Annotated in this window: 75 protein-coding genes, 1 tRNA gene and 2 pseudogenes; 56 read left to right on the top strand and 22 right to left on the bottom strand. The window is 72.3% G+C overall.

Annotated features, from left to right (window positions below):
* Positions 1-46: 46 nt before the first annotated feature.
* Positions 47-1,444, bottom strand: coding sequence for a glycosyltransferase (locus tag KKR01S_RS08690; RefSeq protein WP_061225790.1), 1,398 nt, complete (start codon positions 1,442-1,444; stop codon positions 47-49).
* Between the two features lie 136 nt (positions 1,445-1,580).
* Between KKR01S_RS08690 and alr the strand changes: the two genes are divergently transcribed.
* Genes alr through tsaD form a run of 5 tightly spaced genes read left to right on the top strand, consistent with a single transcriptional unit; the run spans position 1,581 to position 5,980 of the window.
* The gene (gene alr, locus KKR01S_RS08685; protein WP_058730505.1) at positions 1,581-2,903 is read left to right on the top strand and encodes an alanine racemase; all 1,323 of its coding nucleotides are present in this window, start codon (positions 1,581-1,583) and stop codon (positions 2,901-2,903) included.
* Positions 2,900-3,496, top strand: coding sequence for a tRNA (adenosine(37)-N6)-threonylcarbamoyltransferase complex ATPase subunit type 1 TsaE (gene tsaE, locus KKR01S_RS08680; RefSeq protein WP_081046245.1), 597 nt, complete (start codon positions 2,900-2,902; stop codon positions 3,494-3,496). The genes alr and tsaE overlap by 4 nt, the downstream gene beginning before the upstream one ends.
* A 44-nt stretch (positions 3,497-3,540) precedes the next feature.
* The gene (tsaB, locus tag KKR01S_RS08675; RefSeq protein WP_058730504.1) at positions 3,541-4,293 is read left to right on the top strand and encodes a tRNA (adenosine(37)-N6)-threonylcarbamoyltransferase complex dimerization subunit type 1 TsaB; all 753 of its coding nucleotides are present in this window, start codon (positions 3,541-3,543) and stop codon (positions 4,291-4,293) included.
* Positions 4,290-4,889, top strand: a complete 600-nt coding sequence (gene rimI, locus KKR01S_RS08670) for a ribosomal protein S18-alanine N-acetyltransferase (RefSeq protein ID WP_081046246.1) — start codon at positions 4,290-4,292, stop codon at positions 4,887-4,889. Before tsaB ends, rimI begins: the two co-directional genes overlap by 4 nt.
* The gene (gene tsaD / locus KKR01S_RS08665; RefSeq protein ID WP_058730503.1) at positions 4,886-5,980 is read left to right on the top strand and encodes a tRNA (adenosine(37)-N6)-threonylcarbamoyltransferase complex transferase subunit TsaD; all 1,095 of its coding nucleotides are present in this window, start codon (positions 4,886-4,888) and stop codon (positions 5,978-5,980) included. Before rimI ends, tsaD begins: the two co-directional genes overlap by 4 nt.
* A gap of 51 nt (positions 5,981-6,031) precedes the next feature.
* On the opposite strand, the gene KKR01S_RS08660 is transcribed toward tsaD, so the two are convergent.
* Together KKR01S_RS08660 and KKR01S_RS08655 are read right to left on the bottom strand one after the other, a co-directional pair.
* On the bottom strand, positions 6,032-7,204 hold the full coding sequence (locus KKR01S_RS08660) for a glutamate--cysteine ligase (RefSeq protein WP_058730502.1): 1,173 nt from the start codon (positions 7,202-7,204) through the stop codon (positions 6,032-6,034).
* 52 nt (positions 7,205-7,256) lie between these two features.
* Positions 7,257-8,537: a class I SAM-dependent methyltransferase gene (locus KKR01S_RS08655; RefSeq protein WP_244884132.1), complete on the bottom strand. Its 1,281-nt coding sequence runs from the start codon at positions 8,535-8,537 to the stop codon at positions 7,257-7,259.
* A gap of 226 nt (positions 8,538-8,763) precedes the next feature.
* Between KKR01S_RS08655 and groES the strand changes: the two genes are divergently transcribed.
* From groES to KKR01S_RS08630, 5 genes are all read left to right on the top strand, one after another.
* Positions 8,764-9,060, top strand: a complete 297-nt coding sequence (groES, locus tag KKR01S_RS08650) for a co-chaperone GroES (RefSeq protein WP_061225789.1) — start codon at positions 8,764-8,766, stop codon at positions 9,058-9,060.
* A gap of 61 nt (positions 9,061-9,121) precedes the next feature.
* The gene (gene groL / locus KKR01S_RS08645) at positions 9,122-10,711 is read left to right on the top strand and encodes a chaperonin GroEL (protein WP_061225788.1); all 1,590 of its coding nucleotides are present in this window, start codon (positions 9,122-9,124) and stop codon (positions 10,709-10,711) included.
* A gap of 294 nt (positions 10,712-11,005) precedes the next feature.
* Positions 11,006-13,147, top strand: a complete 2,142-nt coding sequence (locus KKR01S_RS08640; RefSeq protein WP_061225787.1) for an acyltransferase family protein — start codon at positions 11,006-11,008, stop codon at positions 13,145-13,147.
* Between the two features lie 123 nt (positions 13,148-13,270).
* On the top strand, positions 13,271-14,788 hold the full coding sequence (gene guaB / locus KKR01S_RS08635) for an IMP dehydrogenase (protein ID WP_055684533.1): 1,518 nt from the start codon (positions 13,271-13,273) through the stop codon (positions 14,786-14,788).
* Between the two features lie 85 nt (positions 14,789-14,873).
* Positions 14,874-16,004: a GuaB3 family IMP dehydrogenase-related protein gene (locus tag KKR01S_RS08630; RefSeq protein WP_055684532.1), complete on the top strand. Its 1,131-nt coding sequence runs from the start codon at positions 14,874-14,876 to the stop codon at positions 16,002-16,004.
* 111 nt (positions 16,005-16,115) lie between these two features.
* Here the strand turns inward: KKR01S_RS08630 and KKR01S_RS08625 are convergent, their stop codons facing one another.
* Positions 16,116-18,095, bottom strand: coding sequence for a potassium transporter Kup (locus KKR01S_RS08625; protein WP_224799841.1), 1,980 nt, complete (start codon positions 18,093-18,095; stop codon positions 16,116-16,118).
* A 120-nt stretch (positions 18,096-18,215) separates the two neighbouring features.
* On the opposite strand from KKR01S_RS08625, the gene KKR01S_RS08620 reads away from it, so the two are divergent.
* From KKR01S_RS08620 to KKR01S_RS08600, 5 genes are all read left to right on the top strand, one after another.
* Complete coding sequence (locus KKR01S_RS08620; RefSeq protein ID WP_058730499.1) at positions 18,216-19,166, top strand: SURF1 family cytochrome oxidase biogenesis protein; 951 nt, start codon at positions 18,216-18,218, stop codon at positions 19,164-19,166.
* 4 nt (positions 19,167-19,170) lie between these two features.
* Positions 19,171-19,746, top strand: coding sequence for a DUF3817 domain-containing protein (locus KKR01S_RS08615; protein WP_055684530.1), 576 nt, complete (start codon positions 19,171-19,173; stop codon positions 19,744-19,746).
* 171 nt (positions 19,747-19,917) lie between these two features.
* Positions 19,918-21,513 (top strand): glutamine-hydrolyzing GMP synthase, encoded by a 1,596-nt coding sequence (guaA, locus tag KKR01S_RS08610; RefSeq protein ID WP_174520381.1) that lies wholly within the window; start codon positions 19,918-19,920, stop codon positions 21,511-21,513.
* Between the two features lie 187 nt (positions 21,514-21,700).
* Positions 21,701-25,810 (top strand): DUF4011 domain-containing protein, encoded by a 4,110-nt coding sequence (locus KKR01S_RS08605; protein WP_061225786.1) that lies wholly within the window; start codon positions 21,701-21,703, stop codon positions 25,808-25,810.
* Positions 25,803-26,030, top strand: coding sequence for a hypothetical protein (locus tag KKR01S_RS08600; protein ID WP_055684528.1), 228 nt, complete (start codon positions 25,803-25,805; stop codon positions 26,028-26,030). Before KKR01S_RS08605 ends, KKR01S_RS08600 begins: the two co-directional genes overlap by 8 nt.
* A 119-nt stretch (positions 26,031-26,149) precedes the next feature.
* Here KKR01S_RS08600 and KKR01S_RS08595 read toward each other — a convergent pair whose 3' ends face one another.
* The 3 genes from KKR01S_RS08595 to KKR01S_RS08585 form a co-directional block, all read right to left on the bottom strand.
* The gene (locus KKR01S_RS08595) at positions 26,150-26,881 is read right to left on the bottom strand and encodes an SAF domain-containing protein (protein WP_055684527.1); all 732 of its coding nucleotides are present in this window, start codon (positions 26,879-26,881) and stop codon (positions 26,150-26,152) included.
* A gap of 115 nt (positions 26,882-26,996) precedes the next feature.
* Positions 26,997-27,209: an FmdB family zinc ribbon protein gene (locus KKR01S_RS08590; protein WP_058730852.1), complete on the bottom strand. Its 213-nt coding sequence runs from the start codon at positions 27,207-27,209 to the stop codon at positions 26,997-26,999.
* A gap of 60 nt (positions 27,210-27,269) precedes the next feature.
* Positions 27,270-27,947 carry a 5-formyltetrahydrofolate cyclo-ligase gene (locus tag KKR01S_RS08585; protein WP_061225785.1) on the bottom strand — a complete coding sequence of 226 codons (678 nt, stop codon included), beginning with the start codon at positions 27,945-27,947 and terminating at the stop codon, positions 27,270-27,272.
* A 132-nt stretch (positions 27,948-28,079) separates the two neighbouring features.
* Between KKR01S_RS08585 and galU the strand changes: the two genes are divergently transcribed.
* The 4 genes from galU to KKR01S_RS08565 all read left to right on the top strand — a co-directional run bounded on the left by galU (position 28,080) and on the right by KKR01S_RS08565 (position 32,516).
* Positions 28,080-28,994: a UTP--glucose-1-phosphate uridylyltransferase GalU gene (galU, locus tag KKR01S_RS08580; RefSeq protein WP_058730850.1), complete on the top strand. Its 915-nt coding sequence runs from the start codon at positions 28,080-28,082 to the stop codon at positions 28,992-28,994.
* A 107-nt stretch (positions 28,995-29,101) separates the two neighbouring features.
* Positions 29,102-30,100 carry a hypothetical protein gene (locus KKR01S_RS08575; protein ID WP_058743679.1) on the top strand — a complete coding sequence of 333 codons (999 nt, stop codon included), beginning with the start codon at positions 29,102-29,104 and terminating at the stop codon, positions 30,098-30,100.
* Positions 30,101-30,125: 25 nt separating this feature from the next.
* Entirely contained in the window at positions 30,126-31,676 is a 1,551-nt protein-coding gene (locus tag KKR01S_RS08570) for a CYTH and CHAD domain-containing protein (protein ID WP_058730849.1), read from the top strand.
* Between the two features lie 381 nt (positions 31,677-32,057).
* Positions 32,058-32,516, top strand: a complete 459-nt coding sequence (locus tag KKR01S_RS08565; RefSeq protein WP_058730848.1) for an SNARE-associated domain-containing protein — start codon at positions 32,058-32,060, stop codon at positions 32,514-32,516.
* 76 nt (positions 32,517-32,592) lie between these two features.
* Here the strand turns inward: KKR01S_RS08565 and KKR01S_RS08560 are convergent.
* Positions 32,593-32,665, bottom strand: a tRNA-Ala gene (locus KKR01S_RS08560).
* Between the two features lie 89 nt (positions 32,666-32,754).
* On the opposite strand from KKR01S_RS08560, the gene KKR01S_RS08555 reads away from it, so the two are divergent.
* Complete coding sequence (locus tag KKR01S_RS08555) at positions 32,755-33,735, top strand: LysR substrate-binding domain-containing protein (protein ID WP_061225784.1); 981 nt, start codon at positions 32,755-32,757, stop codon at positions 33,733-33,735.
* Here KKR01S_RS08555 and KKR01S_RS08550 read toward each other — a convergent pair.
* Positions 33,629-34,753, bottom strand: a complete 1,125-nt coding sequence (locus tag KKR01S_RS08550) for a mechanosensitive ion channel family protein (RefSeq protein ID WP_061225783.1) — start codon at positions 34,751-34,753, stop codon at positions 33,629-33,631. The two genes, KKR01S_RS08555 and KKR01S_RS08550, sit on opposite strands and share 107 nt — an antisense overlap.
* Before the next feature lie 201 nt (positions 34,754-34,954).
* Here KKR01S_RS08550 and KKR01S_RS08545 point away from each other — a divergent pair, with 201 nt between their 5' ends.
* The 3 genes from KKR01S_RS08545 to KKR01S_RS08535 are packed head-to-tail and all read left to right on the top strand — an operon-like array spanning position 34,955 to position 37,705.
* The gene (locus tag KKR01S_RS08545) at positions 34,955-35,386 is read left to right on the top strand and encodes an NUDIX hydrolase (RefSeq protein WP_224799845.1); all 432 of its coding nucleotides are present in this window, start codon (positions 34,955-34,957) and stop codon (positions 35,384-35,386) included.
* 17 nt (positions 35,387-35,403) lie between these two features.
* The gene (locus KKR01S_RS08540; protein ID WP_058730845.1) at positions 35,404-36,438 is read left to right on the top strand and encodes an ABC transporter substrate-binding protein; all 1,035 of its coding nucleotides are present in this window, start codon (positions 35,404-35,406) and stop codon (positions 36,436-36,438) included.
* Positions 36,439-36,481: 43 nt separating this feature from the next.
* A complete protein-coding gene (locus KKR01S_RS08535; RefSeq protein WP_061225782.1) occupies positions 36,482-37,705 on the top strand; it encodes a pyridoxal phosphate-dependent aminotransferase in 1,224 nt (407 codons plus the stop codon).
* Between the two features lie 20 nt (positions 37,706-37,725).
* On the opposite strand, the gene KKR01S_RS08530 is transcribed toward KKR01S_RS08535, so the two are convergent.
* A complete protein-coding gene (locus KKR01S_RS08530; protein ID WP_061225781.1) occupies positions 37,726-37,977 on the bottom strand; it encodes an exodeoxyribonuclease VII small subunit in 252 nt (83 codons plus the stop codon).
* Positions 37,974-39,431, bottom strand: a complete 1,458-nt coding sequence (gene xseA / locus KKR01S_RS08525; protein ID WP_081101667.1) for an exodeoxyribonuclease VII large subunit — start codon at positions 39,429-39,431, stop codon at positions 37,974-37,976. The genes KKR01S_RS08530 and xseA overlap by 4 nt, the downstream gene beginning before the upstream one ends.
* Positions 39,432-39,579: 148 nt before the next feature.
* On the opposite strand from xseA, the gene KKR01S_RS11010 reads away from it, so the two are divergent.
* Positions 39,580-40,512, top strand: a complete 933-nt coding sequence (locus KKR01S_RS11010) for a hypothetical protein (protein WP_058730843.1) — start codon at positions 39,580-39,582, stop codon at positions 40,510-40,512.
* A 39-nt stretch (positions 40,513-40,551) separates the two neighbouring features.
* On the opposite strand, the gene KKR01S_RS08515 is transcribed toward KKR01S_RS11010, so the two are convergent.
* The 5 genes from KKR01S_RS08515 to KKR01S_RS08495 form a co-directional block, all read right to left on the bottom strand.
* Complete coding sequence (locus KKR01S_RS08515; protein WP_058743429.1) at positions 40,552-41,751, bottom strand: DNA recombination protein RmuC; 1,200 nt, start codon at positions 41,749-41,751, stop codon at positions 40,552-40,554.
* Between the two features lie 178 nt (positions 41,752-41,929).
* A complete protein-coding gene (locus tag KKR01S_RS08510; protein WP_058731232.1) occupies positions 41,930-42,538 on the bottom strand; it encodes a response regulator transcription factor in 609 nt (202 codons plus the stop codon).
* Positions 42,535-43,776 carry a sensor histidine kinase gene (locus tag KKR01S_RS08505; RefSeq protein ID WP_061225780.1) on the bottom strand — a complete coding sequence of 414 codons (1,242 nt, stop codon included), beginning with the start codon at positions 43,774-43,776 and terminating at the stop codon, positions 42,535-42,537. The genes KKR01S_RS08510 and KKR01S_RS08505 overlap by 4 nt, the downstream gene beginning before the upstream one ends.
* A complete protein-coding gene (locus KKR01S_RS08500) occupies positions 43,773-44,537 on the bottom strand; it encodes an ABC transporter permease (RefSeq protein WP_131800603.1) in 765 nt (254 codons plus the stop codon). The genes KKR01S_RS08505 and KKR01S_RS08500 overlap by 4 nt, the downstream gene beginning before the upstream one ends.
* A 3-nt stretch (positions 44,538-44,540) precedes the next feature.
* Entirely contained in the window at positions 44,541-45,479 is a 939-nt protein-coding gene (locus KKR01S_RS08495) for an ABC transporter ATP-binding protein (RefSeq protein WP_061225779.1), read from the bottom strand.
* 109 nt (positions 45,480-45,588) lie between these two features.
* Between KKR01S_RS08495 and KKR01S_RS08490 the strand changes: the two genes are divergently transcribed.
* From KKR01S_RS08490 to KKR01S_RS08420, 16 genes and pseudogenes are all read left to right on the top strand, one after another.
* A complete protein-coding gene (locus KKR01S_RS08490; RefSeq protein WP_081101666.1) occupies positions 45,589-46,113 on the top strand; it encodes an OsmC family protein in 525 nt (174 codons plus the stop codon).
* 111 nt (positions 46,114-46,224) lie between these two features.
* Positions 46,225-47,286 carry a hypothetical protein gene (locus KKR01S_RS08485; RefSeq protein ID WP_061225778.1) on the top strand — a complete coding sequence of 354 codons (1,062 nt, stop codon included), beginning with the start codon at positions 46,225-46,227 and terminating at the stop codon, positions 47,284-47,286.
* Between the two features lie 87 nt (positions 47,287-47,373).
* Positions 47,374-48,480 carry a redox-regulated ATPase YchF gene (gene ychF, locus KKR01S_RS08480; protein WP_061225777.1) on the top strand — a complete coding sequence of 369 codons (1,107 nt, stop codon included), beginning with the start codon at positions 47,374-47,376 and terminating at the stop codon, positions 48,478-48,480.
* Positions 48,481-48,486: 6 nt separating this feature from the next.
* Positions 48,487-50,343, top strand: a complete 1,857-nt coding sequence (locus KKR01S_RS08475; RefSeq protein WP_061225776.1) for an HsdM family class I SAM-dependent methyltransferase — start codon at positions 48,487-48,489, stop codon at positions 50,341-50,343.
* Entirely contained in the window at positions 50,340-51,326 is a 987-nt protein-coding gene (locus tag KKR01S_RS08470; RefSeq protein ID WP_099049761.1) for a restriction endonuclease subunit S, read from the top strand. Before KKR01S_RS08475 ends, KKR01S_RS08470 begins: the two co-directional genes overlap by 4 nt.
* Positions 51,327-51,335: 9 nt before the next feature.
* On the top strand, positions 51,336-52,163 hold the full coding sequence (locus KKR01S_RS08465) for a TIGR02391 family protein (protein WP_061225775.1): 828 nt from the start codon (positions 51,336-51,338) through the stop codon (positions 52,161-52,163).
* Complete coding sequence (locus KKR01S_RS10600; protein WP_081101665.1) at positions 52,160-53,302, top strand: hypothetical protein; 1,143 nt, start codon at positions 52,160-52,162, stop codon at positions 53,300-53,302. The genes KKR01S_RS08465 and KKR01S_RS10600 overlap by 4 nt, the downstream gene beginning before the upstream one ends.
* A gap of 50 nt (positions 53,303-53,352) precedes the next feature.
* A pseudogene (locus tag KKR01S_RS11560) lies at positions 53,353-53,532 on the top strand (recombinase family protein); the annotation flags it as partial.
* A 17-nt stretch (positions 53,533-53,549) separates the two neighbouring features.
* Positions 53,550-54,074: pseudogene (locus tag KKR01S_RS08455) on the top strand (alpha/beta hydrolase fold domain-containing protein); the annotation flags it as partial.
* A gap of 29 nt (positions 54,075-54,103) precedes the next feature.
* Positions 54,104-55,111, top strand: coding sequence for an NAD-dependent epimerase/dehydratase family protein (locus KKR01S_RS08450; protein ID WP_061225773.1), 1,008 nt, complete (start codon positions 54,104-54,106; stop codon positions 55,109-55,111).
* A gap of 76 nt (positions 55,112-55,187) precedes the next feature.
* Positions 55,188-55,433, top strand: coding sequence for a type II toxin-antitoxin system Phd/YefM family antitoxin (locus tag KKR01S_RS08445; RefSeq protein WP_061225772.1), 246 nt, complete (start codon positions 55,188-55,190; stop codon positions 55,431-55,433).
* Positions 55,434-55,442: 9 nt separating this feature from the next.
* Positions 55,443-55,700: a type II toxin-antitoxin system RelE family toxin gene (locus KKR01S_RS08440; protein ID WP_061225771.1), complete on the top strand. Its 258-nt coding sequence runs from the start codon at positions 55,443-55,445 to the stop codon at positions 55,698-55,700.
* Between the two features lie 160 nt (positions 55,701-55,860).
* Complete coding sequence (locus KKR01S_RS11555) at positions 55,861-56,916, top strand: GNAT family N-acetyltransferase (RefSeq protein WP_061225770.1); 1,056 nt, start codon at positions 55,861-55,863, stop codon at positions 56,914-56,916.
* Between the two features lie 17 nt (positions 56,917-56,933).
* On the top strand, positions 56,934-57,599 hold the full coding sequence (locus KKR01S_RS08430; protein ID WP_217995742.1) for an alpha-ketoglutarate-dependent dioxygenase AlkB family protein: 666 nt from the start codon (positions 56,934-56,936) through the stop codon (positions 57,597-57,599).
* 156 nt (positions 57,600-57,755) lie between these two features.
* A complete protein-coding gene (locus tag KKR01S_RS08425) occupies positions 57,756-58,754 on the top strand; it encodes a bile acid:sodium symporter (protein WP_058731345.1) in 999 nt (332 codons plus the stop codon).
* Between the two features lie 20 nt (positions 58,755-58,774).
* Positions 58,775-59,761: a GIY-YIG nuclease family protein gene (locus KKR01S_RS08420; protein WP_131800601.1), complete on the top strand. Its 987-nt coding sequence runs from the start codon at positions 58,775-58,777 to the stop codon at positions 59,759-59,761.
* A gap of 42 nt (positions 59,762-59,803) precedes the next feature.
* On the opposite strand, the gene KKR01S_RS08415 is transcribed toward KKR01S_RS08420, so the two are convergent.
* A complete protein-coding gene (locus KKR01S_RS08415; RefSeq protein WP_061225767.1) occupies positions 59,804-60,454 on the bottom strand; it encodes a mismatch-specific DNA-glycosylase in 651 nt (216 codons plus the stop codon).
* A gap of 64 nt (positions 60,455-60,518) precedes the next feature.
* Positions 60,519-61,352 carry an alpha/beta fold hydrolase gene (locus KKR01S_RS08410; protein WP_058731342.1) on the bottom strand — a complete coding sequence of 278 codons (834 nt, stop codon included), beginning with the start codon at positions 61,350-61,352 and terminating at the stop codon, positions 60,519-60,521.
* 92 nt (positions 61,353-61,444) lie between these two features.
* On the opposite strand from KKR01S_RS08410, the gene KKR01S_RS08405 reads away from it, so the two are divergent.
* Genes KKR01S_RS08405 through KKR01S_RS08395 form a run of 3 tightly spaced genes read left to right on the top strand, consistent with a single transcriptional unit; the run spans position 61,445 to position 65,589 of the window.
* Positions 61,445-62,752 carry a condensation domain-containing protein gene (locus tag KKR01S_RS08405; RefSeq protein ID WP_055684496.1) on the top strand — a complete coding sequence of 436 codons (1,308 nt, stop codon included), beginning with the start codon at positions 61,445-61,447 and terminating at the stop codon, positions 62,750-62,752.
* 31 nt (positions 62,753-62,783) lie between these two features.
* Positions 62,784-64,184 (top strand): MFS transporter, encoded by a 1,401-nt coding sequence (locus KKR01S_RS08400; RefSeq protein ID WP_081046257.1) that lies wholly within the window; start codon positions 62,784-62,786, stop codon positions 64,182-64,184.
* Positions 64,185-64,194: 10 nt separating this feature from the next.
* Positions 64,195-65,589: an MFS transporter gene (locus tag KKR01S_RS08395; RefSeq protein ID WP_058731341.1), complete on the top strand. Its 1,395-nt coding sequence runs from the start codon at positions 64,195-64,197 to the stop codon at positions 65,587-65,589.
* 33 nt (positions 65,590-65,622) lie between these two features.
* Here KKR01S_RS08395 and KKR01S_RS08390 read toward each other — a convergent pair whose 3' ends face one another.
* Entirely contained in the window at positions 65,623-66,126 is a 504-nt protein-coding gene (locus tag KKR01S_RS08390) for a phosphoribosyltransferase (RefSeq protein WP_061225766.1), read from the bottom strand.
* Between the two features lie 37 nt (positions 66,127-66,163).
* Between KKR01S_RS08390 and KKR01S_RS08385 the strand changes: the two genes are divergently transcribed.
* Both KKR01S_RS08385 and KKR01S_RS08380 read left to right on the top strand, forming a co-directional pair.
* Positions 66,164-66,976, top strand: a complete 813-nt coding sequence (locus KKR01S_RS08385; protein ID WP_058731339.1) for an alpha/beta fold hydrolase — start codon at positions 66,164-66,166, stop codon at positions 66,974-66,976.
* 45 nt (positions 66,977-67,021) lie between these two features.
* The gene (locus KKR01S_RS08380) at positions 67,022-67,474 is read left to right on the top strand and encodes a hypothetical protein (RefSeq protein WP_058731338.1); all 453 of its coding nucleotides are present in this window, start codon (positions 67,022-67,024) and stop codon (positions 67,472-67,474) included.
* A 22-nt stretch (positions 67,475-67,496) separates the two neighbouring features.
* On the opposite strand, the gene KKR01S_RS08375 is transcribed toward KKR01S_RS08380, so the two are convergent.
* Positions 67,497-67,985 carry a MarR family winged helix-turn-helix transcriptional regulator gene (locus KKR01S_RS08375; RefSeq protein WP_058731337.1) on the bottom strand — a complete coding sequence of 163 codons (489 nt, stop codon included), beginning with the start codon at positions 67,983-67,985 and terminating at the stop codon, positions 67,497-67,499.
* Between the two features lie 221 nt (positions 67,986-68,206).
* On the opposite strand from KKR01S_RS08375, the gene KKR01S_RS08370 reads away from it, so the two are divergent.
* The 6 genes from KKR01S_RS08370 to KKR01S_RS08345 all read left to right on the top strand — a co-directional run bounded on the left by KKR01S_RS08370 (position 68,207) and on the right by KKR01S_RS08345 (position 74,466).
* On the top strand, positions 68,207-68,584 hold the full coding sequence (locus tag KKR01S_RS08370) for a hypothetical protein (RefSeq protein ID WP_058731336.1): 378 nt from the start codon (positions 68,207-68,209) through the stop codon (positions 68,582-68,584).
* Between the two features lie 195 nt (positions 68,585-68,779).
* Positions 68,780-69,676: a sulfurtransferase gene (locus KKR01S_RS08365; protein ID WP_055684489.1), complete on the top strand. Its 897-nt coding sequence runs from the start codon at positions 68,780-68,782 to the stop codon at positions 69,674-69,676.
* 8 nt (positions 69,677-69,684) lie between these two features.
* On the top strand, positions 69,685-70,131 hold the full coding sequence (locus KKR01S_RS08360) for a SufE family protein (protein WP_058731359.1): 447 nt from the start codon (positions 69,685-69,687) through the stop codon (positions 70,129-70,131).
* A 220-nt stretch (positions 70,132-70,351) separates the two neighbouring features.
* Positions 70,352-71,758, top strand: coding sequence for an amino acid permease (locus KKR01S_RS08355; RefSeq protein ID WP_081101663.1), 1,407 nt, complete (start codon positions 70,352-70,354; stop codon positions 71,756-71,758).
* Between the two features lie 229 nt (positions 71,759-71,987).
* On the top strand, positions 71,988-72,905 hold the full coding sequence (locus KKR01S_RS08350; RefSeq protein WP_061225764.1) for a DUF2382 domain-containing protein: 918 nt from the start codon (positions 71,988-71,990) through the stop codon (positions 72,903-72,905).
* 148 nt (positions 72,906-73,053) lie between these two features.
* The gene (locus KKR01S_RS08345; RefSeq protein WP_081101662.1) at positions 73,054-74,466 is read left to right on the top strand and encodes an MFS transporter; all 1,413 of its coding nucleotides are present in this window, start codon (positions 73,054-73,056) and stop codon (positions 74,464-74,466) included.
* 43 nt (positions 74,467-74,509) lie between these two features.
* On the opposite strand, the gene KKR01S_RS08340 is transcribed toward KKR01S_RS08345, so the two are convergent.
* Together KKR01S_RS08340 and KKR01S_RS08335 are read right to left on the bottom strand one after the other, a co-directional pair.
* A complete protein-coding gene (locus KKR01S_RS08340) occupies positions 74,510-74,779 on the bottom strand; it encodes a DUF3072 domain-containing protein (RefSeq protein ID WP_061225763.1) in 270 nt (89 codons plus the stop codon).
* Positions 74,780-74,874: 95 nt separating this feature from the next.
* A complete protein-coding gene (locus KKR01S_RS08335; RefSeq protein WP_058731334.1) occupies positions 74,875-77,100 on the bottom strand; it encodes an NADP-dependent isocitrate dehydrogenase in 2,226 nt (741 codons plus the stop codon).
* Positions 77,101-77,271: 171 nt separating this feature from the next.
* On the opposite strand from KKR01S_RS08335, the gene KKR01S_RS08330 reads away from it, so the two are divergent.
* From KKR01S_RS08330 to KKR01S_RS08310, 5 genes are all read left to right on the top strand, one after another.
* On the top strand, positions 77,272-77,622 hold the full coding sequence (locus KKR01S_RS08330) for a DUF488 domain-containing protein (RefSeq protein ID WP_061225762.1): 351 nt from the start codon (positions 77,272-77,274) through the stop codon (positions 77,620-77,622).
* Positions 77,623-77,723: 101 nt separating this feature from the next.
* Entirely contained in the window at positions 77,724-78,008 is a 285-nt protein-coding gene (locus KKR01S_RS10695; RefSeq protein WP_129357405.1) for a hypothetical protein, read from the top strand.
* Positions 78,009-78,055: 47 nt separating this feature from the next.
* Entirely contained in the window at positions 78,056-78,481 is a 426-nt protein-coding gene (locus KKR01S_RS08320; RefSeq protein ID WP_064724936.1) for an NUDIX hydrolase, read from the top strand.
* Between the two features lie 3 nt (positions 78,482-78,484).
* On the top strand, positions 78,485-80,494 hold the full coding sequence (locus tag KKR01S_RS08315; RefSeq protein WP_061225760.1) for a S9 family peptidase: 2,010 nt from the start codon (positions 78,485-78,487) through the stop codon (positions 80,492-80,494).
* On the top strand, positions 80,491-81,201 hold the full coding sequence (locus KKR01S_RS08310; protein ID WP_061225759.1) for a pyroglutamyl-peptidase I: 711 nt from the start codon (positions 80,491-80,493) through the stop codon (positions 81,199-81,201). Before KKR01S_RS08315 ends, KKR01S_RS08310 begins: the two co-directional genes overlap by 4 nt.
* Positions 81,202-81,287: the final 86 nt, after the last annotated feature.

The raw sequence follows: 81,287 nt of genomic DNA, 5'->3' as shown, positions 1-81,287 counted from the left end.
CGGATTGGGGGGGGGGCGGGGCGGGGATGTGCCGTGGACCGTGGGGTCAGCGGGCGCTGACCAAGGCCTCGTAGACCGCGGCGGTGCGTCGGGCGGCGTCGTCCCAGGTCAGGGTGCGGGCGTGGGCCAGGCCGCGGGCGCGCAGCCGGGCGCGCAGCGCCGGATCCTCGGCCAGCAGCGCCAGGGACCGGGCCCAGGCCCGCGGGGTACGCTCGGGCACCAGCAGCCCGGCGCGCCCGTCCTTCAGGGCGGTGCGCAGCCCGCCGACGTCGGAGGCTGCCACCGGGGTGCCGCAGGCCTGGGCCTCCAGGGCCACCAGACCGAAGGTCTCGGAGGAGGAGGGGCAGGCCACGACGTCGGCCGCGCGCATCGCGGACGCGAGCTGGGGCGCGGGGCAGGCCGGGGTGAACCGGCAGCGCGCCAGGACGCCCTCGTCCCGGGCCAGCGCGCGCAGCCGCGTCAGGTACTGCGGGGAGGCGCTGCCGCGGATCTCCAGCCGCGCCTCCGGGACCCGGCGGATCAGCTCCGGCAGGGCCCGGATCAGGATCTCGGGGCCCTTCAGCGGCTGGGGGCGCCCTGCGAACAGGATGCGGAACGGCGCGGGGTCCTCGCTCGTCTCCCGCGCGGATGGTGCGGCATCCTCCGGCGCGGACTCCGGAGAGGCGAGTGTCTGCGATCCGGGTTCCTGCGAGGCGGGCGCTGGGGAGGTGGGTCGCTCGGGGTCCGGGTGGAAGACCGCGGCGTCCACCCCCGGGGGCACCGTGTGCAGCCGCCGCGGATCCGCCCCGTACAGCTGCACGAGCTCCCGCGCTTCGGTGTCGGTGTTGGCGATCACGGCCTGGGTAGCGCGCAGCAGCTCCTCTTCGGCCGCGGCCCGCTCCTGCGGTTCCGGCGGCTCCCCGGCCCCGGCGTGGCGGTTCTTGATCCGGGCCGTGGTGTGCAGGGTCAGCACCAGCGGCAGCCGCTCCGCCGTGCGCCCCAGCTGCTCGCGCAGGCTCAGGGCGGCCTGCCCGGACAGCCAGTAGTGCGCGTGCAGCGCATCCGGGGCCGGCAGCCGCTGCGCCACCTCGGCGCAGGCGCGCCCGAAGGCCCCGGTCAGTCGGGCGAGATCCGCCTTGCCGGCCCCGGCGGCCGCGGGCAGGGCCAGGGTGTGCACCCGCAGTCCCGGCGCGGGGCTCGCGGTGCGCACGGACGGGGCGCTCGCGGCGTCGGGCGAGGTGTCCAGGGTGAAGACCTCCACGCGATGCCCGGCGCGGGCCAGGGCGGCGCACAGGTGCGCGATGTAGACGTTCATGCCCCCGGCGTCCCCGTCGCCGGGCTGGGCCAGGGGAGAGGTGTGCATGCTCAGCACGTGCAGGACCAGCCCCCGGGATCCCGGGGCGCGCTCGTCGGCGGCGACGGTGCGCTGGGCGGCGGGTGGTGGGGCATCCGGGGGCGCAGTCACAGCACCCGAGTCTAGGCCATGCCCGCGCGCCGCTGCGGTGCGCTCACCGACACCCCGGCGTCCGCTTGCCCGCCGTCCAGCGCACCGCCCGCCGGGTGCGGCGCGCGGGCGCGGGGACCGGTGGGACAATGGCCGCATGAGCAAGCCCGAACAGCGCCCCGACCCCTCCGCCGATCCCGATTCATCCAGCACGCTCCCCACGGCCGATTCCGCCCAGCTCCCCCCGGAGCGGGCCGCGCTGATCGACCTGGGCGCCGTCGAGCACAACGTCCGGGTGCTGCGTCGCCGCTGCGCCCCCGCCCGGCTGATCGCCGTCGTGAAGGCCGACGCCTACGGGCACGGTGCGGTGCCCGTGGCCCGGGCCGCCCTGCGCGCAGGTGCCGACATGCTGGGGGTGGCCCACGTGCGCGAGGCCCTCGAGCTGCGCGAGGCCGGGATCGACGCGCCCGTGCTGGCCTGGCTGCACACCCGCGCCACGGACTTCGCCGCGGCTGTGGCCCGCGACGTCGAGCTCGGGGTCTCCGGCTGGGATCTGGAGGCCGCCGCCGAGGCCGCCCGGCAGACCGGGAGCACCGCGCGCGTGCACCTGAAGATCGACACTGGCCTGGGCCGCAACGGCGCCACCGCCCGCGGCTGGCCCGGCTTCGCCGCCCGGGCCAGGACCCTGGAGCAGGAGGGCCTCGTGCAGGTGGTGGGCATCTTCTCCCACCTGGCCGTGGCCGATGAGCCGACCCGCCCGGAGACCCGCGAGCAGCTGGCCCGCTTCGACGCCGCCGTCGCCCAGGCCCGGGAAGTGGGCCTGAACCCGCGGACCTGCCACCTGGCCAACACCCCCGGGGCCCTGGCCGACGGCGACGACGCCCAGCACCGGGAGATCCTGCGCGACGCCGTGCGCGTGGGCCTGGCTCTCTACGGCCTGTCCCCGTTCCCAGGCATCCCGTCGGAGGAGCTGGGGCTGCGCCCGGCGATGACCCTGCAGACCTTCGTGGACTCCGTCAAGGAGGTCCCGGCCGGGCAGGGCGTCTCCTACGGGCTGCGCTACCGAACCGAGACCCCCACCACCCTCGCCCTGATCCCGGTCGGCTACGCCGACGGCGTCCCCCGCGTGGCCGAACACGGCCCGGTGCGCATCCACCCGGCCGGGGCGCCCGCCCGGACCTTCCGGGTCGTGGGGCGGGTCGCGATGGACCAGATGGTCGTGGACCTCGGCGAGCCCGGGCTGAGCGACCCCGCCCTGGGCTACCTGCACGCCCCCGCCGTGCTGTTCGGCACCGGGGAGAACCCCGCGGTGGAGGAGTGGGCGCAGGCCGCCGGGACCATCAACTACGAGATCGTCACCCGCATCTCCCCGCGCGTGGACCGGGTCTACCTCACGCCCCGCTCCGAAGCCGAAGGTGAGACCGAGGCCGCCGATGGGGCGCGCGGGCAGGGCGAGGCCGCGGCGGGGGAGTCGGCATGAGCCGGCCCGCCGCCCCCGGTCCCGGGGAAGAGGAGACACTGCCCAAACCGCTGACCGAGGTGGCCCTGCCCGACCTCGCCGCGACCGGCCGTCTGGCCCGGGCGCTGGCCGCCGCGCTGCGCGCCGGGGACCTCCTGGTGCTCACCGGTGAGCTCGGCGCCGGGAAGACCACCTTCACCCGCGCCCTGGGGAAGGCCCTCGGGGTGCGCGGCTCCGTGATCTCCCCGACCTTCGTCCTGGCCCGCATCCACCCCAACGACCCCGACGGCCCCCGGCCCGGCGGACCGGACCTGGTGCACGTGGACGCCTACCGGCTGGGCTCGGTCGAGGAGGTGGACGACCTGGATCTGGAGGCCACCCAGGACCGGGCCGTGACCGTCGTGGAATGGGGGCGCGGGCTGGTGGAGCACCTGGCCGAGTCTCGCCTGGAGCTGACCCTGGAGCGGGCCACGGGGGAGGCCGCCCCGGTGGTGGAGGGCGACGAGGACGACGAGGACCCGCGTCGGGCCCGGCTGGCGGCGTTCGGGCCCCGCTGGACCGGGCAGGCCGGGCGGGACCTGGCCCGGCGCCTGGAGGCCGCCCTGCGCGGCTGACGCGCCCCGGGGGTGCGTCGGGAGGGGGAACTACACTTAGGCGGGTGCTCATCCTCAGCTGCGACACCTCCTCCATCGCCAGCGGCGCCCTGCTGCGCGTGCCGGACGACGCCGGCGCCCCCGAGGCCACGGGCCCCGACCTCGTCGGCCGCGCCGAGGTGCTGGGCTCCTTCGCCACCGAGGACACCCGCTCCCACGCGGAGGCCACCGCGCCGGGGCTGCGTCGGCTCCTGGAGCAGGCCGGGGTGCCCGGCACGGCGCTGGGGCTCATCCTGGTCGGCATCGGCCCCGGCCCCTTCACCGGACTGCGCGCCGGGATCATGACCGCCCGGGCCCTGGGCTGGGCCTGGGGGGTGCCCGTGCGCGGGGTCATGAGCCTGGACGCCCTGGCCGAGGCGGCCCACCGGGACCTGCCCGTCCACGGCGCGCCCTTCCTGGCCGCCGCCGACGCCCGCCGCAGAGAGGTCTACGCCGCGGCCTACCGCACCGACCCCGCCCGGGGCTGGGCGCGCGAGGCCGGCCCCGCGGTCGGGAAGGCCGAGGGGATCCGGGACCTGCTGGGCCCCGCCCTGACCGGGCAGGACCGGCTGCCGCCCGTCGTCGGGCGCGGCGCCGGACTGTACCCCGAGCAGCTGCCCGCCCTGCCCGGGTGGGAGCAGGCGCACCCGCAGGCCGCGGACCTCGCCCGGGCCGGGGTGCGCCGGGGCCTGAACAGCCTGGATGCGGGCACCAGCCCCCTGTACCTGCGCGAATCCGACGCCGTCGTGCCCGCCGCCCGCAAGAAGGCCACCCGATGAGCCCCGGCCTGCCCTCAGACTGCCGCCACCGCCCGATGAGCGCGGCGGACATCCCCGCGGTCCACGCGCTGGAGACCCGCCTCTTCCCGCACGACGCCTGGCCGGTCGAGATGTTCCGCGCCGAGATCGCCCACCCGACCCGCGCCTACACCGCGGTCCTGGACGAGGCCGAACAGGTCATCGCCTACGCCGGGATGATGGCCGTCGCCGAGATCGCCGACGTGCAGACCGTGGCCGTGGCTCCCGAACACGAGGGCCGCGGCATCGGGCGCTGGCTGCTGCACCGGATGCACGAGCAGGCCCGCACCGCCGGGGCGCAGCGGATGATGCTCGAGGTCCGCCAGGACAACGGCCGGGCGCGCGCCCTGTACGAGGGGCTCGGCTACCGCGCCGTGCACATCCGGCCCCGCTACTACCGGGACGGAGCCGACGCCGTGATCATGCAGAAGGACCTGGCCCCGCAGCCCGGACGGGACGGGGCGGTGCTGACCGGGGCCGGCCCGACCGGTGCCGCCCTCACCGGGACGGCGTCGATCGGGGCCGTCGGCGCCGAGGCGCTGGCCGGGAACCCGCAGACCGAGGAGGAGCAGGAATGAACCGCGAGCCGATCGTGCTGGGCATCGAGTCCTCGTGCGATGAGACCGGGATCGGGATCGTGGCCGGGAACCGGCTGCTGACCAACACCGTCTCCTCCTCGATGGCCGAGCACGTGCGCTTCGGCGGGGTGATCCCGGAGATCGCCTCCCGCGCGCACCTGGAGGCCATGATCCCCGCGCTGGACGCGGCCCTGACCGAGGCCGACGTCGAGCTGGGGCAGGTGGACGCGCTCGCAGTGACCGGCGGCCCGGGCCTGGCCGGGGCGCTCATGGTCGGGGTGGCCGCGGCCAAGGCGCTGGCCGCGGCCACCGGCAAGCCGCTGTATGCGATCAACCACCTCGTCGCGCACGTGGGGGTGGGCCTGCTGGAGGGGCAGTCCGGCGCGGTCACCGGCCCGGACGGGAGGCTGCCGGAGGATCTCGGGGCGCTGCTGGTCTCCGGGGGGCACACGGAGATCCTGCGAGTGCACGACATCGCCGGGGACGTCCGCCTGCTCGGGGCGACCCTGGATGACGCGGCCGGGGAGGCCTACGACAAGGTGGCCCGCATCCTCGGGCTGCCCTACCCCGGGGGTCCCGCGATCGATCGGGTCGCCCGCGAGGGGGACCCTCGGGCCTTCCGCTTCCCCCGGGGGCTCAGTGCGCCCAAGTACCTCGGCAGCGCCGAGGCGCCCGGGCCGCACCGCTACGACTTCTCGTTCTCCGGGCTGAAGACCGCCGTGGCGCGGGTGGTGGAGGGCTTCGAGGCGCGCGGGGAGCCGGTGCCGGTGGCCGACGTCGCCGTCTCCTTCCAGGAGGCCGTGGCCGACGTCATCACCGCCAAGGCCATGCTGGCCTGCGCGGAGCAGGGCATCGGCACGCTGCTGCTGGGCGGGGGCGTGGCCGCCAACTCGCGGCTGCGGGCCCTGGCCGAGCAGCGCTGCGGGCAGCACGGGGTGCGCCTGGTGGTGCCCCCGCTGAGCCTGTGCACGGACAACGGCGCGATGGTCGCGGCCCTGGGCTCGCGCCTGGTCGCGGCGGGCACGGCCCCCACGGGGCTGGGCTTCACCCCGGACCCGTCCCTGCCGGTCACCTCGATCTGCCTGCCCTGATTCTCCTTTCGTGAGCCGCCTGCCCTGAGACCCGGCCCGGGCCGACGCCGGTCAGTACCCGGTGCGGGTCAGGCGGGTCAGGTCCCGCACGACGGCGCGCAGGTCGCCGTCGTGCCGGGCGGCCACCCGCCGCTGCCGCTCGGCTCCGGTGCCGCGCTCCAGGATCCGCTCGATCTCCGCCAGCTCCTCGGCGCAGCCCAGGTCATCGGCCAGCGGGGCCAGTCGATCCAGCATCCGCGGGATCTCCTCGCGCAGCGGCGCCTCCCGGTTGCTCGGATCCAGGATCACCTCGGCATCCAGCCCGTAGCGGGCCGCACGCCACTTGTTCTCCTCCGCGCTCCAGCGGCGCAGCACCGGGATGGTGCCGCCGGCCTCCACGGTGCGGGAGGCCTCCTCCGCCAGGCACTGGGTCAGGGCCGCCATGGCCCCGATCTCCTGCAGGGTCGAGGCGCCGTCGCAGATGCGCATCTCCACGGTGCCGTAGCGCGGCACCGGGCGCACGTCCCAGCGGTTCTCCGAGTCCTCCTCGATGACGCCGGTGTCCATCAGATCCCGGGTGTACTGCTCGAACTCCTCCCACCGCTGGAACAGGTACGGCATCCCGGAGGTCGGGATCTGCTGGAAGATCATGGCCCGCTGCGAGGCGTAGCCGGTGTCGTGGCCCTGCCAGAACGGGGAGTTCGCGGACAGCGCCAGCAGGTGCCCGTAGTGGTTGACCAGGTGGTTCACGGTGGGCAGGGCCTTGTCCCGGGAATCCACGCCCACGTGCACGTGCACCCCGTAGATCATCATCTGGTAGCCCCAGTACTGCGTGCGCTCCAGGACCTTGCGGTAGCGCTCCTTGTCCGAGATGACCTGCTCCTCCCACCGGGCCAGGGGGTGGGTCCCGGCGGAGAAGATCTCCACGCCCAGGGGGTCGGTGTGGCGGCGGATCTTCTCGACCATCCCGGCCAGCTGCTCGACGGCCTCGCCGACCCGCTCATTCACGCCGGTGACCATCTCGATGGTGTTGGCCAGGAACTCCCGGGTCAGGTGCGGGGTCAGCCCCTCCGGGTGGATGAGGTCCCGGTGAGGTGCGGTGAGCACCTCGAACAGCTCGGGCGCGGCCCCGATCATCGCGCCGCTGGCGCGGTCCACCAGGGCGACCTCCCATTCGATGCCGAGGGTGGACTGGGTGGAGCTGGCGAATTCGAGCATGAGGGCCTCCAGACGTGATCGCTTCATCCTATCCGCGCCGGTCACCGGCCGATGGCGGCATCCCAGCAGGTGAGCGGGCTCAGACGGGTTCGACGACGAAGCAGGCCCGCTGCTCCCCGCCGGGCTCGTCCCAGCGGGTCGCGAGCAGCGTCGCGTGCCTCCCGCCTGACCCCGGCCCCCGGGACGCACCGGCCAGCAGGCGCCTGCGCAGCCGCTCCGGCACGACGTCGACCCCCCGCTTCTTCACGGTCAGGGACGTGACGCCGTGCTCGCGCACCCAGCGGCGCAGGGTCTTCTCGTGCAGGGGCAGGCGCGCCGCGATCCGCCAGCACCGGGCCCAGTCCAGCTCTCGGGCGTCATCGGAGGTCACGTAGGCGATGCGCTCATCCAGCAGGTGCCCGTCGACGGCCTCGGCCAGGGCTCGCACCTGCCCGGAGCGGATCACGGCGCCGTCGGGTTCGTACAGGTACGCCCCGGGCGGGCCGACGGGGGCCGCGGGCTCCTGCTCGGCGGCCACGGGGGAGTCCAGCACGTGCAGAGCCCGCGGGACCAGTGGGTCCGGTCCCAGCACGGTGGCGCGCCGGCGCACCCCGGGGGTGGCCAGGGCGTTGAACCACAGGACGACCTCCACCACGTCCCCGCCGTGGCTGACCCATTCGGCGGTGGCCTCCGGGGGGATCGCGGCCCGGTCCATGCCCGGGCCCATCTTGACCCCCATCGGCACGCCGGTCGCGGCCAGGCGGCGGATGACGGAGAACGGCGGGGAGAAGGCCTCGGGGTCGAAGATCCGCTGCCGGGTGCGCCCGCGGCCGGATTCCCGGCGGGCCGGATCCAGCCACAGGGCCGTCATCGCGCCGCCGTCCGGGCACCTCAGCTGCCCCGGCTCCAGCTGCTCGACGTCGCCGACCAGCACCCGGGCGTCGGGGAAGGACCGGAGGTTCGCGGCCGCGCAGGCAGCCGTGTGCGGGTCGATCTCCACGGCCAGCACGCAGAGCCCGGCCCGGGCGAAGGCCAGGGTGTCCGCGCCCAGCCCGCAGCCCAGGTCCGCCACCGAGCCCAGTCCGGCCGCGCGCAACCGGGCGGCGTGGTGCTCGGCCACGGCCCGGCGGGTGGCCTGCTCCAGCCCCGGCCGGGTCAGCAGCAGGTGCTCGGCCTCGGGTCCGAACTTGGCCGCGGCCTCGCCGCGCAGCTTGGCCTGGGTCAGCACGGCGGCGGCCCGGTCCGCGTCCAGTCCGGCCGCGCGCAGCCGGGTGGAGGCGGCCAGGGCGTCCTGCTCGCGGTAGTCCAGGCCGGCCAGCAGCGTCAGCTCCTGCTCGTCGAAGGGTGCTGGCGGGGCGGGGGAGAGGTTGGGGAGGCTCACGCGCTCCACCCTAACCGGGCCCCGGACGGCGGCGTCGGTTCCGCCCTCGGCGGAGGCTGGCACTCGCCTTGACCCTCTGCTAACGCCCGGAATAGAGTCGGCTTTAGCACTCTGGCACTCAGGGTGCTAACTGGGCCTGGCGCTCAATCGGCACCGCGACGACGGTTGGCTCGCCTCACCCACAGGCTCATGCCGCGTACCGACAACCCAAGGAAGAAGGTCCACCATGTCCGTCTCCATCAAGCCCCTGGAAGACCGCATCGTCGTCCAGCCCGTCGAGGCCGAGCAGACCACCGCCTCCGGGCTGGTCATCCCGGACACCGCCAAGGAGAAGCCCCAGGAGGGCAAGGTCGTGGCCGTGGGCCCCGGCCGCGTGGACGACAAGGGCAACCGCTTGCCCGTGGACGTCGCCGAGGGCGACGTCGTCATCTACTCCAAGTACGGCGGGACCGAGGTCAAGTACTCCGGCCAGGAGTACCTCGTGCTCTCCGCGCGGGACGTGCTGGCCGTCGTCGAGAAGTAGTCTCACGCATCCGCGCACGAGACCCGCACCCACCCTTCACGACAAGGAGTCATGACGTTCCATGGCAAAGCAGCTGCGATTCGATGACGCCGCCCGCAAGGCCCTCATGGCCGGTGTGGACAAGCTGGCCGACACCGTCAAGGTGACCCTCGGCCCCCGCGGGCGCAACGTGGTCCTGGATAAGCAGTGGGGGGCGCCGATCATCACCAACGACGGCGTGACCATCGCCCGCGAGGTCGAGCTGGACGACCCCTACGAGAACCTCGGCGCCCAGCTGGCCAAGGAGGTCGCCACCAAGACCAACGACGTCGCCGGCGACGGCACCACCACCGCGACCGTGCTCGCCCAGGCGCTGGTCACCGAGGGGCTGCGCAACGTGGCCGCCGGGGCCGCGCCCAACGAGATCCGCCGGGGCATCGAGGCGGCCGTGCAGGCCGTCTCCGAGCGCCTGCGCGCCAACGCCCGCGAGGTCGAGGGCCAGGAGGTCGCGCACGTCGCGGCCATCTCCGCCCAGTCCGAGCAGATCGGCCAGCTGCTGGCCGAGGCCTTCGAGAAGGTCGGCAAGGACGGTGTGATCACCATCGAGGACGGCTCCTCCACGGAGATCGAGCTGTCCGTGACCGAGGGCATGCAGTTCGACAAGGGCTACCTGTCCCCGTCCTTCGTGACCGACGCCGAGCGGCAGGAGGCCGTGCTGGAGGACTCCCTGGTGCTGATCCACCAGGGCAAGATCTCCTCCGTGCAGGACCTCATGCCGGTCCTGGAGAAGGTCGTGCAGGCCAAGAAGCCGCTGACCATCATCGCCGAGGACGTCGAGGGCGAGGCTCTGTCCACCCTGGTGGTGAACAAGCTGCGCGGCAACCTCGACGTCGTCGCCCTGAAGGCCCCCGGCTTCGGGGACCGCCGCAAGGCGATCATGCAGGACCTGGCGATCCTCACCGGCGGCGAGGTCATCACCTCCGAGCTGGGCATCACCCTGGACTCGGTCACCCTGGACCAGCTGGGCACCGCCCGGCGGGTCACCGTGACCAAGGACGAGACCACCGTCGTGGACGGCGGCGGCTCCGAGCAGGCCCTGGCCGAGCGCGTGGCCCAGCTGCGCGCCGAGGTCGAGCGCGTGGACTCCGAGTGGGACCGCGAGAAGCTCAAGGAGCGCCTGGCGAAGCTGGCCGGCGGCGTGTCCGTCATCAAGGTCGGCGCCGCGACGGAGGTCGAGGCCAAGGAGCGCAAGCACCGCATCGAGGACGCTGTCTCCTCCACCCGCGCCGCGCTGGAGGAGGGCATCGTCGCCGGCGGCGGCTCCGCCCTGGTCCACGCCGCGAAGGCCCTGGATGAGGACCTCGGCCTGAGCGCCGAGGACGCCCGCACCGCGGTGGACATCGTGCGCCGCTCCCTGAACCAGCCGCTGCGCTGGATCGCGGAGAACGCCGGGGCCGACGGATTCGTCGTCGCCGCCCGGGTCGCGGAGCAGGAGGTCGGCCACGGCTACAACGCCGCGACCGGGCAGTACGAGGATCTGGTGGCGGCCGGGGTCATCGACCCCGTCAAGGTCACCCGCTCCGCCCTGGAGAACGCCGCCTCCATCGCCTCCCTGGTGCTGACCACCGAGACCCTGGTGGTGGATCAGCCCGAGGAGGAGGACGAGGACTAGCCTCTTCCCTCCGGGTCCCGTGATGCGCGGGCCCGTCTCCGCGCGATCCCCGTCGCCCGATGCCCCGTCCAACCGGGGCCTCCGGCGGCGGGGATCGCGCGTTCCGTCCGCCGCATCAGCCCGGAGGCGAGGGCCGCGGAGCCGGTGCGCTCAGGTCGGAACCCCGTGGGGAGGGGGACGGGGCTGCCGAGCCGGAAGCCCCGATTCGGCTAGGATGTGAGGGTTTGCCCCCGCTCGGAGCGGGGACGCTCACTTCCGCAGTCGCCGCCCCGTCGAGGATCCCCCTTTCTCCGCATGACCCCGCCATCATCGATCCCCTCAGCCCCCGCCGCGGCCCCGGGCACGCAGCCGCCGTCCACCGTCCGCGACGCCGTGGGGCTGGGCACGGGTCGGGCCCCTGCCCCCGCCCCGGCATTCCGGCCGGAGATCCAGGGGCTGCGCTCGCTGGCCGTGCTGCTGGTCGCCGCGTACCACATCTGGTTCGGTCGGGTCTCCGGCGGGGTGGATGTGTTCCTGTTCATCTCCGCGTTCCTGATGACGCTGTCCTTCACCCGCCGGATCGAACGCGGGGAGCGGATCGGGTGGCGGCGGTTGAGCACGTACTGGGTGCACGTGTTCAAACGGATCCTGCCCCTGGCGGTGCTCACGGTGCTGCTGGTGCTGGTCGGAACGCGGGCGCTGCTGGGTCCGGAGCGCTGGCTGCCGATCCTGCGGGAGTCCGTCTCGGTGCTGACGTACTGGGAGAACTGGTACTCGATCGCCCACGCGGTGGATTACTACGCCGCGGACTCCGGTGCGGCCTCCCCGCTGCGCCACTTCTGGTCGCTGTCCGTGCAGGGGCAGATCTTCCTGACCTGGCCCCTGCTGTTCGCGCTCGGGGCCCTCATCATCCGGGGCCTGCGCCTACCGGCCCGTGCCGTGCTGGGGACGCTGTTCGGTCTGATCTTCGCGGCGTCGCTGGCTTTCTCGGTGATCCTCACCAGTGCGGATCAGCAGTCCGCGTACTTCAACACCTTCGCTCGGCTGTGGGAGTTCGCCCTGGGCTCCCTGCTGGCGATCCTGCTGCCGCTGCTGCGCGCCCCGGCCCGGGTGCGGGCCGGGCTGGGGTGGATCGGGGTCGCGGCGATCCTCCTGTGCGGAGCGGTCCTGGATGTGCAGGGAGCGTTCCCCGGATGGATCGCCCTGTGGCCGACGCTGGCGGCCAGCCTCGTGATCTTCGCGGGGCAGACCGGCACCCGCTGGGGTGCGGACCGTCTGCTGTCCTGGGGTCCTCTGGTGCGTCTGGGCGGATACTCCTACGCCCTGTACCTGCTGCACTGGCCGCTGCTGGTCTTCTATCTCTCCCACGTCGGCCAGGAGAAGGCCGGGTTCGTCTCCGGGGTCGGCCTGCTGGCCCTGTCGCTGGCCGGCGCCGTCGCTCTGACCCGCTGGGTGGATGCGCCGCTGCGCTCCTGGCGGTGGGCCGAGGCCGGGCGCTGGCGCTCCCTGGCGGTCATCGGCCTGTGCCTGTGCCTGGGGCTGGGCGCGGCGATGGGATGGCAGGGACAGATCCGCCACCGCCAGGCGGTCTTGGATGCTCATGCGGAGCGGGATTACCCCGGGGCCAGGATCCTGGAGTCCGGGTACGTGTACCAAGGAGATCCTGATCCGGAACTGACCCCCACCGAGGTGGTGCGGGTCGGTGACTGGGCTCAGAGCCACTTGGGCAGCACCTGCGATCGAGTCATGCATCCGGCACCCGCCGGCCTGCCCGGCGAGCAGTGCTACTACTCGGTGCGCCAGGATCAGCCTGACCGCACCGTCGTGGCGGTCGGCAACTCCCACACGGAGCAGTGGATGACCGCGATGATGGATCGGGCGCGGCGCAGCAACGAAGATCTGATCTTCATCCGCTACCCGGGGTGCTACTTCACCACCGCCCAGGACAACGGCTCCGAGCAGTGCCAGCAGTGGGTGCCTCGAGCGGAGGAGCTGATCAACCGATTGCACCCGGACGACCTGGTGATCCAGTCCACCTTCGCCACCCATGACGGCGCCGCAGAGGTCATCCGGCCCGGAACGGAGGAGCAGGTTCGCCGATGGTCGGGCCAGGGCATCCGAGTTATCGGCATCAGGGACAACGCCCGCTTCCCTCAGTCGCACATGGACTGCGAGAAGCAGAAGGGGCTGGATGCCTGCACCTTCGAACACGTCACGGCCGGCACCGGCGATCCCACGCTGGCCTGGCAGCGGTCCATTCCCGGATACGCCTCCGTGGACATGGACGACATCATCTGCCCAGAAGGCCGCTGCCCGCCCGAGGTCGGCAACGTGTACACCTACATCGACGACAACCACATCACGGCCACCTACGTGCGCACCGCCCAGGCGTTCTTCGACGAACGCTTCGAGACGGCTCGGCGGACCGCGGACGCGGCCCAGCGCATCGACGGCTGAGGACCTCCGGCCCGGCGTCTAGGATGGGGGGAGGAATACCCGCGTGTCCCGCGGAAGCCGCCTCGGTGTCCGTCGAGCGGCCCGCCCGGACGCGGCCCGCGCCCAGCGAAAGGCTCAGCACCCGTGACCCAGCCCACCGCACTGTCCGAGGACCCGTTCGGCCTGACCGGCCTGACCTACGACGACGTCCTGCTGCTGCCCGGCAACACCAGCGTGATCCCCTCGGAGGCGGACACCCGCACCCGCCTGTCCCGGCGCATCACCCTGAAAACCCCCATCATCTCCGCGGCCATGGACACCGTCACGGACTCCCGCATGGCCATCGCCATGGCCCGCCTCGGCGGGATGGGCGTGATCCACCGCAACCTGTCCATCCAGGACCAGGCCGAGCACGTGGATCGGGTCAAGCGCAGCGAATCCGGGATGATCACCAAGCCGGTGACCGTCGGCCCCGAGGCCACCCTCGAGGAGCTGGACCAGCTGTGCGGGCACTACAAGGTCTCCGGGCTGCCCGTCGTGGACGAGGACGGCACGCTGGTCGGGATCATCACCAACCGGGACACCCGCTACCTGCCGGAATCCGAGTTCCCCGTGCGCACCGTGCGCGAGGTGATGACCCCGATGCCCCTGGTCACCGGGCACGAGGGGATGAGCAAGGACGAGGCCTTCGCCCTGCTGTCCTCCCACAAGATCGAGAAGCTGCCGCTGGTGGACGACGCCGGGAAGCTCACCGGGCTGATCACCGTCAAGGACTTCACCAAGACCGAGCAGTACCCCCACGCCACCAAGGACGAGGAGGACCGCCTGCGCGTGGGCGCGGCCGTCGGCTTCTTCGGCGACGGCTACGACCGGGCCATGGCTCTGATCGAGGCCGGGGTGGATGCGCTGTTCATCGACACCGCCAACGGCCACTCCCAGGGCGTGCTGGACATGATCGCGCGGCTGAAGAAGGACCCGGCCGCGGACCACGTGGACATCATCGGCGGGCAGGCCGCCACCCGCGAGGGCGCCCAGGCCATCGTCGACGCCGGGGCCGACGCCGTGAAGGTCGGGGTGGGGCCGGGCTCGATCTGCACCACCCGCATCATCGCCGGCGTCGGCGTCCCCCAGATCACCGCGATCAACGAATCCGCCAAGGCCACCATCCCCGCAGGCGTCCCGCTGATCGCCGACGGCGGGCTGCAGCACTCCGGGGAGATCGGCAAGGCCCTGGTGGCCGGGGCGGACTCCGTGATGCTCGGGTCCATGCTCGCCGGGTGCGACGAGTCCCCCGGGGACCTGATCTTCGTCAACGGCAAGCAGTTCAAGGCCTACCGCGGCATGGGGTCGCTGGGGGCCATGCAGACCCGCGGCAAGAACGTCTCCTACTCCAAGGACCGCTACTTCCAGGCGGACGTGAAGGGCGAGGACAAGCTGATCCCGGAGGGCATCGAGGGCCAGGTGGCCTACCGCGGGCCGCTGGCCGCGGTGCTGCACCAGCTGGAGGGGGGCTTGCGCCAGACCATGTTCTACGTCGGCTCCCACGACATCGACGAGCTCAAGCACAAGGGCCGCTTCGTGCGCATCACCCCGGCGGGGCTGAAGGAATCCCACCCGCACGACATCATGATGACCGTCGAGGCCCCCAACTACCGCCGCTGAGGCCCGCTCCGACCCGGCCCGCTCACGCCCCTTCCCGGGTGGTGTGCCGCGCCCGGCGTCGGAGCCCGAAAGGACGAGAACACCCGTGAACGACATCGAGATCGGGCGCTGGAAGCGCGCCCGCCGCACCTACTCCCTGGACGACGTCGCCCTGGTCCCCTCCCGGCGCACCCGCGATCCCCGGGACGTGAGCACGGACTGGCAGATCGATGCCTTCTCCTTCCCGACCCCGATCCTCGGGGCGCCCATGGACTCCGTGATGTCCCCGGAGACGGCCATCGCCCTGGGGCGCCTGGGCGGGCTCGGGGTGCTGAACCTGGAGGGGCTGTGGACCCGCTACGAGGACCCGGAGCCGTACCTGGAGGAGATCTCCCTGCTGCCCCGGGACGACATGCCGCGGGTGACCTCCCGGATGCAGAAGATCTACGCCGAGCCGATCAAGCCGGAGTTGATCACCGCCCGCCTGGCCCAGATCCGCGAGGCCGGGGTCGTGGTGGCGGGGGCCCTGACCCCGCAGCGCACCCAGGAGCACTACGAGACCGTGGTGAAGGCCGGGGTGGACCTGTTCGTGATCCGTGGGACCACCGTCTCCGCGGAGCACGTGTCCCAGAATCAGGAGCCCCTGGACCTCAAGCGCTTCATCTACGAGCTGGACGTCCCGGTGATCGTGGGCGGGGCCGCCGGCTACGCCCCGGCCCTGCACCTGATGCGCACCGGTGCGGCCGGGGTCCTGGTGGGCTTCGGCGGGGGAGCGGCCAGCACCACCCGCCGCGCCCTGGGCATCCACGCCGCGATGGCTTCGGCCATCTCCGACGCCGCCCAGGCGCGCTCGGACTACCTGGATGAGTCCGGCGGCCGGTACGTGCACGTGATCGCCGACGGCGGGATGGGCCTGTCCGGGGACATGGTCAAGGCCATGGCCATGGGGGCTGACGCCGTGATGATCGGCGCGCCCCTGGCCCGGGCCGCGGAGGCCCCCGGGCGCGGGTACCACTGGGGTCCGGAGGCCCACCACCCGGAGTTCCCGCGCGGGACCCGCACCCCGATGGAGCAGGTCGGCTCCCTGCAGGAGGTCCTCTACGGGCCCAGCCACCATGTGGACGGCACCTCGAACCTCATGGGCGCGGTGCGCCGGGCGATGGCCACCACCGGGTACTCGGATCTGAAGGAGTTCCAGCGCTCCGACGTCGTGCTGACCCACCGCCAGCGCTACTGAGCGACCCCGCTGCGACGGCCCCGCATCCCGACCGCCCGAGGGCGGGACGGGTGCGGGGCCGTCGACGTCGGCGCGCCGGAGCTGGGACGCCGGCGCCGGACCGGGCGGCGCCTACAGCTCGGCCTGCGCGCCCATGACCGTGGTGGAGTCCGGGGGCAGGTGGAAGACCTGGGTCTTGTTGGCGGAGAACTTCTCCAGCAGCCGGAACACGGCCTTCTGCCAGCGCGGCATGCAGCGGTCCTGGCCCCGCTCGATGCGGAACACGGAGAGCATGTAGGTGGCCTCCCGCGGGTCGAACTCCAGTTCCGGGGCGCGGCCCACGGCCAGGCGCAGGGCGTCCGGGAGGTCCTGGGAGTCGTTGAACCCGACCCGGCACAGCACGTGCACGATGCCGTCCCCGGGATCGCCCAGCTCCGTGACCACCAGCCGGTCCTCGTGGCGCACGTGCGGGACCCCGATGTTCTTCATCGTCATGATCACCACGTGCTCGTGCAGCACGTGGTTGAACTGCACGTTGGAGTGCAGGGCCAGCGGCGCCGTGCTGGGATCCCCGTGGGGATACACGGCCACTCCGGGCACCCGGGGCACGCGGTGCTCCTTGACATAGGCGACGAACTGCTCGATCGGCCCCTCCATCTCGGCGCGCCGGCCGAACATGATCCGCGAGCCGCGCCGCCAGGTGAGCATCAGGGTCGCGGCGATCGAGGCGATCAGCAGCGGCAGCCACCCGCCGGAGAGGACCTTGAGCACGTTGGCCCCGAACAGCAGCAGCTCCAGCCCGCCGATCACCGCGCCCAGCGCGATCAGCCGCGGCCAGGACCAGCCCCACACGGCCTGGGCCAGCAGCAGGAACAGCGAGAACTCCAGCAGCAGGGTGCCGGTCACGGACAGCCCGTAGGCGGCGGCCAGCGAGGAGGAGGAGCGGAAGATCAGCACCAGGGCCAGGACCCCGAGGAACAGCAGGAAGTTCACGGTGGGCATGTAGATCTGTCCGCCCTGCTCCCGGGAGGTCTGCACGACCTTCAGCCGCGGCAGCAGCGAGAGGCGCGTGGCCTGCCGGGACACGGAGAAGGCCCCGGAGATCACCGCCTGGGAGGCGATGACGGTCGCGCAGGTGGCCAGGACCACCAGCGGCAGCTGCGCCCAGGAAGGCGCCAGCAGGTAGAAGGGGTTGGCGATGGCCGCCGGGTCGGAGAGGATCAGCGCCCCCTGCCCGAGGTAGTTGATCGCCAGGCCCGGCAGCACCAGGCACAGCCAGCCCAGCAGGATCGGCCGGCGCCCGAAGTGGCCCATGTCCGCGTACAGCGCCTCCACGCCGGTCACCGCCAGGACCACCGCGCCCAGCGCCACGAAGGCGACGATCGGGCGGTCCGCGGCGAAGGACAGCGCGTAGGTGGGGGACAGCGCCCGCAGGATCGCGGGGTTCTGCACGAGGTGGGGCAGGCCGAGCAGGATTAGCACCGCGAACCACGCGACCATGACCGGCCCGAAGGCCTTCCCGATGGTCCCGGTGCCCCAGCGCTGGACGAGGAACAGCACGGTGAGGATCACCAGCGCGATCGGCACCACGGCCTCCTCCAGCCCCGGGTCCGCGACGCTGAGGCCCTCCACGGCCGAGAGCACGGACACCGCGGGGGTGATCAGCGAATCGCCGTAGAACAGGGCGGCGCCGATGATCGCCAGCACCAGCGCGGCGCCGGCGCGTCGGGAGCGCAGGCCGAGCTTGCGCCGGATCAGGGCCGCCAGGGACAGGATGCCCCCTTCGCCCTGGTTGTCGGCCTTCATGATGAAGGTGATGTAGGCCAGGGTGACGATGAGGAACAGGCACCACAGCAGCATCGAGACGACGCCGAGTACGTCCTCCTCGGTGGGGGCGATGAACCGGTCGTGCAGGGTGAACACCGTCTGCACGGCGTAGAGCGGGGAGGTGCCGATGTCCCCGAAGACGACGCCGAGGGCGGCGATGACCAGCGGCAGCACCGGTCCGGGGTGACCGTGGGGCAGCTCCAGGGAGACGGTGTCGAAGGGTGCGGAGGAGGAGTCGGCGGGAGCCGACGGATGCAGTGGTGCAGGGCCCGCGGGTGCGTTCACGAAGCGTCATCCTGCCACCACGCTCCCGGCGTGGCAAGCGGATGGCGCGCCCGGGTCTCACGGGCCCCGCGGGCGCTGGGCTCAGGGGCGGGCTCGCCGACGGCGGGATAGGGTGGTGGGGTGCTGAAACTCGCTCTGACGCCCCGCTGGCTGGCGGGGCTGCTGCTGGCCCTGGTCTTCGCGACCGGGTTCATGTTGCTCAGCCGGTGGCAGCTCGGCTCGGCCTCGGCCCACGAGGTCTCCGCGGACCCCGCCAAGGAGGCCGTGGTCCCGCTGGCCTCCGTGGCCGCCCCGCTGCAGCCGGTGCTCGCCTCCGAGGCGGACGCCATGGTGCGCACCAGCGGGCACTACGAGCACGGATCCTCCGTGCTGGTGGGCTCCCGGGTCAAGGACGGGGAGCACGGCTACTGGGTGGTGTCCCGCTTCATCCCCGATGAGCAGCCGGATCGGGCGCAGGGGACCTTCTCGGTCGCCGTCGCCCGCGGCTTCACCACCGAGGCGGACCCGGCGCGGATCCCGGCCGAGCCGGACGGGGAGCTGACCGTCATCGGGCGGCTGGTGGCCAACGAGGGGCCGGTCTCCTCGGAAGGCTCCCGGGACCCGCGGATCCTGGGCAGCGCGGCCACGGCCGAGCTGACCAACACCTGGCAGGCCCCCCTGTACGCGGCGCCGGTGACCGCGGATGCGGAGGTGCCGGCCGGGCAGTCGCTGCCCCTGGACGGCGCGGACCACCTCACGGATGCGGCCCGGCTGTCCGCCCCGGATGAGGGTCTGGTGCCGATCCGCGCCCAGCAGTACACCAGCGATTCCCTGAACTGGCTCAACATCTTCTACGCCGCGGAATGGGTGGTCTTCGCCGGCTTCGCCCTGTTCCTGTGGTGGCGGATGCTCGCGGACTCCCACCGGCGTCGGCAGCATCCCGAGGAGTTCTTCGACCCCGCGCCGGCCGCGGGGGAGGAGGGCCGGATCTACTACGAGCAGTCCACCGGCCGGTACTTCTACTACGATGCCGAGGCCGGCCAGTACTACTACTTCGACGACGCCGCCGCGTCCCCCGACCCCACGAGGTGACCGAATGACCCAGCATCCCGCCGACCCGTCCCAGCCCGCCGAGGCGCCCCGCCCGGTGGAGCGCACCGACGGCAAGACCGTGCCGCTGCCGCCCGGCGCCAGCCCCGAGCAGGCCGCGAACCTGCGGGTGGGCCGACGCAAGTTCGGCGGCACCGAGGCCCAGATCCGCGGGGCCCTGACCTTCTACAAGTACTGCGCGTGGATCTCCGGGACCTTCCTGCTGCTGCTGGTGGCGGAGATGATCACCCGTTACGGCTTCGGCTACGATCTGCTGGCCTCCGCGCAGAACGCCCAGACCGGGGAGCACGTGGCCCTGGGTTGGCTGAACCGGGAGACCGGGAACCTCACCGGCGGAGTGAACGTCTCCACCGGGGTGCTCATCGTGCACGGCTGGTTCTACGTCGTTTACCTGCTGGCCTGCTTCCGGGTGTGGCTGCTGATGCGCTGGCCGCTGCCCCAGCTGATCGTGATGGCCCTGGGCGGGGTCGTGCCGTTCCTGTCCTTCATCGTGGAGCGGCGCATCCACCGGGAGACCCTGGCGCAGCTGCGGGAGAACCCGCAGGCGACTCGCCGCTACTGACCCGCCCGCCGCTCATCCGTCTCGGACACCGCCCGCGACGCCGCCGCGCGAGCCCGCCCCGGCCCACGGGCGGGGTGTCCTAGACTGGGGGATCGGAGCCGACCCCGCGGCCGCACGCGTGCGCCCGCCCGGGTCGGAAGCAGACCCCGAAGACCTTCCGAAGGGACGAGTGTGACCCCCACCGAGACCCCAGCCGCCGGTGATCTGGAGGACCGCCCGGTCCTCGTCGTGGACTACGGCGCCCAGTACGCCCAGCTGATCGCCCGCCGCGTGCGCGATGCCCGCGTCTACTCGGAGATCGTGCCGCACACGATGTCCGCGCAGGACATGCTCGCGAAGAACCCCGCGGCGATCATCCTCTCCGGCGGGCCCGCCAGCGTCTACGCCCCCGAGGCCCCCGCGGGGGACCCGGCCCTGTTCGAGGCCGGCGTGCCGGTGTTCGGCATCTGCTACGGCTTCCAGGTCATGGCCCGGGCGCTGGGCGGGACGGTCGCGCGCACCGGGCTGCGCGAGTACGGGGCCACCCAGGCCACGCTCAGCGGCGGCGCCTCCTTCCTGGCCGGCACCCCGGTGACCCAGAACGTGTGGATGAGCCACGGCGACTCCGTGACCGAGGCCCCCGCAGGCTTCGAGGTCCTGGCCACCACCGACGGGGCCCCCGTGGCCGCGTTCGTGGATGCGGACCGGCGCCTGGCCGGGGTGCAGTGGCACCCGGAGGTGCGGCACTCCGACTACGGCCAGCAGGTCCTGGAGAGCTTCCTGTTCGAGGTGGCCGGGCTGGAGCCCACCTGGACCACCGGCAACGTCATCGAGGAGCAGGTGGAGCGCATCCGCGCCCAGGTCGGGGACGCGAAGGTCATCTGCGCGCTGTCCGGCGGGGTGGACTCCTCCGTGGCCGCGGCCCTGGTGCACCGGGCGGTCGGGGACCAGCTGACCTGCTTCTTCATCGACCACGGCCTGCTGCGCGAGGGCGAGCGGGAGCAGGTCGAGCAGGACTACGCCGAGACCATGGGCATCCGCGTGGTGACCATCGACGAGTCCGAGCGCTTCCTCTCCGCCCTGGAGGGGGTCACCGACCCGGAGACCAAGCGCAAGACGATCGGCCGGGAGTTCATCCGCTCCTTCGAGGACGCCCAGCGCAAGCTGGTCGCCGAGATCGAGGGCCCGGCCGAGGACATCCGCTTCCTCGTCCAGGGCACCCTGTACCCCGACGTCGTCGAATCCGGCGGCGGCGAGGGTGCTGCGAACATCAAGTCCCACCACAACGTGGGCGGGCTGCCGGAGGACCTGCAGTTCGAGCTCGTGGAGCCGCTGCGCACCCTGTTCAAGGACGAGGTGCGCGCGATCGGGCGGCAGCTGGGCGTGCCGGAGAAGATCGTGGCCCGCCAGCCCTTCCCGGGCCCGGGCCTGGGGATCCGGGTGATCGGGGAGGTCACCCGGGAGAACCTGCGGATCCTGCGCGCCGCGGACGCGATCGCGCGCGCCGAGCTGACCCGGGCCGGGCTGGACGAGGAGGTCTGGCAGATGCCGGTGGTCCTGCTCTCCCAGGTCCGCTCGGTGGGGGTGCAGGGCGACGGGCGCACCTACGGTCACCCGATCGTGCTGCGCCCGGTCTCCTCCGAGGACGCGATGACCGCGGACTGGTCGCGCCTGCCCTACGACCTGCTGGCGCGGATCTCCAACCGGATCACCAACGAGGTCGAGGAGGTCAACCGGGTGGTGCTGGATGTGACCTCCAAGCCCCCGGGAACCATCGAGTGGGAATGAGCCTGCGGCCAGGCTCGGACGGTGCGGGCCCCGAGGCCGCCTTCGACGGCGGCCCCGGGGCCCGTGCGCGTTTCCGCGCCCACCGCGCCCACCGCGCGCACCCGCGGGCCCAGCGCCTAGAATCGGTGTGCGGACGCCCACGCGCCCGCGAGCACCGCCCCATCCACCGACGGGAGACCGAGGCACCGTGACCCAGCCGCCAGCCACCGGAGACGCCGCATCCGCCCGGGAGCCGGAGACCACCCCCGCGGGCCACCCCCTGCCGTGGGGCGCGCCCCCGGCCACCGCCGAGGCACCGGACCGGGCCGCCGACGCCCGCCCGGCCCCGGAGACCGACGTCGCCGGGGAGGGGACCGAGCAGAGACCCGACGTCGAGGCGGCATCGGCCCCGGAGCCGACGTCCGCCCCCGGGCAGGAGGCCGCGGAGGACGCAGAGACCGAGCCCGCGTCGTCGTCGGCCGCGGCCGAGGACGACCGCCTGATCCTGGACCCGTGGCTGCGGCAGGTGGACGCCTACACCGGCCCGGATGCGCTGCTGGACTTCAACCTGGTGGACAACGTCCACATCGACCTCACGACCTCCAACCCCTCCGGCTACGCCCAGCTGCTGGCCGGGCGCCGCACGCGTCTGTCCACCATCCTGCGCGAGCGCACGGCCCTGTCCGCCGGCATGCGCTCGGCCCAGGCGATCCGCGCCAAGACCGTCGAGCTGGACGCCCAGCACGGGCTCTCCGCGGGATTCCTCGCCGCCGGCACCGCCTCCTGGATCACCCGGGATGCCCGCACCGGCGCCCAGCGCCGGCACATCGCCCCCGTCGTGCTGGCCCCGGTGAGCATCACCCCGCACCCCGACGGCGAGGACTTCGACCTGCGCATCAGCGGCGGCGCCCGGCTGAATCCCGCCCTGGTGCGCGTGCTGCGCCGGGACCACGGCGTGGACCTGGAGGCCGCGGGCCTGCCCGCCAAGGCCACCTCCGGCTCCCGCCTGACCCCGGAGCCGGTCTTCGAGGCGCTGCGCGCCGTGGCCGCCGGGGTGCCCGGAATGCACGTGGAGGCGACCACCGTGGTCTCCACCTTCGCGGATCTCTCCGACACGGTCGGGCCCCTGCCCGAGCGGGGGGCCTCGGGGCTGCTGCGGGAGCTGTCCGATCTCAACCGCGCCCAGGTGGACGCCCCGCGTCAGCCCCGGGCTCTGCGCCACCGCGTCGTCGACCCGGATGAGCTGGACCCGGCCGAGGAGGTGCTGGTCGAGGACGCCGACGACGACGTCTCCGAGATCCTGCAGCTGGCCCGGGCCGGGGAGTCCCTCGCGGTGACCGCCCCCGCCGGCACCGGGGCCCTGCGCGCGGCCGTGAACACCGTGGCCGCCCTCACCGAACAGGGCCGCTCCGTGCTGGTCCTGGCCGAGCGGCGCGAGAGCCTCGCCAGCGCCGTCGCCCGCCTCCGGGAGCTGGGGTTGGGGCAGCACCTGCTGGAGCTGGAGGCGCAGGTCGAGCCGGAGCAGCTGAGCGCGGACCTGGTGCGCACCCTCGTGGAGGTGGAGCGCAGCGAGGCGCCGCGCCTGGAGGAGCACCGGGAGCAGCTGGTGCGCACCCGGGAGAACCTACGCCGCCATGTCCGCTCCCTGCACCGGCGCGAGGAGCGCTGGGACATCACCCCGTATCAGGCCATGCAGACCCTCGCGGCGCTGACCGCCAAGGATCCGGCCCCGGCCACGCGCGTGCGCTTCACCCGCGCCGTCCTGGATGCGACCGTGGACCGCCGGGAGACGGTGGCCCAGCTGGAGCGGGCCGCGGAGCTGCGGGCCTTCTCCCCGGCCACCCGCAAGGCCCCCTGGTACGGGGCTCGCCTGGTCAGCGCCGAGGACACCCAGCAGGCGCGGGCCCTGGTGCGCCACCTGCTGCAGACCACGCGGGATCACTCCCGGGCCGTGGCGGCCGCCTTCGAGTCCGTCGGCCTGCGCCCGGGCGCCAGCCTGCGCCGGTGGGAGGAGCAGCTGCGGCTGCTGCAGGGCATCCGGGAGTCCCTGACCCGCTTCCGCCCGGAGGTCTTCGCCGAGCCGGTCACGGACCTCATCGCGGCCACGGCGTCGGCCGGGTGGCGGCGAGAACGCGGCATCGACATGTCCGCGATGCAGCGCTCCCGGCTGCGCCGGGTCGCCAAGGAGCACATCCTACCCCAGGTGCACATCGCGGACCTGCACCGGGCGCTGGTGAAGGTCCAGGAGCAGCGCGAGCAGTGGCGCGCCGACGCCGTCGACGATCGCCAGGTCAGCGTGCCGGAGGAGCTGGACGGGCTCGTCGCGACCCAGCGCCACCTGGGCGAGGAGCTGGCGGGCCTGGAGATCGTCATGGAGGACAGCCCCGCTCGCCGGGACTACCCCGAGCTGCCCGTGGAGCAGCTGGTCGGCGTGCTGGAGGAGATGGCCGGGGACCGCTTCCTGCTGGACACCCTGCCCGAGCGGGAGCGGCTGCTGGCGGTCCTGCGCGGCAAGGGGCTGCAGGAGCTGCTGGCCGACCTGGAGCGGCGCGAGGTCCCGGGCCGGCGCGTTGCGGACGAGCTGGAGCTGGCCTGGTGGCAGTCCGCCTTCGAGATCATGCTCGACCACCCGGACACGGCCCTGGTCACCGGCGAGCGGCTGGCGGCCTGGGAGTCCGCCTTCCGCCGCGCGGACCTGGCGCACGTGGCCTCCGGGCCGGCGCGGGTGCGCCATGGCATCGCCCGCGGCTGGCAGCGCCGGATCAACCGGCGCCCCGTGCAGGCCCGGGAGCTGCGCCGCCTGCTCAAGGGCGCCCCGGCCCCGCTGGGCACCTACCTGCAGCGCACCCCGGAGGTGCTGGCGGGGCTCAAGCCCGTGTGGTGCGCCAGTCCCTTCGCCGTCGGGAGGACCCTGCCGCCGGAGGCCGCGGTGGACGCCGTGGTGATCCTGGATGCCGAGTCCACCCCGCTGGGCGCCTGCCTGGCGGCTCTGGCGCGCACCGAGCAGGTGATCGCCTTCGGCGACGTGCACGCCGGGTACCCGCAGCCCTTCGTCGTCTCTCCGACCCTGGGTGCGGAGCAGGAGCCCACGGATCAGCCCGTGGAATCCGCGTTGGAGGTGCTCTCCCGGATCCTCCCGCAGCGCACCCTGACCCGGGTGCAGGACTGCCGGGACCCCGCGCTGCTGGAGCACCTGAACGAGACCCGCTACGACGGCGCCCTGCGGGCCCTGCCCTACGGCGAGGAGCTGGTGGGCCCCGTCCGGTCCCTGCGGGTGGACGTGGTGCACCCGGACCGGGCCGATGACCGGCTCGGGGCCCCGCTGATCGACTCCCCGGCCGCGGAGGTGCGCGCCGTGGTGGAGATGGTCTTCGACCACGCCGCCCGCAACCCGCGCCAGTCCCTCGCGGTGATCACCGCCAGCCCCCGGCACGCCGCGCGCATCGCCGAGGGGGTCCGCTACGGCCTGGGCCGCCACCCGGAGCTGGCCGGGTTCTTCCGGCCCGGGCGCGAGCCCTTCCGGGTGCTGGACCTGGCCCGGGCCGCCGGGCTGCGCCGGGACCGGGTGATCTTCAGCCTCGGGGTGGCTCCGGAGGCCGGATCCCGACCCGAGCACTTCGGGCAGCTGGCCCAGGAGCACGGGCCCCAGCGCTTCGTCATGGCCGTGACCGCGGCCCGCTTCCACACCCGGATCGTCACCTCCTTCGACGTCGAGCGCCTGGAGGCCTCGGCGCTGCGCGGGGGCATGCCCGATCTCCTCGAGCTGATGCGGCGGGTGCGCCGTCGCCGCGAGGAGGAGGCCGAGCGGGCCCGCGAGACGCAAGGACGCCCGGAGGAGGGCCCGGCCGCCTCCTCCAGCGCGTTCCTGTCCGTGGTGGATCCGCGGGAGGAGGAGCAGGCCGCGGACTGGCTGCTGGCGGATCTGGCCCGGCGTCTGCGGGTCGGCGGGGCGCAGGTGCGCGTGAGCCCGGGGGAGGAGGTCGACGCCGTCGCGACCTCCGGGCGGGAGTCCCTCTCGGCCGGGGCGGTGCCCAGCCCCCGCCAGCGCACCGCGGGGCAGGGCACCCGCGGCGGCCTGCGGGCCGAGGACCTGCGCTTCCCGGTCGGGCTGATCTCGGACGGCACCCGGGACTACGCGGCGCTGTCCGTGCGGGAGCGCTCCCGGCTGCGCCCGGAGCGGATGGAGTCCACCGGCTGGAATCCCGCACCCGTCTGGGCCGTTGACGTGTTCGCCGATCCCCAGCGGGTGGCCGATCGGATCCTCGGCCTGCTCGGCCTGGAGCCGGCGGTCGACGACGGGGAGCAGGACGATGAGTGACCCCCGCGGGCCCCGCCGGATCCGGCATCGGGGTCCGCGCCGGGCCACCGGCGGCACCACCGTGAGCCAGGGGGAGCCGCAGCGCCTGGCCGGGTTCTCGGCCCGGCAGACCGAGGCGGGTTCGAGCCGGGGGACCGGCGTGTCGGGGGAGAATCGGGAGGGCTCGGAGGACGCCCGGGGGCGGTGGCTGCGCGAGCAGCGCCCGCCGCACTGGGGCTGAAGCGCCTTCCCCGGGGGTGACCCCTGCGACGCCCGACGGGCAGGGCGCCGCGGCGTCTCTCTGCTTTCCGGTGCCCCTCGGGCCGGTGCTCCGTCGTCTCGGTCTTGGACGGCGCGCGCTCAGGGCGCCTCGGCGGAGGTCTCCGGGGCTTCCGGACTCGGCTCGTCCGCGGCACCCATGACCACCGTGGCCTCGCCGCTGAGCCCGGCCAGGCGCCGGGCATCCTGCGGGGTGACGGCCACGAGCGCGAGTCGCGATGCCGGGTCCTCGCCGCCGCCGAGCCCGCCGGCTGATTCGGCCGCGCCGCGCGGAGCCCACAGAAGCGTTCCCGAGACCTCCACTCCGGCGCCCTCGGCGCTCGCGCCGATGACCGTGACGGGACCGCCGACGCGCAGCAGGGACAGGGCCTGGGGATCTCTGGCCCGCACCGACGTCGCCACCAGACCCTCGGGCAGGTGCTCGGCCAGATCGGGACCGAGCACCATCCCGGAGGCCAGCTGCTGGCCGGAGCGCACCGGCACGGCGAGTGCGGCGCCCTCCAGCTCCTCCCGCAGGCCCCGCGCATCCGGGGCATCCGCGGACTCGGCGAAGCCCCCGGCGGCGTCCACGATCCGCAGGTCCTCGGCGGTGAGCACGTGCCCCACCGGCCGATCCCCGGCGGCCACCAGCACCTGCGCACCGCCCTCGGCTGCGGGGCCGCGCGGCAGCAGCAGGGTGCTCAGCGCCCCGGCGATCAGCAGGAGCACCCCGAGGGTGCGGGCCCGGCGGGTGATGCGGGAGCGCCAGCGGATGCCCCAGGGCACGACCCGGGCGCGGGAGGAGGTTCGGCGCGGCAGACTCAGCGGTGACATGCCCCCAGCCTGGCCCACCGGGCCCGCCGATCCGGCGTCGCGGGCGCGGGGACACGGGGCGGCTGTGGAGCGGGAACGGGGTGCTGCCTCCCGGTCCCCAGGTCCGGCGGCCCGGTCAGTCCTGCGAGGAGCCGGAGGACGAGGAGGAGCCGCGGGAGTCGGTGCTGTAGAAGCCGCTGCCGCGGAAGGTGACCCCGACGGTGCCGAACTTCTTGCGCAGGGTCTGCTCACCGCAGGCGGGGCACCGGGTCAGGGCCTCGTCGTCGAAGGACTGGCGGATGTCGAAGGCGTGGTGGCAGCTCTTGCATTCGTAGGCGTAGACGGGCACGGGAACGGGACTCCTGACGAGGCGATCAGCGGTGACACGGCGCGGTGGCCGCGCACGATTCTAGCCCGCCGGGACCCACCCGCGATCCGTGCGGCGCAGCAGGCCGCGCTCGGTGCACACCAGCGGCACCGCGACGTCGTGCGGTCCCGCGGGCACGGCCCCGGCCGGCAGCAGCTCGTCCTGGAACACGACGCCGATCTCCAGGGCCTGCGCATCGCGGGCCCGGGCGGCGGCCAGGGCCGCGTCGTAGAAGCCCCCGCCCCAACCCAGGCGCACGCCCCGCCCATCCACGGCCAGGGCGGGGATCAGGCGCACGTCGGTCGCCGCGAAGGCCTCCGGGCCGAGCCGCTGCCCCACCGGCTCGGCCACCCCGAACGCCGAGGTGCGCACCGGCGTCTGCGGCTCCCACCGCACCCAGTCCAGGCGCCGTCCCGGCAGGCTCACCGGGGCGATCACCCGGTGCCCGGCCGCGTGGGCGCCCGCCAGGGCGGGCAGCAGGGGAGGCTCGGTGTCGGTGGGCAGATACGCCGCGATCAGCGCCCCGTCGGGCAGGCGGCGCAGCAGCGCCTCCAGGTGTTCGGCCCAGCGCAGGCCCAGCTCTCGGCGTCGCACCGCGGCATCCGGACCGGCTCCGCGCCGCCGACGCCGGCGCACCAGCTCCGCGCGCAGGTCCTGCTTGGCCCGGGCCAGCTGCGCCTCGGGGTCAGGGGACTGCGCCTCGGGGCCGCTCGGTGCCATCGGGTCCTCCATCCTCGGTCGGGGCCGGTCCGGGAGCGGAACCGGAACGGGGGCGGGCAGGCACAGCGGATGCTGGCCGGGCGCCCAGGTCATCCACGGGTTCGCGCGGGTGGACTCGGCTAAGGTAACGATATGACCGAAAATACTTCACCGAAGCCCGTGACCAAGGCCGTCATCCCGGCGGCCGGTCTGGGTACGCGATTCCTGCCGGCCACCAAGGCCAGCCCCAAGGAGATGCTGCCGGTCGTGGATCGTCCGGCCATCCAGTACGTCGTGCAGGAGGCGGTCTCCGCTGGGCTGGACGACATCCTCATGATCACCGGGCGCTCCAAGCGCGCCCTGGAGGACCACTTCGACCGCGTCCCGGACCTGGAGGCCTCCCTGAAGGAGTCCGGCAAGGACGACCTGCTGGCCTCCGTTCAGCAGGCCACCGCCCTGGGCGAGCTGCACTACCTGCGCCAGGGGGACCCCAAGGGCCTGGGCCACGCGGTGCTGCGGGCCAAGACCCACGTGGGCGATCACCCCTTCGCCGTGCTGCTCGGCGATGACCTCATCGATGAGAAGGAGGATCTGCTGACGCGGATGATCGCGGCCCAGCAGAAGACCGGCGGCAGCGTCGTCGCCCTCATGGAGGTCCCCCGCGAGCAGATCAGCGCCTACGGTGCGGCCGCCGTGGAGCCCGTAGAGGGTGAGGAGTACGTGCGGGTCACCGGCCTGGTGGAGAAGCCCTCCCCGGAGGAGGCGCCGTCCAACCTCGCGGTGATCGGCCGCTACGTGCTGCACCCGCGGATCTTCGAGGTCCTGGAGCAGACCCCTCCCGGACGCGGCGGGGAGATCCAGCTGACCGACGCGATGCAGACCCTCGGCCAGGCCGAGGGGGAGGGCGCCGGGATGTACGGCGTCGTGTTCAAGGGCCGCCGCTTCGACACCGGGGACAAGCTCTCCTACCTCAAGGCCAACGTCATCCTCGCCTCCGAGCGCGAGGACCTCGGGCCCGGGCTGCGCTCCTGGCTCAAGGACTTCGTGGCCGAGCTGCCCCAGGACTGAAGGCTCAGGGCCGCCGTCGCACGCCGACGGCGGCCCTCGCCCTTCCGCGAGGACCGCCGCTGTGGATGAGCGCGAAACCGCGCGCCTCAGGCGGTAGACTCCCGGATGTGTCATCCTCCGTGTTCTCCGCCTCCGGCGTGCTGCTGGTCCTGGCCGTCGCCCTGCTCCTGAAGTGGGCCTACGGCTTCGACCGCCGACGGCGTCCCGACGTCGTCGCGCAGGTGCTCGCCCGGGACGTGCTCGAGGAGAGACCGGACCCCGCCTTCCCCCGGGACCCCGTGCTACTGCGTCAAAGGAACGACATGATCAGTACCCCGTCCCCCGCCCCAGAAGGCGCCGTGCTCACGCCTGAGGCCGACGAGGCCGAGCAGCCCCGTCGCGACGGCGTCACCGTGCCGCGGCGGACCCGTTCCGCCGCCTCCTCCGCCCCCGCGACCGGCTCCGGGCTGCGCCGCGGGCGCGTCGGGGTCGCCCTGGGTGCCCTGGCCTGCCTGGCCCTCGGCCTGATCGGCCTGGTCCTCGCGCCGTTCACCGCCCTGACCTGGCCGCTGCCGGCGTTCCTGCTGATCCTCGGCCTCGGGTGCCTGGCGGGGTTGCGCTGGCTCGCGCTGACCGAGCGGACCAGGACCACCGTGCGCACCCGCCCGGTGCGCGAGGTCGAGGATCTGCCGACCGGCACCGCCTCCGACGCCGGGGCCTCGCGTCCGTCCGCGCGTACCGCGGCCGAGCCCTTCGACCTGCAGTCCGGTGAGGCCCGAAGCGCCGCGCCCGCCGAGGCGACCCGGGAGACCGCTTCCGGTCCGACGCCCTCCGGCGCCGCGGCCTCGTCCGCCGAGGACGCCCGCGCGCAGCGGGAGATGCTGCGGGAGCAGGCCCGCCGCGTCGCCGCCGGCCACGGGGACTTCGTGCCTCGCGATGCCACCTGGGAGCCGGTCGCGGTGCCGCGGCCGACCTACATGGACGCCCCTGAGGCTCAGCGGCCCGCTCCGGCGCCGCTGAGCCAGCCCGCCGCCCCGCGCAGCACCACCCGCAGCCTCGCCGAGGCCGAGGCCAAGGGCCGCGGCGCCCTGGACCTGGACGATGTGCTGACCCGTCGCCGCGCCTGAGACCCCAGGAGTTGAGCCCTCAGCCATGAGCACCTCGCACGTGGAGATCGAACGCAAGTACGAAGCACCCGCCGAGGCGCACCCGGACTGGTCCGCCCTGAAGCGGCTGCGCCCGGGAACCGCCGCGGTGGACGAGCTGGACGCGACCTACTATGACACCGCCGCGCGGGATCTCGCCGCCGCGAGCACCGTGCTGCGCCGTCGCCGGGGTGGCCCGGACGAGGGCTGGCACGTCAAGTTCACCCTGGACGGGCGCCGCCACGAGATCCACGTGCCGCTGCTCAAGGACCGCACGAGCATGCCCGCAGCGGCCCGGGACCTGGTCAGCGCCCTGACCCTGGGCCGGGAGCTGGAGCCGATCGCGCACCTGGCCACCCGCCGCACCCGCACCGCGGTGCTGGACGAGGACGGGCGGGAGGTGGCCGAGTTCGCCGACGACGTCGTGCGCTCCGTGGATCACCGCACCGGGCAGGAGCGCACCTGGCGGGAGTGGGAGGTCGAGCTGACCGATCCCGAGCTCTCGCAGAAGCGCCAGGAGAAGATCTTCAAGCGGGTGCGCAAGGTCCTGAAGGAGGCCGGAGCGAGCAGGTCCACCGCGGTCGCCAAGATCGCCCGCGCGCTCGGTCAGGACGCGGCCTTCGACGAGAAGGCGGGGATCGCCTCCGCTCCGGAGCCGTCGGAGTCGGAGCCGGAGGAGCAGCAGCTCACCGGCGGCCAGCGGCTCGTGGCGGAGCTGGCCGGCCCGGTGCTCGCGGATCTGCGGATCCTCGACGTCGCGGTGCGCGCGGGCGTGGAGGACTCGGTGCACCAGATGCGCATCCGCCTGCGCACCATGCGCTCGATCCTGCGGGCCCTGCGCGGCGGCCTGGATCCCGAGTTCGACGAGACCGTCTCGCAGGGGCTGAAGGAGGCCGGCGAGGCGCTGGGCGCGGCCCGGGACCTGGAGGTCGTCGGGGAGGTGCTGATGCGCGCGGAGCAGTGGGCGGAGCTGACCCGCAAGGCCCGCCGCCAGCTGAGCCAGCTGCTCGAGGAGGACCGGGAGGCCGCTCTGCGCGGCGGGTACGCGGTCCTGGACTCCGAGGGCTACCGCGACGTGCTGGCCGCCCTGGAGTCCCTGGTGCGCCGCCCGCAGCTGTGCGGGTGGGCGGAGGACCTCTCTGCCAAGAAGCTGGGGACCCACATGATGGAGACCCTGGATGAGCGCTACCGCAAGCGCATCGAGCCGGCCCGCCGCGCCGTGGAGGAGGCCGAGCCCGAGGAAGCCGCGGAGAGCCTGCACGAGGTCCGCAAGGCGGCCAAGGGCCTGCGCTACGTCATCGAATCCCTGGACGAGGCGGACCTGATCCGCAAGAAGCAGCGCGAGGACGCCGGGGAGGCCCGCGAGGAGGCGAAGTCCGTGCAGTCCGAGGTCGGGCGCCTCCTGGACCTGCGCGCCGCGGTGCAGTGGCTGGATCGGGCGGCCCGGGTGATGCGCCGCCGAGGGCTGGACCGCTACGGTGCGGGCCTGCTGGCCGGGGAGTTGCGCACCGCGCTGTCCTGGAAGCTGGCCGAGGGATTCTCCAGCCTGACCCGCTGATCCACCGGCCCGCGATCCGCTGATCTGCCGCCCCGACGCCGCCCGGCGTCGGAGCGGCTCCCGTTCGATGCCGGCGCGGTGGGCGGGAGAGGGGGCCGGGCAGACGAATGGCCCCGGGGCGAACCCCGGGGCCATTCTGCATCACACACAGGAAGAAGGTCTTCACTCACATGGAGGCTGCCGCCTGCGCTTCATCCGGCGAGCTTCCCAGCTGACCGTCCCCGCAGGTGCCTCCCGGCTATTTGGTAATGAAAACATATCCTAATCCCGGGCGGGGCGCCACCCCGACGGATGGATTCCCCGGAATTTCTTGCTGACGCAGCGTCGGCAAAACCGTCGATTCGGCGTCGATTCAGGTCAGGCTGGGCTAAGGTGGAGCGCATGCAGGAGTGGATCGAAGGGCTGCACTGGGGGCTGGCCATCCTCTTCTTCTGGGCCGTCGGGATCCTGCGCACCAGCATCGTGTACGCCCTCGGCCGGGGTGCGGCCGCAGGAGGACGGCGCGTGCACCGGGTCCGCGCGGCGCTGCGCACGCCCCTGTACCGCCGGGCCGCGGCCTTCGTGAATCGGTGGGGAGCGCTGGCCGTGCCGGTCTGCTTCGTGACGGTCGGCTTCCAGACCGCCGTCATCCTGACCACCGGCATCACCCGCATGCCCCTGACGCGGTGGATCCCCGCGATGCTGCTGGGCACCCTGATCTGGGGCTGCATCTACGGCACCGTCGGGATGGCCGTGGTCTGGGCCTGGCTGGAGCGGCCGTGGGTGCTCGGCCTCGCCGCGGCGCTCGCGCTGATCCTGGTGCTGCTGGCGCGCCGTCGCGCGCACCGCCTGCGCGGCTGACCGGGCCGGGGCGGGCCCGGAAACGGCGGAAGGCCGCGGATCCGCCGTGCTGGCGGATCCGCGGCCTTCCTGGCAGTGGAGCTAAGGGGAATCGAACCCCTGACCTTTTCATTGCGAACGAAACGCTCTACCAACTGAGCTATAGCCCCGTGCGGTAACCACCCCATCGTATGGCCTGTGTCCGCGCGCGTCAAAACCGGAGGCCGGTCACCGGACGGGCGCCTGCTAGGTTGTCCCCATGTCCCACCAGCCGCCCCACCCGCTGCCCGGCGACGCCGCTCCGGAGCACCCCATCGCCGACGTCGAGTCCGTCTGCGTCGAGGCCTCCGACGTCCATGGCACCGATGACGAGCCCGGCACCAGCGCGTCGGCGCACCGACCCACCGTGCGGCCCGCCACCGGGGGCCTGAGCGTCGCCTTCGTCCCCGGGATCATGCCGAGCAAGTGGTTCGGGCGGTGGCAGGAGCGCTTCGGCGCCCGGATCCCGCTGGACCCCGTGCCCCTGGAAGAGGACGAGGATCCGCTGGCGGTGCTCCAGCGTCGGGAGGCTCACGCCGCGCTCCTGCGCCCCGAGGCCGCCCCGGGCAGCCGGGACCGGGACTGCTGGCACGCCGTGCCGCTGTACCGGGAGCGGCCCGTCGTCGTGCTGCCGGCCGACCACGTGCTGACCCTCCTGGATGAGGTGCCCGTGGCCGAGCTGGCCTCCGAGCGGCTGCTCCAGGACCTGGCCGAGGTCCCCGCGTGGGCGCGGCTGCGCGCCGAGCACCTTCAGGCCGCGGGGCAGATCGAGCGGGAGCTCCCGGCGATGCGGCACACGGGCGACGCCGTCGAGCTGGTCGCGGCGGGGCTGGGGCTGCTCGTGGTGCCGATGTCCCTGGCGCGGCTGCACCACCGGAAGGATCTGGTGCACCGTCCCGTCCCGGACCTGCCCGAGACCGAGGTGCACCTGGTGTGGCCGCGTCTGCCGGAACCGCAGGCCTCCGGTGAGCAGGCGGCCGCGGAGGAGGCCGTGATCCAGGAGTTCGTGGGCATCACCCGGGGCCGCCGGGCGGGAAGCTCCCGGGGCGAGGCCGCGCAGAAGCGGCCCGCACCAGCGGGGAAGCGGGGCCGGGTCAGCGGCGACCGGACTTCTGCCGGTTCCCGGCGGACCCGCTCCCCGTCGAGTGCCCCCCACCGCGGGAGGAAGACCCCACGGAGGGGTCGGAGGTCTCCGCGCTGACCGCCGCGGCCGTGCCGGCCGAGGTCGCCCCCTGCGCGCCCTGTGCCGCCTGCTCCGGGGTGATCCGGGCGAAGCTGGAGGTCTGGTGGATGATCGACTGGTTGGCCAGCGGCATCCGGTACCCCTCCCGGTCCAGGGCCCGCTTGATCTGGGCGCGCAGCACCCGGGCCACCGCCCACTGCTGCAGCGGTGCCGTCTTCACCGCCAGGCGCAGCGTCAGGGACTCGCCGCTCATCTGCTCCACGCCCCACACCTCCGGCTCATCCAGGATGGACTTGCCCTCCTCCGTCGTCTCCCGCACCCGCCGGGCCGTCTCCAGCAGCAGCTCGGTCACGGCATCCAGGTCGCTGTTGTAGGCCACCGGGATGTCCAGCACGGTCCGGGCCCAGCCCTGGGACTGGTTGCCCACCCGGACCACGGCCCCGTTGCGCACGTGCCACAGGGTGCCCTCGACGTCGCGCACCTGCGTGACCCGCAGACCCACGGACTCCACGGTGCCGCTGGCCTCCCCGAGGTCCACGACGTCGCCGATGCCCAGCTGATCCTCCGCAACCATGGACACCCCCGCCAGGTAGTCCTTGACCAGGGACTGCGCGCCGAAGGACAGGGCCACACCGGCGATACCGGCGGAGGCGATGACCGGGGCGATGTTGAATCCCAGCTCGGAGATGATCATCAGCACCGCGATCGTCCAGATGGTGAGGTTCGCGACCGAGCGCAGCACGGACCCGACCGTCTTGGCCCGCTGGTACTGGCGCTCGTTGGACAGCCCCGTGTCCTCGACCCAGCGCAGCCCCTTCTCCGTGCGCCGGGAGATGATGCGGGCCTTGGTGCCCCGGGCCACCCCGTCGGTGACCTTGCGGATGAGGAAGCGGGCCAGGATGTTCGCCACACCCGCGATCAGCAGGATCAGCACGATCCGCAGCGGGGCGTCCAGCCAGAAGGAGGGGGTGGAGACCTCGTCCCACACGGAGGCGGCGGTGACGGCGTTCAGCAGAGGCGCGCTGGTGGTGCTCATGCACGCGATCCTATCCGCGCCGCCTGCGCCGCCGCTCAGCGCCGCCTGGACGCCCGGTGGACCTTCCGGCGTCGGGGTGGCACCGGGTGCCAGGCCGTGGCGCCACCCGGGTGCCGGGCCGCGGCGGATGGACGGAGTGGGGCCTGGCCGGAGGGATCGGACCCCGGCGATCGTCGACGGCGATTCTCTAGACTGGAGGGCATGGCACTTGTGATGGACACGCGACCGGCCGCCTACGTGGTGATCATCGAGCAGGGCAGGATGCTGCTCACGCACTGGACCGGCGAGCGCCACCCGGAGCGGGCCGCGTGGACCCTGCCGGGCGGGGGCATGGAGGTCGGGGAGACCGCCGAGCAGGCCGCGATCCGCGAGGCCTACGAGGAATCCGGGTACCGGGTGGCCCTGGACGGGCTGCTCGGGGTGGACAGCAAGTACTACGAGGAGGGCCACGCCCGCACCTTCCACGCCCTGCGCATCCTCTACCGCGGGTACATCGTGGGCGGCTCCGAGGGCGTGACCGCGCACGATGACTCCACCGACGGGGTCCGGTGGGTGCCGCTGGAGGAGCTGCCTTCCCTGCGCAAGGTCTCCCTCGTGGAGGTCGCCGCCCGCTACTACGGCCTGAAGCACTGAAGCAGGGGACGAAGACCATGAGCTCCGTGTCCCGCCGGATCGTGCGCCTGCTCTGCCTCGCCGGGGCACTGCTGCTCCTGCTCACCGGGTGCGGCGGCACCGACGAGATCACCCCGGACCCTTCCGCCTCGGCCTTCGGCACCGTGCGCATCGGGCGGGGCACCAGCGCCGAGACCGGCGTCATCGCGGAGATCTACGCCCGCACCCTGCGCGATGCCGGCTACACCGTGGAGGTCGTGGACGGCGGGACCCGGCAGGAGTACCTCAGCGCCATGGCCGAGGGCGGGGACCAGGCGCCCCTGATCACCCCCGACTACACCGGGGCCCTGCTGCTGCACCTGACCGACGACGGCGCCCGCAACCCCAGCGTGACCGAGGCCCCCACCCCGAGCGTCTCCGCGGCGGCGTCGGGGGCGGCCTCGGCCTCGGGGGGACCCACCCCGACCCCGACCGGGCTGAACGTGCAGGGAATGTCCCCGGGGGACATCTCCTCCACCGTGGATCGGGTCCTGCCGCGGCAGCTGAGCACCCTGGATCCCGCCTCCGCGGAGAACCGCGACGCCCTCGTGGTCACCCGCGCGACCGCCGCGAAGTACGAGCTGTCCAGCATCTCGGACCTGGCCGCGCACTGCGGGAAGCTGCGCTTCGGCACCCCGCCGGGGTTCGCGGAGCGCTCCTACGGCACGGCCGGGCTGCGCCGTCTCTACGACTGCTCCCCGGGACGTTACGTGGAGCAGTCCGATCCCTCCCGGCTGGTCGATGAGCTGGCCGATGCCACCGTGGACGTGGCGGACATCCCCACGGCGTCGGCCGCGATCGGACAGAACGGGTTCGTGGTCCTGGAGGACCCCCAGGCCGACTTCATCGCCCAGCAGGTGGTGCCCGTGGTGCGCGCGGACACCCTGCCCTCCTCCGCCGTGGACGCCCTGAACACCGTGTCAGGGAAGCTCAGCACCTCGGACCTGACGTTCCTGGATCAGCTGATGAGCGGGCCGGATGCGGTCTCCGCGCAGGATGCCGCCGCGTTCTGGGTCCAGGAGGGCACCGACTGAGCCGGGTCCGGACCCGACGCCGGATCGGTATACGCTGGATCACATGGCTCAATTCCGGCAGTCCCACAAGCTCCATGACGTCCTCTACGACATCCGCGGCCCGGTGCTGGAGGAGGCCGAGCGGATGGAGGCCCAGGGGCATCGGATCCTGCGGCTGAACATCGGCAACCCCGCGCCTTTCGGCTTCGAAGCCCCGGACGCGGTGATGATGGACATGATCCGGCACCTGCCGCACGCCCAGGGCTACTCGGACTCTCGGGGCATCTACTCCGCGCGCACCGCCGTCGTGCAGTACTACCAGACCCAGGGCATCCTGGATCTGCAGCCGGACGAGGTGTTCCTGGGCAACGGGGTCTCGGAGATGATCACCCTGTCCCTGCAGGCCTTCTGCGATCCCGGGGACGAGATCCTCGTGCCCGCCCCGGACTACCCGCTGTGGACGGCCTCCGTCGCCCTGTCCGGCGGCACCCCGGTGCACTACCTGTGCGACGAGGCCGACGGGTGGAACCCCGACATCGAGGACCTGCGGGCCAAGATCACCCCGCGCACCAAGGGCATCGTCGTGATCAACCCCAACAACCCCACCGGGGCGGTGTACTCCCGCCAGACCCTGCAGGCCATCGTGGACCTGGCCCGCGAGCACGAACTCGTGCTGTTCTCCGATGAGATCTACGAGAAGATCACCTACGACGGCGCCGAGATGGTCCACACCGCGGTGCTGGCCGAGGACGACGTGCTGTGCCTGACCTTCTCCGGGCTGTCCAAGGCCTACCGGGTGGCCGGGTACCGGGCCGGGTGGCTGGCCGTCACCGGGCCGCTGTGGAAGGCGCGGGACTATCTGGAGGGCATCAAGCTGCTGGCCAACATGCGCATGTGCGCCAACGTCCCGGCCCAGCACGCGATCCAGACCGCCTTGGGCGGCTACCAGTCCATCAACGACCTCATCCTGCCCGGTGGGCGGCTGAAGGAGCAGCGCGACCTGGCCCACCGCAAGCTCAACGCGATCGACGGGGTGAGCTGCCGGCAGGCCGACGGCGCCCTGTACCTGTTCCCCAAGCTGGACGTGGAGCGCTTCGGGATCGTCGACGACGAGCGTTTCGCACTGGACCTGCTCAAGGAGCAGAAGATCCTCATCAGCCACGGCACGGCCTTCAACTGGGTGGCCCCGGACCACTTCCGCCTGGTGACCCTCCCGGACGTCTCCACCCTGGACACGGCCCTGGACCGGCTGGGGGAGTTCCTGGACGGCTACCACCAGGAGGGCTGAGCCGGGGCGCGTGCGGGGCTTCAGTCCCGGGCGGCGTCGGCCCGGCGGGCCTTGGCGGCGTCCAGGCGCTCGCGGGCCCCGTCCAGCCACTGCTCGCAGCGCTGGGCCAGGGCCTCCCCGCGCTCCCACAGGCGCAGGGACTCCTCCAGGCTCGACGCCCCGGACTCCAGCCGGGAGACGATGCCCATGAGCTCCTCGCGGGCCTGCTCGTAGCTCAGCCGCTCCACGGGGGCGAAGCGCTCGGCGTCCTGCTGCTGTTGCTGGTCGGTCATGATCGGTGCTCCTCGTTCTCGGATGCTGACTCGGGTGATGGGTTCTGGTCGGCGGCGGGACCGGCCGTCTCGGGGGACTCCGGGGCCTCCCGGCTTTCGGAGGCGCCCCCGGCGGCGGCTGGCTCGTCGGGCGCCGGTTTCTCGGGGACCGGTTCCTCGGGCGCTGGGGGTTCGGCGCCTGCGGGGTGCACCGCGGTGACCGCGGCGTCGAAGGCGCCGGCGGCCACGCGCACCCGCACCTCGGCCCCGGCGGCCAGGGTGTCGGCATCGCGGATCACCGCGCCACCCTGGGTCTGGACCACGGCGTAGCCGCGGTCCAGGGTGCGCTGCGGGGACAGGGCCACGACGCGCGAACGGAGGGCCTCGATGCGCTCCCGGTGCCGATCCACCGCGATCTCCATGGCCCGCTGGGACCGGGACCGGGCGGCGTCGGTCTCCTCCTCGCGCGCCAGGAGCATGGTCTCCGGGCGGGAGAGCACGGGCCGGGAGCGGAACTGCGCCAGGCCGGCGGACTCCCGATCCAGGAACAGCTCCACGGCCCGGCGGATCCCGGACCGGGCCTGCCCGATGCGCAGATGCTCCTCCTCCACGTCCGGGACCACCCGCTTGCCGGCGTCCGTGGGCGTCGAGGCCCGCACATCGGCCACGTGATCCAGCAGCGGCTGGTCCGCCTCGTGCCCGATGGCCGAGACCACGGGGGTTCCGGCCGCGGCCACCGCCCGGATCAGCTCCTCCTCGCTGAAGGGCAGCAGGTCCTCCAGGGCGCCGCCGCCGCGGGCGATGACGATGACGTCCACCTCCGGGTCCGCGTCCAGCTCGGCCAGGGCCGCCCCGACCTGGCGCACCGCGTGCACCCCCTGGACGGCGACCTCCCGGACGGCGAACTCCACGGCCGGCCAGCGCAGCCGGGCGTTGCGGATGACGTCCTTCTCCGCATCCGAATCCCGCCCGGTGATCAGCCCGACCCGGTGGGGCAGCACGGGCAGGCGGCGCTTGCGTTCGGGACGGAACAGGCCCTCGGCGTCGAGCTTGCGGCGCAGCCGCTCGATGCGCTCGAGCATGTCTCCCAGGCCCACCTGGCGGATGCCGGAGCCGATCATGGACAGCCGCCCGGTCTTCTGCCAGAAGTCCGGGCTGACCCGCACCACCACCCGCATGCCCCGCTCCAGGTCCGCCCCCAGGCGGGCGGTCTCCTGCGCGAACAGGGTCACCGGGACCGAGACTTCCTCCTGCAGGTCCCGCAGGGTCAGGTAGGTGACCCGGGCGCGGCGGTTCAGCTCGATGATCTGCCCCTCCACCCAGGTGGGCGCGCACCGGGCGACGTACTCGTGCATCTTCCGGGACAGCACGTGCAGGGGCCAGGGGTTCTCCGGGGTGGTCTGGCTGGCGCGGGCCGGGGGAGGGGCCGCGCCCTGGGCCCCGGCGGGCGCGGAGGGATCGGAGGTGGAGGTCATGGGTCCATCCCTACCAGGTGCGACTGACAGATCGGGACTCGCCGGGCCCCTGTGCGCCGCCTCGGCCGCTCCCGCTGTGGACGGACGGGGCCCGGGCCGGGGCAGTCCCCAGGCTCGCCCACCGGCGGCAGCGGCTACGCTGGTGCCCATGTCCCACTCCCTCTCCTCCGCGATCCGCGGCGTCCTGGCCGTGCTGCTCGGGCTGGTCGCCGTCGCGCTCGCCGCCCTCAGCGTGGCCCTGTGCTGGTTCCAGCAGGACCTGCAGAACGAGGACCGCTTCGTGGCCACCACGAGCTCGCTCTCCTCGGATCAGCAGTTCCGGGATCAGCTGGTGGACGCCTCCGTGCAGGATGTGATGTCCTCCGAGGTCGTCACCCAGTACCTCGGGGACGGGAACTCCCAGGGGCACCTGTTCAGCGGGCTGAGCAACTGGTTCCACGACAAGGCCGAGGGCATCATGCACGACGCCGCCCAGAAGGCCGCGGACTCGGAGGAGTTCCGCAGCGTCTGGGAGCAGACGGCGCGCCAGACCCACCAGGCCGACTTCGACGGCTCGGACCGGAAGACCCTGGTGGTGGACGCCTCCCCGCTGTACCGGGCCGTGGACGAGCGGGTCCGCTCGGCGATCGGGGTGGACCTGGGCCTGGAGGACGGCGACCACCTCGTGGCGGTGGAGCAGGTTCCCGACGGCGCCCAGGAGGCGCCCGGAGCGGCCTTCATCCGGGTCGGCCAGGAGTGGACCGGGCGCCTGCCGGTGCTCATCACCCTGGCGGCGGTGGCCGCTCTGGCCGCGGCGGTGCTGGCCGGACGCTGGTGGGCCCTGACCCTGGGCGCGGTGTGCGCGGCCTCCGGGCTTGCCACCTGGGGGGCGTTCCTGCTGCTGCACCAGCGGATGCAGGAGGCCGTGGCCGGAGCCGAGGGCGCCGGCGGGGTCGTGGCCCGTCACCTGGTCTCCGCGCTGACGCAGAACCAGCCGAGCTGGGGCCTGACGAGCCTGGGCGTGGGGCTGGGGGCCGCCGTCCTGCTGATCATCGCGCACGTGGTGCTCGCCGCCCGCCGGGGCAACGCCGAGGTGCTGTGACCAGACGCTGAGACCCCGACGAGGCGACGGCCGGGGCGCTCACCGCGGGGGCGTGGTCGGCGACTGCTCCTGGAGCAGCTCCGGGGCCGTGATCGGCTTGGCCGCGGCCTGCACCCCGGGCACCTCTAGGCGCGGATCCGCGGTGGCCGCCGGGTCCAGGTCGCTGATGCGCCGGGCGGTGACCAGCACCCGGGATTCCAGGGAGCCGAGCATCTTGTTGTAGGACTCCACGGAACGGGTCAGGGCCCGCCCCATGTCCTGCAGGTGCCCGCCCACGGTGGAGAGCCTGTCGTAGAGCTGGCGGGACAGGGCCAGCAGCTCGCGGGCATTCTCGGAGACGCTCTCCTGCCGCCAGGACAGGGCCACGGCCTTCAGCGCCGCCAGCAGGGAGACGGGGGAGACCAGGGCGATGCCGCGGGCCGCGGCGTGATCCAACAGGGTGCCGTCCGCTCGCAGCGCCGCCGAGAGCGCGGACTCCACCGGCAGGAAGCACAGCACGATCTCCGGGCTGACCTGGCGGGATTCCCAGTACCGCTTCTGCGCCAGGGCGTCCACGTGGGCCCGCACGGCCTTGGCGTGCTTGGCCTCCCAGGCGGCCTTCTCGGACTCCTCCTGGGCCTCCTGGGATTCCAGGTACGAGCTCAGCGGCGCCTTGGCGTCCAGCACGATCTCCTTGCCCCCGGGCAGGGCGACCACCATGTCCGGGCGCACCGCGCGGTCCGCTCCGTCCCGGTCAGCACCCCGGCCGTGGACCTGCTCGGCGAAATCCACGTGTGAGGTCATCCCCGCGGCCTCCACGACCCGGCGCAGCTGCACCTCGCCCCAGGAGCCGCGGGCACTGGTGGAGCGCAGCGCCGAGGACAGCCCGTGGGTGGTCTCGCGCAGCTCCTCCTGCCCCCGCCGGGCCCCCTCCAGGGCCTCGCGCACCGCGCCGAACTGGTCCGCCCGCTCCCGCTCCATCAGCCGCACCTGCTGCTCCACCGTGGCCAGCTGGGTGCGCACCGGGGCCAGGGCCTGCAGCACGTCCTGATCCCGTGCGGAGCGGGCCTCCAGGGCGTGCACGCGCTCGCGCAGCTGATCCGCGGTGGACGCGGCGCCGGCCAGCTCCGCGCGCAGCCGGGAGTTCTGCTCCGCGAGCCCGGCATCCGAGGATCGGGACCGGCCGGCCAGGAGATACCCGAGCGCGATCCCCAGGAGCAGGGCCAGCATGGCGACGACGATGAGCGTGAGAGGGTCCATGGCCTCCACTGTGCCAGCCCCGACTGACAGATCGAACGCTGGGCCCGCCGAGCCCCGCCCGCCCCGGAAGACCGGAGCACCGAGCCCGCAGACCCGGAAGGTCGGGATCGGAGCGCCAGATCGGGCCCAAGGATCGCGGCCCGGCGTCGCAGCCCCGGTGCGGCTCGTCGGGATCGGCTCAGAGCCAGCCCTTGTCCCGGGCTTGGCGCACGGCCTCGTAGCGGGTGTCCGTCCCGGTCTTGCCGATCACCGCGGACAGGTGGTTGCGCACCGTCCCCGGGCTCAGGTGCACCCGGGCGGCCACCTCGCGCAGCCGGGCGCCGTCCTCCGCGGCCCGGCAGACCTCCGCCTCCCGCTCGGTCAGCGGATTCTCCGGGGTGAACAGGGACTCCGCGGCCAGGGTCGGGTCGATCACCCGCAGCCCGGCGTGCACCCGGCGCACCGCCTCGGCCAGACGATCCGGCGGGGTGTCCTTCACGACGAAGCCGCGGGCCCCGGCCGCCAGGGCCCGCTTCAGGTACCCGGGACGCCCGAAGGTGGTCACGATGACCGGAACGCATCCGGGCACCTCCCGACCCAGGGCCGCACACGCCTCGATGCCGGTGGCCCCGGGCATCTCGATGTCCAGCAGCGCCACCTGGGCCCCGGACTCCCGGGCCGCGGCCGCGACCTCGTCGCCGCGGCCCACCTGCGCCACGACCTCCAGATCCGGCTCCATGCCCAGCAGCGCGGCCAGCGCCCCGCGCACGAGGTCCTGGTCATCGGCGATCAGCACGCGGATGCTCATCTGCTCTCGCTTCCCGTGGTCCGGCCCGCGGGCCTGTCGGCGCTTGCTGCGGCCCGCGACGTCGTGTGCACCCGCACCACCGTGCCGGTCTCCGGCTCCGCCGCGAGGATCTCCAGCCGGCCGCCGGCGGCCTCCGCGATGCGCCGGGACAGTCCCTGCAGACCGTCGCCGCAGCGTCCGGACCAGCCGACGCCGTCGTCGGCGACCTCCAGCAGCCCCCGGGTTACCGTGACCCGGCAGGTGCCCGCCCGGGCGTGGCGCACCACGTTGGTCACGGCCTCGCGCAGCGCCCAGGAGAACACCGTCGCATCCGCCCCCGCCGCGTCCTGCGCGGCCTGCGGGTCCGGCAGCTCGGCGCGCACCCCGGCGGTCTCCAGGGCGCGGGCCGCGGCCCGGATCTGACCGGCGAAATCCGGCTGACGCAGCCGGGTCACGGTGGAGCGGACCTCGGCCAGGGCCGTGCGGGAGGTCCGGGAGATCTGCTCCAGCTCGGCCCGCGCCGCCTCCGGATCGGAAGCCAGAAGCCGCGAAGCCACCTCCGCCTTCAGATTGATCACCGTCAGGGAGTGCCCCAGCAGATCGTGGACGTCGCGGGCCACCTGCTCGCGCTCGCGGGCGGCCTGCAGGGCCTCGGCGGTCCGGCGTCGGCCGCGCTCCCGATGCTCCATCAGCGATGACACGATCACCATGCCCGAGCCGATGTACAGGGCCCCGCTGAGGTAGAGCACCCCCTGGGGGCCGGCGCTGAGCGCGGCCGCCCCGGTGGCCCCCAGCACGATGACCGCGGACAGGGGCAGGCCCAGCCGCGGCGTCGTCGTGAACATGACGGTGGCGACGTAGTACGGGGTGAGTCCGGCCAGGGCCTGTCCGCCCAGCACCGCGGCCAGCACCAGGCCGCACCCGATGAGCAGCGCCCACCACGCCACCAGCATCCGCCACGCGGCCCTCTCGGCTCCCTCGTCCACGGTCAGCGGGATGCGCCCGAAGCCCAGCAGGTAGGCGAGCGCGAACAGGACCAGGGTCGCGACGGCCAGGAGGCGCTCGCCGCCGGTCAGATCCTCGCGCAGGATGAGGTTGGCGGGGTAGGCCAGGAAGATCAGCCAGATGCCGGCCTGCAGCATGTTCCCCCAGGCCAGGCCGCCGCGCACCCCGCGGCCGCGGTCCCGGGCGGGAGAGCCTGCGAGGGAGCCGGCGGACGTGCCGGACGCGGAGGGGGTGCGCGGCGTCGTCGGGCTCATCCGCGTCCTCTCTCCCTCGTCAGCAGCCCGGCGCAGACCGCCGCGAAGATCACGGCCCAGGCCACGGTGTTGATGATGGCATACCACAGCGGATCCGTGACGGCGTAGGGGGCGTCGCTGATGCCCTGGGTGCCGTCGGTCAGCGGGTACCGGGCCAGGGCCGCGGGGCCGTACATCGGCGTGAACCTTCCGATCTCCAGCAGGGACTGCGGCAGCGGGGAGAAGACGTTGCCGAGGAACCCCAAGATCACCAGGGCGGTGGAGGAGATGGACACGGCGGATTCGGTGCGGAACAGCTGACCGAAGAGGATCCCGTAGAACCCGAAGGGCAGCGAGACCAGCACGGACAGCGCGGCGGCGCCGATCCACTGCCCCGCGGGCATCTGCGCCGGGGTGAACACTCCGGCGAGGTTCACGGCCAGCACCGGCAGCACGGAGCGCACCAGGATCACCACGGTCTTGGAGAACAGGAACCTCCCGGTGCTCAGCGGGGTCAGGGCCAGCTGGCGGCCCCAGCCGGTGGACTGCTCGACGACGGTGGACCCGGCGCTGCCGGCGGCCGCGGTGACGCCGCCGTACACGGCCATGCCGATCATCACGTACGCGGCGGTGTTGCCGTCCCCGATCGGGGTGTCCGAGTAGTCCTGGACGGCGCCGAAGATCAGGTAGAACAGCACGGGCAGGGCCACGGAGAAGAACAGGCCGGCGCGATCCGTGAGCACGCGGCGCAGGTCCAGCAGGGTGTAGGTGGTCAGGGACATGGCTCAGGCCTTTCCGGGGGTGGCGGCGTCGTGGGGATCCGACGGATGCTCGGCGTCCGTCAGAGCGAGGAAGGCCTCCTCCAGGGAGGCGGGGGCGATGGTCAGCTCCCGGGCGTCGGTCGCGGTGAGCAGGTGGCGGGCCAGCGCGTCGGAATCCGCGGTGGACAGGCGGGTGCGCGCCCCGTCCCGGTCCACGGCCAGCACCCCGGGCAGGCTGTACGGGTCCAGGCCCGGAGGCAGCACCGCGGAGACGGCGGCGCCGGCCACCTGGCGGCGCACGACGTCGGTGGGTCCGTCCGCGAGGATGCGCCCGGCGCCGATCATGACGATGCGATCGGCGAAGTCCTGGGCCTCCTCGATGTAGTGGGTTGCGAACAGGATGGTGCGGCCCCGCTCGGCCTGGGCGTGCATGGCGCGCCAGAAGTCGTGACGGGCCCCGGCGTCCATCCCGGCGGTCGGCTCATCCAGGATCAGCAGGTCCGGGTCCGCCAGCACCGCCAGGGCGAAGCGCAGCCGCTGCTGCTGCCCGCCGGAGCAGGAGCCCACGCGCCTCTCGGCGATCCCGGTCAGGCCAGCCTCGGTGAGCACCCGGTCCACCGGCAGCGGGTGGGGGTGGGTCGCGGCGATCATGCGCACCGTGTCCTTCACGCGCAGATCCGGCAGGAGTCCGCCGGACTGCAGCATGGCCCCGACCCGTCCGGCGCGCACGGCGGCCCGCGGGGAGGTGCCGAAGATCCGCAGCTCACCGCCGGTGGGGGTGGTCAGCCCCAGGAGCATGTCGATCAGCGTGGATTTGCCGGCGCCGTTGGGTCCGAGGAGTCCGATCACCTCCCCGGGGGAGACGTCGAGATCCACCCCGCACACGGCGTGCACGGGTCCGGCGCCGCGGCGGGCGGGAAAGGTCTTGGCCAGGCTGCGAGCCCGGATGGCTTCGTCTGTCATGCCTCCAGCCTCCCGGCGGGGCGGTGGTGGGGCGGATCCCCGGCGTCACGATCTGCCCGTGACATCCGTCAGGGGAATACCCCGCCGCAGCCTCCCGGTTGTGCCGGGCATGAGTGAGAACACGCAGTCCCAGTCCGCCCGGCCCGACGACGCGGCCGACGTCGTCGCCTCCACCGATCCGGCCTCGGACGACGCCGCCCGTGCGGCCCGCACCGCGGATCCCGGCTACCGGTCGGTGACCATCGAGAGGATCGGGCAGAAGCACTACCGCGCGGTCAACGCCGCCGGTGCGACCCTGGACTTCGGTCAGGGGGAGGGCCTGCTCTCCCCGGTGGAGCTGCTGCTGGCCGCGACCGCCGGCTGTTCCGCGGTGGACGTGGACGTGGTGACCTCCCGGCGCACCGAGCCGGAGAGCTTTGCGGTGGAGGTCTCGGCGATCAAGGGCACGGATGAGACCGGCGGCGCCCGGCTGAACGATGTGGAGCTGAGCTTCCGGGTGCGTTTCCCGGACGACGGGCCTGGCCGGCAGGCCGAGCGCATGGTGCCGCGGCTGGTGGCGCTGTCCCATGACAAGGACTGCACGGTCTCGCGCACCGTGGAGCACCCGACGTCGGTGACCTCCCGGGTGGAGTGAGCTCCGGCGGGCCCGGGGGGTGGCGGCGTCGGAGGTGGCGTCGTCGTCGGCCCCGGAGCTGCGTGCGGCCGCGGCGGCCATGCTCGCGCAGCGCTTCCGTAGGATGGTGCCATGACAGCGCGGGAGCAGCAGGGTGATCTCTTCCAGACCGATCAGCTGGACGCCGCCCGCGCCCCGCGCACCGGCGCCCAGCTGCGCCGCTTCGAAGACGCCGTGGCCGGGATGCCGCGGATCGGCGGGTACAACGCGTGGCTGGTGCAGGTGCAGCGGCCGGAGACCCATCGGGTGGCCACCCAGGAGCGGTGGCGGAAGGTCGGGCGGCGCATCCGTCCCGGGGCGCAGCGGCTGATCACGCTGCAGCCCTTCGGCCCGGTGGAGTTCCTCTACGACGTCACGGACACCGAGGGTCCCACTCCGCCGGAGAGCTTCCACCGTCCCTTCCCGGGGGAGGGCGCCGTGACGCGGGAGGGGCTGCGCCGGTTCCTGCTGCGCCTGGGGGCGCTGAACGTGACCCCGGACCTCGCCGCGCAGGCCTCCGCCCCGTCGGTGCGCATGGTCCCGCTGCCGCACGCCGAGTTCGGTCCGACCGGTCAGGGCGAGGTCGCGGCCAGGCCGGGCAGCACCGTGTGGTGGGAGGCGCGGCTGGTGCCCGGCCCGGATCCCACCGCGACCTTCCTGACCCTGGTCAAGGGCCTCGCGGTGGTGTGCCTGGGGCACGTGCGCCACCCCGCGGAGGATGACGCTCAGACCGGCGCCAGGGTGTCGTCGGGCCGGGCGGCCGGTGCGCGCCGGGAGTGGGTCAGTGACGCCGACGCGGAGACCGAGGCCGAGTCCGTGACGTGGCTGGTGGCTCGGCGCCTGGGCCTGCCGTACACCCCGAGTCAGCTGCACGAGCGGGTGGTGCACGGGCTGGAGCCGATGCCGGAGATCTCCCTGGAGCTGATCGCCCGGGCTGTGAACGACGTCGAGAACGCCGGCGGGCGGGTGGAGCAGCTGGGTCGGCTGCTGCGCACCCCGGATGCCGATGCCGACGCCGCGGACGGGTCGGGTAGGGCGGGCTCGGCCTCGCGGCGGGGGCGCTCGCAGGACCGGAGTGCGGGGAGACGGGGCGCGGCGGAGCGCGCCGCAGACCATCCCGCGGGTTTCCAGGATGTTCCGCTCTTCGAGCTGTGACGGCGCGGCGTCGTCGTCCGGAGCCGGCCGGCACGCGCCGGGAGGGGCGGCGGTGCGGGGCCGGGCGAGCCGGTAGAGTGGGCTGACGTGGCACTGACTATCGGAATCGTGGGACTGCCCAACGTCGGCAAGTCGACCCTCTTCAACGCACTGACCCGCAACACCGTGCTCGCCGCGAACTACCCGTTCGCGACGATCGAGCCGAACGTGGGCGTGGTGAACCTGCCGGATGAGCGGCTGGGGCGTCTGGCGGAGATCTTCCACTCGGAGCGGATCCTGCCGGCCACCGTGTCCTTCGTGGACATCGCCGGGATCGTCAAGGGCGCCTCCGAGGGGGAGGGGCTGGGCAACCAGTTCCTGGCGAACATCCGCGAGGCCGATGCGATCGCCCAGGTGGTGCGCGCCTTCGAGGACCCGGACGTGGTGCACGTGGACGGGAAGATCGACCCGGCCAGCGACATGGAGACCATCAACACCGAGCTGATCCTCGCGGACCTGCAGACCCTGGAGAACGCGATCCCGCGCCTGGAGAAGCAGGTCAAGATCAAGAAGGGCGACCCCGCCCAGCTCGAGGCGTACCAGACCGCTCAGAAGGTGCTGGAGGCCGGGGAGACCATCTTCCGGGGGGCGGCCTCCGCCAAGCTGGACACCGCCCAGCTGCGGGAGCTGAACCTGCTGACCGCCAAGCCCTTCATCTACGTGTTCAACGCCGACGACGCCGTGCTGGCCTCCGAGGAGCGGCAGGCGCAGCTGCGCGAGCTGGTGGCCCCGGCCGAGGCCGTGTTCCTGGACGCCAAGCTCGAGGCGGACATGGTGGAGCTGGACGAGGATGAGGCCCGCGAGATGCTGGAGATGTCAGGGCAGGAGGAATCCGGCCTGGATAAGCTGGCCCGCGTCGGCTTCTCCACCCTCGGGCTGCAGACCTACCTGACCGCAGGCCCCAAGGAGGCCCGCGCCTGGACCATCCGCCAGGGGGACACCGCCCCGCAGGCCGCCGGCGTCATCCACTCCGACTTCGAACGCGGCTTCATCAAGGCCGAGATCGTCTCCTTCTCCGACCTGGACCAGCTGGGTTCCATGGCCGAAGCCAAGGCCGCCGGCAAGGTCCGCATGGAGGGGAAGGACTACGTGATGGCGGATGGGGACGTGGTGGAGTTCAGGTTTGCACCAACGTCTACCGCGACCAAGAAGTAGCGCGTCATGGCTAATGAGCGGATCACCGAAGATCTCGTTGACGAGTGCCTGCGGGCCCTGGACTACTACGCCGACCCCGACGCCATCATCGTCGAGAAGCAGCAGTCGGTCGTGCAGGAGATCCGGAAGGGTCTTTCCAAGGCCTCGAAGTCCGGGAAGGGCAAGGCTGCCGGTTATCCCGAGTTCATCATCACCTCACCCGATACCCCGGACATGGTCGTCCTCGTCGAGTGCAAGGCGGACGTCAGGCACCACGAGTCGCCCAATCGCGACGTGCCCAGGGACTATGCGGTCGATGGGGTTCTTCACTACGCACGGTTCCTCGCGCCCTCCTACACGGTGATCTCCATCGCCGTCTCCGGTACGGCGCGGGCTAACGAGTGGTCGTTCTTCGTGACCCCGAAGGGCTCTACCGAGGAGAAGCCCCTCGTCTCGCCAACAGGAGCCCCGATCACCTCGATGGTCGGGCTCGACGATCTCATCGCTGCGGCATCCTTCGATCCCCAGGTTCAGCGACAGCGTGAGCACGACCTCATCGCGTTCTCGATGGAGATGCACGAGTTCATGCGCGATGAGGCGGAGCTGGAGGAGAAGGAGAAGCCGCTGGCAGTCGCCGGGACGCTGATCGCACTCAAGGACCCGATCTTCGCGCAGACCTATGGCTTCTACCTCGCGACCGAGCTGCCCGAGTTCTGGATCCGTTCGATCAAGCGGGTCATCGACGAGGCGCAGTTGCCGGTCGCGAAGCTCGAGAACATGACCCAGCCGTTCACCGGTATCCAGGTGCACCCGGAGCTGCGCAAGCCGACCAAGGGATATCCCAAGGGCCTGCTGCACGAGATCGTCAAGATGCTTGCTGAGAAAGTCATGCCGTTCCTGACCGTGTACCACGACTTCGACGTCGTGGGCGCGTTCTACGGCGAGTTCCTGAAGTACACCGGTGGCGACGGAAAGGGGCTGGGGATTGTCCTCACTCCTCGCCACGTGACAGAGCTGTTCAGCCTGATCGCCAACGTCTCCAAGGACGACAAGGTCTTGGACATCTGCGCGGGCACCGGTGGATTCCTGGTATCCGCCATGTCCCAGATGATCAAGACGGCCGTGACTGCCGGTCAGGTCGAGGACATCAAGAAGCATCGGCTGATCGGTGTCGAGCAGAACCCCAGCATGTACGCGCTCGGGGCGTCGAACATGATCCTCCGTGGTGATGGGAAGGCGAATCTCTACCAAGGATCCTGCTTCGACACAGCCATCGCTAAGGAGGCCAAGAAGCACCGGGCGAACATCGGGATGATCAACCCGCCGTACGCCAAGTCCAAGGAGGACCTGCACGAGCTCCGATTCGTCGAGCAGATGCTCGACAGCCTCCAGCAGGGAGGCACCGGCATCGCCATCGTCCCTGTCTCCTGCGCGACCGCACCGAGTGCTCACAAGAACAACCTGCTCAAGAAGCACACGCTCGAGGCGGTCATGTCAATGCCGCCGGAGGTCTTCTACCCGGTCGGCGTCATCACCTGCATCATGGTCTTCACCGCGGGTGTTCCCCATGCCAAGTCAGACAGGAAGACCTGGTTCGGTTACTGGCGCGACGACACGTTCGTGAAGGTCAAGAACTTGGGGCGAGTTGATCGTGACCACACGTGGCCGCAGACACGTGACCACTGGGTCGAGATGTTCCGCAACCGTGAGGTGAAGGCGGGCGAGGCCGTCATGCACAAGGTCACCAGCGATGATGAATGGGTTGCTGAGGCCTACATGGAGACCGACTACTCCACCTTGGGTAGGGCAGACTTCGAGCGGGTACTCCTCGATTACGCGGTGTTCTCTTTGACTTCTAGTAGCGGAGAGGGAGGCGAGGAGTGACTACGCTCAACGACTTGTTCGCTGTTGCCTACGGCAACAAGCTTGACATGAACAAGATGGTGAGCACACATCGCTTGAAGGGTGTCGCTTTTGTCGGCCGTATCGGTGGCTTGAACGGCCGCTCTGGTGTGGCTGGCTACGTGGAACGGGTCTCCGGCATCGATCCGTATCCCGCGGGCCTAATCACGGTGGCGCTCGGTGGCTCCCGCCTGCTGTCCTCGTATGTTCAGCAACTGCCGTTCTACACGGCGCAGAACGTCGCGGTGCTGGCACCACGAGATCCCACCATGTCATTGAATCACCGGCTCTATTACGCCATGTGTATCCGGGCGAATGCCTTTCGATACAGCGCCTTCGGGCGAGAAGCGAACCGGACTTTAGGGTCGATCATCGTACCGGACCGGGTGCCTGATTGGGTCGCGACTACGCAGATTCCGACACACGACGGCCTAGCACGTCCCGCAGGTCCTGAGGTAGCACTCGGTGGCACCGACGCGTGGCGCGTGTATAGAGTTCGAGACATCTTCGATATCGCGGCCGGTAAGTACGTCCCTACAGCGCAGAAGGTGTCGGGATCAACACCCCAAGTGACGTCATCCGCGAAGAACAATGGGATTTCTCGTTACCTTGACCTTCAGCCCAACTTCCCGGGTGGCACGATCTCGGTGGCACGTAACGGATCCGTTGGTACCGCTTTCTACCAGCCGTCGCCATACTTCGCGACAGATGACGTCCGTGTCTGGTCGGCTAAGAAGGGGTCGCTATCCACGACTGAAGGGTTGTTCGTGTGCGCAGTTGTCATGCTGGAAAGGTTCCGTTACTCCTATGGACGAAAGTGGAGCATTGCCCATATGAAGGAGACGGAAATTCGGCTTCCAGCAACAACGTCCGGTGAGCCGGACTGGGTCTATATGGACCAGTTCATGCGGGGGCTGCCATTCTCAGCGGCGGTGACAGCTGAGCAAGTCATCGAGACCCCCTGACGGCTTGCCATGACTGCCTCGCCGTTGCCTCCCTGGTCGTACGCCGCTCTCGAAGCCGTTGCTGGCGTGCTCGGTGACACCACGACCGGCCTCACGGGTACCGAGATCGGTGCCCTGCTCGCCCGGTTGAGGATGGCGGACCCGACCCCGTTGGCGTCCAAGAGGAACCGCCTGACCGTGGCCTTCGTCGACCGCCAGAACCTCGACCAGAGCCCGAAGCGCATCATCACCTTCATCGTCCACGCTATGGAGCCGGTGCGCTATCGGGAGCGTCCTGAGCTCTTCACTTTGCGCCAGGACCGGCTCAATGAGCATCTGGCGTTCGTCGGGTTGCGTGTCAACGACGCGGGGAAGGTCGCCAAGGGGGCGACGGCTCAGACGCTCGATGAGGCGTCACGCGTCGCCACGTCGATCCGCGATGAGCTGCGCCGGCGCAACACCCACCCCGACGTCCTGCGGTACTGCTCGGTCGAGGTGCTCAAGAAGGACCACTTCCATGCCTGCCTCGAAGCGACCAAGAGCGTCTTCGACCGCCTGCGGACTCTCACCGGGGCTCAAGGCGACGGTGCGTCGCTCGTGGACACGGCGCTGGCACTAGGGAGGTCAGGCGTCCCGTTGCTGGCGATCAACTCGCTGACGACCCAGACCGAGCGCGATGAGCAGACTGGGCTCGCCAACCTCATCAAGGAACTCAACGGGCTGTACCGGAATCCGACAGCGCATGACCCCCGCTTGAACCGCTTGATCAGCGAGGCTGAGCTGCTCGAAGTGCTGACCATGATCTCGATGGTCCACCGTCGTCTGGACCAGGCGCAAAGAGGTGCGAGGACACCATGACGGACGGTGGAGAGGGTGGTGCGGAGCCCGACGACACACCTGACGACGAACCGGTAGACGAGGACGCGTCGAGCGAGCCGACCCCTGAGGACGTTGCTCCGCTGGACTGGGAACGCCTCACGGAGCGTCTGGGTACCGGGTTGCCGACCGGTTTCACAGGGTCGTTGACCGGCGCGAACAGCCCCTTGGCTCGGACTCTCGAGTCACTACGCGAGTCGATGCGGGGGCAGGTGCTTGACTTGGGCACCTCAATGTCTCGGATCTTGGAGCCGTTCAACGCCACGTGGCGTGCCCACATGGCGGCGATCTATGAATCGCTTCCTCGGTTCACCATCGACGGGGGGCTCTGGTCTAACTCCGGGTTCGCGTCCACATTCAAAGCCGTTCAGGAGCAGCAGCGTGCCCTCCTCACCGGGCTGAGGATCTCGCTAGGACCACTGGACTCCAATCTGCTGCGTGGGTTCAGCCGCTTCCTCCTACCCCCGAACCTGCGTGACTACACGGGCCAGATCAGCGTCAGTCAGGTGAGAACCTTCCTCGAGGAGGAAGGCATCGCCCTATACCTCGTCCCACGGGGACGAACGGCACTGCGACTGCTCCGGGCCGAAGATCGCGCCGCACGTCGGCGCGTCCTCGGCGAGTGCTACTGGACGATCGTCGAGGACTGCGCCACCGTGTTGGAAGGCGTGACCTCTGAGACGGTGACCGCCGAGGTGGCCTTCGTCCTGGATGGAATCGGGGCGATGAGAGCCGGACATCACCGTTCTGCCCAAGCGCTCTTCACCGTGACGCTGGACTCGCTCATCCCTCGCTTCCACCCTGATGTCAGGATCCGGCGAGCGATCACCAATCGCAAGAAGGGAGCCGAGGTCCCAGACGCGATCGACGAGATGAACGTACGTGACGCATTCGTGTGGCTTCCGATCTGGAACGCCCACGAACAGTTCTGGGCGCAGAACGGCGACAGGGTGCCCAACTACTACTCGCGTCATGCGAGCGTTCACGGGGTCTCACCGCGACAGTTCAGCAAGCGCAATTGTGTTCAGGTCCTCATGCTCGTGACCAGTCTCATTGGCTACGCCGACCGCCTTCCCACAGGGCACTACGACAAGGGGAGAGCTCCTCGACCTGAGTCGTGAGCTGGCGAAGCTCAGCCCCCGGGCCTTGAACCACCATCTGACGTACGCTCATGTGGATGCTCATCTCTCAGCTCGACGCCGATCAGGGACCGCGGTCTGTCGCTCTCTACGCCCGCCAGTCCAAGGCCGATCCGAGGGGCATCGACCGGCAGCTCCCGCGCCTTCGTGAGCTCGCCAAGCGTCGCGGGTGGAACGTGTACGACGAATACTTCGACGACGGTGAGTCGGCCTCCAAGCAGCGCGGTCCGACGTCGACCCGACCCGTCTGGCCGTCGCCGGGCAGAGCGCCGGCGGGGGACTGGCCGCAGCGCTGGTGCAGCGCATCCACGACGACGGCGGCCAGCAGCCCGCGGCGCAGTGGCTGTTTTGCCCGATGCTCGATGACCGCACCGCCGCGGACCGCTCCCTCGACGCCATCCGGCACTACCTGTGGAACAACACCTCCAACGCCGTCGGCTGGTCGGCCTACCTCGGGCGGGAACCCGGCGGGGAGTCCGGGCCCGATTACGCGGTGCCCGCCCGCCGGGAGGACTTGACGGGTCTGCCGCCCACCTGGATCGGCGTCGGGGACATCGAGCTGTTCTACGAGGAGGACCGCCGCTACGCCGAGCGGCTGGTCGACGCGGGCGTGCCGACCGTCCTCGAGGTCGTCCCCGGCGCCCCGCACGCCTTCGAGTCTTTCCTCGGCCGGACCCCGGTCGCCAAGGCCTACCTCGCCGCGGCTGAGACCTGGCTCGCCCGGCACCTCCAGACCCCGGCGTCCGAGCGCTGAGAACCCCCTAACGTCAGGAGAACCGCACCATGAGCGTCGTCGTCGTCACCGGAGGCACCGGCTTCCTCGCCGGATGGACCATCCGCCTGCTGCTCGACCAGGGCCACACCGTCCGCGCGACCGTCCGGCAGGAGGCCAAGGGGCAGGCCGTGGTGAAGATGCTGGCCGAGGAAGGGATGAGCACGGAGAAGCTCTCCTTCGCCACCGCGGATCTCGGGTCGGCCGCCGGCTGGGCCGAAGCCGTCGAGGGGGCCGACGTCGTCCTGCACACCGCCTCCCCGCTGAGCGGCGAGAATCACCAGGACCCGAGCCTCGTGCCGATGGCCGAGGCCGGAACCCGCCACGTCCTGGACGCCGCGATCGCCGCCGGGGTGGACAAGGTCGTCATGACCTCCTCGGCCGCGGCGGCCTACCCCAGCCGCGCCGACCTCGGGCGGACCATCGACGAGACCTACTGGACCGACCCGCAGGACCGGCGCATCACCCAGTACATGCGATCGAAGGTCGTCGCCGAGAAGTCGGCCTGGCAGATCATCGCACGGCAGTCGACGACGACCCTCACCACGATCCTGCCGGGGGCGATCCTCGGGCCGTTCATGGGCGGGCGCGGATCGAGCACGGACCGGCTGTTCACCAGCATCCTGCGCGGGGCACCCAGCCCCAAGGCCACCTACCACGCCGTCGACGTCCGCGACCTCGCCGCCCTGCACCTCTTGGCCATGGCCGACGAGCAGGCCGACGGGCAGCGGTTCCTCGCCCAGCCCGGGCGGATCACGATGCCGCGGATGGCCCGCCTACTCAAGGACAGTCTCGGCGAGCAGGGCCGGAGGGTCAGGACGATGACGATCCCCGACGTCGTCATCCGGCTCGGCGCCCGCCTCAGCCCGACCATGGCGGTGATGAACACGCTGATCGGCCCGCAGCCGACCTACGACGCGACCAAGGCATCCCGCCTCCTCGGGTGGCAGCCCCGCCCCGTGGAGGACACCGTCTTCGACGCCGCCGACTACCTCCTGGACCACGGGCTGGTGGGGTAGCGACCTTCGCGGAGGGGCACGACGTCGTCCTTCCGACCCCTGGAGTGCAACATGTACAAGTTGTACGATTCTGATTATGACGTCAGTGACCTTGTCTCAGTTCCGGAGTCAGCAGAGTGACTACATCGCCGCGGCTCAGCGTGAGCCTGTCGAGATCACCTCCCGCGGGGCAGGGCGCCGCGCGGTGGTCGTCTCCCCGGAGTTCTATGACCGCGCGATACGGGCCCTGGAAGATCAGGCGGACATCCGTGCCGCAGCGCAGGCGCGTAAGGAGACGGCGCGCATCTCCCACGAGGAGCTCCTGCGCGAGCTCGATCTCTGAGTCTCTTCGATGGCCTACGCGATCAACTACGTACCATCAGCGGCGAAATCGATCTGGAAGCTCGATCGGCCGGCGGCTCGCCGGGTGCTCGCGGCGATCGATTCCTTGGCCGATGAGCCACGTCCTCTCGGATATATCCAGCTGAAGGGTGGAGGCGGTGCGTTCCGCATACGCGTGGGTGACTATCGCATCATCTATGACACCTACGATGAAGAACTCGTGATCCTCGTTCTCAGGGTCGGGCACCGCCGAGAGGTGTACCGATGAACGACTCCGTGCCGGCACACCGGCGAGGAGACGGCCCACTCCTTCCCGCTCCTGCCGATGCCCGTCGACCCGTGGTCGCCGACGTCGGCGCAAGCGCTGATGAGGACGAGCGCCGCGCTTTGCTCTGAAAAACCCATACGCTGCGGCGTACCGTAGATTCATGACTGGCCCTCCATACATCCTCGGCGCACTGACCTGGCGGGACCTGCACTCCCCGAATTTCCTCGCCCTCCTGCACCGGGCGGCTGAGCTGCCGGAAGCCGAGCTTCAGCGGATCCGCGATGAAGAGCTTCCCGGGATGGAGCTCCTTGCCGCGCGCAGACGGGATGAGCTCGTGGGGTTCGCCGCCGCCAGCATCCGGCCCCAGCAGATCGAGCTGGAATACCTCGCTGTAGCGCAGGACGCGACCGGTGATGGCATCGGCTCAGGACTGGTCAGTCGCCTGCGAGAAGCCCACGGGGGCGTACAGTTCGTCGCCCACACGGATGACGACGCCGTGGACTTCTACCGTCGCCTCGGTTTTCGCATCTCCGCGGCGGCGGATCCACGGTGGCCGACCAGTCGTCGCTATCGCTGTGAGCTACCGGCCCGTTCCACCCTGGCATCCTCCCCGAGGCCTCTGCCGTCTGGCGGCGGCGAGATCCCGGGAGGCTCCGGGATCTCGATGGTCGACGAGGGCCCGTGGAAAGCTGATTCTCTGCTCGCCCACCGCACCCTGGACACTCCGCTCGGTCTGCTGCTGCTGGCGGCCACACCCCGCGGGCTGGTGCGGGTCGCCTTCGAGCAGCAGGGATTCGACGACGTGGTGGAGCAGCTGACTCGACACCTCGAGGGAGCCACCGACGCCGCCGAGACCGCCCCGCAGGCCCGGGACCATCTGGACTCAGCTGCGGCTCAGCTCGGGGAGTATTTCACCGGGCGGCGCCGGGACTTCCACCTGCCCCTGGACCGCAGCCTCTCCACCGGCTTCGCCGAGCGGGTGCGCCGGGGCCTTCAGCGCATCCCCTTCGGCGTCACCCGCACCTATCGCCAGCTCGCTGAGAGGACGGGCAACCCGAAGGCTGTGCGCGCCGTCGGCACAGCGTGCGCCTCCAACCCGCTGCCGGTCATCGTGCCGTGTCACCGGGTCGTGCGCAGCGACGGCGGACTCGGCGGCTACGTCGGCGGACTGGAGGCCAAACGCACCCTGCTCACCCTCGAAGGCACGGACGCGTGAACTCGACCAGCCCCGGCCTGTTCGGCGACGACGCGCTGGCCCGACCCGCCGTCGAGCTGCCCGACGGCGCACACCACGTCCCCGGCTGGCTGACGCTCGACCAGCAGCGGTGGCTGGTCGCACGGTTTCGGGAGTGGGCCGCGGGCCCCGTCCCGCCGCGAGCGGCCAGCATCCGCGGACATGAGATGAGCGTGCGCACCGTGTGCCTGGGCTGGCACTGGCGCCCCGCGGGCTACACCCGGGAGGCCGTGGACGTGAACGGCCGGCGGGTCCTGCCGGTGCCGGACTGGATGGTGCGCATGGGTCAGCAGGGCCTCGCGGCCGCCACCGGGGACGACGCCGCGGCCCGCACCTACGTGCCGGACACCGCCCTGGTCAACTACTACGACGACGCCGCGCGCATGGGCATGCACCAGGACAAGGACGAGCGCTCCTCCGCCCCGGTGGTCTCCGTATCCATCGGGGACACCTGTCTGTTCCGCTTCGGCAACACCGAGACCCGCTCCCGCCCGTACACAGACCTCAGGCTGGCCTCCGGGGACCTGTTCGTCTTCGGTGGCCCCTCCCGCTTCGCCTTCCACGGGGTGCCGCGCATCTTCCCCGGCACGGCACCTGCCGACTGCGGCCTGGAGACCGGGCGCATCAACATCACCCTGCGCGTCACCGGCCTGTCCGAGGGCTGACCGGGGCCGCCCGCCGTCGAGGTGTCGGTGCTGTGCTGAGATGCGGCGTTTGTGTTGAGATGCCGCACGGCGGGCCGCATCTCAGCACGAACCCCGCACCTCAGCAAGAACCCCGCACCTCAACCGATCCCCCTGCATGCCGCGGAGCGTGTCACCATGGGTGTCATGACGGCGGGGCAGTGGGCGCAGCGGCACCAGGTGTGGGTGTACCTGGCGGCCGTCGCGCTCGCGGCGGGCATTGGAGTCTTAGTGCCCGACGCCGCGGGTCCGGCGGAAGCGGCCCTGACGCCCCTGCTCGGTCTGCTGCTGTTCCAGACCTTCCTCGGCGTGCCGGTCGCGCGCCTGAGCGCTGGGCTGCGGGACCGGCGATTCCTGCTGGGGTTGGCCCTCGTGAAAGCCGTGATCGCCCCGGCCCTCGCGGTGCTGCTGGCCCTCGTGCTGGTCCCGGATCCGGCGCTGCGCGTCGGGGTGCTGTTCGTGCTCCTGGCGCCGTGCGTGGACTGGGTGCTGGTCTTCGCGGGGATGGCCGGCGGGGATCGGGCCCGACTGCTGGCCGCGACCCCGCTGCTGCTGTCCGGCCAGATGCTCCTGCTGCCCCCGGCCCTCGCCCTCCTGGCCGGCCCGCAGGCCGCGGGAACGGTGCGGGCCGGGCCCTTCGCGGAGGCCTTCGCGGTGCTGATCCTCCTGCCGTTGCTGGCCGCCGTCGCCGCTCAGACGTGGGCGGCCCGACGCCGGTCCGGGGCCCGTGCGGTCGAGGTGGTGGAGGCCGGGATGGTGCCGACCACCGCCCTGGTGCTGGCCGCGGCGGTGCTCTCCCAGATCGGGCAGGTGCTGCCGATGCTGGGTCGTCTGCTGGGGCTGGTGCCGGTGTATCTGCTGTTCGCCGTGGTGATGACGCTGCTGGGAACGCTGGCGTGCCGGGTGCTGCGCCTGGATGCCGCGGGTGCGCGGGCGGTGGTCTTCAGCGGGGTGGCCCGCAACTCCCTGGTGGTGCTGCCCCTGGTGCTGGCCCTGCCCGCCGAGCTGTCCGCTGCCGCCCCCGCGGTGGTGGTGCAGACCCTGGTGGAGCTGCCATTCCTGCTCCTGCTGCTGCGCGCGGCTCCCGGCCTGCTGCCCGCGGGTACCCGGGCCCCCGCCCCGACGCCTCCCCGCTGACATGGGCGAGAATGGGCGGCATGGAATCCAGGAGCCCGTCATCCCGCTTCACCCGGTGGGTTCTCGACGACGCAACAGCACTCGCTGCGATCCTGGAGCCGGACAGACCCAGGATGGGCATCTACATCCTCGAGTTCTCCGATGGAGAGCGCTACGTCGGACAGACCGTGGATCTGCTGTCGCGTTTCGCCTCCCACCGACGTCGCTGGCCGGGGGAGATCGTCGCGGTGAGCTTCCTGCCCGCAGAACGGGAACGGCTCAACCAGATCGAGAGAGACGTGATCTCCCGACTCGCCGCGCAGGGGGTGTCGCTGCGCAACATCGATCTGGTCAGCCTCCCTCTGCGCTCGGATGCCCTCGACGTGCTGGTGGATCGGCAGGAGCAGGCCGAGTGGCTGGATGGACGGACGGAGCCATGCGTGATCGGGGACCGCGCAGCGTCCGCGGGGCGTCGCCGCCGCGCTCGCTCGGGGTATGAGCGGCTGCGTCGGCAGGATGCTTTCGACGACGTCGTCGCGATGCTTGCCTGCTACGTTCGGCGCTGCCTGCCCTGGCCCCATGTGACAGAGGGTCGCTTCTGGGTGATGACCGCTCTGCCCTCTACGGGGCGCCGTCCGGACTGGCGGCGGCTGGCGGCGATCAGCGTGAACAACGTGGAGACTCTGGTGATCGGGGAGGCCCTCGGGGATGGCCGATCACGGATCGAGGGATTCATCAACGTCGCTGCGGACACCGACGTCGCCGTCCTGGACCCCGGCGTTCATCAGGAGGTCTCCTACGGACCCGTCGGAGCAGTGCGGCAGATCTTCACGGATACCCCGGACGAGCTGGCCGCAGTGCTGGCTGCTCCTGAGCTCGCCGGGGGAGCGGCGCGGCTGGCGATGGGGCTGCTGCGCAAGGGACCGAGCATGTTCGCCCGGTTCCACAACGACCATCTCGCCGATGACGTCTTCTGTTCCATCGCCGAGCAGCTCGAGGAGTCCCCGGACCCCGGCGTCCACCGCTGAGATACCGTACGGCGGGCCGCCTGTCAGCGGGAACTCCGTCCGTCAGGCCAGGTCCGCCTCCCAGACGGCCCGCCACTTCTCGGCCAGGGTGTGCACGGTCTCGTGGGCGTTCAGGCCGCTGGGCTGGGGCACCACCCACAGGGCCACGTCCTCCGGCCAGTCCTCGATCTCGGCGACGTCCTGGCGGCCCAGGGCGGCCTTCGGGCGGCGGAAGGCCGTGCGGAAGGCGGTGATACCGGCGACCGCGACCCGCTCCGGGCGGTACTCGCGCACCAGCCGCACCAGCTCGGCCGCACCGTCGCGCAGCTCCTCGCGGCTCAGCTCATCTGCACGGACGCTGGCCCGACCCACCAGGTTGGTCATGCCCAACCCCCGGCGCAGCAGATACTCCTCGTCCTGCTCGCTCAGTCCCCGCGAGGTGTCCAGGCGATACTCGGTCACCCCGGCCTCGTGCAGCGAGGGCCAGAAGCGGTTGCCCGGCCGGGCGAAGGGCGCGTTGACGGCGGCGGACCACAGACTGGGGTTCACCCCGACGATCAGCATCCGCATCCGCCGCCCCGCGTAGGGCCCGTAGGGCAGCACGTCATCGCGGGCGTGCGGGTCATCCGTGGCGAAGCGCTCCAGGTCCGCGCGGGTGGGCTTGGCCCCGCCCATCGGGGAGGGCCGGCGGCGGGATCGGAACTCGGTGCTCATCCTCCCACCCTAGAGCGACGCCGCCGCACGACGCCGGGCGCCCGGCCCCCACCCGGCAGGTCGGCTACACAGCGGCCTCGTCGTTCCGGGCGACGTCGGCGCACAGCACCTCCGGCCAGGCGCTGACCTCCTCACGGGTCGCGGCTACCTTCAGGTCCACCGTCGGGAGGGTCTCGGCGAGGATCTGCGCCGTGGAGACCGGGTGGGCCCGGTCCCGCACCCAGGCCAGCACGGTCACGGGCACGTGCACCTGGGCGATGTCCGCCAGGGACGGCAGATCGGAGGTCCCGGCGCCCTCGAAGACGTAGGGCAGCAGCGCGGGGTCCACGTCCGGGACGGTGCGGGGGGCCTCGGGCTTGGCCGGGGGCTGCGGCCCGTCCAGCCCCGCGGTCACGAAGGCCTCGACCCCGTGGCGGCGCACCAGCTCCCCGGCCGCCCGATACTCCTCGGCCTTGCGGGCGCGGGTGGCCCACGCGGTGGGCGGCAGCATCAGGGTCAGGCCGGTGAAGCGCTCGGGGTCCCGGATCGCCGCGTACAGCAGGGTCGCAGCACCCATGGACTGCCCGACGCCGTGCACCGCCTCCCCGGGGAAGATCCCCTCCAGCAGCCGCAGCAGGTCATCGGCCAGCACGGGCCAGCGGTAGTCGCTGGGCATGGGGCGCCCGGTGGATCGCCCGTGCCCGCGGGCGTCGTAGCGCAGCAGCCGGGTCCCGCTCAGGCCCCGACCCAGATCCAGGCCGAGGGTGCGGTCCCGGGCGCGGGAGGAGGTCAGGCCGTGCAGCTGGACCACCGGGTGCCCGCCCTCGTCGCTGAGCTCCCACGCCAGCCGCGCCCCGGGGACGGGGAACCCGCCCTCCGTGATCACCGTGGCACCGCGTCGTTCCTGGTCAGCGTCCATCGCGCCTCATCTCCCGCTCTCACCCGGTCCGTCCGTCCACCGTTCGGGATGCGCTCGCGCGCCCGCCCGATGCTTCTGGTTAAGTTACCCCCATGCGCTTGACCAACATCACCCGCCTGCGGCTGCCCTTCGGGCGCCTCATGGGCTACGACGTCGCGGTCTCCGCGCCGGGCCGTCAGCTGCCGATCTCCTTCGACCAGCAGCGCCACGTCGGGGCGGGGGAGCGTCCCGGGTCCTGGATGGCCCTGACCTTCACCCTGCCGGGCCCGGTGCCGCGGGAGCGGCTCAGCGACGCCTGGCTCGCGGTCATCGCCCGACACCAGACCCTGCGCACCGTCTTCCTGCCCGGCGAGCCGGGGGAGGGCCCCCATCTGCACGCCGTGGAGGTGGGTCCCGGCGCCTGGCGCGAGCACGAGATCGCCCCCGGGCAGGAGGTCAACGCCGCCCTCGGGGAGGTCTTCGACGCCGCGTGCACCCCATACGCCCGGCCCTCGCACCGGCTGTGCGTGGTGGAGACCGCCGCCGGGCCCACGGTGGCCATCGCCGCGGACCACGCCCACGTGGACATGTGGTCCATGCTGGTGATCCTGCGGGACTTCCTGGCGGCCCTGCGGGATGCGGAGGCCTCCGCGTCCGACGCGGCGCGGACCGGGCCGCGACCCGCCGTGCTCGGCTTCCCGGAGCACACCGCGGCCCTGGAGCGGATGCCGCCCGCCCCGCCGGAGATCGCCCAGCGGTGGGCCGAGATCCTGGGGCACGCCAACCAGTCCATGCCGCGCTTCCCCCTGCCGCTGGGGGATCCCCGGCACCAGCCGGAGCGGGTGGAGGTGCGGGAGATCCTCGACGTCGCGGGGCTGGCCGCCTATGCCGCCCACGCCCGGGAGGCCGGAGTCTCCTCCCTGGCGCAGACCGTCTCGGTGATGACCCGCATCACCCGGGAGCTGGCGGGGATCCCGCTGCGCGCGGTGTTCCCCGTGCACTCCCGCTACGACGAGACCTGGCACGATTCGGTCGGCTGGTTCATCACCAACTCCGTCCTGGAATCCCCGGATCCGGAACCCGCGGCGTGTGCGGCGGCCGTGAAGGAGGCGGTGCGCCTGGGCTCCTGGCCGCTGCGGCCCATCCTGGCCCCGTGGGGCGGGATGCCGGAGACCCCGGGGATGTTCGCGATCTCCTGGCTGGACCTGCGCCGCCTGCCGGTGCAGGTGGAGAACGCGGCGAGCCTGGAGGCCCAGTACGTCTCCGCCGCGATCCGCACGGACGGGGTGATGATCTGGTTCATCCTCAGCGAGGACGGGGCGCACCTGCGCTGCCGCTACCCGGACTCCCCGCAGGCCCGGGAGTCGGTGGGCGGGTGGCTGGACGCTCTGGTGGCGGGCATGCAGGAGCTGGCCGCCTGAGACCCCGCGGCGCCGCGATACGGTGGGCCCCATGTCCTTCACCCGCCGCCTCCACGTCAAATGGGCCATCTGGGCCGTCGGGGTCGCCGCCTACCTGCTCGCCCTGATCAACCGCAGCTCCTTCTCCGCGCTGGGGCCGGTGGCCCAGGAACACTTCGGGGCCGAGGCCACCGCCCTGTCCTCCTTCGTGTTCCTGCAGCTGGTGGTCTACGCCGTGTGCCAGATCCCGGTGGGGGTGTGCCTGGACCGCTTCGGCGTCTCCTGGGTGGTGGCCACCGGGATGCTCGTGATGTCCGCGGCCCAGCTGCTGCTGGCCGCCGCCGACGCCGTCCCGGTGGCGGTGCTGGCCCGCATCCTGCTGGGTGCCGGTGACGCCTGCATCTTCACCTCGGTGGTGCGCCTGGTCGCGGAGTGGTTCACCCCGCGCCAGATGCCGGTGGTCAACCAGATCACGGGGCTGGCCGGACAGGTGGGGCAGCTGCTGGCCGTGGCACCCCTGGCCCTGGCCGTGGGGGCCTTCGGCTGGTTCGCCGGCTTCGCCGGGCTGGCCGCCCTCGGCGCGGTGGTCCTGGTGCTGGTGGTGCTGTTCCTGCGGGAGGGCCCGGGGGCCGCGACCATCGCCGAGCGCATCACCGGGCGCGGCCGGGAGATCCTGACCACCCCGGCGCCGGTGCCCACCGACACCGGGGCGCTGATCATCACCGAGGTCCTGCCGGTGGTGGGGCCCGGCTCCTCCGGGGTGCTGCCCGCGGTGCGCTCGCTGATCCGGCGCCCGGGCATCCGGCTGGCCTTCTGGATCCACTTCGCCACGATGTTCTCCCCGGACGCGTTCCTGCTGCTGTGGGGCACCCCGTTCCTGACCGGTGGCCTGGGCTACTCCGATGCGGCCGCGCACGCGGTGCTGAACATCGCCGTGATCGCCTCGATGGTCGGGGCGCTGGCCTTCGGCCCGGTGATCTCCCGCTTCTCCGGGCACCGGGTGCAGCTGGCCCTGGGCGGGGTCGGGCTGATGGCCGGGTCCTGGATCGCGCTGCTGGCCTGGCCCGGGCCCGCGCCCTTCGCGCTGACCGCGCTGGTCGCCGTCGTGATGGCCATGGGCATCCCGCTGTCCATGATCGCCTTCGACGTCGTGCGCTCCCACGCCCCGGCCCGCCAGCGCGGGGTCGCCACCGGACTGGTGAACATGGGCGGGTTCACGGCCGCGCTGATCACGGTCCTGGGGGTCGGCCTGCTGTTGGACGCGCAGGGGGCCGGGACCCCGCAGACCTACTCCCTGCAGGCCTTCCGCGTGGCCATGGCGGTGCAGCTGCCGCTGTGGCTGCTCGGCGGGATCATGATCGCCGTGGAGCGCCCGCGGGCGCTGCGGGACCTGCAGCGGCATCGCCGCGGATCCCGCCCGCCCGAGGCGCCGCAGCCTCGTCCCGCCCCGTAGGGTGGAGCCCATGCACGAGTCCGTCCCCGCCTCCGGCATCGCCGCCCAGCCCCCGTCCAGGAAGTGGATCATCTGGTCGGTGGGCCTGGCCGCCTACCTCGTCGCGGTGATCAACCGCAGCTCCTTCTCCGCGCTGGGCCCGGCCGCCCAGGAGCACTTCTCCGCGGAGGCCACGGCCCTGTCCGTGTTCGTGGTCGTGCAGCTGGTGGTCTACGCCGGCTGGCAGATCCCCGTAGGCATCCTGCTGGATCGCTTCGGGATCAGCACGGTGATCGCCGCGGGTACCGCAGTGATGGCGGTGGGGCAGCTGCTGCTGGGGGCGACGGACAGCATCCCCCTGGCGATCCTCGCCCGCCTCCTCGTCGGCTCCGGGGACGCCTGCATCTTCACCGCCGTGGTGCGCCTGGTCCAGGACTGGTTCACGCTCGGGCAGATGCCCGTGGTCAACCAGCTCACGGGCTTATCCGGGCAGGTCGGTCAGCTGCTGGCCGTCGCCCCGCTGGCCGCGCTGGTCGCGGGGCTGGGCTGGTTCGCCGGCTTCGCCGCCCTGGCCGCGGTGGGGGCCGCGGTGCTGGTGCTGGTGCTGCTGGTCCTGCGCGACGCCCCCGGGGCCGGCACCATCCTCGAGCGGATCACCGGGGCCAACCGCACCACCGGGCGGGACGTGGCCGCGGCCCGGGCGGGGCAGCGCACCGACTCGGTGGTCACGGACGTGCTCCCGGTGATCGGCCCGGAATCCACCGGGGTGCTGCCGGCCATGCGCTCGCTGGTGCGCCGGCCCGGGGTGCGCCTGGCCTTCTGGATCCACTTCTCCACGGTCTTCGCGATGCACAGCTTCATGCTGCTGTGGGGCACCCCGTTCATGACCGGCGGCCTGGGCTACCCCGAGGCGACCTCCCACCTGGTGCTGAGCCTGACCGTGGCGGCGTCGATGGCCGGGGCGGTGCTGCTGGGGCCGGTGATCTCCCGGTTCTCGGCCCACCGGGTGTGGATCGCGGTCGGCGGGACGACGGCGATCCTGCTGTCCTGGGTGCTGGTGCTCGCCTGGCCGTGCTCCGCCCCGGTGCCGGTGATGAGCCTGGCCGTGGTGTGCACGGGCCTGGGCGGGCCGCTGTCGATGATCGCCTTCGACGTCGTGCGCACCCACGCCCCGGTGCGCCAGCTCGGGGTGGCCACGGGCCTGACCAACATGGGAGGGTTCACGGCCGCGCTGACCACGGTCCTGCTGGTGGGGGTCCTGCTGGATGCGCAGGGCGCCGGGACCCCGGAGACCTACTCCTCCGCGGCCTTCCGCTGGGCGATGGCCGTGCAGGTGCCGGTGTGGCTGCTGGGCCTGACGATGATGCTCATCGAGCGACCCAAGGCCCGCCGGGAGCACCTGAAGCGGCTGCACCGGGCCCGCTGAGCACCGGACGGGACCGGGCAGGAGCGGGCGGGGTCAGGAGCGGGCGGTGACCGGGGGCTCGGCGGACCAGGGGAACACGATCCACTGGTCGGTGCGCTTCCACACGTAGTCGGGGGAGACCACCGAGCGGGGCTTGGAATAGATCACCGCGGAGCGGACCTCGGCGTCGTAGCGCTGCAGCAGCTGGACCACCAGGGCCAGGGTGCGCCCGGAATCCGCGACGTCGTCCACCACCAGCAGCCTCTTCCCCGCGATGGACTCGGTGTCCAGCATCGGGGCCAGCAGCACCGGGTCCGGCAGGGTCTCGGCGACGTCCGTGTAGAACTCCACGTTGATCGCGTCCGAGAGCTTCACGCCCAGCGAATAGGACAGCGCCCCGGCCGGCAGCAGCCCGCCGCGGGCCACCGCGATGATGATGTCCGGGACGAAGTCGGAGTCGGCGATGGTCTGCGCCATCTGCCGGGAGAAGGTGCCGAAGGCCTCCCAGGTGAGGATCTCCTTCTTGGTCAGCTCTGCGGAGTCTGCGTGATAAGCCATGGGAAGAGTGTAGACGCCGGGTCGGTACCCTGGAGCCATGAGCACCTCCGCCGCCGTCGACCCCGCCGCCGTGCACCTGGCCTCCACCCGGGTGGGCTCCGGGCCGCGGCGCGTGGTGTTCCTGCACGGGCTGTTCGGGCGCGGCCGCAACTTCACGAGCATCGCCCGGCAGCTGGGCCAGGAGTGCACGAGCCTGCTGGTGGACCTGCCGGATCACGGCGCCTCGGACTGGGTCCCGGAGATCTCCTACCCCCTGATGGCCGACGCCGTGGCGGCACACCTGCGGGCCGACTTCGCCGCCGATGGCCCCGTGGACGTCGTCGGGCACTCCATGGGCGGGAAGACCGCGATGCAGCTGGCGCTGCGCCACCCGGATCTCGTGCAGCGCCTGGTGGTCATGGACATCGCCCCGGTCCAGCCGCGCGAGACCCGCGGGAACTCCGCCGAGCTGCTGGACGCGCTGCTGGGCCTGGACCTGCAGACCCTGGGCTCCCGGGCCGAGGCCGACGCCGCCCTGCAAGCGGCGATCCCGGCCGACGGCGTGCGCTCCTTCCTCCTGCAGAACCTGCGGCGCGGGGCCGAGGGCTGGGCGTGGCAGCCGGACCTGCGCGGCCTGCGCGAGCGGCTGCCGGTGCTCATGGGCTGGCCCGACACCGACGCCGAGCCGTATCCGGGTCCGGTCCTGTGGATCACGGGGGAGCGCTCCGACTACGTCACCGCCGAGGACCGGGAGCCGATGGCGGCCCTGTTCCCGCGGGTGCGCCGGGTGGTCATCAAGGGCGCCGGGCACTGGGTGCACGCGGATCGCCCGGCCGAGGTGCTCTCCGCCCTGCGCGTCTTCCTGACCTGACCCGCATCCCCCGACCGTCCCGTCCCACCCCGAAGGAGCATCCCCGTGGCCCTGTTCGCCTCACCCCGCATGTCCCTGACCGTCGACCTGCCGCAGGAGCCCGTCCCGGCGGAGCCTGCGGACCCGGAGATGCCGGAGGATCCCTTCGCCGAGCCGAAGCCGGCCCCGAGCCCGGAGTCCCTGCTGATCGCGCTGCGCTCGGAGGAGGCCACCGCCCTGCTGACCGAGCAGAACTGGGCCCCGGCGGAGCAGGCCGCGGATCTCACGGTGCGGGTGGGGGTGCGCCGCTACGTCTACCCGGTCCCGGAGCAGCCCGGGGCGAGCATCGAGTACGTCGCTCTCGGCGAGGGCTCGGAGCGGGGACGGGTGCAGATGATCCTGCGGGTGCCGCGGCGCACGGACGCGGACGGGGCCAGGCGGGCCCTGCGCGGGCTGGCCCGGCTGCTGGAGCGCACCCGCGGGGTACGCGCGCAGCTGACGGGGCTGGGCCGGGACTGAGACCGCCGACCTCGCCCGATGCTCAGCCGAAGGCCGCGGTGACCTCCCGGAGGAATCCGGCGACGACGCGGCGCTGCTCCTCGGTGAGCCGCTCGGCGGCGGCGAGCATCTGCTCGTGCATCCGCGCCAGTGTGGCGCGCACCTCGCGGTCCCCGCGCTCGGTGGGCACCACCGCCACGGAGCGGCGGTCCTCCGGGTGCGGCACGCGCTCGGCGTAGCCGTCCCGGATCAGCCGATCCACCAGCGCGCTGGTCGAGGCGGCCGTGATCCCCAGGGCCACCGCGATGTCCTTCTGGCGCAGGCTCGCGCCGCGGGACTGGGCCGCCAGCAGGTGGCGCAGGGCCTCGATGTCGCGCTCGCCCATGCCCATGTCCCCGCGCACGCGGGTGCGCATGGCGGTCTCGTGGCGGCGGTAGGTGCGCAGCAGGTTCAGGACCTCGACGGCGGTGATCTGGCCCGGCTCGCGGTACCAGTACCCGCTGGGGTCGGCCTCATCCGCGCTGCCCTGCATGCCTCCGCCTCCTCTCGCGCCGAGCCTCACCCGGAATCTGCGTGATCCCCGCGGAGCACTCCGCCCCGGGGGTCCTCGCCGGGTGCCGCCCCGCGAGACTGTTAGGATAACCAACAGTTAGGATACGATACCAAGCAGACGTCGCGGCCACGGCCGGGCGTCGCCGCCTTCGGAAGCCCTCCGCGGTGTGGAAGCCGCACCGCGACCCCAGGGAGCCCAGCATGACCGAGACCATCCGCGAGGAGCTCGCCGCCGAACCCCGCCCCCACGAGCTCTCCCGGGAGGACCTGCTCCTGCTGCTGTCCCGGGCAGCCGCCCGCGGGATCTCCGTGCGCCCGGCCGTGCACCGGGCCGAGGTCTCCTTCACCGGGCGCCCCGGCGCAGAGCGCGTGGTCATCGAGCTGCTCCTGGCTCCCGGAGAGGACCGCGAACGGATCCTGCGGGAGGCCCGCGAGGAGATCATCCCAGCGCTGGAGGCCATCCTCGGCGAGCCGTTCCTCAGCGCGGACGTCCACTACACTCGGGAGACGCTCCCGGATGCGTCAGCGGATCTCTCGCGCATCGGCTCCGGGGCGGGGACCGGGCTGCTCGCCGCCTGAGCGCGACCCCTCCTCGGACCTCCGCTGACTCCCGGGCGCTGATCTGCCCGATCGCCCGAAGCCGGGGGATCGGCGGACTCCGGAGGTCACCGGGCAGACGCTCGAGCACGCGCCGGGGGAATAATGGTCGGAGAGTCGGCCGTTCCAGGAGGTGAACGGCCCGTCCGCACAGCCCAAGGCAACGGAGGAATCACTGTGACAGCGCCCATCGAGAAGAACGAGAAGTTCGCCGAGTACGCGCACCCGGAGCGGCTGGTCAGCACCGCGTGGGTGGCCGAGCACGGCGGCGACGACGGCGTCGTCGTCGTCGAATCCGACGAGGACGTGCTGCTCTATGAGACCGGGCACATCCCGGGTGCCGTGAAGATCGACTGGCACACCGAGCTCAACGACCCCGTCACCCGCGACTACGTGGACGGCGAGGGCTTCGCCGCCCTGATGTCGCGCAAGGGCATCACCCGGGACACGACCGTGGTCATCTACGGGGACAAGTCCAACTGGTGGGCGGCCTATGCCCTGTGGGTGTTCACCCTCTTCGGCCACGAAGACGTGCGCCTGATGGACGGCGGCCGCGCCAAGTGGCAGGAGGAGGGTCGGGAGATGACCACCGAGACCCCGCGGCCGCAGGAAACCGACTACCCCGTGGTGCAGCGCGAGGACGCCCCCGTGCGGGCCTACCTGCCGCAGGTGCGCGAGGCCATCGGTACGCTGCCGCTGATCGACGTGCGCAGTCCCCAGGAGTACACCGGGGAGCGCACCCACATGCCCGACTACCCCGAGGAGGGGGCCCTGCGCGGCGGGCACATCCCCACCGCCCGGTCCGTGCCCTGGGCCCGGGCGGCCAACGAGGACGGCACCTTCAAGACCGCCGAGCAGCTGCGCCGGATCTACCAGGAGGAGCTCGGGCTCAGCCCGGATCAGGACATCATCGCCTACTGCCGGATCGGGGAGCGCTCCTCGCACACGTGGTTCGTGCTCCAGCACCTGCTGGGCTTCCCCACCGTGCGCAACTACGACGGCTCCTGGACCGAGTGGGGCAACGTGGTCCGGGTGCCGATCGTCAAGGGCGAGCAGCCCGGAGAGGCCGCGTGAGCGCGGGCATGACCCAGCCGAACACCGATTCCCTGCCGCCGGCCCTGGCCGAGATCGTCCGGGACTTCGCCGAACTGGCCCCGCAGGATCGGCTGCAGCTGCTGCTGGAGTTCAGCAACGGGCTGCCCGCCCTGCCGGAGCGCCTGGCGGATCATCCCGAGCTGCTCGAGCCTGTGCCGGAATGCCAGTCGCCGATCTTCCTGCTCACCGAGGTGGAAGACGGGGTGGTCCACCTGTTCTTCTCCGCGCCGCCGGAGGCTCCCACCACCCGCGGCTTCGCGGGGATCCTGCAGGAGGGTCTGGACGGGGCGGATGTGCAGACCGTGCTGTCGGTTCCGGGGGATCTGGCGCTGCGGCTGTCCCTGACCGAGGCGGTCAGCCCCCTGCGGCTGAACGGGATGAGCGGGATGCTGACCCGCATCCAGCGGCAGGTCAGGGAGAAGTCCCAGGGCTGAGCCGCGGGCCGAGGGCTGCCGCATCCGGACCGGCGAGCCTGCGACGGGCCGCGGCGTCGGCAGGCGGTCTCCCGAGGCCGGAGTGCGCTCCTTCACGGTGGTAGCCTGAACTGACATCTCAGGCCTGACCGATCGGGGAGACACCGTGGCCACACAGACGCAGCCGGTTTCCGAGGCGCGCACGGAGGAGGGCCTCAAGCGAGGCCTGCACTCCCGGCACATGCAGATGATCGCGATCGGCGGGGCGATCGGCACCGGCCTGTTCGTGGCCTCCGGCGGCACGATCGCCCAGGCCGGGCCCGGTGGTGCGCTGGTGGCCTACGCCGTCATCGGACTGATGGTGCTGCTGCTCATGCAGTCCCTCGGCGAGCTGGCCGCGCACCTGCCGGTGGCCGGCTCCTTCCAGACCTTCGCCCACCGCTACGTCTCCCCGTCCTTCGGCTTCGCGATGGGCTGGAACTACTGGTTCAACTGGGCGATCACCGTGGCCGCGGAGCTGGTGGCCGCCGGCATCGTCATGGCCTTCTGGTTCCCGCAGGTGCCGGGCTGGGTGTGGGCGGCGGCCTTCCTGGTGCTGCTGACCGGGCTGAACGCCCTCTCGGCCCGCGGATACGGGGAGTCCGAGTTCTGGCTGGCCGGGATCAAGGTGGTCGCGGTGATCGTGTTCCTGATCGCCGGGGTGCTGATGATCTTCGGCGTGCTGGGTGGGACCTCCCCGGGCTTCGCCAACTGGACGACGGGGGAGGCCCCGTTCAAGGGCGGGGTGCTCAGCATCATCTCGGTGTTCATGATCGCCGGGTTCTCCTTCCAGGGAACCGAGATGATCGGGGTGGCCGCCGGTGAGGCGGAGAACCCCCGCCGGGACGTGCCCCGGGCCCTGCGCACGGTGTTCTGGCGCATCATGCTCTTCTACATCGGGGCGATCGTGGTCATCGGCTTCCTGCTGCCGTACACCGACCCGAACCTGCTGGCCTCGGACGCCTCCGAGGTGGCCTCCTCCCCGTTCACGCTGGTCTTCGAGCGGGCGGGGATCGCCTTCGCCGCCTCGCTGATGAACGCCGTCATCCTGGTGGCGATCCTCTCCGCCGGCAACTCGGGGCTGTACGCCTCCACCCGCATGCTGCTGAGCCTGGCCCGGGACGGCCAGGCACCCCGGTTCTTCGCCAAGGTCAACGACCGCGGCGTGCCGATGCGCGCCCTGATGGCCACCTCCGCGGTGGGCCTGATCGGCTTCATCGCCTCCCTGTTCGGACAGGGCGAGGCCTACACGTGGCTGGTGAACATCTCCGGGCTGTCCGGGTTCATCGTCTGGGTGGGGGTGGCGGTGTGCCACTTCCGATTCCGCCGGGCCTACCTCGCCCAGGGCGGGAAGCTCTCGGACCTGCCCTACCGGGCGCCGCTGTTCCCGCTGGGCCCGCTGGTGGCCTTCACGCTGTGCATCGTGGTGATCCTGGGGCAGAACTACGAGGCGGTCTTCGACGGCGAGCTGCTGAAGGTCGCCAGCTCCTACATCGGCCTGCCGATCTTCCTGGCCGTCTGGCTGGGACACAAGGTGCTGACCCGGGACCGGTTGGTGCCCCTGGACCAGGTGGACATCTCCGGGGCCGAGGACCTCGCCAAACGCTGACCCGTCCGGCTGCCATGCCGGCGCCGCCGTCCCGGTGCGGTGGTCTCTTACCACGTCAGATCGCTCTTCCGGTCATCCTGCGCGTTCGCCCTGAGGTGCTGCCCGGGTGTTGACCGGGTCACCGCCCGGGCATAGGTTGAGGGCACGGTAGGCGTTGCCCGGACCCATCTGGGGACCCGACCGTCGCGGACCGTCCGGTCCGCGCCGCGAATGACGAGAGGGTCATGAGATGACGAACCACAGCAGCATCGAATCCCTGCGCAGCGCCACCGTCTACGGCAGCGACGGCGAGAAGATCGGCCGGGTCGGGGAGATCTACCTGGACGACCAGACCGACCAGCCCACCTTCGCCACCGTGCACACCGGCCTGTTCGGCACCAAGGAGACCTTCGTCCCCCTGGACCGGGCCCAGACCACCGACGAGGGCATCACGGTGCCCTACGAGAAGGACTTCATCAAGGGCGCCCCGACCATCGACGACGATGGCTCGCTGAGCCCCGAGGAGGAGCAGCGCCTCTACGAGTACTACTCCATGGACTCCGGGACGCGCCGCGACGACGCCGCCGCCGAGACGCAGGCGCAGACCCGCGGACGCGATCACACCGGCACGGCGGGCACCGCGACCGATGACCGCGCCGCCGCAGCCCACGACGGGCACACCCCGGCCGAGGAGCGTGCGGCCCAGCAGCGCGGCACCGCGGTGCAGAACGGCACCGACGGCGTCGCCGCCGACACCCGCGGCGGGCAGACGGCGGGGACGCAGGACGTCGTCGCCCACGAGGAGCGGCTGCGGGCCACCGGGCAGGCCGAGCGCCGCGAGACCGGGCGGGCCCGTCTGCGCAAGCACGTGGTCACCGAGACCGAGACCGTCGAGGTCCCCGTGCGCCGCGAGGAGCTGCACATCCAGCGCGAGAGCATCGACCCCGATTCCCCCGAGGCCAAGGTCGGCGCCGAGGACGCCTTCACCGGCGACGGTGAGGAGACCGTGGTGACCACCTACGAGGAGCGCCCCGTGGTGTCCACCGAGACCGTCGCCACCGAGCGGGTGAGCCTGAACAAGGAGGCCACCGAGTCCACCGAGCGCGTCTCCGGCGAGGTGCGCAAGGAGGAGATCGAGGTGGACGAGGACGGCCGTCCCCGCCGCTGATCCGCGCCGCCTGCTCAACCGGGGCAGGCGCACCCGAGGAGCCAGACCCCGTCGGACCCTGTGTCCGGCGGGGTCTGCACCGTGACCGACCAATGCGGCCCCCTTCGCCGCGATCCCACCGCTGCCGACCCGTCCCAGGAGCCCGTCCGTGCCCGCCCCGCCCGCATCCTCTCGCACCCGATCCGACGCCGCCGGTCCCGCCCCCGGTGCACCGGGTCACGATGCCTTCGCCCAGATCGACGCCGCCGCCCTCACCGGGAGGCAGCGGTCCCTGATCCTCCTGGCCGTGCTGGCCAATACGGCCGAGTTCTTCGACATGTTCCTCATCGGGTTCATCGTCTCGGACCTGACCAAGCCCTGGGGGCTGACCTTCTGGCAGTCTGCGCTGGTGCTGCTGGCCTCCGGGATCGGCACGATGATCGGCGCGATCCTGTGGGGGAGGGTCTCCGACGTCATCGGGCGCCGGCGCACCCTGGTGGCCACGGTGCTGATCTTCACGGTGTTCACCGGGCTGTCCGTGCTCACCCCGGACGGCGGGTGGGCCCTGCTGGTCGGGCTGCGCCTGCTGGTGGGCATCGGGGTGGGCGGGCTGAACATCGTCTCGATCCCGTGGATCCAGGAGTTCGTGCCGGCTTCCCGGCGCGGGTGGCTGTCCGGACTGGCCTCGGTGTTCATCCCGGTGGGGCTGCTGCTGGGCTCGGTGAGCACGTGGCTGCTGCTGGAGCCGCTGACCTGGCGCGGGCTCATGGCGCTGGGGGCGACGCCGATCCTGCTGGTGGTGTGGATCCTGCGGGTGCCGGAGTCCCCGCGCTTCCTGGCCGCCCGGGGTCGGCAGGACCAGGCCCGGGCCGCCGTCGCCTGGGCCCTGCGCCTGCCGGTGGAGCAGGTGGCACCCGTGCCGGCCGGTGAGCCCGAGCCCGAGCGTCCCGCGCCGTATCGCGAGATCCTCACCCGTCATCGCTGGGTCCTGGCGATCGTCGCGGTGGGCACCTTCTGCTTCGTCACCGGGTCGGTGACCGTGCAGTCCTGGGGCCAGACCCTGCTGGTGCAGGTCCAGGGGATCACCCCCGCCCAGGCGGCCCGGTGGTTCATCGGGATCTCCCTGGCCTCCCTCGTGGGCCGGCTCGCCGCGGCGCGCCTGGCCGACGTCGTCGGCCGGCGCCCGGTGCTGCTGGTGTGCGGGCTGGGCGGGGCCGCGGCGAGCCTGTGGGCCGCGCACGCCGGGTCCGCTCAGCTGGGCCCGGTGGGGGTGTTCTATCTGGCGATGGCGGCGATCATGCTGTTCGGCGACGGCGCCTTCGGCATCCTCAACGCGTACGGGGCGGAGCTGTTCCCGACCCCGGTGCGCGCCAGCGGCTTGGGCCTGGGCTACGGGCTGGGCGCCTGCGGGAAGGTCGTGGGGCCGATGCTGCTGGCCCTGGTCTCCGGCTCCGGGAACCTCGTCAGCCCGGCGGCCACGCAGGCCGCGATCACTCCGGCCTTCACGATCATGGGGGCGCTGCTGGGCCTGGGCGGGCTGACCTACCTGCTGGCACGCGAGACGGCCGGCACCCGTCTGTGAGCGGGTGCCGGCCGTCGAGGCCGCCGGGCTCGGTGTCGGGCGATCAGCCCTGGGCGCGGGGGTTGGTCTTCTGGAGGCGGTCGATGTGCTCGGAGGCCTGGGCCTTGGTGAGATCCGCGGGCAGCTCCTCACCGGCCTCCTTGGCCAGGGTGTCCAGGTAGCTGCGCTGGGCGTCGGTCATCGGCTCATCCCCGGTGGTCCACTCCTGCGGATCCCGCTCCAGGCTGGTGTTCTGCGCGGAGCCCGCGCCGATGGTCTCCTGCTCCGGGCCGTTCCCGGCGGCATTCTGGTTCTCGTGGTTCGTCTCGCTCATGCCTCCCAGAATACGGGCCCGCACGCGGCCGGCGGAGGGGCTCACCCCTCGGCGAACCACCTCCCCCGGTCTTTTCAGATGCGGTGCTCGGTCGATCAGGCGGCCGTGAGCCGATCCATGATCGCGTTCAGCGTCGCGGAGGGACGCATCACCGGCTCGGCCTGCTCATCCTCCGGCCGGTAGTACCCGCCGAGCTCCACCGGCCGCCCCTGCACCTGCAGCAGCTCCTGCTCGATGCTCTCCTGGTTCTCCACCAGCTCCCGGGCGATCCGCTCGAAGCCGCGGGCCAGCTCGGCGTCGGCCTGCTGGTGGGCCAGCTCCTCGGCCCAGTAGCGGGCCAGCCAGTAGTGGCTGCCGCGGTTGTCAATCTCCCCGACCTTCCGGGACGGGGACTTGTTCTCCTCCAGGAAACGGCCGGTCGCCGCATCCAGGGTGTCCGCCAGGACCTTCGCCCGGGCGTTGTCCGTGCTGGAGGCCAGGTGCTCGAAGGAGGCGGCCAGGGCCAGGAACTCGCCGAGGGAGTCCCAGCGCAGGTGGTTCTCCTCCAGCAGCTGCTGCACGTGCTTGGGCGCCGAGCCGCCGGCCCCGGTCTCGAACAGCCCGCCGCCGTTGATCAGCGGGACGATGGACAGCATCTTCGCGGAGGTGCCCAGCTCGAGGATCGGGAACAGGTCCGTCAGGTAGTCGCGCAGCACGTTGCCGGTCACCGAGATGGTGTCCTGACCCTCGCGGATGCGGTCCAGGGAGAACTGGGTGGCCTCCTCCGGGGAGAGGATGCGCAGATCCAGCCCCTCGGTGTCCTCCTCCTTCAGGTACTCGTCCACCTTGGCGATGAGGTTGGCGTCGTGGGCGCGCTGCGGGTCCAGCCAGAACACGGCCGGGGTGTCCGACTCCCGGGCCCGGCGCACGGCCAGCTTGACCCAGTCGCGCACGGGCACGTCCTTGGTCTGGCAGGCCCGCCAGATGTCCCCGGGATGCACCTCGTGGCTCATCAGCACGTTCCCGGCGGCGTCGAGCACCTCCACGGTGCCCTCGCCCTGGATCTCGAAGGTCTTATCGTGGGAGCCGTACTCCTCGGCCTTCTGGGCCATCAGGCCCACGTTGGGCACCGAGCCCATGGTGGTGGGATCGAAGGCGCCGTTGCGACGGCAGTCCTCGATGACGGTCTGGTAGACCCCGGCGTAGGAGGAGTCCGGGATGACGGCCAGGGTGTCGTGCTCGGCGTCGTCCGCCCCCCACATGTGCCCCGAGGTGCGGATCATCGCCGGCATCGAGGCGTCCACGATGACGTCCGAGGGCACGTGCAGGTTGGTGATGCCCTTGCGGGAGTCCACGTAGGCCAGCGCCGGGCCCTCCTCGAGGCGGCGCTCGATGCCCTCGCGCACCCCGCGGGCGGTGTCCTCATCCAGGGCATCCAGGCCGTTGAGGATCGCAGCCAGGCCGTTGTTGGGGGACAGGCCCGCGGCGGCCAGCTGCTCGCCGTAGGTCTCGAAGACCTCCGCGAAGAAGGCCCGGACCACGTGGCCGAAGATGATCGGGTCGGAGACCTTCATCATCGTGGCCTTCAGGTGCACGGAGAACAGCACGTCCTTCTCGGCCGCGCGGGCCACCTGCTCCCGGAGGAACTCGTCCAGGGCCGCCGCGCGCAGCACCGTGGCGTCCACGATCTCGCCCTCCAGGACCTTCAGACCCTCCTTGAGGACCCGCTGGGTGCCGTCCTGACCGGTGAAGCGGATGGTCAGTCGATCATCGGCGGGCAGCACCACGGACTGCTCGTTGGACTTGAAGTCGTCGTGGCCCATCGTGGCCACGTTGGTCTTGGATTCCGGGGACCAGGCTCCCATGCGGTGCGGGTTCTTGCGGGCGTAGCTCTTCACCGACTGCGGGGCGCGCCGATCCGAGTTGCCCTCGCGCAGCACCGGGTTCACGGCCGAGCCCTTGACCCGGTCGTAGCGCTCGCGGATCTCGGTCTCCTCCTCGGTGCCGGGCTCCTCCGGGTAGTCCGGGAGGTCGTAGCCCTTCTGCTGCAGCTCCGCGATCGCGGCCTTCAGCTGCGGCAGGGAGGCGGAGATGTTCGGCAGCTTGATGATGTTGGCCTCGGGGGTCTGGGCGAGCTGACCCAGCTCGGCCAGGGCGTCGTCCACGCGCTGCTCGGCGGGCAGCCGGTCCGCGAACTGGGCCAGGATGCGCCCGGCGAGGGAGATGTCGCGGGTCTCCACCTCGACGCCGGCGGTGGAGGCGAAGGCCTCCACGATCGGCTTGAACGAGTACGTGGCCAGCAGCGGCGCTTCGTCGGTCTGGGTGTAGATGATCTTTGCCATGAGGCGACATGCTCCCTGCGTCGATGGAGGTTCGGTTCCGCCGGCCAATATACCGGATGTGCGGCCGCTCACCCGGGGTCGGTGCGCTCCGGGCGCCGCGCTTCTGACGCCGCGTTTCGGGCTCGCGTCACGGAACCCGCGCGTCGAGACCCGCGGGCCTAGCGTGGAGGTATGACGAGCTATCGCATCAAGAGGATCTACGACGAGCCGAGTCAGAGCGACGGCGCCCGGGTCCTGGTGGACCGGATCTGGCCGCGCGGGATCGCCAAGGACGCCGCGCGGCTGCGCCAGTGGGCCAAGGACCTGGCGCCCTCCACCGAGCTGCGCGAGTGGTTCGGGCACGACCCCGAGCGCTTCGAGGAGTTCTCCCGCCGCTACCGGGAGGAGCTGCGCGGGGCGGAGCAGCAGGCTGCCCTGGACGGGCTGCCCGAAGAGGAGACGGTCACCTTCGTCTACGCCGCGAAGGATGAGGAGCACAACCAGGCCGTGGTGCTGCGGGACTTCTGCCGCCACCGGCGCTGAGCCCGCCTCCTCGCCGCCGCTCCGAGGCGGGCGGGGACGCACAGGGAAGCGGAGCACCGCGGCACAGCCCGAGCACAGCCTTCCTGAGGATCGTGGAGGACATGAACACCACCGCATCCACCACCCCCGTTTCGACCACCCGCCGCGAGGAGCCCGACTTCGGCGCCTCGAAGACCCGGATCACCACCGGCCGGCGGCGGACCTCGCTGCTGCGCCGCCTGAGCGGCGTCGGGGCCATCGCCCTGCTCGCCGTGGGCGGGGTCGGTGCGCTCAGCCCCGCCGAGGCGAGCCAGGCCCACGTGAAGCAGGCCAACTACAGCGTCGTCACCACCGCCACCACCACCACGGAGTCCTCCGCGGCCTCGACCGGGCGCCCCCGGGATTGACGCCGCAGGGCCTCCCGGAGCGGAGTCGGATGACTAGGGTGGAGCCCATGCCGACCATCACCGTCTCCGCCGTGCTGATCACCGACCGCGACGGCCGCTTCCTGTCCGTGCGCAAGCGCGGGACCGCCGCGTTCATGCTCCCGGGCGGCAAACCGGAGCGGGACGAGGCACCGGAGGCCACCGCGGCCCGCGAGATCCGCGAGGAGCTGGGGCTGAGGATCCCGCTCGGTGAGCTCGCCCCGCTGGGTCGCTATGAGACCGCCGCGGCCAACGAGGCTGGACACCGGCTGATCGGGGAGGTCTTCGCCTGGACCGAATCCACCCGGCACGTCGGTCAGCTCGCCCGGCTGAAGCCGCACGCGGAGATCGAGGAGCTGCTGTGGCTGAGCCCGCAGGAGGCGATGACCCGCCCGGACGTGGCGCCGCTGACCCGCGACTGCGTCCTGCCGGGGCTGCCCGGAACTAGAGTGTGAGCCATGACCCAGCCGATCACCTCCCTGGATGACCTGTTCGCCGCGGACCGCCTGACCGGGCTGGGCGCCAACCGCCACGGCACCGTGCTGGCCACCGTGCAGTCCCTGGATCCCGACGGCGCCTCCTGGCGCACCGCGGTGCGCCTGCTGGCCGCACCGGGAGTCCCCGCCGAGGACCTGCCGCAGGCGCTGACCCAGCCAGGCGCCCGGGCACGCCTGCACGAGGTCGGCGAGGACGGCACCGCGTGGCTGAGCCTGGAGCGCGAGGACGAGGCCGCCGAGGACGATTCCCAACAGACCCTGTGGGCCCTGCCCCCGCGCGGGGAGGCCCGACCGGTGCTGCGCCGCGCCGGCGGCATCGGGAAGCTGCGGGTGCGGGGCGGTCGTCTCGTGTTCTCCGCCCCGGTGCTGCCCTCGGCGCCGGATGAGGGCGTCCACGACGAGCTCAGCGCCCGCCGTCGGAAGCAGAAGGTCTCCGGGGTGCTGCACGAGTCCTTCCCGGTGCGCTCCTGGGACCACGACCTGGGCCCGGGCGAGCCCGACCTGTTCACCGCCGACGCCCCCGACTACGCGGCGCGGAGGATCCGGATGCCCGAGGGCCGCCTCGAGGATTTCGAACCCGACCCGCAGGGCCGCACCGCCGCGGTGGCCGTGTCCGCGGTGCGCCGCGGCATCCACGTGCGCACCGGGGTGTGGCTGGTGGACCTGGAGCACGAATCCGCCCCGCGCCCGCTGGCGCTGCCCGCGGACCCGGAGGCCGAGACCGAGGCGGAATCCACCTCCTTCGCCCCGGGCCCGTTCAGCCCGGACGGGTCCCGGCTGGTGCTGCTGCGGTACCGGGAGTCTCTGCCGGGGCAGTCCCTGAAGGTCTCGGCCGAGGTCCTGGAGCTGGACACGGGCGAGCGCACCCCGGTGGCCCCGCAGCTGGACCGCTGGCCCGAGAACCCGCTCTGGCTGGACGAGCAGACCCTCGTGTTCACCTCGGATGATCGCGGGCGCGGGGCGGTATGGGCCACGCGCGTGGGGCAGCCCTGCGCCCGGCGGCTGACCGAGGAGCAGGCGCACTTCTCCGCGCTGACCGTGACCGGGCCGGGACGCCTGGCGGCCCTGCGCGACGCCGTGGACCATTCGGCCGAGGCCGTGGCCCTGGACGTGCCGGAGGAGGGACCTGCCGAGGTCACCGCCCTGCCGGCAGCGGCCCCGGTGACCCGTGGCGTCGGGCGCCTGGAGGAGGTGAGCACCCGGGCCGACGACGGCGCGACGATCCGGGCCTGGCTGGCCCTGCCGCAGGGGCAGGGGCCGCATCCGCTGCTGGTCTTCGTGCACGGCGGCCCCTGGGGCTCGTGGAACTCCTGGACCTGGCGGTGGAACCCCTGGCCCTTCGTGGCCGCGGGCTACGCGGTGCTGCTGCCGGATCCGGCGCTGTCCACCGGCTACGGCCAGGACATGATCGACCGCGGCACGGACGCCCTCGGCGGGCAGCCCTACCGCGACGTCCTGGCCCTGACCGATGCGGCGCAGGAACGGGAGGACGTCGACGCCGAGCGCACCGCGGCTCTGGGCGGCTCCTACGGCGGGTACATGGCCAACTGGCTGGCCGGGCACACCGGGACCCGGTTCCGGTGCATCGTCACCCACGCCTCCCTGTGGGACACCGACGTGATGGCCCGGACCACGGACAACGGCTTGTGGCAGGAGTGGCTGTTCGATCGCGACGGCGCCCAGGGGCCCGAGAACGACCCGAGCCGCTTCGTCGATCGGATCCAGGTGCCGATGCTGGTCATCCACGGGGACCTGGACTACCGGGTGCCCGTCTCCCAGGCGCACCTGCTGTGGGCCGACCTGCGCCGACGCACCGACCCCGGGCTGGGGCACCGCTTCCTGTACTTCCCGGATGAGAACCACTGGGTGCTCAAGCCCGGCAACTCCCGGCTGTGGTACCAGACCGTGCTGGCCTTCGCGGACCGCCACGTGCGCGGGGCGGAATGGGTGCGCCCGGAGCTGCTCGGATGAGTCCGGCTCGGGGGTGGAGCGGCGCCGACGACGCGAGCCGAGCCGACGACGCGAGCGGGTTCACCGCAGGAGCGGGCGCCGACGGGCACTCGTGCCCGCACCGGTTCGGTCCCGCCGGGGGACCGGAGCGCGATGGCGGCGGGACCGTACTGGTCACCGGCTTCGAGCCCTTCGGCGGGCTGAGCGAGAACCCCAGCCGCAGTGCGGCCCTGGCCGCGGCGGAGGCCCTGCCGCGGGTGCGCGCCCGGATCCTGCCGGTGGAGTACCGGGCGGCCCCGCGGGCCCTCGTCGAGGCGATCCGGGAAGTCCGCCCGGAGACGGTGGTGTGCCTCGGGGTGGCCGTGGGGCGGGAGCAGCTGTGCGTGGAGCGGGTCGCCCTCAACTGCGCCGATGCGCGCATCCCGGACAACACCGGGGCGCAGCCGCGGGATGAGTGGATCGACCCGGCCGCGCCCGCGGCCCTGTTCTCCTCCCTGCCGATCCGGCGGATCCTCCGCACCTGGCAGGAGGCGGGCCTGCCCGCCCGGATCTCGGAGACGGCCGGAACCTATGTGTGCAACCGCGTGATGTTCGAGGCCCTGGCCCGCGCCGAGCGGCTGGGCGTGTCCCGGGCCGGCTTCCTGCACGTCCCGGACACCCGCCAGATGCCCCAGGATCGGATCGACCACGGGGTGCGCCTGGCCGTAGGCAGCCTGCTGGAGGACTGAGGATACGCCGAGGCCGCCCGCACCCGGAAGACGCGCTTCCGGGGGCGGGCGGCCTCGGCGTGGACGCGGCAGGCGGCCGGCCGGGG

Origin of the sequence: Rothia kristinae NBRC 15354, assembly GCF_001570865.1 — a bacterium.
In the GTDB taxonomy this organism is placed as follows: domain Bacteria; phylum Actinomycetota; class Actinomycetes; order Actinomycetales; family Micrococcaceae; genus Rothia; species Rothia kristinae.
Note: the sequence above shows the minus strand (reverse complement) of the source record. Positions and strands in the feature narration are given on the sequence as shown.

Excerpts from the sequence above, each read along its gene's own strand:
- alr (WP_058730505.1), top strand. The coding sequence starts at position 1,581 with ATGAGCAAGCCCGAACAGCGCCCCGACCCCTCCGCCGATCCCGATTCA.
- tsaE (WP_081046245.1), top strand. The coding sequence starts at position 2,900 with ATGAGCCGGCCCGCCGCCCCCGGTCCCGGGGAAGAGGAGACACTGCCC.
- rimI (WP_081046246.1), top strand. The coding sequence starts at position 4,290 with ATGAGCCCCGGCCTGCCCTCAGACTGCCGCCACCGCCCGATGAGCGCG.
- tsaD (WP_058730503.1), top strand. The coding sequence starts at position 4,886 with ATGAACCGCGAGCCGATCGTGCTGGGCATCGAGTCCTCGTGCGATGAG.
- KKR01S_RS08660 (WP_058730502.1), bottom strand. The coding sequence starts at position 7,204 with ATGAAGCGATCACGTCTGGAGGCCCTCATGCTCGAATTCGCCAGCTCC.
- groES (WP_061225789.1), top strand. The coding sequence starts at position 8,764 with ATGTCCGTCTCCATCAAGCCCCTGGAAGACCGCATCGTCGTCCAGCCC.
- groL (WP_061225788.1), top strand. The coding sequence starts at position 9,122 with ATGGCAAAGCAGCTGCGATTCGATGACGCCGCCCGCAAGGCCCTCATG.
- KKR01S_RS08640 (WP_061225787.1), top strand. The coding sequence starts at position 11,006 with ATGACCCCGCCATCATCGATCCCCTCAGCCCCCGCCGCGGCCCCGGGC.
- KKR01S_RS08615 (WP_055684530.1), top strand. The coding sequence starts at position 19,171 with ATGACCCAGCATCCCGCCGACCCGTCCCAGCCCGCCGAGGCGCCCCGC.
- KKR01S_RS08600 (WP_055684528.1), top strand. The coding sequence starts at position 25,803 with ATGAGTGACCCCCGCGGGCCCCGCCGGATCCGGCATCGGGGTCCGCGC.
- KKR01S_RS08595 (WP_055684527.1), bottom strand. The coding sequence starts at position 26,881 with ATGTCACCGCTGAGTCTGCCGCGCCGAACCTCCTCCCGCGCCCGGGTC.
- KKR01S_RS08585 (WP_061225785.1), bottom strand. The coding sequence starts at position 27,947 with ATGGCACCGAGCGGCCCCGAGGCGCAGTCCCCTGACCCCGAGGCGCAG.
- galU (WP_058730850.1), top strand. The coding sequence starts at position 28,080 with ATGACCGAAAATACTTCACCGAAGCCCGTGACCAAGGCCGTCATCCCG.
- KKR01S_RS08570 (WP_058730849.1), top strand. The coding sequence starts at position 30,126 with ATGAGCACCTCGCACGTGGAGATCGAACGCAAGTACGAAGCACCCGCC.
- KKR01S_RS08565 (WP_058730848.1), top strand. The coding sequence starts at position 32,058 with ATGCAGGAGTGGATCGAAGGGCTGCACTGGGGGCTGGCCATCCTCTTC.
- KKR01S_RS08555 (WP_061225784.1), top strand. The coding sequence starts at position 32,755 with ATGTCCCACCAGCCGCCCCACCCGCTGCCCGGCGACGCCGCTCCGGAG.
- KKR01S_RS08550 (WP_061225783.1), bottom strand. The coding sequence starts at position 34,753 with ATGAGCACCACCAGCGCGCCTCTGCTGAACGCCGTCACCGCCGCCTCC.
- KKR01S_RS08545 (WP_224799845.1), top strand. The coding sequence starts at position 34,955 with ATGGCACTTGTGATGGACACGCGACCGGCCGCCTACGTGGTGATCATC.
- KKR01S_RS08540 (WP_058730845.1), top strand. The coding sequence starts at position 35,404 with ATGAGCTCCGTGTCCCGCCGGATCGTGCGCCTGCTCTGCCTCGCCGGG.
- KKR01S_RS08535 (WP_061225782.1), top strand. The coding sequence starts at position 36,482 with ATGGCTCAATTCCGGCAGTCCCACAAGCTCCATGACGTCCTCTACGAC.
- KKR01S_RS08530 (WP_061225781.1), bottom strand. The coding sequence starts at position 37,977 with ATGACCGACCAGCAACAGCAGCAGGACGCCGAGCGCTTCGCCCCCGTG.
- xseA (WP_081101667.1), bottom strand. The coding sequence starts at position 39,431 with ATGACCTCCACCTCCGATCCCTCCGCGCCCGCCGGGGCCCAGGGCGCG.
- KKR01S_RS11010 (WP_058730843.1), top strand. The coding sequence starts at position 39,580 with ATGTCCCACTCCCTCTCCTCCGCGATCCGCGGCGTCCTGGCCGTGCTG.
- KKR01S_RS08515 (WP_058743429.1), bottom strand. The coding sequence starts at position 41,751 with ATGGACCCTCTCACGCTCATCGTCGTCGCCATGCTGGCCCTGCTCCTG.
- KKR01S_RS08510 (WP_058731232.1), bottom strand. The coding sequence starts at position 42,538 with ATGAGCATCCGCGTGCTGATCGCCGATGACCAGGACCTCGTGCGCGGG.
- KKR01S_RS08505 (WP_061225780.1), bottom strand. The coding sequence starts at position 43,776 with ATGAGCCCGACGACGCCGCGCACCCCCTCCGCGTCCGGCACGTCCGCC.
- KKR01S_RS08500 (WP_131800603.1), bottom strand. The coding sequence starts at position 44,537 with ATGTCCCTGACCACCTACACCCTGCTGGACCTGCGCCGCGTGCTCACG.
- KKR01S_RS08495 (WP_061225779.1), bottom strand. The coding sequence starts at position 45,479 with ATGACAGACGAAGCCATCCGGGCTCGCAGCCTGGCCAAGACCTTTCCC.
- KKR01S_RS08490 (WP_081101666.1), top strand. The coding sequence starts at position 45,589 with ATGAGTGAGAACACGCAGTCCCAGTCCGCCCGGCCCGACGACGCGGCC.
- KKR01S_RS08485 (WP_061225778.1), top strand. The coding sequence starts at position 46,225 with ATGACAGCGCGGGAGCAGCAGGGTGATCTCTTCCAGACCGATCAGCTG.
- KKR01S_RS08475 (WP_061225776.1), top strand. The coding sequence starts at position 48,487 with ATGGCTAATGAGCGGATCACCGAAGATCTCGTTGACGAGTGCCTGCGG.
- KKR01S_RS08465 (WP_061225775.1), top strand. The coding sequence starts at position 51,336 with ATGACTGCCTCGCCGTTGCCTCCCTGGTCGTACGCCGCTCTCGAAGCC.
- KKR01S_RS10600 (WP_081101665.1), top strand. The coding sequence starts at position 52,160 with ATGACGGACGGTGGAGAGGGTGGTGCGGAGCCCGACGACACACCTGAC.
- KKR01S_RS08450 (WP_061225773.1), top strand. The coding sequence starts at position 54,104 with ATGAGCGTCGTCGTCGTCACCGGAGGCACCGGCTTCCTCGCCGGATGG.
- KKR01S_RS08445 (WP_061225772.1), top strand. The coding sequence starts at position 55,188 with ATGACGTCAGTGACCTTGTCTCAGTTCCGGAGTCAGCAGAGTGACTAC.
- KKR01S_RS08440 (WP_061225771.1), top strand. The coding sequence starts at position 55,443 with ATGGCCTACGCGATCAACTACGTACCATCAGCGGCGAAATCGATCTGG.
- KKR01S_RS11555 (WP_061225770.1), top strand. The coding sequence starts at position 55,861 with ATGACTGGCCCTCCATACATCCTCGGCGCACTGACCTGGCGGGACCTG.
- KKR01S_RS08425 (WP_058731345.1), top strand. The coding sequence starts at position 57,756 with ATGGGTGTCATGACGGCGGGGCAGTGGGCGCAGCGGCACCAGGTGTGG.
- KKR01S_RS08420 (WP_131800601.1), top strand. The coding sequence starts at position 58,775 with ATGGAATCCAGGAGCCCGTCATCCCGCTTCACCCGGTGGGTTCTCGAC.
- KKR01S_RS08415 (WP_061225767.1), bottom strand. The coding sequence starts at position 60,454 with ATGAGCACCGAGTTCCGATCCCGCCGCCGGCCCTCCCCGATGGGCGGG.
- KKR01S_RS08410 (WP_058731342.1), bottom strand. The coding sequence starts at position 61,352 with ATGGACGCTGACCAGGAACGACGCGGTGCCACGGTGATCACGGAGGGC.
- KKR01S_RS08405 (WP_055684496.1), top strand. The coding sequence starts at position 61,445 with ATGCGCTTGACCAACATCACCCGCCTGCGGCTGCCCTTCGGGCGCCTC.
- KKR01S_RS08400 (WP_081046257.1), top strand. The coding sequence starts at position 62,784 with ATGTCCTTCACCCGCCGCCTCCACGTCAAATGGGCCATCTGGGCCGTC.
- KKR01S_RS08395 (WP_058731341.1), top strand. The coding sequence starts at position 64,195 with ATGCACGAGTCCGTCCCCGCCTCCGGCATCGCCGCCCAGCCCCCGTCC.
- KKR01S_RS08390 (WP_061225766.1), bottom strand. The coding sequence starts at position 66,126 with ATGGCTTATCACGCAGACTCCGCAGAGCTGACCAAGAAGGAGATCCTC.
- KKR01S_RS08385 (WP_058731339.1), top strand. The coding sequence starts at position 66,164 with ATGAGCACCTCCGCCGCCGTCGACCCCGCCGCCGTGCACCTGGCCTCC.
- KKR01S_RS08375 (WP_058731337.1), bottom strand. The coding sequence starts at position 67,985 with ATGCAGGGCAGCGCGGATGAGGCCGACCCCAGCGGGTACTGGTACCGC.
- KKR01S_RS08370 (WP_058731336.1), top strand. The coding sequence starts at position 68,207 with ATGACCGAGACCATCCGCGAGGAGCTCGCCGCCGAACCCCGCCCCCAC.
- KKR01S_RS08360 (WP_058731359.1), top strand. The coding sequence starts at position 69,685 with ATGACCCAGCCGAACACCGATTCCCTGCCGCCGGCCCTGGCCGAGATC.
- KKR01S_RS08355 (WP_081101663.1), top strand. The coding sequence starts at position 70,352 with ATGCAGATGATCGCGATCGGCGGGGCGATCGGCACCGGCCTGTTCGTG.
- KKR01S_RS08350 (WP_061225764.1), top strand. The coding sequence starts at position 71,988 with ATGACGAACCACAGCAGCATCGAATCCCTGCGCAGCGCCACCGTCTAC.
- KKR01S_RS08340 (WP_061225763.1), bottom strand. The coding sequence starts at position 74,779 with ATGAGCGAGACGAACCACGAGAACCAGAATGCCGCCGGGAACGGCCCG.
- KKR01S_RS08335 (WP_058731334.1), bottom strand. The coding sequence starts at position 77,100 with ATGGCAAAGATCATCTACACCCAGACCGACGAAGCGCCGCTGCTGGCC.
- KKR01S_RS08330 (WP_061225762.1), top strand. The coding sequence starts at position 77,272 with ATGACGAGCTATCGCATCAAGAGGATCTACGACGAGCCGAGTCAGAGC.
- KKR01S_RS10695 (WP_129357405.1), top strand. The coding sequence starts at position 77,724 with ATGAACACCACCGCATCCACCACCCCCGTTTCGACCACCCGCCGCGAG.
- KKR01S_RS08320 (WP_064724936.1), top strand. The coding sequence starts at position 78,056 with ATGCCGACCATCACCGTCTCCGCCGTGCTGATCACCGACCGCGACGGC.
- KKR01S_RS08315 (WP_061225760.1), top strand. The coding sequence starts at position 78,485 with ATGACCCAGCCGATCACCTCCCTGGATGACCTGTTCGCCGCGGACCGC.
- KKR01S_RS08310 (WP_061225759.1), top strand. The coding sequence starts at position 80,491 with ATGAGTCCGGCTCGGGGGTGGAGCGGCGCCGACGACGCGAGCCGAGCC.